We start from the raw sequence: 115,343 nt of genomic DNA on the forward strand, positions 1-115,343 counted from the left end.
GGTCATAGCGGAAGGGAAACACCCGGTTACATTCCGAACCCGGAAGTTAAGCTTTCCAGCGCCGATGGTACTGCACCGGGGACGGTGTGGGAGAGTAGGACACCGCCGGACAAAATTTTATAGGTAGACAGTATGCAGGGAGAGCCATCCACGGTGTGGGTGGCTTTCCTGCGTTTCAGGGCTCTTCTCGGTCGCTGATCCCTGTCGCCGGGGCCTTTTCGGTTTCCTTCGCCTTCTTCGGCTTTTCTGTGCTTTCGGGATCTTCCCGTTGTATCCCTTTCTTCGCTCCGGCGGCCTCCCGCTCCACGCCTCCCGCTCCACGCCTCCCGCTCCACGCCTCCCGCTCCACGCCGCTTCCCGCCCACGGTTCCCGGGTCAGGGTTTCGCTTCTCGGGGCCTGGACCGCGGGGTCTCCCCTCCTTCCGTTCTCGCTCCGGGGCCTGTGGTCGTCGGCTTTCCGCCCGCACGCCAGGCCGGCGAACCGGTCGCCGTCCTGGCGTGTCCGCAGCGCCCGGCGGAGTGCCTGGATGATGGGGGCTGCGTGGGTGGTGGGGTGTGGTCAGTAGGCTTCTGGTGTGGAATACCAGGCGGTCGAAAAGGCGATCTTGCAGCGGGGTGTGGAGTGGGATATCGACCCCACTCTCGATCGGATCAACGTCCTGATGGACATGCTGGGCCAGCCCCAGCAGGCCTATCCGGTCGTGCACATCACCGGCACCAACGGCAAGTCGAGTACGGCACGCATGATCGACACCCTGCTGCGTGAGCGCAACCTCCGGGTCGGCCGGTTCACGAGCCCTCACCTGGTGTCCATGCGCGAGCGCATCACGCTCGACGGTGAGCCCCTCAGCGAGGAGCGCTTCACCGAGGTCTACGAGGATGTCCTGCCCTACCTGCAACTCGTCGACCAGCAGCAAGGACGGCTGTCGTTCTTCGAGACGCTCACGGCGATGGCGTACGCGGCCTTCGCCGACGCGCCGGTCGACGTCGCCGTCATCGAGGTCGGCATGGGCGGAACCTGGGATTCCACCAGCGTGGCACAGGGGGCCGTGGCCGTGATCACCCCCATCTCGCTCGACCACCTTGAATATCTCGGGCCCGACATCGACGCCATCGCACGAGAGAAGGCCGGCATCATCAAGCCCGGCTCGACGGCCGTGCTGGCGCAGCAGCCGCTCGGGGCGGCCGAGATCCTCATGCGCCGCGCGGCCGAGACCGGGGCGACGGTGGCCCGTGAGGGCCTGGAGTTCGGGGTGGTGCACCGAGAGCTGGCCATGGGAGGTCAGATGCTCCGCCTCCAGGGGCTCAAGGGCGTCTACGAGGACATCTTCCTGCCGCTCTACGGGGAGCACCAGGGCGGCAACGCCGCCTGTGCCCTCGCGGCGGTGGAGGCGCTCACCGGCGGGGACGATCCGCTCGACGGCGAGCTGGTGCGGCGCGCGTTCGCCACGGTCACCTCACCGGGGCGCCTGGAGGTCGTCCGGCGCGGGCCGACGGTGATCGTGGACGCCGCGCACAATCCCGGCGCCATGCAGGCGGTCGTGCAGGCCATGGAGGAGTCGTTCGGCTTCACCCGGCTCATCGCCGTGGTCGCGGTGATGGCCGACAAGGACGTGGCCGGCGTGCTGGAGCTGCTCGAGCCCATCGTGGAGGAGATCGTCGTCACGCGTAACTCCTCACCCCGGTCCATGGACCCCGACGAGCTGGCCGCGCTGGCAGAGGACGTCTTCGGCGGCGAGCGCGTCCACCAGGCCGCCCGGCTCGACGACGCCATCGACACCGCCATGGGGCTTGCGGAAGAGACCGGCGAGTTCGCCGGAGCGGGGGTGCTCATCACCGGTTCCGTGGTCACCGTGGGCGACGCCCGCCTGCTGCTGAAGGCCGGCGCTGAGCAGTGAGCCGCGGAGTCGTGGAAGGGATCGGGGCGTGAACATCGCTGTCACGCCGGGGATGCGACGGCTGTGCGCCAGCGTGCTCGGCATGGAGGCCATCGTGCTGGGGCTGATCACGCCGGTGGCCATCATGGTCAACGACGTTCCTCCCGCCGTGGCCGTCACGGTCGGCATCGGGCTCGCGCTGGCATGCGTGGTGGTGACGGGCCTGCTCAAACGCCCCTTCGCCTACATCGCGGGCAGCGCGCTGCAGGTGCTGGCCATCGCCACGGGATTCCTGGTCCCGATGATGTTCTTTCTCGGTCTGATCTTCACGGCACTTTGGGCCACGGCAATCTTCGTCGCTCGTCGTGTCGAGGGAGTGACTTAGCGCTAAAGTCGGCCAGTATGGCCGTACCCCCCCTTCAGGCCGCAGGTCTCTCGACACTTGGCCGGATCAATCGTCTGCCGCTGGTGCTCGACGTCGTCGTCGGGCTCCTCACCGCGATCGCGCTTCCGCTGGCGATCGTCGTGGTGCCCAACACCATCTCCGTGGTCTCCGCGCTGCTCCCGGCCGATCTCGCAGGGGTGTGGATCTTGCGAGCCCACGGTCTCGCCCTTCCCGTGATGCTCTGCACGGTGCCGCTCGCCGGGGTGGCGCTGAGACGGTTCAGCGTGGCCTCGATGCTGCTGGCGGGGTTGGCGTGCCTCGCCCTGGCCGATGTGGCCGGCGGCTTCGCCGATTCGACCGCGGCCGTCGGTGTGTTGCGCGTCCTGCACGGCGTCGGCGCGGGCGTGCTGATCCCGGCGACGTTCGCCGCCGGGTATCAGCGCCCAGGCGCCTCCCGTGACGTCCTGGTGCCGTTCTGGGCGGCGGCGCTGGCCGTCAGCCTGCTGGCGGCGCAGGCTCTGGCGCTCTGGCCCCTTGACGCGGTGACGTCCTGGCGAGTGACCCTTCAGCCCTATCCGCTGCTGACCGGTGTGGCGCTGGCCCTGGCCGCGATCCACCTCGTCCTCTGGCGTGCGGCGACCGACGCCGTGCCGCCCCTGCGGATGTCCTCGCGCACGATGGACGAGGCCGGGGGGCCCGCTGGGGCCGATGACGACGGTCCTGGCAGGGCGCTCCGGTCGGTGCGGGAGCCCTCGGCGTCCACCGCGTCCACCGCCGCGTCCGCGGGTCCCGACTCCATGGGTCCGGACATCATGGCTCTCGACCTCGCCGGCCTGGATTCCGCCGGCCCTGACTCTGCGGGCCCTGACTCCGCGGGCCCTGACTCCGCGGGACGCGCGCATCTCGGGCCGGCCGCCGGGCTGTCGGCGGGCATCGCCGTGCTGGCCTTCGGCACCACCTTCGACTGGCCCTCCGGCGTCATCTTGGCCGCCGCGGCGATCGCGGTGGTGACGCTGCTGGCGATGGCGGGGCTCGGCCGGGTCGAAGGCCCAGGTGGCCGCGTCGTCTCGTTCGTCATGATCGCCGTCGGCCTGGTCGTGCTGCCGACCGCCGCCCAGGTGACGTACGTCGAACTCGGTGGTCTCGGCGGTCCCGGGCTCTCAGGGCTGTGGGTGCCGTTCGGGCTCGCCACCGTGATCGCGTTCGTGGCCGCGTCGGCTGCCGGACGGGCCGGGCTCGGGTCGGCGCAGAAGCTCGTCGGAGTCGGCCTGGTCACCATGGTGGTCGGGTTGTGCGCGGTGCGGCTGTTCGTCCCTTCCACGTCGGGCATGCCGCTGGTCATGCCGTTCTCACTGCTCGCGGCGGGCGCGGCGGTGGCGGTCGTTTCGGCGGTACGCGGCGCGGGGTACCGAGCCGCGCTGTTCGGCCTGTCCTTATGCTTCCCCGCCGTCCTCTGCGGGTTCCTGCTGGGCACCGGCATCCAGGTCGGCCGGCTGCGTGCGGTCAGCTCGTCGGGCCAGGTCACCCCGCAGGCCATGGTCGACGGGTTCGTCGGGGCGCTGCACATCTGGGCGCTGGTCGCCGGATTCACCGTCGTCATCGCGCTGGTCCTCGGGGCCGTGCTCGCACGCCGGGGGTACGACACGGTCGCCACGACCGTCGGTGACGGCGACGGCGACCTCGCCGTGCCCCGGGACATGCCGGTGAAGACGCCCTCCATGGCCCCGGGCGAGGCCGACGATGTGTCGAGGTCGCCGCGCAGATCCACATCACGGGGGTCCGACGTCAAGGTCGCGTCACAGCGGGACGCCCACACGATGCCCTTCCAGGCCATGGACTTCTCGACCTCGGAGGCGCTTCCTGCGGCTCCGGCGTCTCCGCGTCCTGCGTTTCCTCGGACTCCGCCCGTGGATCCTCCGGCCGATGAGCCGGGGCCCCAGACCGGCGGCTCTGACACCGCGGTGCTCCCGGTCATTCCGTCGTCCGGTCCCTCTCCCGAGCGCACTCGGGGAACGGACGGTGACCCGGACTCCGCCCGCTGAGGTCACCGGTTCGGTGACCAGGCTGCCACTGAGGCCGCTGGTTCGGTGACCAGGCTGCCACTGAGGCCGCTGGTTCGGTGACCAGGCTGCCGCGGCTGAGGCCGCCGGTTCGGCGACCATGGCCTGCGGGCCTGCGGGCCTGCGGGCGCACGGGCGCACGGTCAAGGGCGTCCGTGGCGGGCGGCGGAAGCCGAAGGACGGTGACGGCGGGGTGGGCCGGTAAGCTGCGCACACGCTTCCCCTATTCGCCGGTGGCCATGCGCGCCGGCCGGCGAACACAACGAAGGAGATATCTGTGTCCGAGCGCACGCTTGTCCTGATCAAGCCCGACGGTGTCCGCCGTGGCCTCATCGGTGACGTGATCGCCCGCGTGGAGCGCAAGGGCCTCAAGGTCGTGGCCATGGACCTCCGCACGCTCGACGTCGAGACCGCCAAGGCCCACTACGCCGAGCACTCCGAGAAGCCGTTCTTCGGCGAGCTCGTCGACTTCATCACCTCGGCCCCGCTGGTGGCTCTGGTCCTGGAGGGCCCGCGCGCCATCGAGGCGTTTCGCGCCCTGGCCGGCGCCACCGACCCGGTGAAGTCGGCTCCCGGCACGATCCGCGGCGACCACGCCCTGGAGATCGGCGAGAACATCGTCCACGGTTCCGACTCGCCGGAGTCGGCGGCCCGTGAGGTCAAGATCTTCTTCCCTGACCGTTTCTGAGGTCCGGTCCCCGACGTCTCCGCGGTTCGGTCTCCGGCCGTCTCGCGAGGTCGGCGTCGAGTGGCTCATGTGCGGCTTCGCGGGGCCCCGGTGCGTGACGCGCCGGGGCCTCGCGCGTTGCCGGGGTATCAGTGCAGGTCGAAGCGGTGCCGCCCGGTAAAGGACACCAATTTTTCTCCGGTCGCGTGGCTCGTTGCCCTCACGAGTGGGTACGTCACGTTACGATTCGAATGCGAATCGTAATCTCTCGCGAACGACCTGAAGGAAGGTTTCCTTCCCCATGGGCAGCAAGCTGGCATTCCTCGGCCGTGACATGGCCGTCGACCTGGGCACCGCCAACACTTTGGTGTACGTGCGCGGGCGCGGCATCGTGCTCAACGAGCCGTCGGTGGTCGCGATCAACACGACGACCGGCAAGATCGTGGCAGTGGGCATCGAGGCCAAGAGGATGATTGGCCGGACGCCCGGCAACATCGTGGCGATACGCCCGCTGAAGGACGGCGTGATCGCCGACTTCGACGTCACCGAGCGCATGTTGCGCTATTTCATCCAACGAGTGCACAAACGCAGTCACTTCGCCAAGCCGCGCATCATCGTGGCCGTCCCCAGCGGCATCACCGGAGTCGAGCAGCGCGCCGTCAAAGAGGCGGGCTACCAGGCCGGGGCGCGGCGGGTCTACATCATCGAAGAGCCGATGGCCGCCGCGATCGGCGCCAGGCTGCCCGTTCACGAGCCCACCGGCAACATGGTCGTCGACATCGGCGGGGGCACCACCGAGGTGGCGATCATCTCGATGGGCGGCATCGTGACGAGCCAGTCCATCCGCGTCGGGGGCGACGAGCTCGACCAGGCGATCATCGCGTTCGCCAAGAAGGAATACTCCCTGATGCTCGGGGAGCGCACCGCGGAGGAGATCAAGATCGCGATCGGCTCGGCGTGCCCGACGGGTGACGACTGCCATGCCGAGATCCGGGGGCGCGACCTGGTCAGCGGGCTGCCCAAGACGATCGTCGTCTCGGCCGACGAGATCCGCAAGGCCACCGAGGAGCCCCTCAAGATCATCGTCGACGCGGTCAAGTCCACTCTGGACAAGTGCCCTCCCGAGCTCTCGGGCGACCTGATGGACCGCGGTGTGGCGCTCACCGGCGGCGGCGCCCTGCTCAAGGGCATGGACGACCGCCTGCGCGACGAGACCGGCATGCCCATCCACCTCGTGGAGAACGCGCTGGACTCCGTGGCGCTCGGCTCGGGCAAGTGCGTCGAGGAGTTCGAGGTCCTGCAGCAGGTGCTGGTGCCGGAGCCGAGACACTGATGGAGCAGGGACACTGATGAGGGATACCCGCCGTGCGCGGTTGATCCTTGGCCTGCTGCTGGCCGCGGCGCTCGTCCTGATCACCATCGATCACCGGCAGCGCGAGGACTCCTTGTTCGAGCCCGTCCGTACGGTGGCGTCGTCGCTGTTCGGCGTCGCGGAAGAGGCGGGGACGGGGGTCACGCGGCCCGTCGGCGAGTTCGTCGGCACCTTCTCCTCCGCCCCGGAGTACAAGCGGCAGCTCGTGGCGCTGCGCGCCGAGAACGCCCGGCTGAGACGCGAGGCGACCGCCAACAGCCTCGACCGGCGCAGGTCGGCCGAGCTGGCCGGCATGCTCGGGCTGTCCGGGCTCGGCGGGTACCGCGTGGTCGCCGCCCAGGTGATCGCCAGGCGGGGTGTGCCGGGGTTCGAGGACGCCGTCGAGATCGACGCGGGCCGCGACGACGGCGTTCGCAGGGAGATGACCGTGCTCAGCGGGGACGGCCTGGTCGGCCGGGTCGTGCACGCCGGTCCGTCGACCTCGACGGTGGTCCTGCTGACCGATCCCGCCTCGGCGGCGGGCGCGCGGCTGGAGGGCGGCAACCAGATCGGCGTGGTCACCGGGCTGGGGCCGGCGGCGGGGCGTCTCGTCCGCTTCAGGGTGCTGGACTCCACGGCGACGCTGGCGGTCGGCCGCCGCATCGTCACTTTCGGCTCCCAGCACGGCACCCCGTACGCGCCCGGCCTGCCGGTGGGCGTCATCGAGCGCGTGGAGCCCACCCCGGGCGAGCTCACCCGCGTCGCGTACGCCAAGCCGTTCGTGGACTTCACGGCCCTGGACGTCGTCGGGGTGGTGGTGCGGGCGCCGCAGCGCGACCCCCGGGACGCGATGCTGCCTCCGCCGCCCCCGAAGGCGGCCCGTGCCCGCGCGTCCGCTCCTCCCGCGGCGCCGCCGCCGTCCGCCCCGCCCGCGGTGACACCGCCGGCGCCTGGGGCGTCGTCCGCCCCGTCCTCCTCGCCGTCGTCGCGGGCACGGCAGAGGGAGGACGCCGACGAGGACAATGACGTCGCTCGCGAGCAACAGCGCGGCATGCACCGGCGTCCGGCCCACGCGCCCGCCGGGCACGCCGGGCCGGCGCTCGCGGCCCGCCGGGCGGGCGCCGGCCCGCACCCGCCGGGCGGCGCCACCGGGCGGGCGCGGGCGTCCGAAAGGACGGGCGGGCAGGAAAGGGCGGCCAAGAGGCATGACTGACGGCGCGACGCCGCCGCGCGGCGGGTAGCCGCCCGGGGCGTGGGGCGGGGCTTGAACGGGTGGGAACCGGTGGGCGAGAGGACATGAAGGCGTGATGCGAGGGATGGCGGTGATGCTGCTCGCCGGCCTCATCATGATCGTGCAGGTGACGGTCGTGAACCGCCTGCCCCTGCCCGGTGGCGGGGGCCCTGATCTGATCTTGATGGGCGTGGTGGCGCTCGCCCTGGCCCGCGGCGCTGTGGCCGGTGCGGGCATCGGCTTCGCCGCAGGTCTGGTCGCCGACATCCTGCCGCCGGCCGCTCATGTCATCGGCCAGTACGCGCTGGTGTTCTGCCTGGTCGGGTACACGGTCGGCCGGGCCGCCGAGCGGGCGCCCGGCTTCGGGGCCGTCGTCATGATCTTCATGGTGATGCTCGCGCCTCTGCTGGCGGCGGGCATCGGCGGCCTGCTGGGCGATCCTCGCGTCGACTGGGCGGTGCTGTTCGGCCTGTGGCCGTCGATGGTGATGTACAACCTCGCCATAGCGGCGGTGATGTTCTGGGTGGTGGCCCGCGCCACCGGGGAACGCGGGAGGCGCGAGGCCGTGCCGACGGGGGCCTACCCGGTCCGGAGGCGTGTGTGAACCGCGTCCGCGCCCGGCTCGTGGTGGTGCAGTTCCTCGTGCTGACGCTGCTCGCGGTGCTGACCGTGCGGCTGTGGCAGGTGCAGGTCGTGCGCGGCCCGAAGTTCGTGGTGGCGGCCACGGAGACGCGCACGCGCGACGTCATCGTTCCCGCCGTGCGGGGGCCGATCCTGGACGCCAGCGGGCGGCCTCTGGTCCGCAACCGCACGGCGCTGGTCGTCTCGGTGGACCGCGCGGAGATCGAGCGCATGCCCGACGGCGGCGTGGCGGTGCTCAAGCGGCTCGGGGCGGTGCTCGGCCGGCCGGTGAAGGAGCTGCGCGAGCGCATCCGGCCGTGCGGACCGCACGTGACGCGCCCGTGCTGGCCGGGGTCGCTCTACTCGCCGATCCCCATCGACGACAAGGTCGACCCGCGGCAGGCGCTGCAGATCCTGGAGCGGCAGGAGGACTTCCCGGGCGTGATGGCCGAGGTGCAGGCCGTGCGCGAATACCCTCTCGGCGCGGGGGCGTCCCAGACCCTCGGCTATCTCCAGCCGGTCACCGAAGATGAGCTGAAGAAGCGGTCGAAGCTCAAGGCGAACTTCTCCGGCGTCGACCTGGTCGGCCGGGACGGTCTGGAGTTCGTCTACGACGAGGCGTTGCGCGGGTCGCCGGGGCTGCGCCGGATGCAGGTCGACCGCATGGGCAAGGTGCTCGGGGTCGAGCGACAGACCTCCCCGGTCCCCGGCGACATCCTGATCACCAACATGGACGCCAACGTGCAGAAGGTCGTCGACCAGGCGCTGGCGAAGGCCATGAAGAACGCCCCCAAGGCGGACGGGGCCGCCGCCGTCGTCCTGGACGTGAAGACGGGCGGGGTGATCGCGATCGGCAGCGTGCCGACCTACGACCCGGCGGTGTGGGCGGGCGGCATCTCGGAGAAGGACTACCAGCACCTGCTCTCGGAGAAGGCGGGGCTGCCGCTGATCTCCCGGGCCACCCACGGCCAGTACGCGCCGGGCTCGACGTTCAAGGTGTCCTCGGTGTCGGCGATGGTCAGGGACGGCTACCCGTTGAAGGGGAAGTACGACTGCCCGGGCGTCTTCGACGTGGCGGGCACGGCGTTCCACAACTTCCGCGGCATCGGCCTCGGCGTGCTCGACCTCCACACGGCGCTGGTGAAGTCCTGCGACACCATCTTCTACAAGGCGGCCTACGAGATGTGGAGGCGGGACGGCGGCCTGAAGCCCGTGAAGCACCCCAAGGAACCGATGACGAGCACCGCCAAGGCGTTCGGGTTCGGCAGGAAGACCGGCATCGACCTGCCGGGGGAGGTGCCGGGACGCATTCCGGGCCGCGCCTGGAAGAAGGAGATGTGGGCGGCGATGCGGCACCTCAGCTGCACGCGGGCCAAGACCGGCTATCCCGAGGTCGAGAAGAAGGACCCCGGGCGCGCCGCGTACCTCAAGAGGCTGGCCAACGAGAACTGCCTGGAAGGGTTCGAGTGGAAGGCCGCGGAGGCCGCCAACCTCTCCATCGGCCAGGGGGACGTGCTGGTCACGCCGTTGCAGCTCGCCTCCGCCTACGCCGCGCTGGTCGGCGACGGCCGGCTGCGCAGCCCGCGCATCGCCAAGGCGGTCGTCCGGCCGGACGGCACCCACGTGCAGGAGATCAAGGCGCCGGTGACCGGCCGGCTCCCGATCGACAAGGGCACCCGCGACTACATCCGCGCGGCCCTGAGCGAGGTGACCTCCGACGGCACGGCCGCCGGAGCCTTCAGCGGGTTCCCGATGAACGTGGTGAAGATCGGCGGCAAGACCGGTACCGCCGAGGTGTACGGCAAGGAGGACACCTCCTGGTTCGCCTCCTTCGCTCCGGCGAGCGACCCCCGGTTCGTGGTCGTCGTCACGGTCTCGCAGGGCGGCCAGGGCGCCATGGCGGCGGCGCCGGCGGCCCGCGAGATCTACGAGGGCATCTACGGCATCAAGGGCAAGGCCGCCCTGCCCGGCGGCAAGCCCGTCGAGCGCCTGCCGAAGATCAGCAGAGACGGGACGGTGGTGCAGTGAGCCAGACCCTCGTCCCGCGGAGCCGGTCGTTCATGCGCCGGGCCATGGGCGCGCGGTCGGCGGTGTGGCGCGTCGACGGCGTCCTGCTCGTCGCCGTCATGGCGCTGTCGGTGATCGGCACCCTGCTGGTGTGGTCGTCCACGCGATCTTGGGCGGCGGGCGCGCCGACCGGCATGGTCAAAAAGCACATGCTCAACCTGGCGATCGGCTGGGTGCTGTTCGGCATCGCGGCCCTCGGCGACCAGCGCACGCTGCGCATCTACGCGCCGGCGATCTACGGGGTCTCGCTGCTCGGGCTGCTGGCGGTGATCACGCCGCTCGGGTCGACGATCAACGGCTCCCACTCGTGGATCCTGCTGGGCGGCGGGTTCGCGGTCCAGCCGTCCGAGTTGGCCAAGCCGGCGCTGATCCTCATGCTCGCCGCGCTGCTGGCCGAGCCCGTGCCCGGCACCGACCGGCCACGCCCGCTCGACCTTCTGCTGTGCGCCGCCGCGGCGGCCATCGCGATGGGGCTGGTCATGCTGCAGCCCGACTTCGGCACCACCATGGTGCTGGCCGTCATCACGGCCGCGGCCATGATCTTCGCCGGCCTGCGCAAGCGCTACATCGCGGGACTCGCGCTGCTGGCCCTGGCGGGGGCGGCCGCCGTCTGGCTGCTGGGCCTGCTCAAGCCCTATCAGATCGCCCGGTTCACGGCGTTCATCAACCCGGCCAACGACCCGCGCGGGGCCGGGTACAACAGCACGCAGTCGCTGATCGCCATCGGCTCGGGGGAGCTGTTCGGCAAGGGGCTGTTCCACGGCGGCCAGACGACCGGCCGGTTCGTCCCCGAGCAGCACACCGACTTCATCTTCACGGTGGTGGGGGAGGAGTTCGGGTTCCTGGGCGCGGTCGCCGTGGTGGCGCTGCTGGGCGTGGTGCTGATCCGCGGACTGCGCATCGCCCGCCGGTCGGAGGACCGTTTCAGCGCGATGGCGGTGGGCGGCATCGTGTGCTGGTTCGCGTTCCAGACCTTCGTCAACGTCGGCATGACGATCGGGATCATGCCGATCACCGGGGTGCCGCTGCCCTTCGTGTCGTACGGGGGCACCGCCACGTTCGCGAACATGCTCGCCCTCGGCCTGTTGCAGGCGGTGCACATACGCGAACGCCCCTTCTGAGCCGCCCTTCCGCCCCGATTGGGAGGGTCCCGAGCGCGGCGTGGGAACCGCGATGGGAGGCGCCGGGAGGGGTGTGCTGGTGCGAGGGGCGGCGGGCAGCAACTAACCTTAGACGCATGTCTGTCGAGTCGCTGTTTCCCCGCCTGGAAGCGCTCCTGCCCAGCGTGCAGAAGCCGATCCAGTATGTCGGTGGTGAGCTTAATTCGACCGTCAAGGACTGGGATGAAGCATCTGTCCGCTGGGCGCTGATGTATCCGGACGCCTACGAGGTCGGCCTGCCCAACCAGGGTGTGCAGATCCTTTACGAGATCCTGAACGAGTTGCCAGAGACGCTGGCCGAGCGCACCTACGCCGTCTGGCCCGACCTCGAGGCGCTCATGCGCGAGCATGGCGTGCCGCAGTTCACGGTCGACGCGCACCGCCCGGTGCGGGCGTTCGACGTGCTCGGCGTGTCGTTCTCGACCGAGCTCGGCTACACCAACCTGCTGACCGCGCTCGACCTGGCCGGCATCCCGTTCAGCGCCGCCGACCGCGGCGAGGACGACCCGATCGTGCTGGCCGGCGGCCACGCCGCGTTCAACCCCGAGCCGATCGCCGACTTCCTGGACGCCGCGGTGCTCGGCGACGGCGAGCAGATCGCCATCGCCATCTCCGAGGTGATCCGCGAGTGGAAGGGCGAGGGCCGCCCGGGAGGGCGCGACGGGCTGCTCATGCGGCTGGCGTCGACCGGCGGGGTGTACGTCCCGAAGTTCTACGACGTCGAGTACCACCCCGACGGGCGCATCAAGAGGGTCGCCCCCAACAGGTCCGGAGTTCCGTGGCGGGTGCAGAAGCACACCGTCATGGATCTCGACGAGTGGCCGTACCCGAAGAAGCCGCTGGTCCCGCTGGCCGAGACCGTGCACGAGCGGTTCAGCGTCGAGATCTTCCGCGGCTGCACGCGCGGCTGCCGGTTCTGCCAGGCCGGCATGATCACCCGCCCGGTCCGCGAGCGGTCGATCACCACCATCGGCGACATGGTCGAGGCCGGCGTCAAAGAGTCCGGCTTCAACGAGGTCGGCCTGCTCTCGCTGTCCAGCGCCGACCACTCGGAGATCGCCGAGGTCGCCAAGGGGCTGGCCGATCGTTACGAGGGCACCAACACCAGCCTGTCGCTGCCGTCCACCCGCGTCGACGCGTTCAACATCGACCTGGCGAACGAGTTCTCCCGCAACGGCCGCCGCTCCGGTCTGACCTTCGCCCCCGAGGGCGGGTCCGAGCGCATGCGCAAGGTCATCAACAAGATGGTCACCGAGGAAGACCTGATCCGCACCGTCACCACGGCCTACAGCCAGGGCTGGCGGCAGGTGAAGCTCTACTTCATGTGCGGGCTGCCCACCGAGACCGACGAGGACGTGCTCGGCATCGCCGACCTGGCCAAGAAGGTCATCAAGGCGGGCCGCGAGGCCACCGGCTCCCGCGACATCCGCTGCACCGTGTCCATCGGCGGGTTCGTGCCCAAGCCGCACACCCCGTTCCAGTGGGCCGCCCAGTGCGACCATGAGACCGTCGATCGGCGGCTCAAGCAGCTCAGGGACTCCATGCGCTCCGACAAGGAGTACGGCAGGGCGATCGGCTTCCGCTACCACGACGGCCAGCCCTCCATCGTCGAGGGCCTGCTGTCGCGGGGAGACCGCCGGGTCGGCGCGGTGATCAGGGCCGTCTGGGAGGACGGCGGCCGCTTCGACGGCTGGAGCGAGCACTTCTCCTACGCCCGCTGGATGTCCGGCGCCGAGCAGGCCTTCGCCGGCGAGCCGGTCGACGTCGACTGGTACACCACGCGCGAGCGCGAAGAGGTCGAGGTGCTCCCTTGGGATCACCTGGACGCCGGCCTCGACCGCGAGTGGCTGTGGCAGGACTGGCAGGACGCCACCAGCGAGACCGAGGTCGAAGACTGCCGCTGGACCCCCTGCTACGACTGCGGTGTCTGCCCCACCATGGGGACCGAGATCCAGATCGGCCCCACCGGAAGGAAGCTGCTTCCGCTCACGGTCGTCTGACCGCCCGGGCCCCCCGCCGGCGGCGGCCGGCCGCGGCCGATGGAAGCGAACACCGGTGGTCGTCGTTGACCAGTAGAGACATCCGGTCACATCCAGAAAGGATCACGTAACTGAAGAACCCCGTCCCTGATGGGCCTCCGCCCCCGCCCGTGGTGCAGCGCCTTCGCGTGCGCTACGCCAAGCGCGGCCGGCTGCGGTTCACCAGTCATCGAGACATTTCGCGCGCCATCGAGCGAGCGGTGCGCCGGGCCGGCATTCCGGTCGGCTTCAGCGCGGGATTCAGTCCCCATCCGAAGATCTCCTACGCGGGAGCCGCCCCCACGGGGGTGGCGAGCGAGGCCGAATATCTCGAGATCGGCGTCGTGTCGCCGTGCGAGCCCACGCGGCTGCGCGACGATCTCGACGCGTCGCTGCCACCCGGGCTCGACGTGCTGGACGTCGTCGAGGCGCGAGCAGGGAGCCTGGCCGACCGGCTCGAGTGCTCCGTCTGGGAAGTACGCGTTGCCGGGGCGGCCCCGGAGGCCGCCAAGGACGCGGCCGAGAAGTTCCTGGCCGCCGAGCGTGTCGAGGTCGAACGCCTGACCAAGAAGGGCCTGCGCCGCTTCGACGCGCGAGAGGCCGTCATCGCTTTGACGGCCCATGATGGGACGGAAGAAGCGGCGGGCCGGGAGCCGAGCTCGCCATGTGCGATACTTCGTATGGTTGTACGGCACGTTACGCCCGCCGTTCGACCCGACGACGTGCTCACGGGTCTGCGACTTGTGGCTGATTTCGCGCCGCCGTCACCCCCCGCGGTGACCAGGCTGGCGCAGGGGCCGCTCGACGCGCGCACCGGTGGGACCGCCGACCCGCTCGACCTGGACCGCGACGTTCGCGGCGGCGAGCCGGGACCGGCTGTGCGGCACGTCGCTGACCACAAATAGGACTTGGCGTCGGACCCCGCGAGGCGGTCCGGCGCACAGCGAGAGACGAGAGCTCCCGCGCGGCGCGGCGACGCGCCCGGGAGCCTGACGGGAGAACGCCCGCATGCTCGACAACGAGCCCATTGTCGGGGCCTACGGCTCTGACGGGGATACAACAGCGCAGCAGGAAGCCAAGCCGGTCCGCCGGCGCCGGGCGGCGAGCCGCCCCGCGGGCCCACCGCCCGAGGAGGCCGAGCGCGCCGCGGGTCTTGCTACCGCTCCGCCGGAGGCCCCGGCGGCGCCGGTCGCCGAGGTTCCCGCGCCCCGGTCGGAGGTCGGCGCCGAGATCGCACCGCCCGTGCGGGCCGACGAGGCGGCCGAGGCCGCCGTGCGGGCCGACGAGGCGGCGGACGCGGCCGAGGCGCCGGCGAAGTGCGCCACCCGGTCGCGCCGCGTCACCGCCAAGGACCCCGCCGCACCCGCGGCCACGCGGCGCTCCCGCACGACGAAGAAGGCCGCCGCGCCGGCCGAGGAAGCCGCGGACCACGTCGCGCCGCCCGAGGCGGCGCCCGTGGTCGAGGCCGAGGCCGCCGCCCCGGCGCCGCAGGTCACCGCCCCGGAGGCCGCCGCCGCCGAGCAGGCCGCCCCCACGCGGCGCAGGCGCACCAGGAAGGCCGCCGAGGCTCCGGAGGCCGTGACCGAGCGCCCCGGCGCCGCGAGCCCGTCCGCCGCTCCGGCGGACGAGGAGCCGCCGGCCGTGTCCGAGCAGGTCACACCCGAGATCATCGAGTCGTTGCCGGCCGAGGAGCCGCTGGACGACGAGCCCGCGGGCGAGGACCTCGCCGAGGAGCCCCGTCCGCAGGGCGCGGTGTTCGCCGACCCGTTCGGCCTGAGCGCCGTCACCGAGGCGCGCGTCGCGCCGGCCGTCACCTTCCAGGCGCCCGCCGCGGTGTTCCAGCCGATCTTCCAGGCTCCCGAGCCGCGCGCGGCCGTGCCGCCCGTCGTGCCAGAGCCCCGCAAGTACGTCCAGCCCGAGCCCGAAGCGGAGCCCGCCGAGGCCGAGGACGCCGCCGACGTCACCGATCTCGACTCCGACGAGGACGACGACCAGGACGACGCCGCCGGTCGCCGCCGTCGCCGGCGGCGGGGCGGCCGCGGCCGGGTCAAGGTCCGCGGCACCGACGAGACCGACGAGGCGGAGGACGCCGAGGAGGACGCGCGCGGCGCGTCCGCCGACCAGGCGCAGCCGGCCGCCGAGGCCGGGGACGCGGGCGACCAGGACGACGACGACTCCGGCTCCTCCCGCAGGCGCCGCCGGCGCCGCCGCAGGGGCGGCGACGAGGGCGAGGCCACCGTCGACGACCCGCCGAACACCGTGGTGCGCATCCGCGCGCCCCGGGCCGGTCGTCCCGTCTCGGTGGACGAGGTGCAGGGCTTCCGCGGCTCCACCCGCCTGGAGGCCAAGAAGCAGCGGCGCAGGGAAGGCCGCGAGCAGGGCCGCCGCCGTCCGCCGGTGATCACCGAGTCGGAGTTCCTGGCCCGTCGCGAGAGCGTCGAGCGGGTGATGGTGGTACGCCGCCAGGGCGGCCGCACCCAGATCGCGGTGCTGGAGGACGGCGTGCTCGTCGAGCACTACGTCGACCGCGAGGCCAGCCAGTCCTACGTCGGCAACGTGTACCTCGGCAAGGTGCAGAACGTCCTGCCGTCGATGGAGGCCGCCTTCATCGACGTCGGCAAGGGCCGCAACGCCGTCCTGTACGCCGGCGAGGTCAACTTCGACACCGCGGGCCTGGAGGGCCAGCCCAAGCGCATCGAGTCGGCGCTGAAGTCCGGCCAGTCGGTGCTCGTCCAGGTCACCAAGGACCCGATGGGGCACAAGGGCGCCCGCCTGACCAGCCAGATCAGCCTGCCCGGCCGCTACCTGGTCTACGTGCCCGACGGCTCGATGACCGGCATCAGCCGCAAGCTCCCCGACAAGGAGCGCAGCCGGCTCAAGGCCATCTTGAAGAAGGTCATGCCCGAGAACGCCGGCGTGATCGTGCGCACCGCCGCCGAGGGGGCGTCGGAGGACGAGCTCAGCCGCGACGTCGCCCGCCTTTCGGCGCAGTGGGAGAACATCCAGCGCAAGGCCAAGTCGGCCAGCCCGCCCGAGCTGCTGTACTCCGAGCCCGACCTGACCGTCCGCGTGGTGCGCGACGTCTTCAACGAGGACTTCTCCTCGCTGGTCGTGGCCGGCGACGAGGTGTGGGGCACGGTCGACGAGTACGTCCGCTATGTGGCGCCGCACCTGGCCGACCGCCTCACCAAGTGGGAGGACGGCGACGTCTTCGCGGCCTACCGCATCGACGAGCAGATCGCCAAGGCGATGGAGCGCAAGGTGTGGCTGCCGAGCGGCGGCTCCCTGGTGATCGACCGCACCGAGGCGATGACCGTGGTCGACGTCAACACCGGCAAGTTCACCGGCCAGGGCGGCAACCTCGAAGAGACGGTCACCAGGAACAACCTGGAGGCCGCCGAGGAGATCGTCCGCCAGCTGAGGTTGCGCGACATCGGCGGCATCATCGTCATCGACTTCATCGACATGGTGCTCGAGAGCAACCGCGACCTTGTGCTGCGGCGGATGCTCGAGTGCCTGGCCCGCGACCGCACCAAGCACCAGGTGGCCGAGGTCACCTCGCTGGGCCTGGTGCAGATGACCCGCAAGCGGGTGGGCCAGGGCCTGCTGGAGGCCTTCTCGACGCCCTGTGACTGCTGCAACGGCCGCGGTCTGATCGTCTCGACCGAGCCGGTGGAGTCCAAGACCATCGAGCCCAGGCCCACCCAGGGCAAGATGGCGGTCGAGAAGGCCGTCGCCGAGAAGCTCGAGAAGGCCGTCTCCGCCGACAAGGCGATCAAGGACGGCGGGGTCGCGGTCGCGGCGAAGGGCGAGGGCGGTCGTGATAGTGTGACCGATGCGCTCGACGGCTCTGCGGGCGATGACGGGCAAGCCGCACAGGCTTCCGCCCGGGGTCGGCGACGCTCCCGCAAGGCGACCAGACCGGCAGGGCCGGCCGAATAGGTCGGCAACCCGGCGTTCCGTCCGGTTCGACCAGGGCACCTGTAATCCGGTATCCTAGTCAATCGGTGCGTCCGGTGGCGCGCCTAGCTTCGCGCGCCTACCCGGTTCGCCGGTCGTGTGTATCGACGGGAGCTGGATGCAGAGGCGCAGCGTTCAGCGAGCAATTAGCCAGAAGAAGGGTTCCGCGGTGTACGCGATCGTTCGTTGCGGCGGCAGGCAGCAGAAGGTCTCCGTCGGTGACGTCCTCGAGGTAGACAAGGTCGCCGGTGAGGTCGGCTCCACGGTGTCGCTGGCGCCGGTGCTCGTCGTCAACGACGGCGACGTCACCACAGACGCTGCCACGCTTGGCAAGTTCGAGGTGACCGCCGAGATTCTCGGCGAGACCAAGGGCCCCAAGATTCACATTCTCAAGTACAAGAACAAGACCGGTTACAAGAAGCGCCAGGGGCACCGCCAGCGGTACACCCAGGTGAAGGTGACCGCCATCAACCCCGGGAAGTAGTGGTAGCGAACCATGGCACACAAGAAGGGCGCATCGTCCACCCGGAACGGCCGTGACTCCAATGCCCAGCGGCTCGGGGTCAAGCGTTTCGGTGGCCAGCTCGTCAACGCCGGCGAGATCATCATCCGCCAGCGCGGCACCCACTTCCACCCGGGCGACAACGTCGGCCGTGGCGGGGACGACACGCTGTTCGCGCTGATCGCGGGCCACGTGCAGTTCGGCAACAAGCGCGGCCGTCGTGCCGTGAGCATCGTCCCGGCCGCGGAGTAGTTCCGCCGGTCGCGAGACGGGCCGCCGTGCCACGCGTAAGGCGTGGTGACGCGGCCGAGACAGAACGTTGATGAGGCGGATCGACTTCTCGATCCGCCTCATCGTCGTGAGGGGGGCGGCATGGGTTCGCGGCCCAGCGCGGCGGTGGTACGGCGTGGCCGAATGGGCACGGCCGGTGATAAGGAGTGACGGTGGCGGAGTTCGTGGACCAGGTGGTCCTGTACATCAAGGCCGGCAACGGGGGAAACGGCTGCGCCTCGGTCCACCGTGAGAAGTTCAAGCCGCTCGGCGGCCCCGACGGCGGCAACGGCGGGCGCGGGGGCGACGTGATCCTGGAGGTCGACGCCAACACCTCCACCCTGCTCGACTACCACCACCGGCCGCACCGCAAGGCGTCCAACGGAAAGCAGGGCTCGGGGTCCAACCGCGACGGCGCCACCGGCGAGGACGTGGTGCTCAAGGTGCCCAACGGCACCGTCGTCAAGGACGCCAAGACCGGCGAGGTGCTCATCGACCTGGTCGGCGCCGGCACGCGTTACGTCGTGGGCCAGGGCGGACACGGAGGGCTCGGCAACGCCGCGCTGGCCTCCGCCAAGCGCAAGGCCCCCGGCTTCGCGCTGCTCGGCGAGGAGGGCGATGAGCGCGAGGTCGTCCTGGAGCTCAAGACGGTCGCCGACGCGGCGCTCGTCGGGTACCCGAACGCCGGCAAGTCCTCGCTCATCGCGGCCCTCAGCGCCGCCCGGCCCAAGATCGCCGACTATCCGTTCACGACGCTGGTGCCCAACCTCGGGGTCGTCACGGCGGGCGAGACGGTGTTCACGGTCGCCGACGTCCCCGGGCTGATCCCGGGCGCCTCCGAGGGGCGGGGCCTCGGGCACGAGTTCCTGCGCCACGTCGAGCGCTGCTCGACGATCGTCCACGTGATCGACTGCGCGACCATCGAGCCCGGCCGCGACCCGCTGACCGACTTCTCGGTGATCGAGGCGGAGCTCGCGGCCTACGGCGAGCTGGACGACCGGCCGCGGCTGGCCGTGCTCAACAAGGTCGACGTGCCCGAGGCGCGCGAGCTGGCCGACATGGTGCGGCCGATGCTGGAGGAGCGCAACCTCAAGGTCTTCGAGATCTCCGCGGCGACGCACGAGGGGCTGCGCGAGCTGTCGTTCGCCGTGGCCGAGATGGTGGCGGCCGCCAGAGCGGCCAAGCCCGTCGAGGAGCCGACCCGCCTGGTCATCCGGCCCAAGCAGTACGGCGACGCAGGGTTCGCGGTCAAGCGCATCAATGACACGACCTTCCAGGTCACCGGCGAGAAGCCTGAGCGGTGGATCCGCCAGACCGACTTCAGCAACGACGAGGCCGTCGGCTACCTGTCCGACCGGCTCGAACGGCTGGGCATCGAGAAGGCCCTCAGCGAGGCGGGCGCCAAGGAAGGGGCGGAGGTCGTCATCGGCTCGATGGAGGGCGGCTACCTGTTCGACTGGCAGCCGACCCTCGACGCCGGCGCCACCCAGGGCCCGCGCGGGTCCGACGACCGCCTCTGGATGGCCGAGGGGGCCAGGGACGAGGGCCAGGCGGACGACTAGCGCCCGGCCGGCGGCCTGGCCTGTACAACGGCACGAGTGAAGCGGGCCGGGCCCGCGCGAGTGGAGGGGAGCGACCGTGATGGACAGCGCCGGCCGAGAGCGGGTGGCGGCCGCCTCCCGCCTGGTCGTGAAGGTGGGGTCGTCCTCCCTGACGACCCCGCAGGGCACGATCGACGTCGACCGGGTGGACGCGCTGGTCGACGTGCTCGCCGCACGCGGCGCCGGTGGCGCCCACATCGTGCTGGTGTCCTCCGGCGCCATCGCGGCCGGCCTCGGCCCGCTCGGCCTGTCCGCCCGCCCGCGAGACCTCGCGACCCAGCAGGCCGCCGCCTCGGTCGGCCAGGGCGTGCTCGTCGCCCGCTACACCTCCTCCTTCGCCCGCTACGGCCGGCGCGTCGGGCAGGTGCTCCTCACCGCCGACGACATGATGCGCCGCTCCCACCACCGCAACGCGCAGCGGACGCTGCTGCGGCTGCTCGAGCTGGGCATCGTCCCGGTGGTCAACGAGAACGACACGGTGGCCACCGACGAGATCCGCTTCGGCGACAACGACCGCCTGGCCGCCCTGGTGGCCCACCTGATCCACGCCGACGCGCTGGTCCTGCTGTCCGACGTGGACGCGCTGTACGACGGGGACCCCCGCCAGCCGGGCTCGCGCCGCATCCCGCACGTGCGGGGGCCGGAAGACCTCGAAGGGGTGGAACTCGGCAGGTCGGGCCGGGTCGGCACCGGCGGCATGATCACCAAGGTGGAGGCCGCGCGCATCGCCACCGGAGCGGGCGTGCCCGTCGTGCTCACCGCCGCCGCCCACGCCGCCCAGGCGCTCGCCGGGGCGGACGTCGGCACCTTCTTCCAGCCGGACGGCCGCTACCCCGGCACGCGCCTGCTCTGGCTCGCGCACGCCACGACCGGGCGCGGCCGCCTGCACCTGGACTCCGGCGCGGTGGAGGCCGTGGTGGGCCGGCGCAAGTCGCTGCTGCCCGCCGGGGTGACCCACGTGGAGGGCGAGTTCACGGCCGGCGACCCGGTCGACCTGTACAGCCCGCACGGCACGCCGGTGGCGCGCGGGCTGGTGAACTTCGACGCCGCCGAGATCCCCGAACTGCTCGGCCGTTCGACCCGCGAGCTGGCCGCGACCCTCGGGCCCGAATACGAGCGAGAGCTGATTCACCGCGACGACATCGTCATACTGGACTCCACCATCGAGAGCAGGAGCGCGAGGCATGTCTGAGGTCGATGACTTCCTGAAGGTCGCCCACGCCGCCCGCGAGTCGGCCGCCGAGCTGGCGCCGCTCGCTCGCGCCGCCAAGGACGCCGCGCTGCGCGCCGTCGCCGACGCGCTGGTTGCCCGCACCGGCGAGATCGTCGAGGCGAACGCCCTGGACGTCTCCGCCGCCCGCGAGAACGGCACGGCCGAGACCATGATCGACCGTCTGCGGCTGGACGCCGCGCGGGTGGCGGCCATCGCCGGCGCGGTGCGCGAGGTGGCCGACCTGCCCGACCCGGTCGGCGAGGTCGTGCGCGGCAGCACCCTGCCGAACGGCCTGGAGCTGCGGCAGCTGCGCGTCCCGCTCGGCGTCGTCGGCATCATCTACGAGGGCCGTCCCAACGTCACGGTGGACGCCGCCGCCCTGTGCCTCAAGAGCGGCAACGCCGTCCTGCTGCGCGGCTCCTCCAGCGCCTACCGGTCCAACACCGCCCTGGTGCAGATCATGCAGGACGCTCTCGGCGGCACCGAGGTCCCCGCCGGGGCGGTCCAGCTCGTTCCCGGCACCACCCGCGAGTCGGTGAAGCACCTGATGCGGGCCAGGGGACTGGTCGACGTGCTGATCCCGCGCGGCGGCGCCTCGCTGATCAACTCGGTGGTGGAGGAGTCCACGGTGCCGGTGATCGAGACGGGCGTCGGCAACTGCCACGTGTACGTGGACGCGGACGCCGACCTCGACCTGGCCATGGAGATCCTGCTCAACGCCAAGACCCAGCGTCCCTCGGTGTGCAACGCCGCCGAGACGCTCCTGGTGCACGCCGCCGTCGCCGAGACGTTCGTGCCGGCGGCGCTGGCGCGGCTGGCCGCCGAGGGGGTGACCGTGCACGGGGACGAGCGGGTCGCCGCCTACGACGCCGCCGTCGTGCCGGCCACCGAGGACGACTTCGGCCAGGAATACCTCTCTCTCGACATCGCCGCGGCGGTCGTGGACTCGCTGGAGGACGCCGTCGCGCACATCCGCCGGTACGGCTCGGCGCACACCGATGCCATCGTCACCCGCTCGCAGAAGGCCGCGCGGCGCTTCGTGGCGCGGGTCGACTCGGCCGCGGTCGCGGTGAACGCCTCCACCAGGTTCACCGACGGCGGCGAGTTCGGGTTCGGCGCCGAGATCGGCATCTCCACGCAGAAGCTGCACGCCCGGGGCCCGATGGGGCTGCCCGAGCTGACCTCCACCAAGTGGGTCTACACCGGCGAAGGGCACCTGCGCACGTCGTCCGGCACGGTGATCGCCGGCTCCTGACCGGCCCGGCGACTCAGCGGGCGCCCTGCGTTGTCGTTACCTAGAGTGTCGCGCGTGTCGCTCCGCGTCAACGGCGTGCCCGGGCGGTTGACTGGGGCCATGGGTCTCGTCTTCGCGTTCGGGTACGCCGGCCTGGTCGTGGCGGCCGCCGACCAGATCATGCTCTGCCTGGAGCGCCGCGGTCACCTCAACTGGCGGCGCACCGGCAGGAAGACGCTGTCCACGGTGCCGCGGGTCCGGCTGGACACCCTCCTGGAGGATGCCTCCTCACGGTGAATTCCGGGCAACCTTCGTCCCGGTTTCCGGCGCGTCGCCGACGCGCGGGGGCCGTTGGGCGCTATGGTGGCGTTCCCTATGGGCGGACGGCGAGTGGGCGGGCTCGGGAGAGTCGGCCCGTACACCATTGTGGAGCGCCTCGGACGTGGTGGCATGGGCGAGGTCTATCTCGCCGTCGGCCGGCGCGGGGTGAAGGTCGCCGTCAAGATCCTTCATGACCTGATCGGAGACGATCCCGAGTCGCGATTACGGCTCGACCGCGAGGTGCGCGCGCTGCGCCGGGTCGAGAGCCCCTACGTCGCGCGTGTGCTGGACTCCGACCTGTCCGGTGAACGGCCCTATCTGGTGATGGAGCACATCGAGGGGGAGACCCTCCTCGACGCGGTGCGGCGGGGCGGCCCCCTGTCCGGGCCACAGCTCGTCGACCTCGCCCGGGGGCTGGCGACGGCGATCGCCATCATCCACGCCGCGGGGGTCGTCCACCGCGACGTCAAGCCGGCCAACGTGGTGCTCGGCCCCGACGGCCCGGTTCTGATCGACTTCGGTATCGCGCAGGTCTCCGACGCCACCCGGGTCACCATGACCGGCACCTTCCTCGGCACGCCCGGATACTCCGCGCCCGAGGTGTTCGCCGAGGAGGCCGTCGCCGAGCCCGCGGACGTCCACTCGTGGGCGGCCACGGTGGCGTTCGCGGCCACCGGGCGCCCGACGTTCGGCCGGGGCACGGTCGAGGCGCAGATGTACGCCGTCCTGAACGGCCGGGCCGACCTGGCCGGCGTGCCGGGCTCGCTGCTGCCGCTGGTGCGAGCCGCGCTGAACCGCGAGCCGGCCAAGCGCCCGACCGCGGCGCTGCTGTCCGACCGGCTCGCCCGGCTCGCCCGGGCGACGGCGCCCGCGGCGGGCGCCGTACGCGAGGACCCGGCGGCGGCCCGCGCCAGGACGGACGGCGCGGCGGGCCCCCGACCCAAGGCCGACGGGCAGGCGAGCGGCCGGCAGAAGACGGACGGCGCCGCCGTCGCCCGGGTGAGGCCGGACGGCGCCGCCGCCGTCCGCGCCAAGGCCGAGGGGCCCGTGGGCGGCCGGCCGAGGACGGAGGAGGCCGCAGCGAGTCGCTCCCAGGACGACACGCCGGGCGAGCGCGCGCGCGTCCGACCGGCCAAAGCGGACGCGGCCGCCGACCGGCGCGTCAAGCCCGAGGCGGCGGACCGGCGGGTCAAGCCCGAGGCGGCGGACCGGCGGGTCAAGCCCGAGGCGGCCGACCGGCGGGTCAAGGCCGACGGCCTGGAGCGGCGGGCGAAGGCCGAGTCTCCCGAGCGGCGGGTGCGGGCCGGCGCCGCGGGGCGCCGCGTCAAGGGGGCGGCCGAGGTCCGGCGGGCCGCCGCGGAGGTGGAGGAGTCCACGCTCGCCACCGAGGCGGCACACGCCACGTCGATCTCCTCGCCGCCGGGCAGCGCCGTGCTCATCGTCCTGGCCATGCTGGCGGTGCCGTGCGTGGTGGCGTCGGTCATCTGGCCGCCGGCCACGTTCATCATCACGGCGTCCTTCTGCGTGCTGGCCCGCGCCTGGTGGACCGGGCACTGGCTGGTGAGGAACCGCCGGTCGTCCCGGGTGCGGGGGGTGCTGCGCGTGGCGTCGTTCCCTGTGACGCTGGCCGGTTCGGTCCTCAGCGCGGCGGTGTGGCCCGGGGTGCCCGCCTCGGCGATCGCCGCCTCGGCGTTCTGGGTGGCGGACGGCGGCGGCATGGAAGGCGAGTGGTGGCTGCAGGCGGGCCCCATGACGGTGGCCGGGGTGGTCTTCGGCGTCGTGTGCGGCGGCATCGTCGGCCGCGAGGTCGAGCGGGCCGGCGTCCACGTGCCCGACCTGCGCAGGGAAGGGCTACGGGCGCTGGCCGTCCTCGGCGGCTTCGTCGCCGTGTGCGCCGCGGCCGTACGCGTCCTGGCGTGGGTGCTGCCGCACGCCTTCTGACCAGGCCGTGCCGGCCCGTTCTCGCCGGCCGTGAGCTGCGGCGGGGCGTTGTGCTCCCGCCCCCGTGCGCAGCTCGACGGCGTACGGGCCGAATGCCGCGGCCCGGCCGCGGCCGTCGCCGGCCGTGGACCACGCGGCGCGGGTCAGTTGTCCCGGCGGGCGAAGCGGTTGAAGATGCGCTCGCCGGCGTTGACCGCGCCCTCGGCGACATCGCGCAGGACACCGATGAACGGGTCCTGGGACTGCGCCCACGACTCGCGATAGGAGCGGGCCGCGGCCTTGACCTCCTCGGAGACCTTGGCGTTCGCGTCGTCCTCGCGGCGCGGGTAGTCGCCCTGCAGGATCGCGGAGTACTCGCCGTCGCGCCGCCACCTGTCGAGTTCGGCCACGCGCATCACCGCGAACGGGTGGGTGGAGCCGAGGAGGTTGAGGACCTTGAGGAGGCCGTCGCGCACGTCGCCGGCGGTGTCGTACTCGCGGGCCTGGTCGAGGAAGGCCTCGATGTTCATCTCGTGGAGCCGGGACCCGCCGGCGAGCTTCATCAGGGAGCGCATGGCGGCCTCGGGGTCCTGCCCGCAGAGCAGGCCGCCGCGGTCGGCCGACAGCTCGGCCTTGCGGTGCCACTCTTCGAGGGCGGTGACGATGATGCGCAGCCCGATGTAGCCGAGCGGGATCCACGCCACCCGGGTGGCGAGACGGGTGAGGATGGCCAGCATCGTGCCGTACACGGCGTGGCCGGACAGGATGTGCGCGGTCTCGTGCCCGACGACGAAGCGCAGCTCCTCCTCGTCCATGAGGTCGAGCAGGCCCGTGTTGATCACGATGAACGGGTCGTCGAAGCCGATGGCCATGGCGTTCGGCCGCGGGTCCTGCTGGACGTAGACCTCGGGGATGCGGTGCAGGTCGAGGAGGTAGGCGCTGTCGCGGCCCATGTCGTACAGGCTGCGGAACTGCGTCTCGCTGGCCCGCACCGAGGAGGCCAGGAACATCAGCCGCAGGCGGCGCTCGCTGAACAGGCCGGACATGCGCTTGAGCACCGAGTCGAAGCCCGACAGGGAGCGCATCGCGACGAGAGCCGACCGGTCGGCTGGATGCTCGTAGGCCCGGGAGCTGATGCCGGGCAGCTGGACACGGTTGCGATCCGGGGTGGTGGTGGTCATGGTCGGCATGCTACGTCGGGGCGGATGCGTGCGCGCGGCCTGTGGAAGATGCTTCCTGCGCGCCGTGGCGCCCGAAGGGGGTACCAGGGGGCCGTGGGAAGGGCGGGGGGCGAGGCCGCAGGGCCCTGAGCGGCACGTTAGGGTCCCTCGCATGAGAAATGGGGCTCCTACCAGGCGGCTTGGCATCATGGGCGGGACGTTCGACCCGATCCATCACGGCCACCTCGTCGCGGCGAGCGAGGTCGCCCATCACTTCAACCTGGACGAGGTGGTGTTCGTCCCGACCGGCCGGCCGTGGCAGAAGGCCGAGCAGACGGTCTCGGCGGCGGAGGACCGATATCTGATGACGGTCATCGCGACCGCGTCCAACCCGCGCTTCTCCGTGAGCCGCATCGACGTGGACCGTCCCGGGCCGACCTTCACGATCGACACCCTCCGCGACATCGCGGGAATGTACGAGCCCGACGCGGAGCTGTACTTCATCACCGGTGCCGACGCGCTGGCACAGATCCTGAGCTGGCGTGATGTCGATGAGCTCTTCACCAGGGCCCATTTCGTAGGCTGTACTCGTCCCGGGCACCTCCTGCAGGATCCGGGGCTCCCTGAAGGAAAGGTCAGCCTCATCGAGATACCGGCTCTCGCGATCTCCTCCTCGGAGTGCCGGCAGCGTGTGGCCTCCGGGGAACCGATCTGGTACCTGGTTCCCGACGGGATTGTTCAGTACATCAACAAGCGGGGCCTTTACCGGGCATCCTGATAATGGGAATGCTGGACCTCGTACCCTTCACAGGAGGAACAAGCCACATCGTGACAGCATCCGAGAAATCACGTCAGCTCGTCCGGCTCGCCGCCGAGGCCGCGGCCGAGAAGCTGGCGGATGACATCATCGCCTATGACGTGAGCGAGCAACTGGTCATCACCGACGCCTTCGTGCTCTGCTCCGCGTCCAACGACCGCCAGGTCCGCGCCATCGTCGACGAGATCGAAGAGCGGCTGCGCATCGAGGCCCACGCCAAGCCCGTCCGCCGCGAGGGCGAGCGCGAGGGCCGCTGGGTGCTCCTGGACTTCCTGGACATCGTGGTGCACGTCCAGCACGAAGAGGACCGCACCTTCTACGCCCTGGAGCGTCTGTGGAAGGACTGCCCCGTCATCGCCCTTCCCGACAGCGTGACACAGGTCCGAGCTCAACGGGCCCGCGGGACGGCAGGTGAGTGACGGCGGGCGTGGAGGCCGCCGCATCGTGTTCTGGCGCCACGGCCAGACGCTGTGGAACGTCGAGCAGCGCTTCCAGGGGCACACCGACATCCCGCTCGACGAGACCGGGGTCGCGCAGGCCGAGCGGGCCGCCTCCCTGCTGGCGTCGCTGCGGCCGTCCCTGATCGTCTCCTCGCACCTGCGGCGCGCGCAGGACACCGCCGCCGCCCTCGGCACTCTCGCCGGGCTCGACGTCCTCGTCGACAAAGATCTGCGTGAGCGCGGCGGAGGCGAGTGGGAGGGGCTCACCCGCGCCGAGATCGCGGCGGGCTGGCCCGTCCAGTACGCGGAATGGGAGGCGCCCGGAGGCGAGACGGTGACCGACGTCGCCGACCGCGTCGCCGCCGCCACCCGGCGATGGGTGTCCCGGCTGGAGGAGGGCGGGCTGCTCGTGGTCGCCTCGCACGGCGCGGCGATCCGCCTCGGGCTGGCGCGCCTGCTCGGCCTGCCGGAGGAGCTGTGGCCCATCCTGGGCGGCCTCGGCAACTGTTCCTGGTCGGTTCTCCAGGAGGGCCGCAAGGGCTGGCGCCTGCTGGAGCACAACGCCGGCACACTGCCCGAGCCGGTCAACAGCGACGACCGCCCCGACTCCGCCCCCGCCGCCGTCTGACCCGGACGGGCCCGGCGGCCCGGCGGCGCGGTGGCCGGGGGCGTCCCAGGCGGCGGGAAGGTGTCGATTAGGTCAACGGGGGGTTGTCGCTATATGCTCTCCGAGCGCCGCAAGGGGAACACCCCGAGCGGTGACCAGGGGCTATGGCGCAGCTGGTAGCGCGCCTCCATGGCATGGAGGAGGTCTGGGGTTCGAATCCCCATAGCTCCACAGCGGTTCGGAAAGCCGCCTCACCACGACCGGTGAGGCGGCTTCCGCCGTTTCCGGGGCCTGCGGCCCGGCGCTCAGAGCACCCTGCCGCCGTGCCGTGCGCCGCGCTCGACGGTGGGGGTGGTGTCAGCTGCCCGGGGGTGTGAACTCGGGCTGGTCGAGCAGACGGAGCCAGCTGCCGTCGGGCTGCCGGCGCAGAACCTGGGCGCGGGCGCCGGCCCCGTCCTTGGGAGCGGTGGAGGTGAGCGCGATGTCGCCGCTGACCAGCGTCGGCAGGGGCTCTTCCTGCTCGAAGCGAGGGCGTCCGGCCAGGACCTTCTCCCACAGTGCGCGGATCGCCTCCCGTCCCACCGTCCGCCCGCCGGGCGGGTAGGCCAGCACCGCGTCCTTCTCATAGAGCGCGGCGACTCCGGCCGCGTCGCCGGCGTTGGACCGCTCGACGAACAGGCGGGTGATGTCCTCGGGCCGCATGGCCTTCTCGTATTCCGTCATGGTCTCCTCCTTGGGTCTCGTTCGCTTCTCCTAGGTTGGCTCGGCGTGCGATCAGAAGTCCAACAGATGGTTCTCATAGAAGCTAGAATCAACGGTCATGGAACTGCGGCAGCTCGAATACTTCGTCGCGGTCGCCGAAGAACGCAACTTCACCAGGGCGGCCGAGCGGGTGCACATCAGCCAGTCGGGCGTGAGCGCGCAGATCCGGCAGCTGGAAAGGGAACTCGGCGCCGAGCTGTTCGACCGGTCGGGCAGGTCCGCCACCCTCACCGTCGCGGGCAAGGCCGCGCTCGGGCACGCCCGCGCCGCGCTCGCCGCCGCCGTGGCGCTCGGCCAGGCCGTGGGCGAGGTGGCCGACCTGATCCGGGGACGGCTCACGGTCGGCATGGTCATCGGCTGCACCATCACGCCGCTGTTCGACGCCCTCGCCGCCTTCCACCGGGCGCATCCCGGCGTGGAGCTCTCGTTGCTGGAGGACAACTCCGACCGGCTCGCCGACGGCGTGCGCGAGGGCGCCATCGACCTGGCCCTCGTCGGGACCGCGACCACCACCCCCGACGGGCTGGAGGCATTGACGATCATCAGCGAGCGGTTGGTCGCGGTGGTCCCGCCCGGGCATCCCCTGGCCGCCCTGGGCCGGGTCAGGCTGCGCGACCTGGGCGGCCACCCGATCATCTCCATGCCCCCCGGCACCGGCCTGCGCGCGGTGTTCGACCAGGCGTGCGCGGCGCAGGGCCTCCAGCCGGAGATCGCGCTGCAGGCGGGCGCCGCCGACGCCATCGCCGGTCTCGCCGGGCGCGGGCTCGGCGTCGCCGTCCTCAGCGAGTCGATGGCCGAGGGGTACCGCGACCGGCTCACCGCCCTCGCCATCGACGACGTCCGGACACCGGCCCTGCTCGCCCTGGTCTGGAAGCGCACGCCCGGCCCCGCGGTTCGTGAGCTGCTCGCGCACGCCCGCCGCGCGTTCGACTCCGGCCCGGTGCGGTGATCACGCGGAGGCCGGGCGGACGCCGGCCCCGATCCGTCCGTCCCGGCTGACACGCCGGACGGAAAACCGCTTGTCGCGGTGGGAGGGCGGCTGGTAGCCCTGGCGGGTGATGTTCGCCAGCAAACCCACGCTGACGGGTGAGCGCGTCGTGCTCCGCCCGGCCGGTCCCGAGCACGTCGAGGGCCTTTGGGAGCTCGTCCACGATCCCGAGACCGTGCGCCTGACCGGCTCGCACGCCAAGTTCACCCGCGCGGCCCTGGAGAAGTGGTACGCCACCAGGCGAGAGCAGGACGACCGGCTCGACCTCGCCATCTGCGACGTGAAGGAGGGCGACTACGTCGGGGAGATCGTGCTGAACCAGCTCGACGCCGACAACCTGTCCTGCGGCATGCGCATCGCCCTGGCCGGCCCGCGGGCCTTCGGCCGCGGCTACGGCTCCGAGGCGATCCGGCTGGTCCTGGAGCACGTCTTCACGACGGTGGGACTGCACCGGGTCTCCCTTGAGGTCTTCGACTTCAACGAGCGCGCCCGGCACGTGTACCGCAAGGCGGGCTTCGTCGAAGAAGGCGTGCTGCGCGACGCGCTGCGCTGGGACGGAGCCTGGCACGACGCGATCGTGATGTCCGTCCTCGCCACCGACTGGACCGCCCGCCCGGCCCTGTGAACCGCCGCCCCGGCCCGCCCGCGGTCGGGCGGGGGCATCGTGCCGGGCCGCTGCGTCTAGAGTGCAGACAGCGGTCGAAGAGAGCACTTGCCGTGAAAGTAGAGGGAAGCCGCAATTGACGCAGAAGCTGACGAATTGGGCGCGTAACATCACTTTCGCGGCGGAGCGCATCGACGCGCCCTCGTCGCTGGACGAACTGCGCGGGCTGATCGCCGGGCACGCCAAGGTGCGGGTGCTGGGCAGCGGGCACTCGTTCAACCGGATCGCCGACTCGCCGGGCGCCCTCGTCTCCTTGGACGGGCTTCCTCAGGTCGTCGAGATCGACACCGCCTCGGCCACCGTCCGGGTCTCCGGCAGCGTGCGGTACGCCGAGCTGGGGCGACGGCTGCACGACAAGGGGTACGCGGTGCCCAACATGGCGTCCCTGCCGCACATCTCGGTGGCCGGCTCCTGCGCCACGGCCACCCACGGGTCCGGTGACGGCAACGGCAGCCTGGCCACCTCCGTCTCGGCCATCGAGATGGTCACCGCCGGCGGCGACCTGGTGGCCCTCGAGCGCGGCGGCGAGGCGTTCGACGGGGCCGTCGTGGCGCTCGGCGCCCTCGGAGCGGTCGTCGGCCTGACCCTCGACGTCGTGCCCGCCTTCGAGGTGCGGCAGTACGTCTACGACTCGCTGCCCGTCGAGGCGCTGGACGACCACTTCGAGGACATCGTCTCGCGCGCCTACAGCGTCAGCATGTTCACCGACTGGCGCGCCTCGCGCATCGACCAGGTGTGGGTCAAGGAGCGCGTGGGCCAGGTCACCGATCCCGCGCCCCTCCCGAGTCTGTTCGGCGCCACGCCCGCCGGCGGCCCCCGCCATCCCGTGCCGGGCATGCCGGCCGTCCACTGCACCCAGCAGCTGGGCGTCCCCGGGCCGTGGTTCGAGCGGCTGCCGCACTTCCGCCCCGACTTCACCCCGAGCAGCGGGGAGGAACTGCAGTCGGAGTACATGGTGGCCAGGCACGACGCCGTGGCCGCGCTGCACGCCCTCGGCGAACTGCGCGAGCACATCGCCCCCGTGCTGCAGATCTCCGAGATCCGCACGATCGCCGCGGACCGGCAGTGGCTGAGCCCCTTCTACGAGCGCGACGCCGTGGCCTTCCACTTCACCTGGATCAAGGACCCCGCCGCGGTGCTGCCCGTTCTCGGTCTCATCGAGGACCGCCTGGCCCCCTTCGCCCCTCGTCCCCACTGGGGCAAGCTGTTCACCGTCCCGCCTGCGACCCTCCAGGCGCGCTACCCCCGCCTCCACGACTTCCAGGCCCTCGCCCAGCGGTACGACCCCACCGCCAAGTTCGCCAACGACTTCGTCACCGAGCACGTCCTCGCCGGAGCCTGAGCGACGGCGCCGGAGATCCGCCCGCTTCGCCGTCGCGCCCGGCCGGTCCGCGTTTCAGCGGGGCGAATTCCTGATCAGCGGGAGCGAACTCAGCCGGTGGTCGATATGGCTTCTCACGAACGCCGGTACCGGAGCCTCGCGTTTGACCTGCGGCCAGATGTCGGCAAGAACCTGGACCGTGTGGGATACGACGTGCGTGGCGCGGTCCACATCGATTCGTGCGCGTTGCGCTAGATTGCGGAAGTTGTCCATGGTGATGAGTCGAGCGATCTGGCCACCGTCGACGGGAAAGGCCAGCTCTTCGGTCCTGAACCAGCGGCCGACGGCCATGCGGAGAGGCGAACGGGCCGTGTGGTGGTGATCGCCGGGGCTGCCGACGTCGCCTGGGCAGGCGTATGGCGACGCGTTCGCCGATCCGAGGCGTCCCCAGCCTCGGCAGCGAGCGCGTCGCCATACGTGTTCCCGTGGAGACATGCGATTTTGCCCTCGCGATAAAGGTCCTTCCGGAATGTTTCTTCGGAGGGTGCCTCGAGTGACATCTGTGTCAACTCTGAACGAGGTGCGGGCGGCGCCGGTCGTTCAGTCCTGAGGCGCCGGGGCGGGGGCGGGCTTGCGCGGCACCAGGACGGCGGCGAGCACGGCCGGGGCGGCGATGGCGAGGGCCCACCAGAAGCTCCCTGAGAACGCCTCGGCCACGGACGCCGCCGCCTCCCGGCCGTGGGCGGCGGCGTCCGCCAGGGTGCCGTCGGCGCCCGGGACGCCGGCGCGCAGGCGCGCCTGCAGGACGACGGCCAGCACGGCGACGCCCAGGGAGGTGGCCACCCTGATCACGATGTTGCTCGTGGTGGTCGCCGCGGGGATCGCGGCCCTGGGCATCCCCTGGTAGAACGCGGCTGACATCGAGGGCACGACGAGCCCGTGCCCGAGCCCCACGACGAACAGCACGCCGGCGAGCCAGGGGAGCGGGGTGCCGGCGTCGATGCGGGTGTAGGCGAGCATGCCGGCCAAGACCAGGCAGATGCCCGCCACGCCGAGGCCGCGGGAGCCGAAGCGGTCGGTGAGCCGCCCGGCCGGCGGCATCGTGACGATCGCGCCGAGCCCCATGGGGGCGATGAGCAGGCCCGAGTCGAGCACGCTCTCGCCCCTGATGATCTGGTAGTACAGCGGCAGCAGGACGATCAGTCCGAAGAGCGCCGCGGAGTAGAAGAACAGCGACCCGGTGGCCGTGGCGAAGGCCCGGTGCCGGAACACGCGAAGGTCCAGCAGCGCCCGCTCGCCCCGGCGCAGTGACCAGACGACGAACGCCGCCGTCAGCGCCGCGCCGGCCGTGATCGCGGCCGGCGCTCCCGCGCCCGGGCTCCCGCCGATCAGGGAGAGGCCGTAGACCAGTGCGGCGAGGCCGGGGGAGAGCAGGGCCAGGCCGATGAGGTCCAGCCTGTCGCCTGTCCGGCGCTCCTCGTCGGGCGGGAGCATCCGCACGGCGAGCACCAGCGCCGCCGCGCAGAACGGCACGTTGACGTAGAACAGCCAGTGCCAGGAGAGATGGTCCAGGAGCGCGCCGCCGAGCACGGGGCCGAGCACGGGCGCGAGCATGCCGGGCACGGCGATGACGGCCATGGCCCGGCCCATGCGGTGCGGTCCGGCCGCCCGGGCGAGCATGCTCTGGCCGACGGGCATCAGCAGGCCGCCGCCGATGCCCTGCAGGACGCGGAACGCGATCAGGCTGGGCGCCGACCAGGCCGCGCCGCAGAGCGCCGAGCCCGCGAGGAACAGCGCGAGCGAGACGAGCCACATCGTCTTGGCCCCGAAGCGCCCGATCACCCATCCGGTGATCGGGATGGTCATGGACAGGGCGAGCGTGTAGGCGGTGACGACCCACTGGATCGTGGACAGGGAGGCCCCGAAGTCCCTGCCCAGGGTGTTGATCGCGACGTTCACGATCGTGCTGTCGAGGATCGTCATGATGGCGCCGAGCGCCACCACCAGCGCCAGCCGCCTCAACGCGGGGTCGAACCCCGTGGGGGCCGCCTGTGTGGTCGTCATGAGCTCGCGTCCCTTCGTACACCGTATCGCTTGCCGCTACAGCGTAGCGCCGGTCGTACGGTGTAGCGCAAGACCGTACGGTGTATCCCGCGCCGCTACACTTGGCGCGTGGAACAGGTGCCAGAGCGTGCGCGAGGCTCGGTGTGGGCCAGAGAGGCCGGCAAGAGGCGGCCGGCGCTGACCCGGGAGGCGATCGTGGAGGCCGCCATGGCCATCGCCGACACCGAAGGGCTGGCCGCGGTCTCGATGAGGCGGGTGGCCGCCGAGCTGGGCGCGCGCACGATGACCCTCTACAGCCACATCGAGCGCAAAGAGGACCTGCTCGACCTGATGTTCGACCAGGTCGCGCACGAGAGCTGCGTCACCGCGCGACTGCCGGGCGGATGGCGCGAGGCGACCGAGGTCATCGCCCGGGCCACGCGCGCGGCGTCGCTGCGTCACCCGTGGGTGGTCGACCTCGCCGGCCGGCGCCCGAAGGCGGGGCCGAACGGGCTGCGCCACGTCGAGCAGTCGCTGGCCGCGCTCTCCGGCCTCGAGGTCGACGACGAGGTCAAGTGGCGCATCCTCATCGCGGTGGACGACTACACCCTCGGGCACGTCGTGCGCGAGGTCGTGGAGCTCGACACGTTCCGTCGCGGCCGGGACGTCGCCGAGGAGCGCGAGGTCTCCCTGCCTTCGTACCTGACCGAGCTGCTGGCCGGCGGGGAGTACCCCAACCTGGCGCCCGTGCTCACCGGCGGGCTGCGTCCCGCGGACGACAACTTCGAGCGCGGTCTGAAGTGGCTGCTCGACGGCATCGCCGCCGAGCTGCCGCTGTCCTGACCGGCCGCGGCGGTGACATGCCCGCCGCGGGGGCGCGGACGGTGACGGCACGCCGCGAGGGCATGGGGGGCGTGGACGGCGACGGCGCGCCGCGAGGCCGGCCGGCCGCGCGTGAGCCGATCGTGTAGGACGCCCGGAGGGAGCCGCGCGTTGGCCCGCGGGCGGCGTCCACAACCGGTCACCTTGAGTGGTCGACTAATTACCGCAATCGGCTGCCTAGCGGGATATCAACCGCGATAGTCGGAAGGTCCAGGTCTTCCGATTGAAAGGCTGCGATGAGAGCCCTCCGGCACCCCCTCGCCCTCGTGGTCACGGCCATCGCGATGGTCCTGTCCCCCCTGCTCGCCGCGCCCGCCTCCGCCGATGAGCCCGAGGTGGCGATCACGCTGTCGTCGTCCCAGGTCAACACCGGGGACGCGGTCACGGTCACCGTCAAGGTCACCAACATCCACGCCTTCTCGGTGCTCAACGCCACCGCCAGGCTGTTCACCACCCCCGGCCGCCTGCCCTCCTACGCCTCGCTCACCGGGTGCGCCGGAGCGCTGGGGTCGTGCACCGCCATCCCCGGCCCCGGCGGGCCCATCGGCTTCGAGGCCCCGGTCGGGGCCCTGTCCGGCGGGGCCTCCGCCACCGTCGCCTTCACGCTGGACGTCGCCCAGGACGCGCAGGCGGGCGACCAGACCTTCCAGGGGCAGCTCGGCGGCTCCAACTACGCCTCCGAGATCGTCACCGGACCCGTCCTGACCATCGTGGACGAGGCGGACGCCGCCGTCGGCCTGACCGCCACGCCGAAGCTCGCCCTGCTGGTCCCGAAGATCGAGTTCACGGTGCGGGTCACCGGCAACGGGCCGGGGGCGGTGCGGACGGCCGCGATCACCACGACGCTCCCGCCGGGGTTGAGCGCGACCTCCGGCGACTGCGCCGCGGGCTCGGGCGCGGTGACGTGCACGGTGGGCCCGGTGGCGCCGGGCGCCACGGTGACCAGGAAGTTCTCGGTGCCGGTCGGGCTGCTGAACATCGGCGTGCCCTACACCTTCACGGCCGCCCGCACCAGTTCGAGCCCCACCGACCCGGTGGCGGCCAACGACGGCGCCCAGGTGCGCTGCACGGTCGTCTCCATCGTGCTGGTGAACTGTCACTGACGTCGCGAGCGCGCTCTTCCCGGCGGTTCCGCCGGGAAGAGCGCGGCGGAATTTCGGGCGGGGCACCCCTGGTGCGATGCCTGATCATCCCATATCGGCGTCGACCTAGGTCAAAGTCCGAATAGGCCGTCCATCGATGGGCAGAGCAGGTTTCCGAACCCAGAAAAAGGGAGGAAGCCAATGAGCACCATCGAGCATTCGGTCGACGTGGCCGTGCCCGTCAGGACGGCCTACAACCAGTGGACCCAGTTCGAGAGCTTCCCCGAGTTCATGGAAGGGGTCGAGTCGGTCAAGCAGATCGACGACACGCGCCTGGCCTGGAACGTCCAGGTCGCCGGCGTCCACCGTGAGTTCGAGGCGGAGATCACCGAGCAGCACCCCGACGAGCGGGTGGCCTGGCGGTCGCTGGAGGAGCCGCGCCAGGGCGGCGTGGTGACCTTCCAGCCCCTCGACGCCGACAGCACCCGGGTCATGCTCCAGATGGAGTTCGACCCCGAGGGCATCGTCGAGACGGTCGGCGACAAGCTGCAACTGGTCCGCATGCGCGTCCACGGAGACCTGGAGCGCTTCAAGCGGTTCATCGAGTCGCGGGGACGCGAGACCGGCGGCTGGCGCGGCGAAGTGCCCGCGCCGATCGACGGCGACTCGGCCGCTGCGGCACGTACCGCGCCGGACGCCGACGTGCTGACCGGCACGGGAACCACGTCCGGGCTCGAAACGACCCCGGCGCCCGGGGCGGCCGCCGGAACGGGGACGGCGTACGCCGCCGGTGAGCCGATGCCGCCGCAGCCGATCCAGCGCGACTACCCGCCGAAGCCCTCGCTCCCGGCCCCGGGCAGCGGCCCGGTCTCGCCGGAGGGCACCCCGCGGTGGGACGAGGAGCCGCCGCTCGCGCCCGACCGCCCTGAGCGCCTGGCCTGACGGCGCCGGAGCGGAGGGGGCGGGCCCGCAGGGCCCGCCCCCTCTTTCACGCCCGCGTCTTGCGAGGCGCGGCCGGTAGGTCATCGGCGCCCCAAAGGCGGTTATGGTCCGCCCGTCACCCAGGTAAAGGGATCGTCCGCAGGTCTGTTAACATGAACGTCATCCAGTCATCCCATGACTCGATGTCCCTTTGACCTACGGAGGCCGACCCCCGCCATGAGCATGATCGCCACTGCCCCGCCCGCCACGACCGCGCCGGGCCGCCCGCCCGCGGTCCGGTTGACGTGGCTGGTGGCCCTTGGCATCGTGCTCGCGGCGCTCAACCTGCGCACCGCCGTCACCAGCATCGGGCCCGTCCTCGACCAGGTCAGCGGCACGCTCGGCATGTCCGGCGTCGTCACCGGCCTGCTGACCACCCTGCCGGTGCTCTGCTTCGCCGTGTTCGGCGCGGTGACGCCCTGGCTCGGGCGGCGCATCGGTGAGCATCGCCTGCTGCTCGGGGCACTCCTGTTCCTCTGCGCCGGGCTGCTCGTGCGGGTCATGACCGGCTCCAGCGCCGTGTTCCTGGCCGCGAGCGTGCTCGCGCTCTCGGGCGGCGCCATCGGCAACGTGCTGATCCCGGCCCTGATCAAGCGGCACTTCCCGCACCGCACCGGGACCATGACCACCCTTTACGCGACGGCTCTGGCCGTCGGCACCATGCTCGCCGCCGCCGCGACGGTCCCGATCGAACGGGCCGCCGACGGTGACTGGCACGTCGCCCTCGGTGTGTGGGCGGCACTCGCCGCTGTGGCCGCCATTCCGTGGCTTGCGCTGTCGCGCAGTGAGCCGGAGCGGAACAGCAGGCGAGAGAACGCCGGCACGCGGGGACTGGTGCGCAATCGGCTGGCCTGGACGGTGGCCGGGTACTTCGGCACCCAGTCGCTCATCGCGTACGTGATGTTCGGCTGGCTGCCCCGGCTTCTGCAGGACCGCGGGTTCACCGACGGCCAGGCGGGCCTCAGCATGGCGGTCTTCACCGCGCTCGGCATCCCGGTCTCGCTGGTGGTGCCCGTCATCGCGGCGCGGGTGACCGGCCAGCGTCCGATGGTCGTCGGCCTCGGCCTGCTGTACGCCGTGGGCTTCGCCGGCATGCTGTGGGCGCCCGCCTCCGCGCTGTGGGTCTTCCTGCTGCTCACCGGTGTGGCGATGGGCTCCTTCCCGCTGGCCCTGACGCTGTTCGCCCTGCGCACCCGCACGGCGGAGGCCACCTCGGCCCTGTCGGCCTTCGCGCAGAGCGCCGGCTACCTCATCGCGGGCGCAGGGCCGCTCGCGGTGGGCGTGCTGTACTCCGCGACCGGCGGCTGGACGCTGCCGTTCGCGCTGCTGTTCGCCGTCGTGGCGGCGCACATCGTCACCGGCTGGCACGCGGCGGGCGACCGCTACCTGGAGGACGAGCCCGCCTGAGCGGCGCGGCCGCTTCAGGACGAGGTCGCCACGTGCGCGAGCTTGTCGGGGTTGGCCATGAGGTAGACCGACTGGACGACCCCGTCCGCGACGACCAGCGAGATCACCGTGATCGCCCGGCCGCCGAGGGTCACGACCGCCGCGGGGGCGCCGTTCACCTCGGCGAGTTCGATGCCCGTCGTGGCCGTCCCCGGCAGGCCGATCGACACGAGGAAGCGCCGGGTCGCCTCGTCGGAGCTGACCCCCGCCAGCCACCGCGCGACCTTCTCGGCCCCCTCGATGACGCGCTGCGGCGCCCTCGCCTTGCCGCCGCCGTCCGCGACCAGCGTCGCCTGCCCGGACAGCAGCTCCAGCAGGCCGTCCATGTCACCCCGGCCGGCGGCGTCGATGAACCGCTCGGTCACCCGGCGGCGCTCGGCCCGGTCCACGTCGAAGCGCGGCCTGCGCTCGCGCACGTGGTCGCGCGCCCGGTGGGCGAGCTGCCGGGTCGTCGCCTCCGAGCGGCCGATCACCTCGCCGATCTCGGTGTAGGCCATGCCGAACGCCTCGCGCAGGACGAACACCGCCCGCTCCAGCGGCGAGAGCGTCTCGAGCACGACCAGCAGGGCGAGCTCCACGGAGTCGGCCAGCTCGGCGTGCTCCGCGAGGCCGGGCTCGGTGCTGATCGGCTCGGGGAGCCAGGGCCCGATATAGGACTCGCGGCGGGCCCGCAGCCGGCGTAGGCGGTCGATGGCCAGCCTGCCGGTCACCCGCACCAGGTAGGCCCTCGGGTCCTCGACCCGCGCCGCGTCGACCTGCGACCAGCGCAGCCAGGCCTCCTGCACCACGTCCTCGGCGTCCGCCGCGCTGCCCAGGATGCGATAGGCGACTCCCGCCAGCACCCGGCGGTTCTCCTCGAATATCTCAACGGACATGTCTTACCCGACGCCTCGGCACCCTCATATCGTGACATGCGATCTATGGGCCGTCCTCGGTACGCGGGGTGGCCGTGATCTCGGTACCGCGCGGTGGCCGGGTTCCGATAGACTGTCCGCGCATCGCAAGGGGCTATGGCGCAGCTGGTAGCGCGCCTCCATGGCATGGAGGAGGTCTGGGGTTCGAATCCCCATAGCTCCACCTGACGTTTACGCGGGCGCGGGTCGCGCCCGAGACGTGGTGGACGGCCGTCGGGTCTCACGACGGCGCCCGGTGTGCCACCGCCGAGATCGGGAAGGGCGACTGCGCGTGGAACTCGACGCGGCGGCGCACGCGGCCTCCGAGGCGTCCGATGTCCCTCATGTGGTGGTGCGGCGCACGCTGCCGACCGAGCCCGCGGTCCGCGCCTCGGCGTCGCTGTTCGTGGCCGAGGCCGAGCGGCAGGGGGTCCGCGCCGACCGGCGCATGCTCTATGTCGGGCCCGAGCCCGCGAGCGAGCGCGTCGCCGAGGCACTGCGCGTCCAGCCCGGCGCCGAGGTGCTGGCGCGGCGCAAGCTGCTGCTGGCCGACGGAGTCCCCGTGCGCGTCGCGACCAGCTACCTGCGCCTCGACCTGTTCGGCGGCACCCCGCTCGCGTCCCCGGGTTTCGTCCTGCCCAGCCTGCAGGCGGGCATCGAGGCCCTCGGCCACCGCTTCGGCCACGCCGAGGAGGAACTGCTCGCGCGCAGGCCCACCCCCTTCGAAGACGAGACGCTGCGGCTGTCGCCGGGAGAGTGGGTCGTGCAGATCGTGCGGGCCGGGTACGCCACCGACGGCACGCCCGTCCACGTGCTGGAAACCGTCTGCGCCGCCTCCCGCCACGTGTTCCCGGTCCGCCAGGTCGCCGGCGCCGACGAGTTCTAGAGACAGCGGCGAACGGCTCGTCGCCGTCCGCGCGGAACCGGCGTGGACGCCCGCGTACGCGGCGCCGGCAAAACGGTTCGCCCGCGCGCGGTGCTCGTTGGCACACTGTCCCGCATGGTGTGGAGGTTCACGGCGTCCCTTGACGACTTCCCCGACGCGGCCGAGGCGTGGCTGCGCCGCGATCCGGTGCGCAACACGGTCCCGCTGACCGTCCTCGGCCGCATGCGCCACGGACTGTGGCAGGACGGCCCCCTGCTCGGCTGGTTCACGGCCGGAGGGGAGGTGCGCGCGGCGATGCTGCACACGCCGCCGAGCCCGCTGCTCCTCGGGGACATCCCGCTCGACACGGTGCGCTCCCTCGCCCACGCGCTGCGCGACCACGGGACCGCCGGCGTGAACGGGCCGTCGCGCCAGGCCGAGGCGTTCGCCGAGGCGTCCGGGCGCACCGAGACCTCGCGCATGTCGATGCGGCTCTACCGGCTGGACGCCCTGCGGCCGCCGCCGCGCGAAGGCGCCGCCCGGGTCGCGGACGAGCGCGACGTCGAGCTGGTCGCCCGGTGGATGCGGGCCTTCCTCGCCGAGGCCGAGCCCGAGATCGGGCACGACGACCCCTCGCCCCAGGTCGAGCATCGCGTCGGCCAGGGCGAGTTCGTCCTGCTCGAGGACGGCGGGCGGCCCGTCGCCATGGCGGCCTTCTCGCTGCCGATCATCGGGATGTCGCGCATCGGGCCGGTGTACACCCCGCCGGAGTTCCGCCGGCGCGGGTACGGCGCGGTGGTGACCCACGGCGCGACGCGTGCGGCCCAGGAGGCGGGGGCCGATCTGCTCCTGCTGTTCACCGACCTGGCGAACCCGACGTCCAACTCGATCTACAAGGCGCTCGGCTATCAGCCGGTCGCCGACTACCTGTCCATCACGCTGGCCGGCCGGGCCTGACGTTCCCGCGCGCACGCCCTCGGCGACGGCCGTGGCCTCTGCCGCCCGCTCCCGGTGACGGCCGTGCCCGTCCGCCGCTCTTCCAGGGTGGCGGAGGGCGCGGTCAGGCGCAGGGGGCCCCGTTCAGGGTGAACCCCGACGGCGCCGGCGCGGCGCTCGCGGACGCGCCGTTGAAGCCGAGCGTGATGACGCCTCCGGCCGCGACCGTGCCGTTCCATGCGGCGTTCCGCACCGTCACGGTGGTGCCCGACTGCGTCCAGGTGCCGTTCCAGCCCTGGCTCACCGTCACCCCGGCCGGGAGGGTGAACGTGACGGTCCAGCTCGTCAGGGCCTGGCGCCCGTTGGTCACGGAGAGCTGCCCGCCGAACCCGCCCGGCCATTGGCTCTGCGTGGTGTACCGGGCCGTGCAGGACGGCGACGTCGGGGTGGGCGTCGGGGTCGGGGTGGGCGTGGGCGTCGGGGTCGGGGTGGGCGTGGGCGTCGGGGTGGGCGTCAGGGTCGGGGTCGCCGATGGCGTGGGCGTGGGGGTGGCCGAGGGGGTCGGCGTGGGGGTCTCGGACGGCGTGACGGTGGTGTACGTCGCCTTGGTGTACGCCGCGCCGCACGGTGAGCATCCGGATGGCAGCGAGAACTCGTACACGCGGCCCCCGTTGATCAGCGTGTCCGAGACGTCGCGCACCCTGATCCGGTAGCGCGTCCCGCCGGTCTCGGTCGGGGCGAGGATGTACGACTGGCCCATGTCGCCGTTCATCCGGGCTTCTTGCCAGGTGCCCGCGGCCTCGTACTCGACCCCGTGGATGCCGTCCCGCAGGCGGGACACCACTATCGTCGGCCAGTAACGCTGAGCGCCTTGGATGAACCCGATCTGGATGTCGCCGGTGTACCCGGGCGCCTGGACGAACGACCAGGTGACATGGCGGTTGTTCCAGTGGCCGGGATACAGGTCGCCGACCGGGGCGCCGTTCTTGACGAAGTTGTTCAGGGAGCCCTTGGACAGGTCCAGGTGGTAGCGGTCGTCGCGGCACCAGGCGTTGGTGTCGCCGCAGCTGTCGGCCACCAGCATGGTCAGCGTGGCGCCGTTGTAGGCGTCGGCCACCCATGAGCCGTTGCGGCAGAACGCCTGGCCCTGCGCCCCGTCGTTGACCCCGGTGCAGTAGTCGGCGATCGAGACCCGCACCCACCGGCCGCAGTTGTGGCCGTTGTCCCACATGCCGATCTTGTCGGCCATCGAGGGAGGCAGCGGCCGGGCATAGAAGCCGTAGTCGCCCGGAGTGTCGAACACGTTGAGGGCGACGAAGTCCTGGCTCTCGAGCACCGACTGCGGCAGGCCGCACCCACCGTAGGGCGACCCGAGCGCGTCGAAATAGGTGGCGCTGCCGGTCACCGGCGCGGGCGGGTCGGCGAGCGCGAGCGCCCGCGCGGAGAGCTGGATCACGACCAGGGCCGACAGCAGCACCGCGATGGTGAGGCGCGATCGGCTCAGCCGCCTCCCGCCGCCGGGTGCCGCACCCACCGGTCGAGCGCGGTACAGACTCCTCATCGCCGCCTCCTCCACGCCGTCGCCCGGCCAACCGACCGGCCCGGCTTCCCACGCGGGGCGGGGTCACCCTAAGTCGCCCGCGGAGAAAGCGAACAGTGCCGGCGTGCGATGGCGGGCGGTTTCGCAGGTCGTCGGCCTGAGCCCTGTCGTCGCTCCTGAAAGTTCCACCACCTCATGGCGGGCGCGCGTCGTCCCCCGGAGGCCCGCGGGAGGTGCCGGGAGTGGGAGAGACAGCAGGAAACGGCGCTTTGACAGGGCCGGAAAACGGCGTCATGCCCCTCACATGTGCCAATACCGGCTGAATGCGATATGTCACATTAACCGCATCAACTCATTTCCTGACTAGTCTTGACTTGAAGAGTGGTATCGCTCTATCTAATTGAGAGCGAAGATGACGGCTCAGTGTTGGGTGGGATAGATGACAGCGAGACGCTCGCGCCCGGCGCACCGGGCCGCCCAGGCTGATGCGTTCGACCGCATCGGCGGCCGGTACGACGAGGCCTTCCCCTACAAGGGCGGTCAGATCGCTTCGGCCGAATGGATCCTGCGCAAGCTCAGGCCGGGCGCGCGGGTGCTCGACGTCGGATGCGGCACCGGCCTGCCGACGGCCAGGCAACTGGCGGACGCCGGGTGCGAGGTGACGGGCATCGACATCTCGCCGGTGATGCTGGCCCTCGCCGCCGCGAACGTCCCCGAGGCCGACATTCGCCGGCTGGACGTCGTCGACATCGACGACACCCTCGGCCGGTTCGACGCCATCGTGGCCTACTTCTCGCTGTCGATGCTCCGGCGTGACGAGATCATGGTCACCCTGCTCCGTCTGCACGAGCTGCTCGTCCCCGGCGGCTGGCTGGCCGTCGGCATGGTGGAGATGGACATCGACGACGCCCCGGTCCGCGTCCTCGACACCTGGCTGCGGATGACCGGCTACGCCAGATACGCGCTGCGCGCCGTCGTGGAAGAGGCCGGTTTCAGCGTGCGCGAGCAGATGGACCTGGCGTACGTCCCCGCGACCGAAGACGAGTCCCTGGAGATGCAGCTGTTCTTCAACTGCCGGAGGAACACCTTCTGACCTGCCGCCGAACGGGCGCGCGCTCGCCGGCCCGCGGGCCGGCGCCGCGGGCGCGCCGGCCTTCTCCGGTCACGCCGCGGGCACGGTTCATCGTCGCTTGGGTGACGGGTCCGGCGCCGGCGGCGGTGGAGTCGTCGTAGGAGGTGACACCGAGAGGCGGCCTCCTGTGAAGTCACGAATCCTCATCTGCGTCCTAGCGGCGCTCGCCCTGCTCGCCTCAGCCTGTGGAGCGAGCTCCAACGACACCACGGCGGCGCGTGAACCGTCCCACCCCGCCGGCGGCACGGCCCGGCAGGGGCAAGGAGAGGGCGACGCCTCGGGCAACGACGCGCCCGAGGGAAGCGCCACCGGCCGGGCGGCGCCCACCGCGCGAGCCGAACCCGCGGACGAGATCTCCACCTTCGCCCTGGACGTGGACACCGCCTCCTACGGCTACGCGCGCAGCACCCTGAAGGCGGGCCGGCTGCCCGACCCGGCGCAGGTCAGGCCGGAGGAGTTCGTCAACGCCTTCCGGCAGGGGTACCCGGAGCCGCCGGGAGACGGGTTCGCGGTCCAGCTCGACGGGGCCAGGGGACCGGCCGAGGGCACCGCGCTGCTGCGGGTCGGGCTGCAGACGCGCACCGCCGACGCCGCCGCGCGCCGGCCCGCCAACCTGACCTTCGTGGTCGACGTCTCGGGCTCCATGGGCGACCCCGGGCGGCTCGACCTGGTGCGCGACGCCCTGCACACGCTGGTCGACCAGCTCGGGCCGGGCGACCAGGTCTCGATCGTCTCCTTCAGCGACCAGGCCAGGCTGCGCCTGTCCATGACCCCGGCCGGCGAGCGTCGCGAGCTGCACGCCGCCATCGACACGCTGGCCACCGAAGGGTCGACCGACGTTTCCGCAGGGCTGGTCGCCGGGTACGCCGAGGCGGCGCGGGCCTTCCGCCCGGTCGCGACCAACCGGGTGATCCTGCTGTCGGACGGCCTCGCCAACACCGGCGACACCACCTGGCAGGGCATCCTCGACCGGGTCGAGGAAGCCGCCGGGCGTCGGATCACGCTGCTGTGCGTGGGCGTCGGCCGCGAGTACGGCGACACGCTGATGGAGCAGCTCGCCGACCACGGCGACGGCGCGGCCGTCTACGTCGCCTCCACGGAGGAAGCGCGCGAGGTGTTCGTCGACCGCCTGCCGGCGAACCTCGACCTGCGGGCCCGCGACGCGAAGGCCCAGGTCGCGTTCAACCCGGCCACCGTCGCCTCCTACCGGCTGCTCGGGTACGAGAACCGCGCGCTGGCGGCGCAGGACTTCCGCGACGACGCCAAGGACGGCGGCGAGGTCGGGCCCGGCCACGCGGTCACCGCGCTGTACTCGGTGCGCCTGCGTCCGGGAACCTCCGGGCAGCTGGCGATGGCGACGGTGCGCTGGCAGGACCCCGACACCCGCGAGCCCGCCGAGACCAGCCGCGCGCTGGAGGTGGCGGGGCTGTCGGACCGCCTGTGGGAGGAGGCGCCGCCTCGCCTGCAGGTGGACGCGGTGGTCGCGGTGTTCGCCCAGCGGCTCAGGCGCGCGGAGGAGGAGATGTTCACCGAGGACCTCGGCGCCCTGGCCGGCCACGCGGAGCGGCTGGCGGCGGCGACGGAGGACCCCATGGTCACCGAGCTGGCCGAGCTGATACGCCGGGCGGGCTCGCTGGACTGAGCCGGCCGGCTCGCCGGGACGGGCGGGCCGGGCGGTCAGCGGCGAGGCCGTCCGTCCACCGGGGCGGGCGGCCGCCGGTCCCGCCGGTGCGGTGCAACTCGGACCGCGCCGTGGGTCAGGAGCGCCCGAGGATGGGGATGGCGGCCTTCTGAGGGTCGTCGCTGAAGTAGAAGTCGTACATGGCCTGGGCGAATTCGTCCTTGCCGAGGTGGCCGTCGCCGTCGGTGTCCAGCAGGATGAACGCCTCGCGCGCCTCGGCCGTCTCGACGTCGTAGGCCGACCACAGGCGCAGGTATTCGCGCATGCTGAGCTTGTGATCGCCGTCGGCGTCCAGGGCGTCCCACAGGGCGTCGGTGATGGGCCAGACGATGGCCACGATGAACCGCGTGCGGTCGAGCGTGGGGGAGACGGCGTACTCGATGTACCTCTGCCGGCTGATGCGGCCGCCGTCGTCGGTGCCGACGGCGGCCACGACGTTGGACCAGACGTGGGCGTAGGCGGCGAGCAGGCCGGCGCGGGCCGGGGCGTCGGGGGGAAGGCCGAGGCGGTCGGCCAGGTGGAGACCGATCAGGCGCATGTCCTCCTTGTCGATGTAGCCGTCCTGATCGACGTCGCTCGTGTCGAATGCGGATCCGGCGTTGAGCGCGTGGGGGCTCCGATGCATCTCGGCTCCTAGCGGGCGGTTACGCGGGGCGACTAATCGTTACCCTCCGTGAGCGACGCTGTCAACGCGAACGAACCTGGTGACCAGGTACCTCGCCGGAGGCGCGAGACGGCGGTCGGCCCCTGTGCGGGTGGAAGACGGGCGGCACCGGGGCGGGCGGCAGAACATGTCGAGGTGCGTCGCCGCAGGCCAGAGGCGGGTGACGGCTCGGCGGGTCCGTGGCGGCCCGGTGGCCGGCGGACGTCCCGCCGCACCGGGAGGGGCGGGGGCCCTCGGCGGTTCGGCGCAGCAGGCGAATTCCGATACACTGACGGGGCATGGCGAGGCCGCAAGGCCGTCCGTCACGCGACCAGGGGCTATGGCGCAGCTGGTAGCGCGCCTCCATGGCATGGAGGAGGTCTGGGGTTCGAATCCCCATAGCTCCACTCACGCACCGCCGCCCGTGCTCTGCTCACGCAGCGTAGCGGCGGTGCTCGGGTGAAGCGCCGGTCACGGGCTGTTCCGCAGGACCGAGCGCAGGGTGTCGAGTACCGACGCGTCCTCGATGGTGGAGGGCACCGGCTCGTCCGCGCCGTCGGCGATGCCGCGCATGGTCTTCCGCAGGATCTTCCCCGAGCGGGTCTTGGGCAGCGCGGGCACGATGTCCACCCGCCTCAGCGCCGCGACGGCGCCGACCTGGTCGCGCACCAGGCGCACCAGCTCCTCGCGCAGCTCGGCGGGGTCGGCGTCGACGCCGCTCTTGAGCACGACCAGCCCGCGCGGCACCTGCCCCTTCAGCTCGTCGGCGACGCCGATCACCGCGCATTCGGCGACGGCCGGATGACCGGCCAGCGCGGCCTCCATCGAGCCGGTGGACAGGCGGTGCCCGGCCACGTTGATGACGTCGTCCGTGCGCCCCATGACGAACAGGTAGCCGTCCTCGTCGAGGTGCCCCCCGTCGCCGGTCAGGTAGTACCCAGGGAAGGCGGAGAGGTAGGAGGCGAGGTAGCGCTCGTCGTCCTGCCAGAGCGTGGGCAGCGTGCCGGGCGGCAGCGGCAGCCGCACGCAGATCGCCCCGTCCACTCCCGGAGGGCACGGCCTGCCGTCGGGATCAAGGACGCGCACGTCGTACCCCGGGACCGGCACCGTGGGAGACCCCGGTTTGATCGGCATGGGCGCAAGGCCGCGCAGGTTGGCGGCGACGGCCCAGCCGGTCTCGGTCTGCCACCAGTGGTCCACCACGGGAACGCCGAGCTTCTCGGTGGCCCAGTGGTAGGTGTCCGGGTCGAGCCGCTCGCCCGCGAGGAACAGCGTCCTCAGCGAGGAGATGTCGTACTTGGCCAGGTGAGCGCCCTCCGGGTCGACCTTCCTGACCGCGCGGAACGCCGTCGGCGCGGTGAACAGCGCGTTCACCCCGTACTCGGAGATCACCCGCCAGAACGCCCCCGCGTCCGGGGTGCCAACCGGCTTGCCCTCGTACAGCACCGACGTCGCCCCCAGCAGCAGCGGGGCGTAGACGATGTAGGAATGGCCGACCACCCAGCCCACGTCCGACGCCGCCCAGAAGACCTCGCCCGGCGCGATGTCGTAGACGTTGCGCATGCTCCACAGCAGCGCGACCGCGTGGCCGCCATTGTCGCGCACCACGCCTTTCGGCCTGCCCGTGGTGCCGCTGGTGTACAGGATGTAGAGCGGGTCGGTGGCCGCGACCGGCACGCACCCGGCCGGGTCGGCCGCGGCCATGGCCTCGTGCCAGTCGACGTCACGGCCGGCGACCATGGCGGCGGGAGCCTGTTCGCGCTGGAGGACCACGCAGTGCGCCGGCCGGTGCCCGGCCATCTCCAGCGCGCTGTCGAGCATCGGCTTGTACGGGACGACCCGGGACGGCTCGATGCCGCAGGAGGCGGACACGACCACGGTGGGGCGGGCGTCATCGATGCGCACGGCCAGCTCGCGCGGGGCGAAGCCGCCGAACACCACCGAGTGCACGGCGCCGAGGCGGGCGCAGGCGAGCATGGCGACGACGGCCTCCGGCACCATCGGCATGTAGACGACCACCCGGTCGCCCTTGCCCACGCCGAGGCCGCGCAGGACTCCGGCGAACCGCGCCACCTGTTCCAGCAGCTCGGCGTAGGTGTAGGTGCGGGCCGAGCCGGTGAGGGGGCTGTCGTAGATCAGCGCGGCCTGCGCGCCGCGCCCGCCGGCCACATGCCGGTCCAGGGCGTTGTGGCAGGTGTTGAGCTCGCCGCCGGCGAACCACCGGTAGAACGGCGCCGCATCGGCGTCCAGTGTCCTTTCAGGGAGGCGATCCCAGGTCACGGCCTCGGCGGCCCGGCCCCAGAACGCGCCGGGATCGTCGATGCTCTCAGCGAAGGCGTCCGCGTACGACATGGTTCCCTGTCACCTGCCAATCGGTCGGACCGCCATCATGACTCAGCGGTCCGCCGTAGGACAGGGTCGAAAGGCGCATGCCGGCGGGCGTGTCAGGCCGGGCGGGAGGAGGGCGGCGCGTCCGTGCGGAAGGTGTGCCGGTAGGTCAGCGGAGCCACCCCCACGGTGGCGTGCAGGTGCTGGCGCAGCGAGACCGCCGTGCCGAAGCCCGCCTGCGCCGCCACCCGGTCGACGGGAAGGTCGGTGGTCTCCAGCAGGTGGCGGGCGCGCTCGACCCGCTGCCGGTTGAGCCACCGCGCCGGGCTGAGGCCGGTCTCCTCCCGGAAACGCCGGGTGAAGGTGCGCACGCTCATGCGCGCGTGCTCGGCCAAGGTGGTGAGGTCCAGCGGCTCTGGCAGCCGTTCGAGCATCCACGCCCGGGTGGGGGCGGTGGTGGTGTCTCCTGAGGCGGGCAGCGGGCGTTCGATGAACTGCGCCTGGCCGCCCTCCCGCCACGGTGGGCTGACGCAGCGCCGCGCCACCCGGTTGGCGGTCTCGCTCCCGTGGTCGCGGCGGACCACGTGCAGGCACAGATCGATGCCCGCCGCGACGCCAGCGGAGGTCAGCAGGTCGCCGTCGTCGATGAACAGCACGTCGGGGTCGAGCAGAACCCGGGGGAACAGCGAGCGGAACAGGCCGGACTCCCTCCAATGGGTCGTGGCGGGCCGCCCGTCGAGCAGGCCCGCGGCGGCGAGCACGAACGCTCCCGTGCAGATGGACACCAGCCGCGACCGGGTGGCCGCCGCGCGCAGGGCGTCGCGCAGCTCGCCGTCGATCGTCCCGTCCTCGAGCGGCGGCCCGTCGTGGATTCCCGGGACGATCACCGTGTCCGCCGTGGCCAGGACCGACAGGTCGTGGTCGGGGACCACGCTGAACCCCGCCGGCCCGCGCACCGCCCGCCCGCCCGGGGTGCAGGTGACGATCTCGTACAGCGGCCGGCCCTCGGCGTCCTCGGCGACCCGGAACACCTGGCCGGGGATGCCGAGGTCCAGAGTGGAGAAGTGGTCGAGCGCGAGGACGGCGATGCGGTGAACCATGGCCCGATCCTTTCATATATTGGCTATCGAGCCACTCGTCGCCGCTGAATCGGGCAATCAGTATTGTCCGCATGATGTTGATGCAAGACGTGACACGCAGGCGGTGGCCGCACCGGGCCTGGGCGGTGGCGGCCGTCGCCTTCGTCGCGATCATCGGAGCCGCCGGATTCCGCGCCACCCCCGGAGTGCTGATCACGCCGCTCGAAGCCGAGTTCGGCTGGTCCCGCGGCACGATCTCCTCCGCGGTCTCGGTGAACCTGGTCCTGTACGGCCTGACCGCGCCGTTCGCCGCCGCTCTGATGGACCGGCTCGGCATGCGCCGCGTGGTGGCGTGCGCGCTGCTGCTCGTGGCCCTCGGCAGCGGGCTCACGATCTTCATGACGGCGAGCTGGCAGCTCGTCCTGTGCTGGGGCGTGCTGGTCGGGCTCGGCACCGGGTCGATGGCGCTGGTCTTCGTCGCCACGGTCACCGACCGGTGGTTCGTACGGCACCGGGGCATCGTCATCGGCGTGCTGACCGCCGGCGGCGCGACGGGCCAGCTCATCTTCCTGCCCGTGCTCGCGTGGATCGCCGAAGGGCCGGGCTGGCGGACGGCCGCGCTGGTGGTGGCCGCGGCGGCGCTCGCCGTCGTCCCGCTGGTGTGGCTGCTGCTCCGCGACCGCCCCGAGGAGGTAGGCCTGACGGCCCTCGGCGCGGAACCCCCGGCCGGCGCCCCGTCCGCCACCGCCACCGCCACCGTCGCCGCGTCCGCCACCGTCGCCGCGTCCGCCACCGTCGCCGCGTCCGCCCCCGGTGGCGTGACCGAGGCGGCGGAGGTCCGCGGATCCGGCGGCGCGGCCCTTCGGGCGATCACCGTTCTGCGGTCGGCCGCGCGCACCCGGTCGTTCTGGTACCTCGTCGGCGGCTTCGCCATCTGCGGCGCGAGCACCAACGGCCTGGTCGGCACGCACTTCATCCCCGCCGCGCACGATCACGGCATGCCCGAGACCACCGCCGCCGGACTGCTCGCGCTCATCGGCGTCTTCGACATCGCCGGCACGGTCTTCTCGGGATGGCTCAGCGACCGGGTCGACCCCAGGGTGCTGCTCGGGGTGTACTACGCGCTGCGCGGCGCGTCGCTGCTGGTGCTGCCGCCCCTGTTCGCCGCGACGACCGAGCCGAGCATGCTGGTCTTCATCATCTTCTACGGCCTCGACTGGGTGGCCACCGTGCCGCCGACCGTGGCGCTGTGCCGGAAGCTCTACGGGGCGGACGGCAGCGTGGTGTTCGGCTGGGTGTTCGCCTCGCACCAGATCGGCGCGGCCATCGCCGCGGTCGCCGCGGGCCTGACGCGCGACCACCTCGGCCACTACGACGCGGCCTGGTACGGCGCCGGCCTGCTCTGCGCCCTGGCCGCGGTCATGTCGCTGCGCGTCGCCGCCAAGGGGGGCTCCACCCCCGGCGCGGCCACCAGCCCCGGACCGGTGCCCGCGACCACCTCCTGACCATCTCCACCCCGTGGGACCTCCCTGACGAGGGGCCTTCTCCGGAGCGCCCCCGCGTCCCGCGCCCGCCGGCGGGCGATGAGATCCTTGGGGCGTGAACGCGCCAGACCAGAGAGTGCTCCCCCTAGTCGTCCGCATCGAGCGCGCCACGCCGCCCGAGCGCACCGACGCCCTCGAGGCGGCGGCGCTGGCCGTGCTCACCTTGCTGACCGACGAGCGCGCCGTGAGCGGCGAGTGGGCCGAGTCCGTGCAGGCGTGGGAGACCATCGGCATCAGGAAGGTGGTGCGCCGGGCCAGGGGCGCCGAGTGGCGTCGCGTGCACGAGCTCCCCGGCGCCACGGTCACGCTGCGCACGGCCGAGGTGCGGCTGCACCCGCCGATCCCGCTCGACTCCTGGCCCAAGGAACTGTCCCGCCTGCAGGTCTCCGGCACCGATCTGGTGGACGCCGAGCCCCCCGGGCCGCCGCCGCCCGGCGGCGTCGTGCTGTGGTTCAATCCGTCGCTGCCGATGTCGGCGGGCAAGGCCATGGCCCAGGCCGGCCACGCGGTCCAGCTCGCCTGGTGGGGCACCGGCGAGGCCGCCCGTTCCGCCTGGCACGCCGGCGGCCTGCCGGTCGCCGTCCGCACGGCCGAGCCGTGGCGGTGGGCCGCGCTGGTCGACAGCGGGCTCCCCGTCGTGCGCGACGCCGGGTTCACCGAGGTCGAGCCCGGCTCGCGCACGGTCGTGGCGGACGCGCCGTGGCTGAGGGCCGGCGGTCTCCGCCCGGCCGGTTGGGGTCCGCTGCGCGACCCGTCGCGCTAGCCCCCGCTCCATGATCATACCGGCTGGTAAGGGGCCCTTTCGCATCGCCCGATCCGCTCGCGCCGTCCGTTGACAGACGGATGAAAGCAAAGGTCAGAGCATACGGAAACGCCGATGCGGTAGGGACTCGTTCCCGAAGTGTGATCGGGAACTCGGGCACGATTGGGCGATTTGCCGTACGCTCCCCAACGTGCCAAATGGGGTGGGTGGGAACTACGGGACCAAGGCCGTCCCAACGTACGTAATGGCGGACGCGGAGACCGCGCCGCTGCCGAAGATCACGATCGAGGAGCCTCCGCCGCCGCCTTCGCCCGCCCGGAGCCGCTCACCGATCTCCCGGCTGGGCGACCTGCCGATGCGCGTGATCTACCGGCTGGTGGTCGGCGTCACCGCCGCGGCGATCGTCGCCGCGGTCGCCGCCTTCTTCTACGTCAACGACTCGGGCAAGGGCGGGCAGACGGCCGCGGGTCCCGTCGCGACCCGGCCGCTGCCCACACCGGCGGCGCGGAGCACCGCCCCTGAGACGGCCACCGCCTCGCCGTCCGGCGTCCCGGCCACGTCCGCTCCGGCGGATCCGGCCGGCTCCGCCGCCGCGAACCCCGCCGTGCCCGGCCCCTCGGCGGCGCCCGGATCGTCCGCGACCGCCGGTGCGCCCTCGGCGCCCGGATCGTCCGCGGCTTCCGGCGTCTCGGCGACGACCGCCCAGGCGGGCGCGACGCCGGTTCCCACCCCACTGCCCGGCAAGAGCGCCCTCGCCGCGGCCGAGGCCGACCCGCGCGTCCCCGCGCCGCCCGCGGACCGCAAGCTCGCGAACTTCCCCGGGCACGGCACGCCGACGAAGGGCCGGGTGAAGGACAAGAGGTCCGGCATCTCCTTCACGCGCTTCGTCAAGGCGTGGAAGCTCACCAGGTCCTCGCCGTTCGCCACGCGGCGGGTGCTCCCCGCGGCGAAGGGAGCCGGGCATCGCGGGCTGCTGGCGACCTGCCCGGTCCCGATCGCGGTGCAGGACGACCTCAAGGACACGGCCTACCTCGCGGCACGCTGGTCGCTGAACCACCACCCGGCCGGCTCCACGATCACCTGGACCGCCTCGCAGGGCTTCAAGGCCGGCAAGCGCGAGGGCTGGCTGCTCGGCTACCGGGTGAACTACAAGGCCGGAGGCAAGAAGCACGTGGCCACCGCGGCCGTCGCTCTGATCGACGTCCCGGACGGCAAGCCCGCCATGGTCCTGATCACCGTCCCCGACGTCCAGAAGAAGCGCTGGGCGGACATCAACACCCTCGTCCGCAGCATCCGTCCCCTCTGACCGCCGCGGGGCGGGCGGGCCGGGGAGCTCAGGGGGCCTATTAGGCTCGGGAGGCGTAGCGGACATCATGGGCTCGGAAGATCGGAAGAGATGACGGAGATCGTGGGCGCGGAAGCCATGACAGAGATCGTTCTCGCCTCCTCGTCGCCCGCGCGGCTCGCGTTGCTGCGCAGCGCCGGGCTCGATCCCAAGGTGATCGTCAGCGGCGTGGACGAAGAGGCCGTCACCGCCGCGTCGCCCGCCGAGCTCAGCCTCACCCTGGCGCGCGCGAAGGCGTCGGTGGTCGCCGAAGGCCTGTCCGCCGGCCTGGTGATCGGCTGCGACTCCGTGCTCGAACTCGACGGGCGCGCGTACGGCAAGCCGGTGTCGGCCGAGGACGCCGTCGCCCGGTGGCGGTCGATGCGCGGACGCACCGGCAGGCTCCTCACCGGTCACTGCGTGATCGACGCCGCGACCGGAGCCGAGGTCGCCGAGGTCGGGTCGACGGTCGTGCGCTTCGGCACGCCGAGCGACGCCGAGATCGCCGCCTACGCCGGCAGCGGCGAGCCCCTGCGGGTGGCGGGCGCCTTCACGCTCGACGGTCTCGGCGGCTGGTTCGTGGACGGCATCGACGGCGACCACGGCAACGTCCTCGGCATCTCGCTGCCCCTGCTCCGCCGCCTCTTCGCCACGTTGGGCGTTGAGGTGACATCTCTCTGGAAACGCTGATCTTTCGGGTGATGTTGCGACCATGCGCACGTGAGGCGTTAGCCTGCCGGGCATGAACAGCATCGGGCAGCCCATCCGCCGCGGGATCGGTGGCTTCGCCGACGGCATCGGATACTTCTTCCAGGGGCTCGGCTGGGTCGCGCGGCATCCGCGGCAGTGGCTCTTCGGGCTCATCCCCGCACTGATCTCGATGGTGCTCTACATCGTCGCGCTGGTCCTCCTCGGCAACTACGCCGGAGATCTGGCCTCCTGGGCCACGCCGTTCGCGGGCGACTGGGAGCCCGTCCTGCGCGACACCCTGCGGTTCCTGCTGGGCCTGGTGGCCTTCGCCCTCGGGCTGGTCCTGGCCGTGGTCACCTTCACCGCCGCCACGCTGGCGATCGGCGAGCCCTTCTACGAGAAGCTCTCCGAACGCGTGGAGGAGGACATGGGCGGCGGCGTGGAGTCCGCGGACATCCCGCTGTGGCGGTCGATCATCCGATCGGTGCGCGACAGCCTGATCACGCTGGCGTACGTGCTGATGTTCACCATCCCGCTCTTCGTCCTGGGCTTCGTGCCGGTGGTGGGGCAGACGGTGGTTCCCGTGCTCGGCGCGGCGGTGTCGGGGTTCTTCCTCACGGTGGAGCTGACCGCGCTGGCCATGGAGCGCAGAGGGCTCGCGCGCAAACAGCGTTTCGCGGTGCTGCGCGGTGACCGCGCCCCCACGCTGGGGTTCGGCGTGCTCGTCTTCCTGATCTTCCTGATCCCCTTGGGCGCGGTCGTCGCGATGCCGGCCGCCGTGGCCGGCGCCACCATCATGGTCCGCACACGCCTTGCCCCCGCCGTCCCGCCCCTGCGGTGAGCGGCCATCGCCGTCTCTGGTGACCTCGGGAGCGGGCAGGCCGGCGGAGCCGCGGAAGCCCGCGTGCCCGCAGGGCGGCCCGTTCCCTGCCTGTGGACATCGGACCGGTCATCGCATCTGTCCGGCGCATTTCATATGTGGGATAAAGGGCATTCGTTCTGGGCGAATAGCGGCCTCATATGCTGATATGGCGATCTCGTTTTCCCGAAGGCGGCTTCCGTCCCATCGAGTGCTCGTTGAATGCCGTTCGGTTCGTAGCCCACAGAGTCGCGTTCGGTTCGATGGGCGAATCGCCGACCGGCGATTCTCCGGTGCATGACGCCGACACCGATCCTCCTCACCTCCCCCGACGACATCCTCGGGGCCGTGCCCTACATCCTGGGCTTCCACCCGGCCGACAGCCTCGTGGTCATCGCCTTCGCGGGCAGAGGGGTGCGCGGCCGGCTGCGCGTCACCACGCGCTGGGATCTCCCGCTCCCGCCGGGCGCCCTCGACCGCCTCGTCCCTCTCCTCCAGCGAGAGGAGGCCACGCACACGATCTTGGCGGGGTTCGGTGACGGCGCGCTCGTGACACCGGCCATGGACGAGGTCAGGCTGCTGCTCTCCACCGCCGGCATCAAGGTCATCGAGGCCCTGCGCGCCGAGGGCGCTCGCTACTGGTCCTATGTCTGCACACGGGTCGAGTGCTGCCCACCCGACGGGCGGCCGTACGACCCGCTGGCGGGGGAGGTCGCCGCCCAGGCCACCTTCGGCGGGCTGGTCGCCCTGCCCGACCGCGAGAGCCTGCGCGGCTCGCTCGCGCCCGCCGGGGGAGCGGCACGGGCCAAGATGCGCGAGGCCACCCGTTCGGTGGCCGCGGACGTGCGCGCGAGGCTCGTCGCCGCGGCGCAGCCGCACGAGGTGCCCGGCGCGTTCGTCGCCGAAGGGCTGGCCCGGGTGCGCCGATCTCTCGACGCCTTCGGCGCGTCCGGGCCGCTGCCCGACCACGAGGCGGCCAGGCTCGGCGTCGACCTCGCCGTGATCCGCGTCCGCGACGAGGCGTGGACGCTGATGGACGACCACACGCAGGACACCCATGTCGCGCTTTGGGCCGACCTCACACGCCGGCTGGAGCCCTCGTTCGTTCCTCCGGTCGCCTCCCTGCTGGGCGCGGCCGCCTGGCGGCGCGGTGACTCGGCCCTGGCCGGCATCGCCGTCGAACGGGCGCTCGCCGCCGATCCGTCCTACTCGATGGCCAACCTTCTCGCGCAGGGGCTCCAGCAACTGGTCAGCCCAGAGATCCTCCGGCACCGCATGCCCACCCCCGCAGAGCTGGACGCGAGCATGGGGGCGCCACGCATGGAGTGGCTCCACCCCATGCTCGGCCTCCTCGACGACCACACCCTGCGCACGCCATGACGGCCGGTGTTGTGTGGGTCCGGCGGTGGCGGGAGGCTGTTACGGCTGGTGTCGTGCGCGTGCGGGAGTGGCGCGGGGGCGTGGCCGTGGCGATCAGACGGGGGTTTCCCCGGCGTCTCCGGGGGCCGTGCTCACTCTTGCGCGGGGTCGGTCCTGCGCCGCTCGTTGTAGGCACGCATCCTCTTCGGATACCCGGTGAGCTGGACGTCGTAGACAGGGAGGGCGAGGTTTCTGGCCACTTTGATGATGACCGCGGGCGAGCCGACCCTGCGGCGCGTCCACTCGCCGTCATGGGCGACGGCGACCGCGGTGGTGTCGGTGGCGAAGGTCTCCGGCTCGACGTAGAACTCCACGCCGACGCGGGACTTCGCGAAGGCGATCAATGCCTCGATGTCGCCGTCGTTGGCCTCGCGGTCGAACTTGGCGATCCTGACGCCGCGCAGCCGACGAATTCCATAGCGATCTCGCCATCCCATAACCCTTATATACCTGGCTTGGACGCCGAATGCGTACCTCGGGGCCACATCGGGGTCGTGCCGGGGTTGTTCCGGATAGACCGGCTGCGAGCGGCGGCGAAGAATGGCGAAGACGACGCGTTCTACGGGAAAGGCACGGCCACCGATGGCAGGGGTAGTGAGACCTCAGGCGACACCGTCCACCGGAGGGTGGGAGCCATCTCCGCACTCCCAGCTCCGGATCACCGACCACGACCGCGACCAAGTGGTCGAGCACGTCACCGCCGCCTACGCGGAGGGCAGGCTCGACAAGGACGAGTTCGACGACCGTCTGCACCACGCGATGACCGCGCGCACCCACGCCGACCTCGTCCCCGTCATGCGCGACCTGTATCCGTCGCAGAGCATGCCGCGCACTCCGGCGCCACCTCTCCGCGCGCCGGCTCGGTACCCGGGGGCGCTGACGGGCGGCGACCGTCTGGGCGCCGCGGCCGCGCACCTGCTCCCCCTGCTGGGGCTGTCGGTGATCGGACCGCTGATCATGCTGCTGACCGGGGGGCGCACTTCACCGTTCATCCGGCGGCACGCGGTCGAGTCGCTGAACTTCCACCTCACGATGCTCGGCGCCACCATAGTGCTGCCGTTCACCGTGATCGGGGTCGTCCTGATCCCGGTCATCTGGATCACGGCGTTCGTGCTGGGAATCGTCGGCGCGGCGGCCGCGCTCAACGACAACTCGTTCCGGTACCCCCTGACCCTCCGCCTGATCAAGTAGTCGGCCACGTCACCGTGCCCGTGGGCCCCACCCGGGCCGTTCGGCCTCGACAGGGCAGGGGCGGGGCGTCAGCGCGCGAGCACCGCGTACCTCACGCTCATCGCGCCGGTGCCCAGGTTGCCGATGGCGTCGAAGGCGGCACGCGACAGGTCCAGGCAACGGCCACCGATATAAGGCCCGCGATCGTTGATGCGCACCGTCACGGTCTTGCCGGTGCCCGGGTTGGTGACGCGCACTCTGCTGCCCATGGGAAGGGTCTTGTGGGCCGCCGTCATGGCGTTCGGGTTGAACCGCTCGCCGCTGGCCGTCATCTGGCCCTCGTCGTAGTACGAGGCTTCGCACCGGCCCGATGCGATGATCTTGACCTCTCTGCGCTTCTTGGCGGCCTTGCGGGACGCGGCGGCCGCCTTCGGGGCGTCGCCGGCCTTGCTGGCCGCCTTCGCCGTGGCTCCGCCGCCGGCGGGGTGGTCTTCCCCGGCCGCGGCGGCACGCCGTGCGTCGTCCGTGCCCGTGCCGGTGGACGGGGCCGGGGCCGACGGCGATGGAGGTGCGGCCGCGGGAGGCGTGAGGAGGGCCGGTGCCGAGCCGGCCGACGCGGGCCGGCCGAACGGGGTGGCCACCCCGAACGGAGCGGAGGCGGCGATGGTCGTGGAGTCCGCCGCGTTCGCCGGCGGCCCGGCGGTGATCCGCGCGGCCGGGCGCAGGGCGGCGCTCGTGGTCATGGACGTCACGTCGCCGCCGTTCAGGGCGATCCAGGCACTCGTCGAGGCGGCGGTCACGACGACGGTGGCGGCGACCGTGATGGTGACCGCGACGGTCAGCGAGGTCCGGCGCCGTTTCGCACCGCTCCTCGACGGGGGGAGGGTCTTCTCGTACCAGCGGGTGGGGGAGGCGTGCAGGCCCAAGGGGAACCACGGTCCTTGATAGGCGACAGGGCACGGGACGTCCCGCGCGGGGCGGCGCGGGAGGCACGACGGGGGGCCGTGCCGGCGTCCCATCACGCGGCGAGCGGCGAACCGCCCACTACGTAATTCGCAGCACCATATGGGACAAACAGGCAGTAAAGGGAGATAAAGCACAGGTAAAGTGACATAAGTCACTCAAGGAGTGATCGTCCGACGCCGCTCTGTGATCACCGCACGTCCTGGCCGCCCCGGCCTCCGTCGGAGGGTCGTCCGCCAGAGGCTCGCGCGAGGAGCCGCGCGGTGCCGCCGCCCGTGCAGCGGGGACGGTGGGGAAGCCGGGGGAACATCGCGCCACCGGCCCGGCGCCCTGGTCCGCCGAACGGAGCCGGCGGTCCTTCGCGGTCTCCACCTGGAGAAACCTCGCGAGGAGCATGCGCGCGTCGTGGCCGGGCCGCCGACAGAGGCGGTCGAGGACGATCGCCCCGCGCGACTCGGCCCTGTTGTCCGCGAGGAAGGATCATCTACGCTGACACCCACCGCGTGGCAGGTGCCCACATCGAGGATGGAACTCCCGGACCGTGTCGCACCGTTCAGTGGGCAGAGCCGTCCATGGTCGCAGTACTTCCGAGCCGCAGGGGAGCCTTCGCTGGAGGAGTACATGGAATTCCGCCTCCTCGGCCCTGTAGAGGTCTGGAGCGCCGGTCGTCAGGTGCCGCTGGGCGGGGCCAAGCCGCGAACCCTGCTGACCGCGTTGCTTCTCGACCAGGGGCACGTGGTCCGGGCCGAGCGGCTCATCGAAGCGATCTGGAACGAGGAGCCCCCCGACACCGCCCGGGCCGTGTTGCAGACCTACATCGCGTCGTTGCGCAGGTCGTTCGAACGCGCGGGAATGCCGGCGATCATCGTGTCCCATCGCGCGGGCTACCTGGCCGACGTCCCCGCCGAGGCCGTCGACCGGGTCGCGTTCGAGACGCTGGTGGCAGAAGGGCGGCGCGAGGCCTCCGAGGGACGCCACGAAGACGCGAGCAAGCGCCTGCGCGCGGCCCTGGAGCTCTGGCGCGGCCCCGCCCTCGGCGGGATCGGCGACTCCTTCCTGCTCGCCGAGGCCAGGCGCCTGGACGAGCTGAGGCTGACCGTGACCGAGGAGCGCATCTCGGCCGACCTCAAGAGCGGTCTGCACGAGCAGGTCGTCGGAGAGCTGACCGCTCTGGTGACACGTCATCCCACCCACGAACGCCTCCGCTACGACCTCATGGTCGCGCTCAACGGCATCGGACGGCGCGGCGACGCGCTCGCGGTCTACCGGCAGGGTGTGGAGGCTCTCGCGGAGGAACTCGGCATCGATCCGGGTCCGGAGTTACGGCGGTTACACGAGGGCATCCTGCGGGGGGACCCTGGCCTGTCGCCCGAGCAGCGCTCGCGCCCGCCGCGGCGGCCTCAGCCTCCCGCGGCCGATGGCCCGGCAGGGGCGGGTGAGTCCGCGCCCCCGAAGCCCGGCAGGCCCGAATCCAGCAGGCCCGAATCCGGGAAGGCCGACCCCGGATGGGCCGACTCCGGCAAGAGCAGGCCCTACCAGCTGCCCTCCGTCACGCCCGACTTCACCGGCCGGACCGAAGAGATCGCCTTGTTGCGGACGGCCCTGGCCAGGCCGTCCGCCATGCCGGTCTGCGTCATCCTCGGAGCCGGCGGCACGGGCAAGTCGACCCTCGCCCTGCGGGTGGCCCACGAGATAGCCCGCCTCTATCCTGACGGCCAGATCTACGTCGAACTGCGCGGCACGACCGCACTCCCGGCGACCCCCGAGGAGGTTCTGGGCCGTCTCCTGCGCGAGCTGGGCACACCCGCGCCGGATATCCCCGCGACCCTGGAAGAGCGGGTCAACCGCTACCGCAGCCTGCTCGCCGGCCGCCGGATCCTGGTTGTGCTCGACGACGCGGCCACCGAGCGCCAGGTCCGCCCGCTGCTGCCCGGGTCGGCGGGATGCGCCGTGCTGATCACCTCGCGCAGCAAGCTCCCGAGCCTCGCCGGCGCCGTCCCGACGGAGCTCGGCGTGCTGACCGTCGAGGCGGCGCTCGCCCTTCTGTCCCACGTCGCCGGCGGCGATCGGATCACCGCGGAGGCCGACACGGCACGGATGATCGTGCGGCAGTGCGGGTATCTGCCCCTCGCCATCCGGATAGCCGGCGCCCGGCTCGCTTCACGGCGCCAGTGGTCGGTGAAGCTGATGGCCGACCGCCTGGCCGACGAGCGGCGCCGGCTGGACGAACTCGCCGTGGGAGACCAGGAGATCCGCGCCAGCATCGCCCTGAGCTACGAGCTGCTGTCCGACTCTGTCCGCAAGGCGCTGCGGTACCTCGGCATGCTCGGCCTTCCGCACTTCCCCGCCTGGGTGGCGGCGGCCGCCACCGGGTCGAGCCGCGACGAGGCGGAGCGGGAACTGGAGCAGCTGGTGGACGCCTCACTCGTCGAGATCGACGGCGTCGACGCGATCGGCCAGGTGCGCTACCGGCTCCACGATCTCATCCGGCTGTTCGCCCGCGAGCGCGCCGAGAGCGAGGATCCGATGGAAGCGCGGGTGACCGCGGTGACCAGGGTGCTCGGCGGCTGGCTCTGGCTGCTGGAGAAGGTGCGCGCCGTCGAGCCCTCGGGCACGATCGCCGTGAGAGAGTCCTACCGGCTCAGCGTCCCGGTCGACCCGGAGGCCGCGCAGGCCGTCCTCGCGGCTCCTCACACGTGGTTCCGCATCGAGGAGGAGCCGCTCGTCGCCGGCGTCGAACTGGCGGCGGGGATGGACCTCGACGAGGCCGCGGTGGAGCTGGCGTCCGCGCTCTGCCATTCCGCGTTCGCCGTGGAGAACCAGTTCACGTCCTGGAGCCGGACGCATGACGCCGCCCTGGCGGTCGCGCGGCGCAAGGGGAACACGACCGGACAGGCGACGCTGCTCGCCGAGCTGGGCCAGCTGCGGTACGAGCAGGACCGCTACGCCGAGGCCCGCGAGTATTTCAGTCAGGCCCTTCCGATGTTCCGCGCCGCCAAGGACCTGCGGGGAGAGTGCGCCACCCTCACAGGGATGGGCACCGTCTGCCGCGAGCAGGGATACCTGCCGGAGGCGCTGCACTTCCTCGACGGCGCGCAGCGGATGTGGCGTGACCAGGGCGACGACGCCGCTCTCGCCCACGTGCAGCGGCTGTCGGGGTCGGTCCGCCTGGAGCAGGGCGACCTGGACCGCGCATGGACCGACCTCGGGCACGCGCTCGCGCTGTACAGGCGATCGGGGAGCCGCCGCGGCGAGGCGCTGACCATGCGCACCATGGCCATCCATCACATGGCGAGGGGCGACTTCGTCGAGGCGGAGCGGCTGAGCGAGCAGGCGGCGCGGATCTTCGGCGAGATCGGCGACCGGCTGCTCGAGTGTTACGCGCTGCGCACTCGTGCCAAGGCGTGGATCCGGCAGGGCAGGTGCGACGAGGCGCTGCCGTCGCTGGAAGGCGTGCTCGCCGACGTGCGCGCCCTGCGCGACCGGTGGGGCGAGGCGATCACCTTGCGCACCCTGGGAGAGCTGCATCTCGCCGTCGGACGGCTCGAAGAGGCCGAGAGCCGTCTCAAAGAGTCGGTACGGCAGTGGGAGGAGCTGGGTCTTCCCCTGTTTCGCGCGAGGACCCTGCGTGACCTGATGCTGGTGTACGAGGCGCTGGGACACCGCGCGATGGCCGAGACGGTCAGGGCCGAGGCGGTCGAGATCTTCCGCGTGTACGGTACGCGCGAGCACGGGGAGCTCTCTCTGTAGAGGGCGCTACAAGATTCTTACAGCGAGGTTGAAGCGCTCGCTCGCACTCTTTCGGTGTCAGAACGACCTGTCCCGAAATGAGGCATCCGATGAGTGCTCTCCCCTCGCGTCCCACCCGTGGCGCCCTCCGGCTCGCCGGCCTGACCGCCGTGGCGGTGGCCTGCAGCCTGCTGATCACGCCCGCCGCCATGGCGGGTCCCACCCCCGGGCCCAGTGCGATGGCCAGTGACGTCAACGCGGCGCGAGCCCTCGCCCCGTGCGACCCGGACGGCACGAACTCCTCCGATTCCGCTCTCGCGACCCAGCTCAACGGCACGCTCAAGGCCAAGATGCGGGGCTACATGTCGGCGTACCGCGTCTCCTGCGCCCGGATGGTCGTCGAGGCCGTGCGCGCCAGGGGCCTGAACACCAGGGCCGCCGTCATCGCCGTCACCACGACGATCGTCGAGTCGAGCATCGACAACATCGCCGAGGAACTCGACCATGACAGCCTCGGGCTGTTCCAGCAGCGGGCCTCGTGGGGAACGGTGTCCCAGCGGCTGAACCCGACCTGGGCGACCAACGCCTTCCTCAACAAGATGATCTCGAAGTACCCGGACGAGAAGTGGCTGACCGCGCCGATCGGCGAGATCTGCCAGGCCGTGCAGGTGTCGGCGTATCCGGACCGCTACCAGCCGCAGGCCGGCGACGCCAAGATCATCGTCGACGCCATCGTGGCGGCCTCGGCCCCGCCGCCCCCGCCGGACTACGGGGTGCTGGACTTCACGCTGTCCGATGATCTGGCGTCCAGGACGAACACCCGTCCGGTGATCAGGTACGGCAACAGTCCGATGGTGCCGATCGTGGGTGACTGGGACGGTGACGGCACCGAGACCCCGAGTGCCTATGACCCGACGACCGCGACGTTCCATCTGTCCAACAGCCCTTCCAACGGGCAGTCGCAGTACAACATCAAGTACGGCAACCGGTATTCGGTGCCGATCGTTGGTGACTGGGACGGCGACGGCAAGGACAACATCGGGGTGCGGATGGGCTACAGCTTCTATCTGCGTACCACGCCGATCACCAGCGGCACCGAGACCACCACCAGCTTCGGGTTCGGCAACACCTCCTGGGTTCCGGTGGTGGGCGACTGGGACGGTGACGGCATCGACAGCCCCAACGCCTATGACCCGGCGACCGGCATCTTCTACCTGAACAACACCCCTGCCAACGGTCAGGCGCAGTACACCTTCAAGTACGGCAACGACTACAGCGTCCCGCTGGCCGGTGACTGGGACGGCGACGGCAAGGACAACGTCGGGGTGCGGATGGGCTACACCTTCTACCTGCGCACCAGCCCGGTGACCAGCGGCACCGAGACCACCATGAACGTCCCCTACGGCAACACCGCCGACCTGGCCGTCATCGGAGACTGGAACGGCGACGGCAAGGACACCCAGGGCATCGTCCGCTGACCCCCCACCCACCAGCACCGACCCCCCACGCCCCTGCGGCGCCGTGACCCCCCCCACGGCGCCACAGGGGCTTCGCCGTTGACGGGCGGCGTCGCGCAGCACTCCTCGTACCGGCGGGCCGACACCTGTAACCGGCCGCCGGGAGAGCTATAGCGCAGTTACAGGAAGGTTGCAGCGCCCGGCCGGATCCTTGTGGCACGGAGATCGGCAAGGATTCACCGGAAAGGAACTCCCATGAGTGCGACCACCCCCCGCGTCAGGGCCGCAAAGACCCGCTCGCTCTTCTTCCGCCGCCTCGGTGGCGGGCTCGCCACGACCGCCCTCCTCGGAGCAGGAGTGATCGCGACCACGGCCACCCCGGCCGCCGCGGTGTCCCGCAGCTCCATCGTTTCCGTCGCGCAGGGCCAGCTCGGCAACTCGTCGCGCAACCACGAACAGCCGATGGGGAGCGGTTGCAACTACTACACGGGATACTTCCGCTCCTGGAAGCCCTCCTCCGGGTGCCCGTCCACCGACGGGGTCCAGTGGCGCGACAGCGACTGGTGCGCCGACTTCTCCAAGTACGTGTGGAAGAACGCCGGCGTGAAGAACGCCAACATCGCCGAGGGCGACGGCGGTGTGCTGACAGGGTGGGCGGCCTCGTTCAGGAACTACGGGACGAAGTACGGAACGTGGCACACCAGATCGAGCGGCTACACACCGCAGCCCGGTGACGCCGTCGTCTTCGACTGGGACGGAGACGGCGAGATCGACCACGTCGGAATCGTGAAGTCGGCGACCTCGGGCACCGTCTACACCATCGAGGGCAACAGCGGCGACCGCATCAAGGAGAACAGCTACTCGCGGAGCAACGGCGACATCGTCGGGTACTCCGCTCCGCTCGGCATCGACGACACCCCCGACCCCGACCCCGAACCCATCGACTACGGGGTGCTGGACTTCACGCTGTCCGATGATCTGGCGTCCAGGACGAACACCCGTCCGGTGATCAGGTACGGCAACAGTCCGATGGTGCCGATCGTGGGTGACTGGGACGGTGACGGCACCGAGACCCCGAGTGCCTATGACCCGACGACCGCGACGTTCCATCTGTCCAACAGCCCTTCCAACGGGCAGTCGCAGTACAACATCAAGTACGGCAACCGGTATTCGGTGCCGATCGTTGGTGACTGGGACGGCGACGGCAAGGACAACATCGGGGTGCGGATGGGCTACAGCTTCTATCTGCGTACCACGCCGATCACCAGCGGCACCGAGACCACCACCAGCTTCGGGTTCGGCAACACCTCCTGGGTTCCGGTGGTGGGCGACTGGGACGGTGACGGCATCGACAGCCCCAACGCCTATGACCCGGCGACCGGCATCTTCTACCTGAACAACACCCCTGCCAACGGTCAGGCGCAGTACACCTTCAAGTACGGCAACGACTACAGCGTCCCGCTGGCCGGTGACTGGGACGGCGACGGCAAGGACAACGTCGGGGTGCGGATGGGCTACACCTTCTACCTGCGCACCAGCCCGGTGACCAGCGGCACCGAGACCACCATGAACGTCCCCTACGGCAACACCGCCGACCTGGCCGTCATCGGAGACTGGAACGGCGACGGCAAGGACACCCAGGGCATCGTCCGCTGACCCCCCACCCACCAGCACCGACCCCCCACGCCCCTGTGGCGCCGTGACCCCCCACGGCGCCACAGGGGCTTCGCCGTCTCCGGAGAGGGATGAGCCGAGGCGGCCGCCACCGGGCCGTCGATGCCGGCGGCGTCCGCGCGGGCGGCGGACGGAGGAGGGGGGAGGGGGAGGATGCGGGAAGGGGAGGCGTCCGGGGAGATCGGTCAGAAGAGAAGTTCCCGGACGGAGTCGACGGTGTCGGCCTCCTCGGCCCGCTTGTCGGGGCGATAGCGCAGCACCCGGGCGAACCGCAGCGCCATGCCGCCCGGGTATCGCGGGGACCGCTGGACCCCGTCGAAGGCGACCTCGACCACCATCTCGGGCCGCACCTTGACCACCAGCTCGTCGCTCGGGCCCTCGGCCAGGGCCAGGAAGCGCTCGGTCTGCCAGGCCAGCAGTTCGTCGGTCAGGCCCTTGAAGGTCTTGCCCAGCATGACGAAGTCGCCCGAGCCGGGGTCCCTGGCGCCGAGGTGCAGGTTGGAGAGCTTGCCCTGGCGCCGCCCGTGCCCCCATTCGACGGCGAGCACGACCAGGTCGAGGGTGTGGCGGGGCTTGACCTTCACCCAGCCCGCCCCGCGCCGCCCGGCCGCGTACGGCGTGCTGGGAGACTTGGCGACGACACCCTCATGCCCCCGCCGGACGACCTCCATGAAGAACGCGATGCCCTCTTCGGGGTCGGCGGTGACCAGGCGCGGGGTGATCAGCTCGGCCGGAACCGACCTCGCGAGCGCCTCGTGCCGCTCGCTGTCGGGCAGGTCCAGCAGGTCCACGCCGCCCACGCGGAGCGTGTCGAAGAAGAACACGCTCAGCGGCGTGGTCTCGCGCAGGCGGGCCGTGTCGATCCTGCTGGAGACCCGGGACGCGGTCACCTGGAACGGCTCGGGCCGCCCGTCGGGACGCAGGGCGATCACCTCGCCGTCCAGCACGATGTCGTCGACGGGCAGCGCGAGCACGGCCTCCACCAGCTCGGGGACCTGGGCGGAGATCTCGTCGAGCGTTCGGGTGAACACCCTGACGTCCGAGCCGGAACGGTGCGCCTGCACCCGGATGCCGTCGAGTTTCCATTCGAGGGCGGCCAGGCCGCCGAGCTTCTCGAGGGCGGCGGGCACGTTGGGCGCGCTCTGCGCGAGCATCGGGGACACCGGACGGCCGACCTCCAGGTGGAAGGCGCGCAATGCCTCGACGCCGCCGGTGAGCGCGGCGGCCCCCACGGCCGGCAGCCACCCCCGGAGCGTGAGGGCGCGCCGCACCTCGGCCGCGGGCGTGCCCGACGCCTTGGCGACGGCCTCGACCATGACTCCGTTCAAGGCGCCCTGCCGCAGCTCGCCGCCCAGCAGGCGCAGCAGGAAGGACTGCTCCTGACGGGTCACCGAGCGGAACAGCTCGCCGACCAGTCGCTTGCGTGCCGCCTGCGAGCCCGGCCCGGTCTGGGCCTTGATCCGGCTGAGCAGGCCGTCGATCTCGCTCAGGCTGGCGCTGGCGATCTGGCGGGGTTCGGGCAGGTCCTGCAGGGTGCGCCAGCCCACGCCGATCTGCCGTTGGGGCAGCTCACCGGACAGGTACGCGATGGCGATCTCGGCCTCCGCCGGCTGCACCCTGCTCAGCAGTTCGGCGAGATGTCCGATCTTGGCGAGGCGGGCCGAGTCCGCCGCAACGGCAGCCGAGGTGCGCGCGAGGTCGATGAGCAACACATGTCTCATCGTGCCAGTTGACGACGGGCCCCGCTGCCCCAGGCGGCGGCCGTCCGCCGTCATGGGCGAACTGAGCGCCTCAACGCCGATGCCGGCGGAGGCCGCCCGGCCTCATCACCAGCTACCGGAGCCGCTGAGGGCGTCCGGAGGGCCCGCGGGGGCCCGCGGGGTGCCCGGCATGATGCTCGCGGCCCACGCTCGTCGTGGCGCCGCCCGCCCATGCCGGGCCTCGCGTCCGGTCAGCTGACGCCGAGCAGGTCGACGACGAAGATCAGTGTCTCGCCCGGCTTGATGGCGTTGCCCGCGCCGCGGTTGCCGTAGCCCAGGTGCGGCGGGACGACCAGCTTGCGGCGGCCGCCGACGCGCATGCCGGCCACACCCTGGTCCCATCCGGCGATGACGTGGCCGGCGCCGAGCGGGAACTTGAAGGAGTCGCCGCGGTTCCACGACGCGTCGAACTCCTCGCCGGTGGAGAACGCGACGCCGACATAGTGCACGGTCACCGTGTGCCCCGGCTTGGCCTCCTCACCGTCGCCCACGGTGATGTCTACGATCTCGAGATCCGCCGGCGCGTCGCCCTCCGGAAAGTCGATCTCGGGCTTCTCGAGTGCCACGTGTTCTCCTCGCTTAGGTTGCGCCCCGCCTGTCCGCACGGGCGCCTGGACCGATCGCCGGCCGCCGTCCGGCCGACCGCACGACTCTACGGGGTTCCAGGAGCCGGCGAACGGCGAGGGCGCATCCCTTGGCGCTTCCCGTACGCGAACCCGCCGCGCCCTGTCACCCGGCCGGGGAAGGCGACCCGGCGTTCACGAGTCCTTGGCCGTCCTCACGGCGGCGGGCTGGGCGGACATGGCGCGCTCGGCGGTCTCGGCACGCTCGGGCTCGGGCTCGGATTCGGCGGGCTCGGTCACGGAGGATTCGCTCCCAGGAGCCGCCGCGGTGCCCACGGGGCCGGAAGCGGGCCTGGGAGCGACGGGTGCGGGCTCGGGGGTGAGAGGAGCGGGCTCGGAGTCCGCGGCGGGCTTCAGCGGCACGGAGGACAGCGGGATGGCGATGGTGGCCTCCTCCATCGCCTCCGCGCGGCTGGTGGCCGGCCGCACGATGGCCGACTCCCTGGTTCCCGTCCGGGTGGGATCCGCGCGCGTCACGTCGGCCGAGGACGGGTCCGCCTGGCCGGGGTCGGCGTGGGCGGGGTCGGGAAGGCCGTCGGCGTGCTCGGCGTCGAGCTGGGGAACGGGTTCGGGGCGCGGAGCCGAGGGCCCGGTGGGCCCGGCGCCCTGAACGGGCGGCGCCTCCGCGCCGGCGGGAACGTCCGCGCCCGGGGCCGAGGGGATGCCGGAGGCCGGCGGGAACGGCTCCGGAAGCGGCGTGACCGAGGTCGCCTCGGGATCGGTCGTGCCGGGGCGAGGCGTGTCGTAGGCGGGAAGGGGACCGCTGGACGGCGGGCGCGCGACCACGACGGTGTCCGCCGGCTTGGTCCCGCCCTCGAGCACGGCCATGGCCTCCTCCAGCGCGGCGGCGGGCACGAGGACGTCGTACCGGCCGGCCACGATGGCGCTGCGCGAGGTGAAGTCGCGGGTGCCGCCCTTGAACGCGTGGCTCGCGAACCCGAACGCGGCGCCCATCACGCCGCCCCACAAGATCGCCCACACCACCAGGGCGAAGAACGAGCCGGTCGTCGTCGTGAACAGTCCGAGGAACAGGCCCACGACCAGACCGAACACCGCGCCGCTCATGGCGCCCGAGAGGGCGGCGCGAGGGTTGGTCAGCCGGCCGGTGACCAGCTCTTCCAGGCGCAGGTCGTTGCCGACGATGGCCACGTTGTGAACGGGATATCCCGAATCGGAAAGGGTGTCGACGGCGCGTTGCGCCGCGGGATAGTTGTCGTAGCTGACCAGGAGCCGCCGGTCGACGGCGGACGGCGCGGGCAGCTCAGGTGACGAACCGATCATGAGATCTCGCCTCTGCGCTAGGGGGTACCTGCCGCTCCGGACTACCCGGCGAAAAGGACTTATCACTCTCGGCGTCACCTCCAGTCCCCGTGGCCGGGGACGGGAGGCCGCTCGACGGGACGGCACGGGTGGGGGACGTCACCAGCTCTGGTGGAGGGGCTTGCCTTCGGAGTAGCCGGAGGAGCTCTGGACGCCGACGACGGCCCGCTCGTGGAACTCCTCCAGGGTCGTGGCGCCGGCGTAGGTGAGGGAGGAGCGCAGGCCGGCGACGATGGCGTCGATCTGGTCCTCGACGCTCGGCCTGACCGGGTCGAGGTACATGCGGGAGGTGGAGATGCCCTCCTCGAACACGGCCTTGCGGGCGCGGTCGAAGGGGGTGTCGTCGGCGGTGCGCAGCCGTACGGCGCGAGCGGACGCCATGCCGAAGTTCTCCTTGTACCGGCGTCCGTCGGCATCGGTGCGCGCGTCGCCCGGCGACTCGTACGTGCCCGCGAACCACGAGCCGATCATGACGTTGGACGCGCCCGCCGCGAGGGCGAGGGCCACGTCGCGCGGGTGGCGCACGCCGCCGTCGGCCCACACGTGCCTGCCCAGCGCGCGGGCCTCGGCCGCGCACTCGACGACGGCGGAGAACTGCGGCCGGCCGACGCCGGTCATCATCCTCGTCGTGCACATGGCGCCCGGCCCGACGCCCACCTTGACGATGTCGGCGCCCGCCCGCACCAGGTCGCGCACGCCCGCCGCGGTGACGACGTTGCCGGCGGCCAGTGGGACCGGAGGGTCCAGAGCGCGCACGGTCGCCAGCGCGGAGAGCATCTTCTCCTGGTGGCCGTGCGCGGTGTCGACGACGAGGCAGTCGACGCCCGCGTCCAGCAGTTCCTTCGCCTTGGCCGCGACGTCGCCGTTGATGCCGACGGCGGCCGCGATGCGCAGGCGTCCCCCGGAGTCGACCGCGGGCTCGTAGAGCGTGGCGCGCAGCGCGCCGGTGCGGGTGAGGACGCCGGCCAGCCGGCCCTCGGCGTCCACGACGGGGGCCAGGCGGTGGCGCCCGTTGTGCAGCAGTTCGAAGGCGGCCCGCGGATCGGTGCCGGCCGGGATGGTGAGCGGCGAGCCGGACATCACCTGGGAGAGCTGGGTGAACATGTCGACGCCATGGCAGTCGGCCTCGGTGACGACGCCGATCGGCCGGTTGTCCCAGTCGACGACGATGACCGCGCCGTGCGCCCGTTTGGGCAGCAGGTTGAGCGCCTCGCCGACGGTCTCGTGCGGGGTGAGGGTGATGGGGGTGTCGTGGACCAGGTCGCGCTTCTTGACCCAGTCGATCACGTCGGCGACGACGTCGATGGGGATGTCCTGCGGGATGACGGTGATGCCGCCCCGCCGGGCGATGGTCTCGGCCATGCGCCGGCCGGCCACCGCTGTCATGTTCGCCACCACGATGGGGATCGTGGTGCCGGTGCCGTCGCGGGTCGAAAGATCCACGGCGAGCCGGGAGCCGACGGCCGAGCGTGACGGGACCATGAAGACGTCGCTGTAGGTCAGGTCGTAGATCGGCGCCTGATCGTTGAGGAATCGCACGTTGGTCCAGCCTATGCGATTCATGGTAAACAATGGGACTTCCCAGGTCAGTCGGGTGCTAGGTGCGACATGATCTGATCGGGCACCTCCGCCGATTCCACTGTGCGCGATGATCGAGACGGTCGTCGGCCGGTCCGGCTACATTGACCGCGCGATCGGGCAGGGCAGGCGGAGGGCCATCGAGTGGGGAGGCGCTATGATCATCGTTGAGCGGCCGGAGGTGCTGGTCGTCGGGTACGCCGTGCGCACGAGCAACGCGGCGGAGGCCGATCCGATGCGGGCGCAGCTCCCGGCCCTGTGGGCGCGGGCCGGAGCCCCCGGCGCGTTCGCCCACGTTCCCGGGCGCATCGACGAGAACATCTACGCGGTGATGATCGACTACGAGAGCGATCACAAGGGCGCCTGCACCCAGGTCGTCGGCGTGGCCGTGCGCACGGCCGCCGGGCTCCCCGAGGGGATGGTGGCGGTCCGCGTGCCGGGGGTCCAGGCGCTGAAGGTCGAGGCGCACGGCCCGATGCCGCAGTCGCTGATCGAGGCGTGGCGGCAGGTGTGGCGGCACACCGAGGGCGGAGGGGTCCCGCCGCGGGCGTTCACGACCGACCTTGAGGTCCATCACCGGGCCGGGGTCGACCTCTACCTGGCGGTCCTGCCCGGGCACACCCCCGTCCCCGCCGGCCACGATCGCGACCGCGCCCAGGCGTGACCGTGCGCACCCCGGCGCCGCTCCAGGTTGCCGCAAGGGGTGTCAGGCCAGCACTCCGGCCTCGCGCAAGGCCTTGGCGTACTCGTCGGGCAGGCCCCAGGCCGACAGGTCGTGCAGGCGGGTCGCCTGGGCGAGGCCGCCGCGTCCGCTGCCGAGCAGCCGGGGCGCGGGCACCGGCTGGGTGATCCCGCCGACCTCGACGAACGCGCCGCGGGCGACGTTGTGCGGGTGCCGGGCCGCCTCGCCCATGTCCAGGACGGGGGAGACGCACGCGTCCGAGCCCTCGAAGACGGCCTCCCATTCCGCGCGCGTCCTGGACTTGAACGCGGCGGTGAGCCGCTCGCGGATCTCCGGCCAGTTGGCGCGGTCGTCACGGCCGGGCAGGCCGGTGAGGCCCATCCGGGTGACCATCTCCTCCCAGAAGGCCGGTTCGAGCGATCCGACCGCGACGTGGCGGCCGTCGGCGGTCTCGTAGGTGTCGTACATCGGGGCGCCGGTGTCGAGCAGGTTGGTGCCGCGCGGGCCCCAGAAGCCGCTCTGGGCGAAGTGGTAGAACATCGCGAACAGAGTGGCGGCCCCGTCGACCATCGCGGCGTCGATGACCTTGCCGCGGCCGGTGCGCTCGCGTTCGAACAGGGCGAGCACCACCCCGTAGGCCAGCATGAGCCCGCCGCCGGCGAAGTCGCCGAGGATGTTGATCGGGGGCGTGGGCTTGCCGCCCTCGCGGCCGAGCAGCGACAGCGCGCCGGCGACGGCGATGTAGTCGATGTCGTGCCCGGCGGTCGCCGCGAGCGGGCCGTCCTGTCCCCAGCCGGTCATGCGGCCGTAGACGAGCCGCTCGTTGACGGCGTGCAGGTCGGCGGGGCCGATGCCGAGGCGCTCGGCGACGCCGGGACGGAAGACGTCGATGACCACGTCGGCGGTCGCGGCCAGCCGTTTGAACGCGGCGACGCCGTCGGGCGACTTCAGGTCCAGGCCGATGGTGCGCTTGCCGCGGTCCATGACGTCCGGGCGGGGGCGGTCGCCGTTCGCGGTGACGGCTCCGACGCGGTCGACCCTGAGCACCTCGGCGCCGTGGTCGGCCAGCATCATGCCGGCGAAGGGGCCGGGCGCGAGGCCGGCGAGCTCCAGCACCCGCACCCCGGCCAGCGGCCCGGCGGGCGCGTCGTCCGTGCTCGCGGAGGGCGCGCCGTTCGTGCTCGTGGTGGGTGGGGCCGCGAGGTCGCCGTCGCCCCGCGGGGTGTGGTCCGCGGGGTCCTGGCCGCCGTTCCGACTCATCGCTGTTCTCCTCGGGTGCGAAGCCGACGATAGACCGCATCGCGATAGCAAGCAAACGCTTGGTGGAAACGGGCCAGGCGACCCCGCCTCTCACCTGGGAACATGACGCTAACCCCTGCGCCACAGCCTTTTGAAGGGGGGTCGCGAGTTTGCGCGGGTTTAACGTGTCTACTCTGGTCGATGGTCAAGACAGGAGATAGCGTCGTAGCGTCGATCTCCACGCTTAGTTATAGGGGGTGGTGGCATGCCAGATCGCACGGTGAGGACGACCGCCCAGATGACAGCCCATCAAAGGGCTGTGGAGCAGATCAGGGAGTCCTACACCGCCCTCCCCGAGGGAGCCTCCCCGCGGCTGTCGAAGCCGACCACGAACCTGTTCCGGTTCCGCGAGGCCGGCAAGTCGGCGAAACTCTCCGCGCGCGACCTGGACAAGGTGATCCAGGTGGATCCGGAGACCAGGACCGCCGAGGTCCAGGGCATGACGACCTACGAGAACCTCGTGGACGCCACGCTGCCGGCCGGCCTCATGCCGTACGTGGTCCCGCAGCTCAAGACGATCACGCTGGGCGGCGCGGTCACCGGGCTCGGCATCGAGTCCTCCAGCTTCCGGCAGGGGCTCCCGCACGAGTCGGTCGAGGAGATGGAGATCCTGACCGGCGACGGCCGCGTCATCGTGGCCAGGGACGACAACGAGCACCGCGATCTGTTCAGGTCGTTCCCCAACTCCTACGGCACGCTCGGCTACGCGCTGCGGCTGCGCATCAAGCTCGTGCCCGTCAAGCCTTACGTCCGCCTCACGCACATCCCCTTCTCCGACGCCGGCAAGTGCATGCTCGCCATGCAGGAGATCTGCGACAGCGGCCACTACGAGGGCGAGAAGGTCGACTTCGTCGACGGCACGTTCTTCGAGCCCGGCGAGATGTACGTCACCGTCGGCCAGTTCGCCGACCGGGCGCCCTACGCATCCGACTACACCGGGATGCGCATCTACTACCAGTCGATCCGCACCCGCACCCGCGACTGGCTGACCGTCCGCGACTATCTGTGGCGCTGGGACACCGACTGGTTCTGGTGCTCGCGCGCCTTCGGCGTGCAGCAGCCGCTGGTGCGCTCGCTGATGCCCCGGCGCTGGCTGCGCTCGGACGTCTACCGCAAGCTGGTCGGTCTCGACCAGAGGTACGGCGTGACCGCGCGCGTCGACCGGTGGCGCGGCAACCCGGTGCAGGAGTCGGTCATCCAGGACGTGGAGATCCCGATCGAGAAAGGCGCCGACTTCCTCGAGTTCTTCCACGACAAGGTGGGCATGACGCCCGTGTGGATGTGCCCGCTGAAGGCCACGGGCCAGTGGCCGCTCTACCCGCTGGAGCCGGGAAAGCTCTATGTGAACTTCGGGTTCTGGGGCATGGTCGCCCTGCCGCGCGGACAGTTCGACGGCCATCACAACAGGCTGATCGAGAACTCCGTGCACGAGCTGGGCGGCCACAAGTCCCTGTACTCGACATCGTTCTACCCCCGTGAGGAGTTCTGGCGTCTTTACAACGGAGACGCCTACTGGCCGGTCAAACGCGCCTATGATCCGGGCGCCCGGCTGCTCGACCTCTATGAGAAATGCGTACGGGGGCGTTGAGGAGGTTGGTCGCATGACACTCGCCCAGATCTTCGAGAAGATCGTCGGGCCGGCGGCGAACGTGGAGTTCGCCGCCTACGACGGCAGCAAGGCCGGGCCGTCGGGAGCTTCTGTCCGCATCGAGGTGAAGTCACCCATAGCGGTGGCCTACCTGGCGCAGTCCCCAGGGGAGATGGGGCTCGCCAGGGCGTACATCGCCGGCCACATCGACGTGCAGGGCGACATGTACACCCTCCTGTCGGAGATGGCGCAGATCACTCTCGACGACATGCCGATGAGGGAGAAGCTCTCCGTAGCGCGGTCGCTGGGCGTCAAGCCGCTGCTCATGCGGGTGCCGCTGCCGCCGCAGGAGGTGCGCCGCAGCGCCATGGCGAGGCTCGGCAGCCGCCACGCCAAGCAGCGCGACGCCGAGGCCATCCATCATCACTACGACGTCTCCAACCGGTTCTACGAGTGGGTGCTCGGCCCCTCGATGGCCTACACCTGCGCGGTCTTCCCCGAGGAAGGCTCCACGCTGGAGGAGGCGCAGTTCGCCAAGTTCGACCTGGTCGCCAAGAAGCTCGACCTCAAGCCGGGCATGCGCCTGCTCGACGTCGGCTGCGGCTGGGGCGGCATGGTCATGCACGCGGCCAAGCACTACGGGGTCAAGGGCCTCGGGGTGACGCTGTCGCGCCAGCAGGCCGAGTGGGCGCAGAAGGCCATCGCCGAGGCGGGGTTGTCCGAGCTCGCCGAGGTGCGCCACCTCGACTACCGCGACGTCACCGAGACCGGCTTCGACGCGGTCAGCTCGATCGGCCTGACCGAGCACATCGGCAAAGACCAGCTGCCGGGCTACTTCGGGTTCCTGTACGGAAAGCTCAAGGCGGGCGGCCGGCTGCTCAACCACTGCATCACCCGGCCCACCGGCAAAGAGCGCACCATCAACAAGGGCGGCTTCATCAACCGGTACGTCTTCCCCGACGGTGAGCTCGAGTCCGTCGGCCATCTCGTCCGCGAGATGGAGGACACCGGCTTCGAGATCCGGCACGAGGAGAACCTCCGCGAGCACTACGCCAAGACCCTCGAGAAGTGGTGCGCGAACCTCGACGCCCACTGGGACGAGGCGGTCGAGGAGGTCGGCCAGGGCACGGCCCGGGTGTGGCGGCTGTACATGGCCGGCTGCATCGTCGGATTCGAGCGCAACAAGGTGCAGCTGCACCAGGTGCTCGGGGTGAAGCTCGGCAGCAAGGGCGAGGCCGGCGTCTCGCTGAGGCCCTCGCTCGACTGGCCCTGATCTCCCTGCGGCGCCATCGCGTGACGGCGGCCCGCCCGGTCTCCCGCAAGGAGGCCGGGCGGGCCGCCGCCTTCTCCGGCTCACGCGCGGCGTCCGACGCGGACTCGCGCGCGGCGCCCGGACGGGCCGCCGTGGCTCAGCCTCGCGCGTGGTGTTCGGCGGCGACGAGGGCGGCGGCGAGCTGGACGGCGACCAGCTTGCGGATCGCGATCGGGCGTCCGCCGGACTCCGCCTCGGCCTCCTCGCACCAGACGTCGAACAGCTCGCGCAGCCGCTCCCGCCGCGCCCGGATGGCCGGGGTGAGGTTGCCCGCCGCGGCTTCGGCGTCCAGCATGCGGCGGAAGGTGCCGCAGAGGCGCAACCGGCGCATGTGCAGGGTCTGCCGGTTGCCGAACTGCTCGGCGACGGTCGCCGGCCGGTCGACGTCCGGCAGGTCCTCCCAGACGTCGGCGAACCTGCGGTAGGCGTCGAGCATGTCCTCTGTCGAGCGGCGGAACGGCGACCGGACGGTGAGGTCGGCGCGCACCGCCGCCATGACCGACCCGAGTGTGTCGATCACCTCCCGCTGCGCGGCCAGCCCGGCCTTGACGACGTCGCCGTAGGAGGCGGCCGTCGGGGTGAGGTCGCAGACGCGGTCGTCGGCCCAGTACGGCAGCTCGGTGATCAGGTGCAGCGCGCCGAACCTGGCCGCGTAGTCGGCGCTGCCGCCTCCGAAGCCGAAGGTCCGGGCCTGCTGGGGCCCGCCGGGGGTGAGGTAGACGGCCGGGGCGATCGTGACGGCTCCGGGCAGTTCGGGGTCGCCGTGGTGCAGCGGAATGCCCGCAAGGCGGGGGAGCTCGGTGAGCCGCGCCGCGAGGGCGCGGTCGCGGCGGTTGAGGTAGAAGTAGGCGCCGCTGTACTCGCCGTTGTGCAGGGAGTAGACCAAGGCCGGCCGCAGCTCGTCCATGAGCCGCATCAGCGCCTCGGTCTCCGGCAGGCTGCGGTCGAAGACGTAGCCGTCGCCGGAGATCGGGAACGTCCACTCCACCTGGTCGCGCCAGGCGGGCCGGTAGAAGTGCCTGGCGTAGTGGCGCCGGTCGCCGGGGCGCGCGTACCAGCCCTCGTTGAGGCGGGCGCCGTCGGGATCGACGCACGGGATCAGGTGCCAGCGGTAGCCGAGTCCCTCGCGCAGGGCCGCGTCCTCGCAGAGCAGGCGGGTCAGCCGGCTCACGGTGAGCGAGCCGATCGGCTCGTTGGGATGCGGCCCGCCGATGATCAGCGCGTCGCGGCTCCCGGCGCCCACGGTGAGCACCCGCAGCGGTTCGCCCAGGCGGGAGGTGCCGATGCGGCGCAGCCGCACGAGACCGGGGTGGCGGGCGGCCGCCTCGTCGAGATCGGCGTGCATCTCGTCAACACCGGGGAACCTGTCCAGCTCGGGGACCCGCCGCATGAGCTCGCGGACGTCCATGGCATCGCCTCCAGTCAAGCTGAGATCTTCCGACCCGCCTACCTTGTTGGTTTGCCCTGATTTGGGGTGGGTTGAATGCTTGGAGCCCTTGCTCTGCGCCGCGTCAATAATCGGTAACGAGCGTGGACGCGGGACGGCCGGCGGGCGTAAGTACGGGGAGAGCCGCTCACGTCCCCATCGGAGGCCCCCCATGCAATATGACTACGTCGTCGTCGGAGCGGGCTCGGCCGGCTGCGTCCTGGCCAACCGGCTCTCGGCCGACCCTTCCGTGCGGGTGGCGCTGCTGGAGGCCGGCGGGGCGGACCGCAAGTTCGAGATCCGCGTGCCCGCCGCCTTCTCCAAGCTCTTCAAGACGCCCTACGACTGGGACTTCTCCACCGCCGAGCAGAAGGAGATGTCCGGTCGCCGGCTGTACTGGCCGCGCGGCAAGACTCTGGGCGGCTCGTCGTCGATCAACGCCCAGATGTGGGTCAGAGGGCACCGGGCCGACTACGACGGCTGGGGCCTGCCCGGGTGGTCCTACGACGAGGTCCTGCCGTACTTCCGGCGCTCGGAACGACGGGTCGGCTCCAACAGGGGTGACGTGTACGGCACCGAGGGCCCGATCTACATCTCCGAGCTGCGCGCCCCCAACGTGACCACCCGGGCGTTCCTGCGCGCCTGCGAACAGATGGGGCTGACCCGGCTGGAGGAGCTCAACGGCGCCTCGAACGAGGGCTTCTCGCCGACGCCGGTCACCCAGGATCGCGGGCGCAGGTGGAGCGCCGCCGACGCCTATCTGCGGCCCGCGATGGGCCGTCCGAACCTGACCGTGCTGACCGCCGCGCAGGTCGACCGCGTCGTGCTGGACGACGAAGGCAGGGCCACGGGCGTCGAGTACGGCGGCCGGCGGGTGACGGCGGCCAAGGAGGTCATCCTGTCGGCGGGGACGATCGGCTCGCCGCACCTGCTCATGCTCTCGGGCATCGGCGACCCCGGCGAGCTGCGGGCCAACGGGGTCGCGCCGCGTCACGAGCTCCCCGGCGTCGGGCGCAACCTCATGGACCACCTGGCCTCGGCGATCATGCTGGAGTGCACCGAGCCGGTCACCCTGGCCGGCGCGGAGTCGGCCGGCAACCTCCTGCGCTACCTGTTCCGGCGCGACGGCCTGCTCACCTCCAACGTCGGCGAGGCGGTGGCCTTCATCCGGACCTCGCCGGAGGAGCCCGCCCCCGACATCGAGCTGCTCTTCGCGCCGGCGCCGTTCACCGACCACGGGCTCACCCCGCCGGCCGGGCACGGCATCACCATCGGCGTCATCCTGCTCCAGCCCGAGAGCCGCGGGCAGATCACCCTCGACGGCCGCGACGTGGTGATCGACCCGCGTTACCTGACCGCGGAGGCCGACGTGCGGCGGCTGGTGGCCGGGCTGAGGAAGGCCAGGGAGGCGTTCGCCACACCGGCGCTCAAGCCCTACGCGGGCGCGCCGATGAAGCCCTACGAGGGCGCGGAGACCGGCGAGGAGCTCGCCCGGTACGTCCACGAGCGCTCCGAGACGCTCTACCACCCGGTGGGCACCTGCAGGATGGGCACGGAGGACGACGCGGTGGTGGACCCCTCGCTGCGCGTCATCGGGGTGCCGGGGCTGCGCGTGGTGGACGCCTCGGTCATGCCGACGCTGAACCGCGGCCACACCCACGCGCCCACCATCATGATCGCCGAGAAGGCGGCGGACCTGATCCTGGGCGGGTGAGGCGGGATGGCCGTCCGGCTGAGAAGAGGGGCGGAGGCGCGCCCGCGGTGACGGCGGTCGGAGCCGCCCTGTGGCCGCCCGCCGCTCGGAGGGCCGGTTTGACGTAAGTGAGCACTTCTCTCAATCATGGAAGTATGAGCGTGGAGACACCCCCCGAGCGCAAGCCCATCACCTCCTGCGAGCAGATCGACCTTTCCGACTGGGATTTCTGGGCGCGGCCCATCGCCGAGCGCGAGCACGCCTTCGAGCTCCTGCGCGAGCGTGACACCCCGGTCTTCTTCGCCGAGCCTGAGCTGTCGTTCGCGCCGCGGGGCGATGGGTACCACGCGATCGTCCGGCACGCGGACATCCTTGCGATCAGCCGCAACCCGGACGTCTTCAGCTCGGGTGAAGGCGGCGCCACCAACATCGTCGACATGCCCGCCGAGTTCGCCGAGTACTTCGGCTCGATGATCAACATGGACGACCCGCGGCACGCCCGGCTGCGGCGCATCGTCTCGCGCGCCTTCACCCCGAAGATGATCCAGAAGTTCGAGGACGACGTGCGGACCGCGGCGGCCGGCATCGTCGACGGGCTGCTGGAGAAGGGGCCGGGGTGCGACTTCGTCACCGAGGTGGCCGCCCGCCTGCCCCTGAAGATCATCTGCGACATGATGGGCATCCCGGAGAAGGACTACGGATACGTCTTCGACCGGTCGAACGTCATCCTCGGCGCGTCCGACCCCGAGTATGTGCCCTCGGGCGACCAGAACCAGATCGTGACCGCCCTGCTCAACGCCGGGCTGGAGCTCCAGCAGCTCGTGCAAGATCTCGCCGCCTACCGCGCGGACAACCCCACGGGGGACCTGACCTCGTCCCTGGTCAACGCCAACGTCGACGGCGAACGGCTCACCATGCAGGAGCTCGGGTCGTTCTTCATCCTGCTCGTCGTCGCGGGCAACGAGACCACCCGCAACGCCATCTCCCAGGGCCTGCTCCTGCTCACCCGCAACCCCGCCGAGAAGGCGCGCTGGCTGACCGACATCGACGGCCACGCGCCCAAGGCGGTCGAGGAGATCGTCCGGCTCGCCTCGCCGGTCAACTACATGCGGCGCAAGGTCACCCGCGACCACGAGCTCAACGGCACCCTGTACAAGAAGGGCGAGAAGACCGTCCTGTACTACTGGTCGGCCAACCGGGACGGCGCCGTCTTCGCCGACCCCTACCGGTTCGACATCACCCGCGACCCGAACCCGCACGTCGGGTTCGGCGGCCCCGGCCCGCACTTCTGCCTGGGCGCCCATCTGGCCCGCCGCGAGATCACCCTGATGTTCCGCGAGCTGCTCGGCCGCGTGCCGCAGATCGAGGCCGGCCGGCCGCAGCGGCTGTTCTCCAGCTTCATCAACGGCGTCAAGCACCTGCCCTGCGACTTCTGAGCGGGCGCGCCCGCCGCCGCCCGCGGACCTCGGGGCGCTCGGCCGCCCCCGCACCGGGCGGCGGCCGGGGCCCGCGGTGCGCGGGGCCTCGTGGGTGACGGCCCGGCGCTTCGCGCGCCCGGTCAGGAGGCGGGGGTCGTCGGCCTGATCGAGGAGAACACCGTGTTGACGTCGGGCAGCAGTTCCTTCTTGCTGTCCGGCACCGACATGTAGACGACCACCGGAAGGTCGCCCCCGGTGCTCACCGCGGCCACCACCAGCGTCGTCTTGGCGTCGCCCGCCATCACCTGGTAGGCCACCAGGCGCGCGGGGTGACCGCCCGCCGAGACCTTCTGCTCCGCCGTCTTGACGACCTTGTTGCCCGCCGGGAAGAACTTGTTGCGCGCGGCGAAGGCCACCGAACTGATCACCGGGGCCAGCTTGTCCGGCTCGGCCGCGGAGTACTTGGAGGCGAGGGCCTCGGGCAGCGGCCCGGTCATGACCTGGGCGAACTGCGGCTTGCCCGCCGAGTCCACGCCCGCGGCCACGTACTGGCGCGTCGTGTAGCCGTAGGTCGACTTGATGTGCTCGGAGCGCGAGTCCAGCCGCCACGGCCCGCCCAGGCGGGCGATGCCGACCCCGGCCGCCTGGTCGGTGAGGACGCCCGTGCGCGGCGAGGCCGTGCCGCGGTACTTGGGCAGCCGGCCGATCGACTGCGGCTTGGCGGTGCCGGTTCCGCCCTTGCCGGAGGACGACGCCTTGGCCGTGCTCTTGGGGGTGGCCTCGCCGGAGGCGGCGGTGGATCCGTCGCCGCCGGAGCCGCTCAGCGGCCCCACCAGGAACGCCCACAGCAGGGCCGCCAGCAGGGCGACGACCACCGAGGCGACCAGCGCGAGCAGCCACACGCGCCTGCCGTTGCCGGCGTCGTCGGCCTCCTCGCCGATCGCCTCGTAGTTGTCACCGAAGACGGTGTTCCACAGCTCCTGCTGACGCTCGGGAGGAGGGGTCTTGGGTCCGCTGATCTGCCCGGCGGTGACGAAGGGCTTGTAGGGGTCCTCGGGGCTGGGCGGCGCCGCGTGACGCCGTGCCGGCTGCTGCTGCTCGGGGGCGGCGGGGGCCGTCACGCGCATGGTGGTCTCGGTGCCCGCCGGGACGTACGCGGCGCCGGCCGCGGGCGCGTGCTGGGGCCCGGTCACCGGGGGAGCGTACGCCGGCGCCGCTTGCTGCGGCCCGGAGGGCGAGGGGGTGTACCCCTGAGGGCCGGTCGGAGACGGCGCGTACTGCCGCTCTCCGGACGGCGAAGGGGCGTACGCCGGAGGCGCGGCCTGCGTGGCCTGCGCGGCCTGCGCGGCCGAATACTGCTGGGGGCCGGTGGGAGAAGGGGTGTACCGCTGGGGCCCGGTGGAGGGGACGTGGTTCTGGGGCCCGGTGGGGGAGGGAGCGTACTGCTGGGGGCCGGTGGGAGAAGGGGTGTACCGCTGGGGCCCGGTGGGCTGGGGGGTGTACTGCTGCGGCCCGGTGGGCTGCGGGGAGAACGGCGGGTCGGCGAGCGGGGGCGGCGGCGGGAACGATGTCTGGGTGGTCGCCTCTCGACCTGACTGGGCGCTGTAGTGCTGCTGCCCGTTCCCGGGCGAGTGGGGGTCGGCGGAGCGGGCGCCGTACGGCGCGGGGTCGAACACCGACGGTGCGGGCGGAGGGGGAGGAGGCGGCATCTCCGGCCACGCTGGGGGTCGCGTGGACCGGCTGGTCTGCTCAGGGGCCATTGCTGGCGAACCTCCCGACATCATGCCCGGATTGGGGGTGCTCGGCATGATCTCATGCGAAGCGGGGGTCTCCGCAGGAGAATCAGAGAAAGCTCCCCGGAACTGCAGGCCCGTCGGGTCGGTCGGAGGATCCTGCATCGGCAGGCCCTCCTCCGCGACATTCGGGCCGCTCGCCGGTTCATAGGAGTTCGCCACGCGAAAAGGGTAAACTAATGGGACATATGAGGTCACAACGGATCTATCACCGTTGGGCGGCCGTTCACCGTTTTCCCGCTGTTACGCAGGGCAGGCGCCCCGAGGCCATGAAGACCGATTGCCCGCTGCGCTACCCTTGAGCCATGCGTGGCAGGACCCTGCTTCTTAGCGGGCCGCGCCGACCGAGCTGATACCGGTCGACGCGGCTGCCCCTCGTGCCCACGAGGGGTTTCTTTATTGGTCAAGCCATCCGCGATGAGTCGAACCCGAGGGACATGGCCGTGAGTGACGAGCAGTACGACCCGCAGGCGCTTCAGACGAAGTGGCAGGCACGGTGGGAGGAGCTGGACCCCTTCCGCGCGAACGAGGACGCCGGCGACGCGCGTCCTCGCAAGTACCTGCTCGACATGTTCCCCTACCCTTCGGGCGACCTGCACATGGGGCACGGCGAGGTCTTCGCCATCGCCGACGTCGTCGCCCGCTACTGGTTCCAGCGCGGCTACAACGTGCTGCACCCCATCGGGTGGGACTCCTTCGGGCTGCCGGCCGAGAACGCCGCGATCAAGCGCAACGCGCACCCCGCCGAGTGGACCTACGCGAACATCGAGACCCAGGCGACCTCGTTCAAGCGATACGCCATCTCCTTCGACTGGTCCCGGCGGCTGCACACCAGCGACCCCGAGTACTACCGCTGGAACCAGTGGCTGTTCAACCGGTTCTTCGAGCGAGGCCTGGCCTACCGCAAGGGCGGCCTGGTCAACTGGTGCCCCAAGGACCAGACGGTGCTGGCGAACGAGCAGGTCGTCGCCGGGCGGTGCGAGCGCTGCGGCACCGACGTGGTCCGCCGCGAGCTGACCCAGTGGTACTTCAAGATCACCGAGTACGCCGACCGGCTGCTGCAGGACATGGACCAGCTGGGCGGCTGGCCCGAGCGCATCCTGACCATGCAGCGCAACTGGATCGGCCGCTCCGAGGGCGCCGACGTCCGGTTCGAGATCGAGGGCCGCGGCGAGCCGGTCACCGTCTACACCACCCGTCCCGACACCCTGTACGGCGCGACGTTCTTCGTGGTCGCCGCCGACGCGCCGCTGGCCGAGGAGCTGTGCGACCCCGAGCGGCTGCCCGAGCTGACGGCCTACCGCTCCCAGGTCGCCAAACTGACCGACATCGAGCGGCTGGCCACCGACAAGGAGAAGACCGGCGTCTTCCTGGGCCGCTACGCCGTCAACCCGGTCAACGGCGAGCGGCTGCCGGTGTGGGCGGCCGACTATGTGCTGTCGGGTTACGGCCACGGCGCGATCATGGCGGTGCCCGCGCACGACCAGCGCGACCTGGACTTCGCGCTGAAGTTCGAGCTGCCCGTGCAGGTGGTCGTGCACACCGGCCTGGCCGACCCCGGCGAGACCGGCGTCGCCACGCCGGGCGAGGGCACGCTCGTCAACTCCGGGCCGCTGGACGGCCTGTCCAAGATCGAGGCGATCTCCCGCATCATCGAGATACTGGAGGAGCGCGGCGCCGGCAAGGCGGCCGTCAACTACCGCCTGCGCGACTGGCTGCTGTCCCGCCAGCGTTTCTGGGGCACGCCGATCCCGATCATCCACTGCCCCGACTGCGGCGAGGTGCCCGTCCCGGACGAGCAGCTGCCGGTCACGCTGCCCGACCTGCGCGGCGAGGCGCTGGCCCCGAAGGGCGTCTCGCCGCTGGCGAGCGCGGCCGACTGGGTCAACGTCGACTGCCCCAAGTGCGGGGGCCGCGCGCTGCGCGACACCGACACGATGGACACCTTCGTCGACTCCTCCTGGTACTACCTGCGCTACTGCTCGCCGCAGTACGAGGAGGGCCCGTTCGACGTCGAGCAGGTCAGGCGCTGGGGTCCGATCGACCAGTACGTCGGCGGCTCCGAGCACGCCGTGCTGCACCTGATGTACTCGCGGTTCTTCACCAAGGTCCTGCACGACATGGGCATGGTCGACTTCACCGAGCCGTTCGTCCGCCTGCTCAACCAGGGCGAGGTGATCAACCAGGGCAAGGGCATGTCCAAGTCGCTGGGCAACGGCGTCGACCTGGGCGAGCAGATCGACAGCTTCGGCGTCGACGCGGTCCGCCTGACGATGCTGTTCGCCGGGCCGCCCGAGGACGACATCGACTGGGCGAACGTCTCGCCGGCCGCCTCGCAGAAGTTCCTGGCCCGGGCGTTCCGCGTCATGGCGGAGGCCGCCTCCGCCTCCGCTCCGGGCACGGACGCCGCCACCGGCGACCTGGAGCTGCGCAAGGTCACCCACCGCACCATCGACGAGGTCACCAGGCTGGTCGAGTCCCACCACTTCAACGTGGCGATCGCCCGCCTGATGGAGCTCACCACGGCGGCGCGCAGGGCCATCGACTCCGGCCCCGGAGCGGCCGACCCGGCCGTGCGGGAGGCCGCCGAGGCGCTCGCCGTCATGCTGTCGCTGGTCACCCCGTACGTGGCCGAGGAGGGCTGGGAGCGGCTGGGCCACGGCCCGACGGTCGTGCGCGGGGGCTGGCCCGTCGCCGACCCGGCACTGCTGGTGCGAGAGTCGGTCACCTGCGTCGTGCAGGTGGCGGGCAAGGTCAGGGACCGCTTGGAGGTCTCCCCGGACATCTCCGGCGCCGCGCTGGAGGAACTGGCGCTGGCCTCCGAGAAGGTGCGGACCTACCTGGACGGCGCGCCGCGCAAGGTCGTCGTGCGGGCGCCCAAGCTGGTCAACATCGTCCCCTGAGCCGCCTCGGCCCGGTCGTGTCAGGCGCGTGCGCGCCTGACACGACGGCGTGGCGCGCCCGCGGCGGTGACGAGACGCGCGGAGCGGGCATGCGAAACGCCTGAGCGCTCACCGGTGAGGTGGGCGCCCAGGCGCGGAGCGAGGCGGTGTGGCCGACGGACGGCGGCGCGGTCAGAGCTTGCGCAGGACCGCGACGACCTTGCCCAGAACGGTCGCCTCGTCGCCGGGGATCGGGTCGTAGTTGGTGTTGTGCGGAACCAGCCAGACGTGGCCGTCCTTGCGCTTGAAGGTCTTCACGGTGGCCTCGCCGTCGATCATGGCGGCGACGATGTCGCCGTTGTCGGCCACCGGCTGCTGGCGCACGACCACCCAGTCGCCGTCGGCGATCGCGGCGTCGATCATCGAGTCGCCGGCGACCTGGAGCAGGAACAGCGTGCCCTCGCCCACGAGCTGCTTGGGCAGGGCGAAGACGTCCTCCACGCGCTCTTCGGCCAGGATGGGGCCACCGGCGGCGATGCGGCCGACCAGCGGGACGAACGCGGCCGTCGGGCGGCTCACGAGCTGCTCGTCCTCGCCCGGGGCGACCGGGTCGACCCACAGCGCCGGCTCGCCGGGAAGGCGGACCTCGAGCGCGCGGGGACGGTGCGGATCACGGCGGAGGTAGCCCTTGCGCTGAAGGGCGGTCAACTGGTGCGACACGCTGGAGGTGCTGGTGAGCTGGACGGCCTCGCCGATCTCGCGCATGGAAGGCGGATAGCCGCGCTGCTGGACCGAGTCACGGATCACTTCGAGGATCTTGCGTTGCCGCGGGGTGAGACCAAGGGAGTCACGCCGGCGCACCGCCAGATCGCTGACAACCGTGCCGATCTCTTGCTGCTCGCTCACAATGCCCTCCTCGCCGGACGCCACCGGGACGCCCTCTGACACCGAACCGCCCGGCCGGCTCTGCATCCGTATCGCTCATGTCGCACACAGCGACAATATCCCTGTTCAAGATCGTCATCAAACAGTTGTTCGAGAGTCGCCTATTCGGGGAGCCGTCCGGTGAGCGACATCGTACGGGAGTTCGATCGATACCGTGTTCGACTTCACGATCTTATGCCGAACGAGTGCGGAAAGTCGATCACGCCGGCACGGCGGCGCGGCCGTGACCTGTGGTGCCCGCGTGGCCCAGGGGAGAGGGGGGCGCGACACGCCGGGCCGGGCGCCGTTCGCCCTGTTGGGGGGCGGGTTTGCGCGCGACGGCCGTGCCGACTTGCGTTCATGGTGCGTCACTCCTACGGTTAGACCACAACATCTAGTAGTTACACCGATGTGGTTCACCATAGGTTGTGTTTCCGTCGACGCACCGAGGGCAGCCGCGGCGCGTGCGCGAGCCTATTCGCGTGCGCCGGGGAAGGGCGCTCAAGCGTCTCGTGAATGCGCAAACCTAGGGCGGCTTTTACCGAGGCGGACGTCTCGGGTTCCTGTCATTTCCAGGAGCGGTGCCGGCGTGACCCGCGGGAGCCGAAGAAGCCGGAAAAGGAGGCGACATGCATTGTCCATTCTGTCGTCATCCGGACACGAGGGTCATCGACAGCCGTTCCACCGAGGACGGCGCGGCCATCCGCCGGCGGCGCACCTGCCCTGAGTGCGGGCGCCGGTTCACCACGCAGGAGACGGTGTTGCTGATGGTGAGCAAACGCAGCGGCGTGACCGAGCCCTTCTCGCGCGACAAGGTGATCGCCGGAGTGCGCCGCGCGTGCCAGGGACGCCCGGTCACCGAAGACTCCCTCGCTCAGCTCGGCCAGCGCGTCGAAGAGAGCATCCGGGGCACCGGGTCGGCCGAGATCCCCGCCCACCAGGTCGGGCTGGCGATCCTCGGGCCGCTGCGCGAGCTGGACGAGGTCGCCTATCTGCGCTTCGCCTCGGTCTACCGGGGTTTCGAGACGCTCGCCGACTTCGAAGAGGAGATCCAGCAGCTCAGGTCGGCGCGAGCCGCCAGAGAAGGCTGAGCGCGCCGCCTGCGCGGGCCGCGAGCCCGCCGGCGGCGCCCGATGGCCCTGCGGGGCTTGACAACCAGATGTAGCCCCGGCGCCGGGGGATGCCAGCGGCGTGACGATGTGTTTCCGAGACGAGGGCTCCTTTGGGCCCCGGAAGGGGGAGAGCATGACGGAGACGGTGAGCGGCTCAGTGGGACGCGGGGGCAAGCGGCCCCACAAGGGCCTGAAGATCAAGCGCGTCTACACCACTCCCGGCGTGCACCCGTACGACCAGGTGCGGTGGGAGCGCCGCGACGTCGTCATGACGAACTGGCGGGACGGCTCGATCAACTTCGAGCAGCGTGGCGTCGAGTTCCCCGACTTCTGGTCGGTCAACGCGGCGAACATCGTCACCACGAAGTACTTCCGCGGCGCCGTCGGCACCCCCCAGCGCGAGGCGAGCCTGAAGCAGCTCGTCGACCGGGTCGTCGGGGTCTACACCCGCACCGGCCGCGAGAACGGCTACTTCGCCTCCGACGAGGACGCCGAGATCTTCGACCACGAGCTGAAGCACGCGCTGATCCACCAGGTGTTCAGCTTCAACTCGCCCGTCTGGTTCAACGTCGGCACCGCCTCGCCGCAGCAGGTGAGCGCGTGCTTCATCCTCGCGGTGGACGACCAGATGGAGTCCATCCTCGAGTGGTACAAGGAAGAGGGTGTGATCTTCAAGGGCGGTTCGGGCTCGGGGGTGAACCTCTCCCGCATCCGCTCCAGCAAAGAGCTGCTGTCCAGCGGCGGCACCGCCAGCGGCCCGGTGTCGTTCATGCGCGGCGCCGACGCCTCCGCGGGCACCATCAAGTCGGGCGGCGCGACCCGCCGGGCGGCCAAGATGGTCGTGCTCGACGTCGACCACCCCGACATCGAAGAGTTCATCGAGACCAAGGCGCGCGAAGAGGACAAGATCCGCGCCCTGCGCGACGCCGGTTTCGACATGGACCTCGGCGGCAAGGACATCGTCTCCGTCCAGTACCAGAACGCCAACAACTCGGTCCGGGTCTCCGACGAGTTCATGCGCGCCGTCGAGGCGGGCGACAAATTCGGGCTGCGGGCGCGGCTCAGCGGCGAGGTCATCGAGGAGGTCGACGCCAAGGCGCTGTTCCGCAAGATGGGCAAGGCCGCCTGGGAGTGCGCCGATCCGGGCGTGCAGTACGACGACACCATCAACGACTGGCACACCTGTCCCGAGACCGGCCGCATCACCGCGTCCAACCCCTGCTCGGAGTACGTCCACCTGGACAACTCCTCGTGCAACCTGGCCAGCATCAACCTGCTGAAGTTCCTGCGCGAGGACGACACCTTCGACGTCGACCGGTTCGTCAAGCTGACCGAGCTGATCATCACCGCGATGGACATCTCGATCACCTTCGCCGACTTCCCGACCGAGAAGATCGCCGAGACCACGCGCGCGTACCGCCAGCTCGGCATCGGGTACGCCAACCTGGGCGCGCTGCTGATGGCCACCGGGCACGCCTACGACTCCGAGGGCGGCCGCTCGGTCGCCGCGGCCATCACCAGCCTGATGACCGGCGTGTCCTACCGCCGCAGCGCCGAGCTGGCCGCGATCGTCGGGCCCTACGACGGGTACAAGCGCAACGCCGAGCCGCACAAGAGGGTCATGCGCAAGCACGCCGCCGCCAACGACGGCCTGCGCGCCCTGGACACCCTCGACCGGCCCGTCCTGGCCGAGGCGACCAAGCAGTGGCAGGAGTGCCTGCGCCTGGGCGAGAAGAACGGCTACCGCAACGCGCAGGCCTCGCTGCTCGCGCCGACCGGCACCATCGGCCTGATGATGGACTGCGACACCACCGGCATCGAGCCCGACCTGGCGCTGGTCAAGTTCAAGAAGCTCGTCGGCGGCGGCTCGATGCAGATCGTCAACCAGACCATCCCCCGCGCGCTCAAGCGGCTCGGCTACCAGCCCGAGCAGGCCGAGGCCATCGTCGAGTACATCGCCGAGCACGGCCACGTCATGGACGCCCCCGGCCTCAAGCCCGAGCACTACGAGGTGTTCGACTGCGCCATGGGCGAGCGGGCCATCGCCCCGATGGGCCACGTCCGCATGATGGCCGCCACCCAGCCGTTCCTGTCGGGCGCCATCTCCAAGACCGTCAACCTGCCCGAGTCGGCCACCGTCGAGGACATCGAGCAGGTCTACCTGGAGGGCTGGAAGCTCGGCCTGAAGGCCCTCGCGGTCTACCGGGACAACTGCAAGGTCGGCCAGCCGCTGTCGATCGCCAAGAAGGCCGAGGAGAAGGCCGCCGAGCCGGTCGTGCAGGTCATCGAGGTGCCGAGGCCCAAGCGCCGCCGCCTGCCCAACCAGCGCCCGAGCACGACGACCCGCTTCACGGTCGGGGGCGCCAAGGGCTACATGACGGCCTCGTCCTACCCCGACGACGGCCTCGGCGAGGTCTTCCTGAAGATGTCCAAGCAGGGCTCGACCCTGGCGGGCGTCATGGACGCCTTCTCGGTGGCCATCTCCGTCGGCCTGCAGCACGGCGTGCCGCTGGACACCTTCGTCAGCAAGTTCGTCAACATGCGGTTCGAGCCGGCGGGCATGACCGACGACCCGGACGTGCGCATGGCGGCCTCGGTGGTCGACTACATCTTCCGCCGCCTGGCGCTGGACCACCTGCCCTACGAGGAGCGGGCGGCGCTCGGGGTGTTCTCGGCGGCCGAGCGGGCCGCGCAGCAGCGTGGGGAGGACCCCGCCGCGGTCCAGGAGGTCATCATCGACACGGCGGCGCTGGCCCAGTCGGCGCCGATCGAGGAGGTCCCGGAGACCGCCGCCCGGCCCGCGGGCGGGACGTCCGCGGCTGCCCCGCCCGCGGCCACGACGCGGGTCAACGGCACGGCGGCGCTCGAGAGCCACCAGGGCCGCACGGCCGACGCTCCGCTCTGCCTCACCTGCGGCACCAACATGCGCCCGGCGGGCAGCTGCTACGTCTGCGAAGGCTGCGGCAGCACCAGCGGCTGCAGCTGACCGGCGGTCGCGCCACCAGGGTCCGCCCCCCCGCCGCTGTGCGGGGCGGGCGGACCGGTGGCCGTGAGCGGCCGGCAGAGGGGAGCCCGGCACCGCGCCGGCTCCCCTCTTCGATCTCCGGCGATCTCCGGCGCGCATAAGCCGCCGCTCGTGGGTAGTCGGAGGTCATGTCTGCCACGGTTGCGGTCATCGCTCATCGGAAGAAGACGCTCGGTGCGGGGCTCGACCGGCTCCGCGTGCTGATCAGCGAGCAGGACGTCGGCGAATTGCTCTGGTACGAGGTGCCCAAGAGCAAGAAGGCGCCCAAGCGGGTGCGCAAGGCGCTGAAGCAGGGCGCCGATCTGGTGTTCGTCTGGGGCGGCGACGGCATGGTGCAGCGCTGCGCCGACGTGATGGCCGGGTCGGGGGTGCCGATGGCGATCCTGCCGGCCGGCACGGCCAACCTGTTCGCGGGCGAGATGGACGTTCCCGCCGACCTGGAGGAGGCCGTGCGCATCGGCTTCCACGGCGAGCACAGGAAGCTGGACCTGGGCGTGCTCAACGGGGAGCACTTCGCGGTCATGGCCGGGGCCGGGTTCGAGGCCGAGATGATCGCCGACGCCGACCGGGACGCCAAGGGGCGGCTCGGCCGCCTCGCCTACATCAGCGCGGCCGTGCGGCACGTCGGCGGCCCTCTGGTGCCGATGACCGTCAAGGTCGACGGCACGACGTGGTTCGAGGGCGACGCGAGCTGCCTGCTGCTCGGCAACGTCGGCACGATCACCGGCGGCATCGAGGCGTTCGACGACGCCCGCCCCGACGACGGATGGCTGGAGGTGGGGATCTCCACCGCCAAGGGGCCGATCCAGTGGGCGCGCGTGCTCGGCCGCATGACCGCCGGCCGCTCGGACGAGTCGCCGTTCGTCCGCGTCACCCGGGCGAGGAAGGTCTCCGCGAAGTTCGGCGTCCCGCTGATGTACGAGCTGGACGGCGGCGACCGCGAGAAGACCACCGAGCTCAAGGCCTCCATAGCGCCCGGCGCCCTCACCGTCTGCGTCCCGCCCGTCCGGGAACCCGTCGGGGCAGGGACCGGCGGGGACGATCACGCCGCCGAAGGGTGACCGGAGGGCCGGCCCGTCCGGGCCGGCCCCCACGGTGGTGTCAGACGCGGTGGTGTCGGACGCGGTGGTGTCAGACGCCCGGGACGTCGCGGCGGCGCAGCGCGGCGAGGCCCGCGGCGGCGAGCGCCAGGGCGATGGCCGCGAGCCACAGCAGCGGCGCCGGGCTCATCTCGCCGCCGGGCAGCTTGGGCAGGTGGGTGAAGGGTGAGATGTCCAGCAGCCACTGGTCGAGCCGCAGGGCCGGGCCGACCAGCCCGAACAGCAGGCAGAGCACCAGCGCGCCCCAGCTCACCGCCGCGAAGCGGGGCAGCAGGCCGAACAGCAGCACCGCGACCGCGCCCAGCACCCACACTGCGGGCAGTTGCACCATCGCCCCGGCGAGGATGCGCGGCAGCTCGCGGCCGATGTCCCCGGTGTTCAGGCCGTGGGTCAGCCCCATGGCCAGCCCGGCGACGGCCAGGACCACGGCCGGGCCGAGCAGCGAGAACGCCAGATGGCCCGCCGCCCAGCGCACCTTGCCGATCGCGGTGCTCAGCACCGGCTCCGCCCGCCCGGCGGCCTCCTCCTCGCGCAGCCTGAGCGTCGCCTGGATGGAGTACCCGGCCGCCATCAGCCCGAACAGGCCGAGCGTGCCGGCGAAGTAGCTGTCCACGAGCCCGTTGACGCCGCCGAGCCGCAGGAAGACGTCCCGCAGCTCGCGGTTGTCGCGCACCAGGTCGCCGATGCCGGCGCCGAGGTAGCCCATGATCAGGCCGAGCGCGAGGATCCCCGCGACCCAGCCGGCCAGCAGGGTGCGGTGCAGGCGCCAGGCCAGCGCCAGCGGCGAGCGCAGCCAGGGTCCCGCGGAAGCCGGGCCGAGGCGGGGCGGCAGCAGCCCCGCCCCGATGTCGCGCCGTGCCGACAGCACGACGGAGGCCGCGACGAGCAGCGCGGCCGCGACGGCGGCCAGCGCCAGCGGCCACCAGGTCTCACCGGCGTAGGCGCGCACGCGGTGCGCCCAGCCGATCGGCGACAGCCAGGACGCCCATTCGAGCGCGCGGGCGTCGGACAGGCCGCTGAGGTCGCCGGCGACGCGGAACACGTAGGTCGCGCCGAGGACGCCGATCGCGATGCCGCGCGCGCTGCCGGCGCCGCTGGTCAGCTGCGCGGCCACGGCGGCGACCGCGGCGTACACCCACCCGGCGGCGGCGAATCCCAGCCCGAACGCCCACGACCCGCCGGCGGGCAGGCCCTGCCCGATGACGCCGGCGGCGAGCAGCACGCCGAGGACCAGGTTGGCGAAGAAGACCGTGACGAGGGCCGCCGCCAGGCCGGCGTGCCGCCCCACGACCGTCGAGCCGAGCAGTTCGCGGCGGCCGGCCTCCTCCTCGGTGCGGGTGTGCCGGATCACGGTCAGGATGCTGAACAACCCGATCACGATGGGAAGGAAGCCCGCCCGCCAGGCGACCAGCTCGGCCAGGCTCGAACCGTACAACGGGCCGTAGAGCACGACGAAGGCCCCGTTGTGGCCGCTGGCGCCGGCATACGCCTGGCGTGCCGCGGCCGTGGGGAACAGCTCCTCGAAGGAGGCCACGTACGAGATCGGGATGAGACCCAGGACCAGCACCCAGATCGGCAACAGCCACCGGTCGCGCCGCAGGATGAGGCGCACCAGCTTGCCGGCGCCCGTCAGCTCCTTCACCGGGACACCTTCGCTTCGCTTTCGGCCGCCGGGGTGGAGCGGTCGTAGTGCCGCAGGAACAGCTCCTCCAGCGTCGGGGGCCGGCTGACGAGGGTGCGCACGCCCGCCGCCGCCAGCTCGCGCAGGACGGGGTCCAGAGCGGAGGGCTCGATGTCGAAGCGCACCCGGCCGTTGTCGGCGCGCAGGTCGTGCACGCCGGGCAGGGCGGCCAGCCCGTCCGCCGGCGCGGCCAGCTCGGCCTCGATGGAGGTGCGCGTGAGGTGGCGCAGCTCGTCCAGGGTGCCGGTCTCGACGGCGCGGCCCTCGCGGATGATGGTGAGCCGGTCGCACAGCGCCTCGACCTCGGCGAGGATGTGGCTGGACAGCAGCACGGTGCGGTCGCCGCGGCGCTTCTCCTCGCGGATCGTCTCGCGGAACACCTCCTCCATCAGCGGGTCGAGCCCGGAGGTCGGCTCGTCGAGCAGCAGCAGCTCGACGTCGGAGGCCAGCGCGGCGACCAGGGCGACCTTCTGCCGGTTGCCCTTGGAGTAGGCGCGCCCCTTCTTGCGGGGGTCCAGGTCGAAGCGCTCCAGCAGCTCGGCGCGCCGCCGCTTGTCCAGCCCGCCCCGCATCCGGCCGAGCAGGTCGATGACCTCTCCTCCGGACAGCTGCGGCCACAGGGTGACGTCCCCGGGCACGTAGGCCAGCCTGCGGTGCAGCTCGGTCGCGTCGGTCCACGGGTCGCCGCCGAGCAGCCGTGCCGTGCCCGCGTCCGCGCGCATCATGCCGAGCAGGACGCGGATCGTGGTGCTCTTCCCCGCGCCGTTCGGTCCAAGGAAGCCGTGCACCTCACCGGTTCGGACGACCAGGTCGAGGCCGTCCAGCGCCCGGGTGGGGCCGAACGTCTTGACGAGCCCCGCCGCCGAGATGGCGTCAGTCATCGTGGTGCTCCTCGTGTCGGCCGAGCGTGGGTCCGCGCTCGGCTGGGGTGGCCCGGAGAGGAGTCTTGTCGAGGGCGTCGTTCAGCACGGCGGCCTCCTCCGGGCTGATCAGGGGATGCGAATAGATGTCGAGCATCGCCCGGGAGAGCAGCCGGTCGCCTTCCGGGCTGAAGATGTCCACGCCCATCACGCGTGACACGTGCTCGTAGAGCACCGGGATGGCCAGGGCCATCGCGGTGCCGAGCGTGGCCCGCGTCCTCAGGTCGACCGGCGAGGGGTCGGCGCGCTTGGCGTCGATGTCGGCGAGCCACTCTTCGGTCATCCGGACCATCTCGTCGAACAGGGGCGCGGCGGATCCTTCGGCCAGGGCGCGGGCCATGTAGCGCTGGTAGGGCTTCAACGCGGCGCGGGAGGCCGGCACGTAGCTCAGGTCCGCGTAGGTGGTGTCGGCTTTGACCCGGTCGTTGAACCGGCGGACCAGCTTGACCAGGTGGTCGTCGCACGCCTCGCGCAGCCCCTGCTTGGAGCCGAAGTGGTGACGCACCAGCCCGGAGGACACGCCCGCGGTGGCGGCGATGTCCCGGATGGTCGCCCGCTCGAACCCGTGCTCACCGAAGTGCCGCAGCGCGGCCTCCCTGATGCGGGCCCGTGCGGTCAGGTCTTCAGGATCCGGCCCGGTCGCCGTCACACGGTCTCCTATCTCCTGGTGCAACTTCCTATTCGCTCGGGTATGAGACTACACGCACGTATAGTCGACGTCCATCGGTATCCCGCGCCGATCCCGCGTCGTGGGCTTTCGCGCCTCGTCGGTCTTCCAGCGCCCGCACGACACCGTCCTCGCCAGGCTCCCCGACCCGGACGCGACGGAGTGACAACCTTCGGACGCCGCGCCGCGGCCGAGCCGGGGCGCGGCCGGTGGTCAGGCGCGGTGGACGCGGACGAGGGGGACGACGAGGGCGGTGATCAGGGTCAGGGCTGCGCAGACGACGATGCCGATGTTCATGCCCGCCCCGGGCCCGTAGACCCCGACGACCGAGGCGGTCGCCGCGACGCCGAGCGAAGATCCGACATAGCGCGCGGTGTTGTTGGCCCCCGACCCCATGCTCACCCGGTGCTGTGGCACGCTCTCGATGGCCAGGTGGGTGAGCGCGGCGTTGACCAGGCCGCTGCCGATGCCGGACACGGCCAGGCCCACCACGATCTTCCACCAGGACCAGTCGGTGATCATGCCGAACAGCACCAGCGTTCCGGCGCCCGACAGGGCGAGACCGGCGGACAGGCGGGCCCTGGCGTGCGGCAGCAGCCTGCGGGCCTGCAGGGCGGTGACGAACGACAGGCCCGACCAGATGGTGGAGAGCAGGGCCGTGACCAGGGGTGACAGCCCATGGGTGAGCTGGAGCACGGCGGGCACGTAGCTCATCAGGCCGATCACCGCGAACCCGGTGACGAGCGCGCCGCCGGTGGCCACGAGGAACAGCGGGCGGCCGAAAAGGCGCGTGTCGAGCAGAGGCTCCCGGCGGCGGGTCTCGATGACGGCGAAGGCCGCCAGCAGCACGGCCCCGGTGCCGAGCGCCCACAGGACGACGGGCCGGCCCCACCCGAGCCGTCCCTCGATGACGCCCGCGACCAGGGCGGCGAGACCCAGGCTGAGTGTGATCACCCCAGGGACGTCCACCCGCCGCCGCTCCTTCGCGCGGGACTCGGGAAGCGACCGGTGGGCCACGACGGCGAGCACGGCGGAGGCGACCGCGACCGTCCAGTAGACGCCGCGCCAGCTCGTCACCGTCGCGAGCCCTCCCGACACCAGCGGTCCGACGGCGATGCCGAGGCCGAGCATCGACCCGTAGAGGCCGGTGGCCTTGAGTCGCTCGTGGCCGGAGGGGAAGGCGTGCCCGATCATGCCCAGGCTGGCGGCCAGCAGGGCCGCGCTCGCGCCTCCCTGGAGGATGCGGGCAAGGACGAACACCAGGGTGCCGGGGGCGAGCGCGGCCACGACGGCGCCCGCGCCGAGCGTCGCGGTGCCCGCGACGAGGGTGGCCCGGCGGCCGTGGTCGTCGGCGATCGCGCCGGCCACCAGCAGCACCGCGGCCAGGCCCAGGGAGATGCCGTTGATGATCCAGGCCGGCCCGGTGGCCCCCGCGCCGAGGGCCCGCGCGGTCTCGGGGACGGTGACCACGGGGACGGTGTAGTTGACCAGGGCCAGCAGCGGGGCGGCGCAGGACACCGCGAGCGTCGTTCGTGTCGTCCCGGCGCGCGGGGGTGCGACTGGGGCGGTGATGGACACGAGGGGACCTCCTAGGTTCAATGAGCGAACCGACGGTAGCACGCCTCGGTTCGGTCAATGAACTAAGATGGCCGCATGGCACTGGGCAAGAACTACGAAGGGCAAGAGTGCGCGCTGGCCAAAGCGCTGGAGCTCGTCGGCGAGCGGTGGACGCTCCTGGTGGTGCGCGACGCCCTGTACGGGGTCCGGCGCTACGGCGACTTCCTGGCCCACCTCGACATCCCCAGGGCCGTGCTGTCGCAGCGGCTGCAGACCCTGGTGGAGGCCGGCGTGCTCGCCAAGCACCGCTACCAGGAGTCGCCCGCGCGGGACGAGTACGTGCTGACCGCCGTCGGCCGCGAACTGTGGCCGACGGTGCACATGCTGGGCCGCTGGGGCGAAGGGCTGACCCAGGACGGCAAGCCGTGGCGCCTGTTCTTCCACATCCCCTGCGACGCCCCGCTCGACCGGTACACCGCCTGCACCGCCTGCGGCGGGCACATCCTGCCCGAGGAGGTCGAGGTGCGTCCCGGGCCCGGCCTGCCGGCCGTGCGCGAGGACCCGGTCAGCCTCGCCATGCGCGTCCCGCACCGCATGCTGGACCGCCTCCCCTGACCTCCGTCACCCCTCGCTCCGCCGCCCACCCTGACCGCCGTCTACGGCCCCCACCGCGCCGGCTTCCGCCCGCGTTCTCGTCCGCCCGGTCACTAGACTGGGCCGGTCGTCGAGGGCGGAGGTGGCCGGTGGGCCGGTGGATCGAGGTCGGTGACCGGGCCTGGGCACGGCGGCACGCCGAGCTCGACCTCACCCTCGGCCTGGTGGTGGGCGACCGCGCCTGCCTGGTGATCGACACCGGCGCCGACGAGGGGCAGGGCGCGGCCTTCGCGGCGGCCGTGCGCGAGCTGACCGATCTTCCGTGGTCGGTGGTGCTCACCCACGCCCACTTCGACCACTGCTTCGGCACGGCGGCGTTCGGGGAGTGCCCTGTCTGGGCGCATCCCGGCTGCCGGGCCGACCTGGCCGCGACCGGCGAGGCGCAGCGGTCCGCCTGGGTGGAGCACTACCGCCAGAAGGGCGATTCGGAGGCGGCTGATCGTCTCGCCCGGGCACGCGTCGTGCTGCCCGACCGGCCGGTCGAGACCACCGCCGAGATCGACCTCGGCGGCCGGCTGGTGCGGCTGGCGCATCCCGGCCCGGGGCACACCGGCCACGACCTGGTCGTCCACGTGCCCGACAGCGGCCTGGTCTTCGCGGGTGACCTGGTCGAGCAGGGCGCGCCCCCGTCCTTCGGGGACGCCTTCCCCCTGGCGTGGCCCTCGGCGCTCGACCGGCTGCTCGACTTCGCCGAGCCCACGGACCGCGCGGACCGCTTGGAACCCACAGAGCTCGCGGAGCTCGCGGAGCTCGCGGAGCTCGCGGAGCTCGCGGATCGCGCCGAGCCTGCAGGCCGCGCGGACCTGGCGGACCGTGCGGACCTGACGGACCGTGGAGACCGTGCGGAACTCGTGGAGGCCGCATATCGCGTATATCGTGCGGAGCTCGCCGAGCCGCGCACGGTGGTCCCCGGGCACGGCGAACCGGTGGACGCGGCGTTCGTCGCCGCGCAGCGGGCCGAGCTGGCCGAGGTCGCCGGTCTGTGCCGGGCGTTCGCCGCCGGAGAGCTGACGCGCGCCGAGGCGCTCGCCCGCTCCCCGTACCCCGAGCCCTTCATCTCCGACGCCCTCGCCCGTCCCGTCTCGTCCTGACCCGCCGCTACGGCGCGCCGGTGTTCACCGCGCGCTCGTGCGGGTCGCGAGGCTGGAGACGATGACGACCGTCGCCTGCCGCCCGGTCGGCGCGTAGCCGCCCACCTGGCCGGTGTGCGTGCCCCGGGCCGTCACCACGACCGCGACCGCCCCCTTGTCGTCCTCCACCCGCTCCTGGACGGAGAACGTGGCGTCGGGAAGCGCGGCGCGGATCATGGCGGTCAGCCGCCGCACCTCCTCCGGACCCGTCGCGCGGATGCGCACCGGGAGGTTCTGCGGTGCCGCTTGCTCTGACATCACCTTTCTCCTTTCAACGCGTGCTCCAGCGTGGGGCGGCTCAGCGGGCCGGTCGCGCGCCGCAGCGCGTGCACGGCCGCCGCGCCGGTGAACAGGCGGCGCCAGTCGGGCACGACGATGTCGAGGCCGAGGATCGACTCGGTCCACGTGACGTCCCGCCAGGGTTCGACGACGTCCGGACGGGGGACGCGCAGGACGGGCTCGACCGGCCAGCTCCCGTCCGGCAGCTGGTGCCCGGCGAGCCAGCGGACGCCGCCCGCCACGGCCCGCTCCAGGGCTTCTCGGTCGTGGTGGTCGTGGTGGTCGTCCCGGAGCGCGCACAGGGCCTGGACGGCGAGCGCGGTCTGGAACGCGCCGCTGCCCTCCCGATGGCCACCGGACCAGCCGCCGTCGGCCCGCCTGCTCCGCAGCAGCCAGCCGGCGGCGCGGGCCAGCGTCCCTCCGGCGTCCGGCGACTCCCGCTTCACAGCGCACAGAGCCTGGACCGCGCGGCATGTCGTGTAGAGCCCGCCCACCCACCAGTAGGCGTCCCAGTACCCCGCGGGGCGCTGGCAGCGCCGCAGGAAGGTCAGCGCCGCGTCCGCCGCCGCCGTGGCGCGGTCGCCGCCCACCCGGCTCAGCATCAGCGCGACCATGGCGGTGACGCAGGGATGCGGCGTCGTCCAGCCCGGGGCGTCGTCGGTGGGCGCGCGGAACCGGACGAGCCAGGCGGAAAGGTCGTCGACCGTGGTGAAGCCCCCGTCGGGCGCCTGCGTGGCGAGCAGGTGGTCCAGCGCCGGCTCCAGCAGCGCCCGGTCGACGCCGGGACGGTCGATCAGGAACATCAGTGCGTTCGCGGTGGAGTCGTTGTCGGCCGGCCAGTGGCCGTTGTACCCCCAGCCGCCGCCGGGCGCCCGGTTCTCGACGAGCCATCGCGCGGCCGCGTCCAGCGCGGGCGCCCGCAGACCGGCGTGGGCCAGGTTCCAGCCGACGTAGCCGGTCGCCCAGGACGTGCTCTGCTGGGTCAGCACCAGGAAGTCGCCGAAGTGGCCGTCCGCGTACTGCTCGCCGCCCATGTGCGCCAGGGCGGCGCGGACCGCCTTCTCGCTCATCTGCGCGTCGGAGGCACGGACGGCGTTCTCGCTCGTGTGCGTGGCAGCGACACGGACGGGGTTCTCACTCATGTGCGCGACGGATACGCGAACGGGGTGCTCGCTCATGTCGCTCATGTCGCTCATGTCGTCCAGGCGCGCGGCGGCCGGGGGGCGCGAGCGGACGGCGGCGCGGGCGCGGGCCGGGCCCAGATGCCGGGCGCGCGTCTCGGCGAGGTCGGAGCGCAGCCGCAGCACGTCGCCGTACAGGCGGGCGAGCATGGCGGCGAAGGAGACCGGGGGCAGGTCGGTGACGGCGGCCATCGATCGGGCGAGATGTTCGGCCGCCGCGTCCAGCGCGCGCTCGGCGACGCCGCCGTAGTGGAGGACGCGGGCGGCGTCGGGCAGTCGCGCCTCGCGCTCGGCGGCCCCGGAGGCGCTGCCGAACGCGTCGAGCACGGACGCGCCAAGCGTGTCGGGTGCGGATGTGCCTGGCGTGTCGGGTTCTGAGGTGCCGAGCGTGTCGGGTGCGGATGTGCCGCCGAGTGCGTCGAGTAGGGGGCCGACGACCTCCGAGCGGTACCCGGCGAGGAAGTCCCGCTTCCACCGCACGCAGTCGCGGTAGAGCGCCAGGCCGGCGTAGAGGTGCGTCTGCGACTCCTGGACCGCGGGCAGGAGCGCCGGGTCGCCGCCGCAGACGGCGAAGGCCGCCGCCGTCGCGTGCGGCAGGTCGCTCCACGAGGGCAACCCTCGCGGTCCGCGGTCGTCCGCGAGCAGCCGCCAGTAGCGATCGCCGGGTGGGATGATCGGCTCCAGCCGCCGCCGCGCGAGGTCGCGCAGCCAGGCGCGCGCGGCCCCGGTCGTGGACGCCTCGCCGCCGCCGCGCACGCGGGCGTCCCGCAGCCCGGACGCCATGCCGTGCGCCCGGGCGGCCAGGGCGATGCGGCGGGCGGCCCCGAGCGTGACCGCCGGGAAGTGCTCCCACAGCAGGAACGGGAAATGGTCGAACAGCGCCTCGGCTCCGTGGTGCGCCGAGGGGGCGGGCAGGCCGTGCTCGCGCCGCCAGGCCAGCCAGAGCTCGCCGAACGTCTCGTCGGTGCGGCGCGTCTCGACCATGAGCAACGTCATCCCAAGACCCTCAGCCGGCCGACCGGTCGCGGTGGCGCCGGAAGACGGCGTCCATGGAGGGAAGGGCGGCCGCCGCCGGCTCTCCGGAGCAGTCCGCGATCAACCGGTAGCCCAGGTATCGGCCCACCGCCGGGGGCGCCCATCCAGCCCCCGGCCCGGCGGCGCTCCACAGCTCGGGCGGCTCGCCGAGGCCGGCCGTCAGCATCCCGTCGAGCCAGGCGTCGTGGCGTCGCAGCCAGGACAGTTCCCCCGCCGACACGCCAAGGTGCGCTTCGAGGCCCCGTTCGGGGAAGGCGCGGAGCGAGGCGTGGACGGCGCGGCCGACGTCGTACAGCGCCTCGCCCATGGAGTGGACGCCGCGGCCCTCGGCCAGGATGCCCGCCTGCGTGCGCAGGATCCCCTCGTCCGGGACGCGCGGCTCCCTGGCGGGGGCGAGCCAGGCGTACCACGAGCGGGAGATCGGGGCGTCGGCCGCGCGCCCGCCGCTCCAGCGCATCAGGACCTCACCGGCGGACACGGGCTCGGTCGTGGGCTCGGCCGCGGGCTCGGTCATGGGGTCGCCGTCGTCCTCGCCGGTCGGCGGACCGCCGGGGCGGAGCGCGCCGACCCGCCGGAGGGTGTTCCTTATCGCCCCCGACCAGCCGTCCACCTCGAAGCCGGACGCCGCGGCCTCCGCCCGCGCCAGATAGCGCAGGGCGAGCGCCCGCGTCTGTTCGGCCGCGCCCGAGCGCACGAGGAGGTCGCCGACCTCGTCCGGGTCCGGCCGCGCGCTCGATTCGACGCGGTCGCGCCAGCCCGCGGACAGGAAGGCGAGCGTCAGCGGATAGGTGTACATGCCGCGCTCGTAGTCCGCGCGCCAGTCGGCGAGGTCGTCGGCCAGCTGGAAGCCGATGTAGAACAGGTCGTGCGACGACTCCAGCGGCTCGATGACCTGCTCGTTCCCGTCGAGCACGGCGAGCGCCGCCAGGCAGCTCCTGGCGACCGCCGACTTCCCCGCGTAGATCATCTCCAGCTCGTCCCGCGAGAAGGGGGTGACCAGGCCGCGATGTCGCGCCCCCTCGGCGAGCGTGGCCTGGCTGAAGTGCTGATAGTTGCGGTCGAAGTGGGTCCAGAAGCGGCTGCGGGCCGGGAACAGCTCGTGCAGCATGCCGAGCGCCTCGCGGTACAGCGCGGTGCTCAGCAGCACCGTCCCGGAATCGTCCGGCGACGGGCGGTCGCAGAGCTCGTCCAGGCACAGCACGTGGTCGAACAGGAGCGACCCGCACGTGCACAGCGCGCGCAGCTGCGCCAGCGACACCTCGGGGAAGGCGCCGTAGAACAGCAGCGGGTAGGTGGAGAAGCCGCGCGTGTCGATGCCGGCGGCGATGCGGCGATCAGAGGGCAGGCCGGCGACGGCGGGGAGGCCGCTCACGCTCAGCGTCCGCCGCAGCCGTCGCGCGACCGGGCGGCGCGCGTCCTGCACGAGGACGCCGTCTCCCTGCCAGCCGACGTGCGTCTCCTGGTTGACGGGCGCCGCGCCCGGGTTCCCGGGCGGGCGACCGGTCACCACTGGGCCGTGACGATCTGCGTCACGACGGTGACGACGCCGCCCGCCTCCCCCTCGGCCTCCATGCGGGACTCGAGCTCGACGAGCCCGAGGTCCCCTATCGGCAGTTCTTCGAGCGGCAGCTCGTCGAACGGCAGCTTCTCGAAGGGCAGCTCGTCGAACGGTGTGGTCGTCTCGGGAGTGTCCACCCGCGTCTCCTCCGGTTGGTGTTCCGCTCTTGCCCGGCGTCCCCGATGGCCGGCGTCCTGGCTACACGGGGCTCGCGGCCCGCTCTGGGACGAGCCCCATCGCTCTCAGGTGCCGTTCGGTCAGATGGTGTCTGGTGGTGAAGCCCTTTTGCTGCGAGACGTTGCGGATGACGAGCTGGGGCCGGCTGACGAGCTGCCTGGCGATGTCGCGGATCTCCAGGACGTCGCCGTCCCGGACGAGCGGGCTCGGCGTGCGCGGCACGCTGGTCTCCAGGAAGACGTAACCGCGCTGCCGTACGAGCTTCAGGTCGACGAACAGCAGGTCGTGCGCGCCGGGCGTGGCCTCGGGCGGCCGGCCGGCGCCGCGCAACGACGCGCTGAGCGCCTGCACGTCCCAGTCGAACCGCCGGAAGACCGTGGCCTGCGGGATGAGCCCGCGCTGCAGGGCGTAGCGCACCTCGAAATACTCGACGAGGTCGGGCAGGTACGGCGCCCGGCCGATGAGCTCGGGCAGCAGTTCGGCCTTGACGTAGGCGCACAGGTCGAGCACGAAGCGGTACAGGTAGTAGTCCTGCGCGCGCTGCTCGCCCGAGATGTTCCGGCGCTGCCAGTCGGTCCAGCCGGTCAGGACGCGACGCGGGTCGGCGCCGGCGTGCCGCAACGCGATGAACAGCAGAGGGCAGGTGTAGGTGGCGGCGGAGACGGCCTTGGCCAGTTCCCGGTCGAGGTGCGGCGTGGGGATGAAGTAGAAGTTCGCGAAGATGGCGGGGTGGCGGCGGACGAGCGAGATCTCGGCCTCGTTCAGCAGGAAGAGCGATATGTCGGAACTGTGCCCGTCGAACCGCAGGTCGTCCCGGTGCCGGGTGTGCAACGGGCTGCCGGTGAGCGGGGCCAGCAGGTGCATCTGCGCCGAGGTCTTCTGCGAGAGCTCGAGGACGTCCAGGGCGAGGCCGAACGAGTCGAGCGCGTCGGTAACCGTCTCGTCGGGGAACCCGGTGATGAACGAGGCGGTGGGGGAGATGCCGTTCTCGACGCAGGAGGACATGACGGGAAGGACGTCGGAGACGTCGAGCCGTTTCTTGATGGCGGGCTGCAACGCCTGGGCGCCGGTCTCCACGCCGAAGAAGACCCCCATGCATCCCGCCTCGGCCATCTCCGACAGCAAGGCGTCGTCCACCCTGTCGGTGCGCGCGCTGCACCCCCACGAGAACCCGTCGCCGCCGTCGCGGAGCACCTCGCAGAACCGCCGCACCCAGCGGCGGTCGACGGTCAGCATGTCGTGCACGAGGTCGAAGCGGGAGAACCCGTAGGCCTGGTGCAGGAACCGCATCTCGGTGACCAGCCGCTCAGGCGACTTGATGCGGTGGCGCCGGTTGAAATAGACGTTCGTCGAGCAGAACGTGCAGCCGTAGGGGCAGCCCCGTCCCGCCTCGACCGGCGCCAGGCCCACTCTGATCTTGTCGAAGGGGTAGAGGTCGTAGGCGGGGTAGGGCAGGTCGTCCAGGTCCTGGAGCAGCGGCGCGTCCGGGTTGCGCACCACCGCGCCGCCGGGCCGCCGCCACGTCACCCCGGGCACGCGCTCGATGTCGCCGTCGCCGGACAGCGAGCCGAGCATGGCGTTCAAGGAGACGTCGGCCTCGTTGCGCACGACGGCGTCGACGAAGGCGAACTCCGTCAGCGTGGCCACGTCCACGACGGTCGCCTGCGGGCCGCCGAGGACGATCTTCACTTCCGGGTCGCGCTCGCGGCATTCGCCGGCCAGCGCCAGCGTCTGCGGATAGGAATTGCACATCGTGGTGAATCCGATGACGTCCGGTCGCAGGCCCGCGATGAAGTCGGCGACGTCCCGGTGAAAACCGGGGCCGTCGGTGGCCGTGCCGTCGAAAAGCGCGAGCGTCTGGTCCACGATGACGGGTTCGTGCCCGGCGGCGCGCACGTGCGCCGCCAAAGTGAGAAGGTTCAGGGGAACATAAGGTGAGGGCACCTTGCCGTGGTGCCAGTCGGCGTTGAAACAGGTCACAAGCGCGACGCGCATGCGCACCCCCGCGAGAATTGCAGACCCATCAGAGTGTAGGGACGCCCGTACTTTCCGTCCAGGGCCTTTTTCGGCAATGATCATTCCAATGCGTTATAGGAAGATTGAGGGGATTTGTGGGCGGGAGGTCGAAATGATATTCACGTCGGCTCGGGGAAGGGGCGAAATGTTCCGCCGGCTCGCGGGTCAGTCGCGGCTCATCGCCCGCTCGTTCCCGGCCGCGTGCCGCGGGCGCGGCGTCACCCGGACGGCGCGGCTGGGCCTGGCCGAGGTGCTGTTCGACCTGCGGCACGGCACCGACACCTCCGTCGAGCCGCCCGGCCGCCCCACCGCGCATGAGGGCACCAACCCGCTGCTCTTCGCCGAGATCCTGCGGCACGCCGAGTTCACCCCGGCCGGCCGCGCCTTGGTGGACTTCGGCGCGGGAAAGGGCCGGGCGCTCATGCTCGCCGCCGAACACGGCTTCGCGGCGGCGACCGGAGTGGAATCGTCGCCCGAACTGTGCGCGACAGCGCGCGCGAACATCGCGAAATACGGCCGCCGCCGTCCGGGCGCGCTGTCGGTCACCTGCGCCGACGCCGCGTCCTTCGAGGTGCCCGCCGAGGTCAGCGTGGGGTACTTCTTCAACCCGTTCGGCGCGGCGACCATGAGCGCGGTCGTCGACCGCATCCTCGAATCGCTCGGCCGCGCTCCGAGGGAGTTCCACGTCGTCTACCTGAACCCCCGCCTGGACGGCCTGTTCCTCGGCGCCGGATTCATCGAGGCGCACCGGCGGCCGGACGCGCTGCTGCTGCGCCGGCCCCGTTGAGCCGTGCCGCCCGCGACCGGTACCAGCGGTGGAGGAAGTCGTACAGGACCAGTTCCTGGGCGCGGGCGGCCGAAGGCAGCATCCGGTTGGCGTGCAGGTGGAGGAAGCCGCCGGCGAGCGTGGTCAGCGGGCGGGCGAGGCGGCCGTCCCGCGCGCACGCCGCCAGGTCGCCGGCCACCGAGCGCAGCGCCCGGGACCGCGCCGCGTAGGCCGCCACCTCTGGCGGCTCCGTGCCGAGAAGCGCCTCCAGGGCGGCGCGCTCGCGGCGGTAGCGCGCGCCGAGCCGGCGCGCGAACGCGGCGTCGGCCCCGAACTCCCTGCCGAACCGGTCGCGCGCCGCCCCGACGACGGCGATCCGGCCGGGCAGGTCCAGGCCGAGGTCGCCGAGCAACCGGTCGAGACCGGCCAGCGCCAGCCGCCACCGCGCGTCCCCGTCGCCCGGGACGCCGGCGATCGCGTCGAGCGCGGCGTCGCTGTCCGCGTGGAACAGCCGCTCGGCCAGGACGATGCCGTCGGGCCCGCCGTACCGTTCGACCTCGCGCTCGTAGGTGTCCAGCTGGGTGCGCCACACCGTGCCCTCGGCGTGGAGTCCCGCGCAGCCGCCGAGCAACGCGGGCAGCACCTCGCCCATCAGGCGGGCGGGGTCGCCGTGCAGGCGCAGGCGGAGGTGCGGATCCGGATCGGCGTACCTGATGAAGAACCAGCGGTCGGCGGCGCCGCCGGACACCGCGTCGCGCACGACCGGGCGAACGACGCGCTGGAGCACCGCGTCCGCGCTCGCGGGCCCGGTGTACAGCTTGGCGTAGAGCCATTCGGACCCGGGCGGGAAACTGCGCGCGACCGGCCTCGCCACATGCGGCGAGAGGCCCCGCCGGCCGGGTCGCGCGACGCCCGGTGGGAGGCCGCGTTCGCCGGGTTTCGGCGTGCGGTACGGCGGCGCGGGCGCCGAGGGCTCCCGCGCGCGCAGGAACGGCACGACGAGCTCGTGTGCGAACCGGCCCTCGGGCCCGGCCGCCGCCACGTCGTCGGGCCCGAAGAACACCTCCTCGATCCGGACGGAGGCGCGGCCGCGGAAGAGATCGGCGGCCATGTCGGCGAACAGCACGTTGTCCAGGTCGACCGGCAGGCGGCGATCGCCGTCCGCGACGGCGACCCAGCGCGGCAGGCGCAGGTGCCCGCGCAGCTCCTGGATCGCGGCGAACCGCGCCGCCGCGGTCGGCACGGAAAGCGCCGCGAGCCGCTCGCCGGACAGGTGCCAGCGCTCCCGGGACAGCACCAGCCGGCCGGCGGTGATCCGCGGCAGGTGCGGCGCGTCCTCCAGCGCTCCGAACGAGAACGACAGCGCGCCCGCCACGCCCTGCCCCGCGAGGCCGCACAGGAAGCGGTACAGGGCGGGGCTGCCGGCTCCGCCCGCGCGGTGCGCGGTCGTCAGCCGGGGGAGGACCTCGCGGCCGAGCGAGCGGGAGCGAAGCACCACCCGATCGCCGGTGACGGCGACCACGAGGTCGGTGAGCGGGACCCGGCGCGCGGGCGCGGCCGAACGCCCGAGGTAGACGATCTCGTGGTCCCTGAGATGCGGCCGTACCAGCACGTTGCCCACCTTGCCCGGCGCACGGTGCACGATCTCGGCGAAGACGGCGTCCGGGCGCAGGGCCTCCTCGGCCCGCAGGTGCGCCCGGACGTGGCGGCTCAGCAGGTCGTCGCGGCGGCAGAAGCGGCCCAGCAGGTTCGCTCCGGACGGCCCGCCGGCGCTGGACAGCAGGATCCGGTAGCGGCCGGCGGCCACCGCCTCGTCGCCGGCCGCGAGGATCGTGGCCACCACGCCGAACGAGTCGGGCATCGGGTCCGTGCCTCCACCGGCCTCCTCCAGCGCGCGCAACTCGGCCTCACCGAGGACGATCTCGCTCGCCCCCGTGCGCGCCGCCTCCGACAGCCGGCGCAGCAGCAGAGCCTCCCGCCGGCCGAAACGCGTTCCCCCGGCGCCCGGCGGAGCGGGGAACGCCAGGCCGTCCAGCAGCGGGGCCGGAAAAGCGCCGGGCGCCTCCGCCGCGGGGAACCCGATGCCGATCTCGTCGTCCAGGGCCTCGCACAGCGGGACCTCGCGCTCGCCGTACCGGCGGCGGAACGCCTCGCGGAAGCGGTGCACAAGGTCGCCCGGCCGTCCGCCGCCGACGCGGTGCAGGACGCGCACGCCGCGCTCGATCTCGGCGACCGCGTCCCACCCCAGCGTCGCGACGGCCGGCTTGGTCAGGTCCACGTGGAAGGCGGCGGGGACCGCGGGCCGGACCGGCAGCGCGTCGAGCGCCGCGGCGACCTCGCCGTAGCGCTCCGTCGCGGTCCCGGGCGGCAGCCGGTCCAGGTCGGCGAGCATCGCGCGCGCCCTGCCCAGGACGGCGGCGGCCGTCCGCGCGCGGGGTTCCGTCACGCCCGCGAGCCCGCCGATGACGTCGTCGATCGGCTCGGGCCCGCAGACCGCCGGGGTGAGCTCGCAGACCAGGAGCTGGGCGTCGATCAGCTCGTCCACGAAGCCCGCCGCCTCGTCGGGGCCGGCCTCAGGGTCGGCGGCGCGGACGGCGGCCGCCAGCTCCCTGGGCAAGGCGCCGGGGAGGGCGCCGGGTAGTTCGTCGGACAGGGCGCCGTGCGGTTCGCAGGGGAAGGCGCCGGGCGGTTCGCCGGGCGGTTCGCGGGGGAAGGCGCCGGGCGGTTCGCTGGGCGGTTCGCGGGGGAAGGCGCCGGGCGGTTCGCCGGGCGGGGTGCCCGCCTCCGCGCGGCGGAGGGCGGCGTCCAGGTGCGGGGACGGCTCGACGGCCACCAGATGGAAGGAGGTGCCGCTCCCGGCCGGTCGTGCCTCGGTGTACCGCAGCCGTCCCGCCGCGCGGTAGAGGCTGGAGTTGGGCGCGTACCTGAGGTGCCGCCGCACGGCCGGGTCGCGCTGCAGTGCCTCCGCCAGGGCGTCGAGGTAGCGGCCGTCCAGGCTGGTGTGGCGCCGGCAGACCTCCCGGCCCGGGAGGCGCAGCCGGGTCTCGTCGCCGACGAGGCCCACCGAGCATCCGGCGAAGAGCCCGAACGGGGTGGCGCGTCCCGCCATGCGGGCGACGTAGCGCAGCAGGCCGAGCCCGGCCCGGGGGGCGCCGTCCGGGTCGCGGGCCCAGCCGTCCAGCCGCCCCTCCAGCGACGGGGAGGCGATCAGCAGCGCCTCGCGCACGTCGGGCCGCAGGCACAGCGCGCGCAGCCGGTCGAGGACGCGGGCGCGGTCGCGGTCCAGCGCCGCGGCCTGATGGCGGCCGGCCGCCCCTTCGAGGTCGTCGCCGAGCGCGAGCAGCGCGTCGACCGGTAGGCAGGGCGTGCGGAGCACGAAGAAGCCCGCCGCCCGCCAGGTGTCCCCGCCGTCCCGCCAGGCGTGCCCGCCGTGCCCGTCGCTCATCTCCCGTGCCGCCGTCTCGCCCGCGCCCACCCCCGCCGCAGCAGGAACCGCCACAGCGGCGGCGTCGCGATGCCCTGGCCGAACGGCCGCGGCCAGAAGAAGTTGACGTTCAGCGCCCACGCCGACACCACCGTGACCTGGTGGTACCAGCCGACCGGGATGTACAGCGACTCGCCCGGCGAAAGCGTGCACTGCCGGCCCGACGCGCGGCGCGCGAGCGGGAAGCGGTCGAAGTCCGGGTCGTTGGGGTCGAAACGGCAGTGCGTGATGCGCGGAATGCGATAGACGCGCCGCGACTGCGACGGCGGGAACAGGATGAAGTGCTTGCGGCCGATCACCTGCACGTTGCAGTTGGGCGTCACGTCGCAGTGCAGCCCGGACGAGGTGCCGAGGACGCCGCACCACAGATTGGCGTCCACCGGGGGAGAGCGGTACCAGTCGGGGGCCGGCGCGTCCGCGACGAGCGTCTTCGACAACTCGCCCAGTTTCGCGTCCAGGTAGTAGGAGACCTCGAAACCGCCGCCGGCGACGGCCCGGGTGACCTCGCGGACGCCGGCGTGGTCGCCCGCGAGGCCTTCCAGGTCGCGTGCCGTCTCCACCACCCAGTCGAGGTAGTCGCCGAACGGCACGCGCCCGCCCTCGGCGAGGTTCTGGAAGATGTTGCGGGGCGGGCCGTTCGTCTCTCGCACGGCCACCTCGCGGTCGCCGGCCACGGATTTCAGGTATCCCTCGTGCCAGCGCGTGAAGGCCCGCCACCCGGGCGTGTTGTCCAGGACCACCAGGGGACCGCCGGCCAGCCGTGCCGGCCGGAAGTCGCGGCGGGAGACGCGCGGGATGGGCTTCAGGCGCATGGACGGCCGGCTTCGGCGCTCACCGGCCCTGCTCGCCCTCGCCTTCGCGCGGCCCCAGGTCGGCGGTCTCTTCGCAGGTCCACAGGCTCCACCCCTGCGTGGTGAGTATCGGGTCGTTGAGATTGCGCACGGTCTCGCGCTTGAGCGCCAGCCTCTTCTTGGGGGTGGCCTTCTCCGATGCTGGGTCCATGACGCGAACTCCTCAGGTCTCGACGGACGGCGCCTACTTCTTCAGGGTGATCTCGCGGACCAGCTTCATGCCGAGCAACTCGCGGAACTGGGCGCAGTCCTGCTTCGCCGACCCCGCCACGAACCGGCCGGCGAGGTCGTTCATCTTCTCCTGGTATCCGTCCAGCGCGGCCATGTTCCGGACCTCGACCATGAGCATCACATCCCAATCGTCGCGATTGGCATGCGGGGCCACCAGCACGCGGTAGTCGAGGATCAGGCCCTCGCGCTTGGCCTCGTCCATGAGCGGCGTCCAACCGGCGCCCAGGTTGCGCAGATATTCCGCGGTCATGCCCGGCTTGGTCTGGGCGAACTGGATGGACCACACCGAGCCCTCGGTGAACGGCAGCTCGCGGCGGGTGCTCGCCGCGGAGGCGGCCTGCGGTAACTCGTCGTTGTGGATCACGGCGCCCTCCCTGATGCTTCGCGACTCGTCGCGCCATGCCGTGGTGGGCGGGCGCCTCCCCGCGAATCACCGCCGGCACCCTGTCCTCGACGCACCCAGCATAGACACGTTCCGTCTCCGTGCGAATACGCTGAAGTGAGACGGTGGAAGGCGGTGAGGTCGCGGCAGGTCAGGCGGCCGGGGCACCGCCGCCGGGGCGAGGGAAGCGGATCACGTTGCGGCCGGTGTAGGCCTGCAGGTGGACGACCTTGCTCTCGTGCGCGGGCTTGTGGCGGTGCGCTGAACGGATGTCGCGCACCTTGTGCCCCGGAACGTACGCGGGCACCACCGCAAGCCTTCTCATCGAGCCCCCCCGGCGTGATGATCTCGTTACCCAAGATGTCTACAGAGGTCGGCGTAAGACTATTGTAAAGATCTCTAGTACGGGAGCAGGCGGCCGGAAGGCGAGCGCAGATCGAGGGGGGCCGCCGTCTCGGGACGGTGGCCGGGGCGGGGCCGGGCGATCCTGACGCGTCTCATCGCGTTCTCCTCCGGTCGGGGACCGTGTGCCTGAGCCGACTATCGCCCCGCCCGCTTGCGGTCCTGTTGCCGCGTGGTTGCACCCTTGCCGAATGGCCGCGCCCGGCGCGTCGGGGTGAACGGCCTCACGGGGGTTCACGGAGGCGGAGCGCGGCGTGACCGCCGTAGCGGCGCCCGCGCACGCCCTTGGCGCGGCCGACGGCCTCTCCTCGACGTTCCGCTCGCCGGCGGACGGCGATAGGTGCGGCGCCCGGACCGAGGAGCGTTCCGCCACGCCGTCGACGGCGCCCGGGCGGCGCCTGCGGCGTTGACGTTTGTTCGTATAGTCGGCAAACTAATTCGCGTCGCCCCTCACCGGATCGCCAGGAGTGCCGAATGCCGTACCGTCCTCCACTGGTCGCGCACGAGTACTTCAGCGCCGATCCGCCGGAGCTGCCCGTACGGGCGCAGGGGGAGCAGGGCCTGTCCGCGCTCGTCCGGGCCGAGGTGATGGCCTCGGACGGCGAGGGGGTGACCTTCAAGGTCTCCACCTCGGCGGAGGAGGTGCTCGTCGTCCAGGTGACGGCGGCGGGCGAGGGCGTGATCCGCGTGCGGCTCGGCGAGGACGTGGCGGCGCGCACCCGCTCCGCCCGTGCCGTCGAGATGGTCCGTCCCGGCCGCTTCGCGGGGGCGCGGGTGGAGGCGGGCGAGGGCCGGGTCGTGGTGGACGCGGGCCCGGTGCGCGCCGAGATCACCCTGGACCCCTGGCACCTGCGGTTCACCACCGCCGACGGGCGGCTGCTGACCGAGCAGGACCCCGGCCACGTGGACATCAGCGGCCGGCTGCGCACGCTGCCGTTCGGGCGGTCGCTGGTGGACGGCGTGACGGTGGCCTACCAGGAGAGCCTGGTCGCCCAGCCGGACGAGCATTTCGGTGGGTTCGGGGAGAAGTTCACCCCCCTCGACAAGCGCGGCCAGCGCCCGCTCATGTGGAACTTCGATGCCTTCGGCGCGGAATCCGACCGTTCGTATAAGAACGTTCCATTCTTCGTGTCGAGCCGCGGCTACGGCCTGCTGGTCGACAGTGGCATGCCGGTGGAGTTCGACGTCTGCCGCTCGACGCACAGCTGCGTCGAGATCGTCGTGCCCGACGACCTGATCGACTACTACTTCATCGCCGGGCCGTCCATCCCCGAGATCCTGGCCAGGTACGACACGCTCACCTGCCCGCCCGCGCTGCCGCCCAAGTGGGCGTTCGGCAGCTGGATCTCCTCGGGGTTCTTCAAGGACAGCCAGGAGCGCGTGCTCGAGCGGGCCAGGAAGATCCGCGAGCGCGGCATCCCCTGCGACGTGCTGCATCTGGACTGCTATTGGCAGGCCGCGGGCCACTGGTCGGACATGCGGTGGGACGCCGAGAGCTTCCCCGACCCGGCCGCCATGCTCGCCACCCTCCGCGAGCAGGGCTTCGCCACCTGTCTGTGGATGAACCCCTACATCTCCCACCTCAGCCCGGCCTTCCCCGACGCCGCCGCCAAGGGCTATTTCCTGAAAGATCAGGACGGTGAGACCTACGTCGCCGACTCCTGGCACGGCTCCTACCCGGCCTGCGGCGTCCTCGACCTCACCAACCCCGAGGCCGCGGCGTGGTTCGCGGACCTGCTGCGCGGGCTGCTGCGGCAGGGCGTGGCGCTGTTCAAGACCGACTTCGCCGAAGGCGTCCCGCGCGACGCGGTGGCGCACAACGGGATGACCGGGACCGAGTTGCACAACGTCTACTCGCTGCTGTTCAACGACCTCGTCTCGGACGTCACCCGCGAGGTGAACGGCCACGGCATGGTGTGGGCGCGCTCGTCGTTCCTCGGCGGCCAGCGGCACGCGGCGCAGTGGGGCGGCGACACCTACACCTCCTATCCCGCCATGGGCAGCACCATCCGCGGCGGCCTGTCGCACGGACTGTCCGGCGTCCCGTTCTGGAGTCACGACGCCGGCGGCTTCACCGGCACCCCGACGGACGACCTGTACGTGCGGTGGGCGCAGTTCGGCGCGCTGTCGCCGCTGGTCCGCTTCCACGGCACCACCAGCCGGGAGCCGTGGGAGTTCCCCGCGGTCGAGCACCTGGCGGTCGAGGCCATCAGGCTCCGCTACCGGCTCATGCCCTACATCTACTCCGCCGCGGTCGAGGCGGCGCGCACCGGCGCCCCGATGATGCGCGCGTTGTGCGTCGACCACCCGGGCGACCCGGTGGCCTGGCAGGCCGACCTTGAGTACCTGCTCGGGCGCGACCTGCTCGTCGCCCCGATGACCTCACCCGAGGGCTCCCGGCAGGTGTACCTGCCCGATGGGGAGTGGGTCGACTACTGGACCCACGAGACGCTCCGCGGCGGCCGCTACATCACCGTCGCCAAGCCCCTGGACCAGATCCCGCTGTTCGTGCGGCGCGGCGCGCTCATCCCGGTCACCGGGATCCGCGACACGGTCGGCGACGGTCCGTTCACCGACGTCACCGTCGTCGCCTACGGCGGCGGCGACGGGCAGGCCACCATCAGGGACGTCGACGGTGACACGACGGTCACCGCCACCCAGGACGGCGACGTGCTGCGCGTCGCCGTCACGGGCCCCCTGCCGATCACCAACGTCGAAATCGCCCCCGTCGACGGCGCCCCTGCCACGGTCGTCGTCGGTTAGCAAACCTGGAGAAACACCATGTCCAAGATAGGGATCGCCGCCGCGCTCGCCGCGGCGGCGCTGGCACTGGCCGCCTGCGGCTCATCGGGGTCGACGGACACGAGCGGCGGGGGCGGCGCCTCGACCGAGGCCAAGACGCTGACGCTGTGGCACTTCGAGGGAGCCACCAGCGCCATGGGCGTCGCGTGGGCGGACGCCATCAAGCAGTTCGAGGCGAGCCACCCGAACGTGAAGGTGAAGGTCGAGGAGAAGGGCTTCGAGCAGATCCAGAAGACCGCCCCCATGGTCCTCGGGTCCGACCAGGCTCCCGACATCATGCTTTACAACAAGGGCAACGCCACCGCGGGCCTGGTGGCCAAGCAGGGGCTGCTCACCGACCTCAGCGAGCAGGCGGCCAAGCGCGGCTGGGACAAACTGCTCACCCCGAGCCAGCAGACCACGGCGCGCTACGACGACCTCGGCATCATGGGCTCGGGCAAGTGGTTCGGCGTCCCGAACTACGCCGAGTACGTCATGGTGTACTACAACAAGGACGCCTTCGAAAAGCAGGGCGTCAAGGTGCCCACGACGTTGGACGAGTTCACCGCCGCCATGGACAAGTTCGTCAAGGCGGGCACCACCCCGATCTCGGTCGGCGGCGCCGAGTATCCCGCCCAGCAGATCATGTACCAGCTCGCGCTCAGCAAGGCGCAGCGTCCCTGGGTGGACGCCTTCCAGCTCTACAAGGGCAAGGTCGACTTCCATGGCCCCGAGTGGACCTACGGCGCCACCACCTTCGCCGACTGGGTGAAGAAGGGCTACATCGGCAAGGACTCGGCGGGGATCAAGGCCGAGGACATGGGCGTCGCCTTCATGTCCGGCAAGTACCCGATCATGATCAGCGGCAGCTGGTGGTACGGCCGGGTGAACACCGAGGTCAAGGACTTCAAGTGGGGCACCTTCCTGTGGCCGGGCAACCAGCTGAGCGCCGGGTCCAGCGGCAACATGTGGGTCGTGCCCGAGAAGTCCAAGAACAAGGACCTGGCCTACGACTTCATCGACGTCACCATGAGCAAGGACATCCAGAACAAGCTCGGCAACGCGGGCGGCGTGCCGATCGCGGCCGACCCCGCGGCGATCACCGACGAGAAGAGCAAGGAACTGATCGAGAACTTCAACAAGCTCTCCGCGCAGGACGGGCTGGCCTTCTACCCCGACTGGCCGGCGCCCGGCTACTACGACGTGATGGTCGCCGGAGTCCAAGAGCTGATCAACGGCAGCAAGCCCCCGGCCAAGGTGCTGGACGAGCTCGCGGAGCCGTACAACGAGAACCTCGCCGACATCGGCGGCTGAGCCTCGTCGCCGAACAAATGCTGATAAAGCCGGATAAGACCGGAACATCGTGCGCGTAGGGGAGGGACGGCAGGCTCCGCGGCCGGCAGGCGGCGGGGCCGGGGCCGAGCAATAGATGGCAGTACACGCTCCGGCGACGCGGCCCGCGCGGGCCCGGACGCCCGAGCCCGTCCAGCGCTCCCGCAGGGGCGCCGGGTACTGGGTCTACCTGGTGCCCAGCGCGGTGCTCTTCCTCGCGATCATCGTCGTGCCGTTCCTGATGAACATCGGCACGAGCTTCACCAGATGGAGCGGCGTCGGCACGCCGAAATGGATCGGGCTCGACAACTACAGGCGGCTGCTGCGGGACGAGACCTTCTGGACCTCCTTCCAGCACAACGTCGCGCTGATCGTCGCCATGGCGATCGTCCCCACCTTCATCGGCCTGGTCCTGGCCGCCGCGCTGTTCGACTACATCGGCAAGCGTTTCGGCGGCCGGACGGCGAGCGCGCTGCGGGCCGCGTACTACCTGCCGCAGGTGCTCCCCGTGGCGGTCGCCGGCGTCGTGTGGGGCTGGATGCTCCACCCCTCCTACGGCGCGCTCAACGAGGTGCTGAAGGCCGTCGGGCTCGGGCCGCTGGCGCAGAACTGGCTGGGCGACCCCGACATCGCCCTGGCCTCCGTCATGGCCATCATGGTCTGGTTCCAGCTCGGCTACCCGGTCGTGATCTTCATGGCGGGGCTGCAGCGGGTCGACCCGGCGCTCTACGAGGCGGCCGAGATCGACGGGGCGTCGTGGTGGCGGCGGTTCTGGCACATCACCGTGCCGCAGATCAGGCCCGAGGTGTTCGTGGTGCTGCTGACCTGCACCATCGCCGCGCTCAAGGTCTTCGGTCCGATCTTCGTGCTCACCCGGGGCGGCCCGGGCAAGGCGACGCTCGTGCCCTCGTACTTCAGCTACCAGAACTTCTTCGAGAAGTCGAACGTCGGCTACGGCTCCGCCATCGCCACCGTCCTGGCGATCATCATCGTGGTGGTCACCTTCCTGTTCCTGCGCGTCCAGGAGCGCGCGTCATGACCCGGAAAGAGCGCATGCCATGACCTCCATCTCGGCAGGCCACGCCACTCCGGCGCGCCGGGCCCGCCAGGCACGCGGCAGGGTCTCCGGCGCCGGGCCCGGCAGGTGGGCGGTGCTGGCCGGGCTGGTCGTACTCGCGGTGGTGATGCTCCTGCCGTTCGTCATCGTCACGCTGAACGCCGTCAAGACCCCGGCCGAGTACTCCTCGGGCGGGCCGCTCAGCCTCCCGCACGGCATCCACCTCGACGGCATCGTCGAGTTCTGGAACCGCGTCGACTTCGGGCGCAAGCTGCTCAACAGCCTGGTGATCAGCGCGGTCGTGGCGGTGCTCGCCGTGGTGCTGTCGGTGCTCAACGCCTACGCCCTGGGCATCGGCCGGGTGCGGGGCCGGCTGTGGGTGCTGGTGCTGTTCCTGGTGGCCAACACCCTCCCGCAGGAGGCCCTGGCCTACCCGCTGTACTACATCGCCAAGGCCGTCGGCCTGTACGACAGCCGGCTCGCGGTGATCCTCATCTTCACCGTCATCCAGGCCGCCTTCGGCACCTACCTGCTGTCCGCCGTGCTCGGCGCCTTCCCCAAGGAGATCATCGAGGCGGCGGCCATCGACGGCGCGAGCCGCTGGCGGATCCTGTGGGGCATCGTCGTGCCGATCAGCCGTCCCACGCTCAACGTACTGATGATCTTCTTCTTCATCTGGACCTGGAACGAGTTCTTCCTGCCGCTGATCTTCCTGATCTCCAACGACAACCAGACGGTCCCGGTCGCGCTCGGCGTGCTTCAGGGCGACAAGATGATGGACGCCACCATGTCCAGCGCCTCGGCGCTGCTGGGCATCATCCCGGCCGTCGCGTTCTTCCTGATCTTCCAGCGGACGCTGACCCGCGGCGTCACGGTGGGCGCCATCAAGTGACCACCGCCGCCCGGCGGGGCATCCCCGCAACCTGTCGTCGCCACCTCCCGTCGTGCCGAAGGCCCCGCGAAGCCGGTCCCGCGCGGGGCCGCACCGGCCCCCGAGACCCCGCACCACCGATCGCGTTGACCACCTGACCTGGAGGCGCCATGTCCCCCCGGCGACCGTTGTTATCAGCCGCCGTCTTCGGCCTGCTCACGACGCTGCTGGCGGCCCCCGCCACGGCGGCCGCAGACCTTCCCTTCCGCGACCCCGCCCTCCCGCTGAACCAGCGCGTCGACGACCTGCTCGGCAGGCTCACGCTCGACGAGAAGATCTCGCTGCTGCACCAGTCGCAGCCGGCGATCCCGCGCCTCGGCGTGCCGTACCACAAGAACGGCACCGAGGCCCTGCACGGCGTGGCCTGGTCCAACGACGACAACAACGGCTGGAGCC

93 protein-coding genes, 3 tRNA genes and 1 rRNA gene (1 of these 97 running past the window's edge) are annotated in these 115,343 nt (G+C 71.8%); 64 read left to right on the forward strand and 33 right to left on the reverse strand.

Annotated features, from left to right (window positions below):
* The 20 genes from rrf to ACFO60_RS14225 form a co-directional block, all read left to right on the forward strand.
* A 5S ribosomal RNA gene (gene rrf / locus ACFO60_RS14130) occupies positions 1–111 on the forward strand; the annotation flags it as partial.
* 464 nt (positions 112–575) lie between these two features.
* Entirely contained in the window at positions 576–1,898 is a 1,323-nt protein-coding gene (locus ACFO60_RS14135) for a bifunctional folylpolyglutamate synthase/dihydrofolate synthase (protein ID WP_380840617.1), read from the forward strand.
* A 28-nt stretch (positions 1,899–1,926) separates the two neighbouring features.
* Positions 1,927–2,262 (forward strand): DUF4233 domain-containing protein, encoded by a 336-nt coding sequence (locus ACFO60_RS14140; RefSeq protein WP_380840618.1) that lies wholly within the window; start codon positions 1,927–1,929, stop codon positions 2,260–2,262.
* A gap of 17 nt (positions 2,263–2,279) precedes the next feature.
* Complete coding sequence (locus ACFO60_RS14145; RefSeq protein ID WP_380840619.1) at positions 2,280–4,304, forward strand: hypothetical protein; 2,025 nt, start codon at positions 2,280–2,282, stop codon at positions 4,302–4,304.
* Positions 4,305–4,599: 295 nt separating this feature from the next.
* Positions 4,600–5,010, forward strand: coding sequence for a nucleoside-diphosphate kinase (ndk, locus tag ACFO60_RS14150; protein ID WP_380840620.1), 411 nt, complete (start codon positions 4,600–4,602; stop codon positions 5,008–5,010).
* Between the two features lie 280 nt (positions 5,011–5,290).
* Positions 5,291–6,322 carry a rod shape-determining protein gene (locus ACFO60_RS14155; RefSeq protein ID WP_380840621.1) on the forward strand — a complete coding sequence of 344 codons (1,032 nt, stop codon included), beginning with the start codon at positions 5,291–5,293 and terminating at the stop codon, positions 6,320–6,322.
* 16 nt (positions 6,323–6,338) lie between these two features.
* The gene (mreC, locus tag ACFO60_RS14160) at positions 6,339–7,553 is read left to right on the forward strand and encodes a rod shape-determining protein MreC (protein WP_380840623.1); all 1,215 of its coding nucleotides are present in this window, start codon (positions 6,339–6,341) and stop codon (positions 7,551–7,553) included.
* Between the two features lie 94 nt (positions 7,554–7,647).
* Positions 7,648–8,175 (forward strand): rod shape-determining protein MreD, encoded by a 528-nt coding sequence (gene mreD, locus ACFO60_RS14165; RefSeq protein WP_380840898.1) that lies wholly within the window; start codon positions 7,648–7,650, stop codon positions 8,173–8,175.
* Positions 8,172–10,220, forward strand: coding sequence for a penicillin-binding protein 2 (gene mrdA / locus ACFO60_RS14170; RefSeq protein ID WP_380840625.1), 2,049 nt, complete (start codon positions 8,172–8,174; stop codon positions 10,218–10,220). The genes mreD and mrdA overlap by 4 nt, the downstream gene beginning before the upstream one ends.
* On the forward strand, positions 10,217–11,380 hold the full coding sequence (rodA, locus tag ACFO60_RS14175; protein WP_380840626.1) for a rod shape-determining protein RodA: 1,164 nt from the start codon (positions 10,217–10,219) through the stop codon (positions 11,378–11,380). Before mrdA ends, rodA begins: the two co-directional genes overlap by 4 nt.
* A gap of 116 nt (positions 11,381–11,496) precedes the next feature.
* Positions 11,497–13,419, forward strand: a complete 1,923-nt coding sequence (locus tag ACFO60_RS14180) for a TIGR03960 family B12-binding radical SAM protein (protein ID WP_380840627.1) — start codon at positions 11,497–11,499, stop codon at positions 13,417–13,419.
* Between the two features lie 167 nt (positions 13,420–13,586).
* On the forward strand, positions 13,587–14,342 hold the full coding sequence (locus ACFO60_RS14185) for a TIGR03936 family radical SAM-associated protein (RefSeq protein WP_380840628.1): 756 nt from the start codon (positions 13,587–13,589) through the stop codon (positions 14,340–14,342).
* A gap of 103 nt (positions 14,343–14,445) precedes the next feature.
* Complete coding sequence (locus tag ACFO60_RS14190; RefSeq protein ID WP_380840629.1) at positions 14,446–17,379, forward strand: Rne/Rng family ribonuclease; 2,934 nt, start codon at positions 14,446–14,448, stop codon at positions 17,377–17,379.
* Positions 17,380–17,566: 187 nt separating this feature from the next.
* Positions 17,567–17,881 (forward strand): 50S ribosomal protein L21, encoded by a 315-nt coding sequence (rplU, locus tag ACFO60_RS14195; RefSeq protein WP_189165292.1) that lies wholly within the window; start codon positions 17,567–17,569, stop codon positions 17,879–17,881.
* 12 nt (positions 17,882–17,893) lie between these two features.
* The gene (rpmA, locus tag ACFO60_RS14200) at positions 17,894–18,151 is read left to right on the forward strand and encodes a 50S ribosomal protein L27 (RefSeq protein WP_380840630.1); all 258 of its coding nucleotides are present in this window, start codon (positions 17,894–17,896) and stop codon (positions 18,149–18,151) included.
* Between the two features lie 191 nt (positions 18,152–18,342).
* Positions 18,343–19,731, forward strand: a complete 1,389-nt coding sequence (obgE, locus tag ACFO60_RS14205; RefSeq protein WP_380840632.1) for a GTPase ObgE — start codon at positions 18,343–18,345, stop codon at positions 19,729–19,731.
* A 79-nt stretch (positions 19,732–19,810) separates the two neighbouring features.
* Positions 19,811–20,962 (forward strand): glutamate 5-kinase, encoded by a 1,152-nt coding sequence (gene proB / locus ACFO60_RS14210; protein ID WP_380840899.1) that lies wholly within the window; start codon positions 19,811–19,813, stop codon positions 20,960–20,962.
* The gene (locus ACFO60_RS14215; protein ID WP_380840633.1) at positions 20,955–22,238 is read left to right on the forward strand and encodes a glutamate-5-semialdehyde dehydrogenase; all 1,284 of its coding nucleotides are present in this window, start codon (positions 20,955–20,957) and stop codon (positions 22,236–22,238) included. Before proB ends, ACFO60_RS14215 begins: the two co-directional genes overlap by 8 nt.
* Before the next feature lie 54 nt (positions 22,239–22,292).
* Positions 22,293–22,514: a hypothetical protein gene (locus tag ACFO60_RS14220; protein WP_380840634.1), complete on the forward strand. Its 222-nt coding sequence runs from the start codon at positions 22,293–22,295 to the stop codon at positions 22,512–22,514.
* 153 nt (positions 22,515–22,667) lie between these two features.
* A complete protein-coding gene (locus tag ACFO60_RS14225; RefSeq protein WP_417765082.1) occupies positions 22,668–24,479 on the forward strand; it encodes a serine/threonine protein kinase in 1,812 nt (603 codons plus the stop codon).
* Between the two features lie 143 nt (positions 24,480–24,622).
* Here ACFO60_RS14225 and ACFO60_RS14230 read toward each other — a convergent pair whose 3' ends face one another.
* Positions 24,623–25,639 carry a M48 family metallopeptidase gene (locus ACFO60_RS14230; protein ID WP_380840636.1) on the reverse strand — a complete coding sequence of 339 codons (1,017 nt, stop codon included), beginning with the start codon at positions 25,637–25,639 and terminating at the stop codon, positions 24,623–24,625.
* 151 nt (positions 25,640–25,790) lie between these two features.
* On the opposite strand from ACFO60_RS14230, the gene nadD reads away from it, so the two are divergent.
* The 4 genes from nadD to ACFO60_RS14250 all read left to right on the forward strand — a co-directional run bounded on the left by nadD (position 25,791) and on the right by ACFO60_RS14250 (position 27,713).
* Entirely contained in the window at positions 25,791–26,396 is a 606-nt protein-coding gene (gene nadD / locus ACFO60_RS14235) for a nicotinate-nucleotide adenylyltransferase (RefSeq protein ID WP_380840637.1), read from the forward strand.
* A 50-nt stretch (positions 26,397–26,446) separates the two neighbouring features.
* Positions 26,447–26,854, forward strand: a complete 408-nt coding sequence (gene rsfS, locus ACFO60_RS14240; RefSeq protein WP_380840638.1) for a ribosome silencing factor — start codon at positions 26,447–26,449, stop codon at positions 26,852–26,854.
* A 22-nt stretch (positions 26,855–26,876) separates the two neighbouring features.
* A complete protein-coding gene (locus ACFO60_RS14245; protein ID WP_380840900.1) occupies positions 26,877–27,503 on the forward strand; it encodes a histidine phosphatase family protein in 627 nt (208 codons plus the stop codon).
* Between the two features lie 137 nt (positions 27,504–27,640).
* Positions 27,641–27,713, forward strand: a tRNA-Ala gene (locus ACFO60_RS14250).
* A gap of 126 nt (positions 27,714–27,839) precedes the next feature.
* Here the strand turns inward: ACFO60_RS14250 and ACFO60_RS14255 are convergent.
* Positions 27,840–28,205: a YybH family protein gene (locus tag ACFO60_RS14255; protein ID WP_380840639.1), complete on the reverse strand. Its 366-nt coding sequence runs from the start codon at positions 28,203–28,205 to the stop codon at positions 27,840–27,842.
* A gap of 97 nt (positions 28,206–28,302) precedes the next feature.
* Here ACFO60_RS14255 and ACFO60_RS14260 point away from each other — a divergent pair, with 97 nt between their 5' ends.
* The 3 genes from ACFO60_RS14260 (at position 28,303) to ACFO60_RS14270 (ending at position 31,238) form a co-directional block, all read left to right on the forward strand.
* The gene (locus ACFO60_RS14260) at positions 28,303–29,193 is read left to right on the forward strand and encodes a LysR family transcriptional regulator (protein WP_380840640.1); all 891 of its coding nucleotides are present in this window, start codon (positions 28,303–28,305) and stop codon (positions 29,191–29,193) included.
* A 109-nt stretch (positions 29,194–29,302) separates the two neighbouring features.
* Positions 29,303–29,857 carry a GNAT family N-acetyltransferase gene (locus ACFO60_RS14265; protein WP_380840901.1) on the forward strand — a complete coding sequence of 185 codons (555 nt, stop codon included), beginning with the start codon at positions 29,303–29,305 and terminating at the stop codon, positions 29,855–29,857.
* Between the two features lie 115 nt (positions 29,858–29,972).
* Positions 29,973–31,238, forward strand: a complete 1,266-nt coding sequence (locus tag ACFO60_RS14270; protein ID WP_380840641.1) for a D-arabinono-1,4-lactone oxidase — start codon at positions 29,973–29,975, stop codon at positions 31,236–31,238.
* A gap of 54 nt (positions 31,239–31,292) precedes the next feature.
* Here ACFO60_RS14270 and ACFO60_RS14275 read toward each other — a convergent pair whose 3' ends face one another.
* Both ACFO60_RS14275 and ACFO60_RS14280 read right to left on the reverse strand, forming a co-directional pair.
* Positions 31,293–31,568: a hypothetical protein gene (locus ACFO60_RS14275; RefSeq protein ID WP_380840642.1), complete on the reverse strand. Its 276-nt coding sequence runs from the start codon at positions 31,566–31,568 to the stop codon at positions 31,293–31,295.
* 249 nt (positions 31,569–31,817) lie between these two features.
* Positions 31,818–33,281, reverse strand: a complete 1,464-nt coding sequence (locus ACFO60_RS14280; protein ID WP_380840643.1) for an MDR family MFS transporter — start codon at positions 33,279–33,281, stop codon at positions 31,818–31,820.
* Between the two features lie 108 nt (positions 33,282–33,389).
* Between ACFO60_RS14280 and ACFO60_RS14285 the strand changes: the two genes are divergently transcribed.
* The 4 genes from ACFO60_RS14285 (at position 33,390) to ACFO60_RS14300 (ending at position 37,612) form a co-directional block, all read left to right on the forward strand.
* Positions 33,390–34,103: a TetR/AcrR family transcriptional regulator C-terminal domain-containing protein gene (locus ACFO60_RS14285; RefSeq protein ID WP_380840644.1), complete on the forward strand. Its 714-nt coding sequence runs from the start codon at positions 33,390–33,392 to the stop codon at positions 34,101–34,103.
* Between the two features lie 275 nt (positions 34,104–34,378).
* The gene (locus tag ACFO60_RS14290) at positions 34,379–35,245 is read left to right on the forward strand and encodes a COG1361 family protein (protein WP_380840645.1); all 867 of its coding nucleotides are present in this window, start codon (positions 34,379–34,381) and stop codon (positions 35,243–35,245) included.
* A 180-nt stretch (positions 35,246–35,425) separates the two neighbouring features.
* Positions 35,426–36,166, forward strand: a complete 741-nt coding sequence (locus tag ACFO60_RS14295; RefSeq protein WP_380840646.1) for an SRPBCC family protein — start codon at positions 35,426–35,428, stop codon at positions 36,164–36,166.
* 216 nt (positions 36,167–36,382) lie between these two features.
* Positions 36,383–37,612, forward strand: coding sequence for a CynX/NimT family MFS transporter (locus ACFO60_RS14300; protein WP_380840647.1), 1,230 nt, complete (start codon positions 36,383–36,385; stop codon positions 37,610–37,612).
* 14 nt (positions 37,613–37,626) lie between these two features.
* Here ACFO60_RS14300 and sigJ read toward each other — a convergent pair whose 3' ends face one another.
* Complete coding sequence (gene sigJ / locus ACFO60_RS14305; protein WP_380840648.1) at positions 37,627–38,526, reverse strand: RNA polymerase sigma factor SigJ; 900 nt, start codon at positions 38,524–38,526, stop codon at positions 37,627–37,629.
* 129 nt (positions 38,527–38,655) lie between these two features.
* Here sigJ and ACFO60_RS14310 point away from each other — a divergent pair.
* The 3 genes from ACFO60_RS14310 to ACFO60_RS14320 all read left to right on the forward strand — a co-directional run bounded on the left by ACFO60_RS14310 (position 38,656) and on the right by ACFO60_RS14320 (position 40,366).
* Positions 38,656–38,728: transfer RNA gene (locus ACFO60_RS14310), tRNA-Ala, on the forward strand.
* 108 nt (positions 38,729–38,836) lie between these two features.
* The gene (locus ACFO60_RS14315) at positions 38,837–39,430 is read left to right on the forward strand and encodes a GntR family transcriptional regulator (protein ID WP_380840649.1); all 594 of its coding nucleotides are present in this window, start codon (positions 38,837–38,839) and stop codon (positions 39,428–39,430) included.
* A 114-nt stretch (positions 39,431–39,544) separates the two neighbouring features.
* A complete protein-coding gene (locus tag ACFO60_RS14320) occupies positions 39,545–40,366 on the forward strand; it encodes a GNAT family N-acetyltransferase (RefSeq protein ID WP_380840650.1) in 822 nt (273 codons plus the stop codon).
* 103 nt (positions 40,367–40,469) lie between these two features.
* Here the strand turns inward: ACFO60_RS14320 and ACFO60_RS14325 are convergent, their stop codons facing one another.
* Positions 40,470–41,906, reverse strand: coding sequence for a cellulose binding domain-containing protein (locus ACFO60_RS14325; protein ID WP_380840651.1), 1,437 nt, complete (start codon positions 41,904–41,906; stop codon positions 40,470–40,472).
* Positions 41,907–42,324: 418 nt separating this feature from the next.
* On the opposite strand from ACFO60_RS14325, the gene ACFO60_RS14330 reads away from it, so the two are divergent.
* Both ACFO60_RS14330 and ACFO60_RS14335 read left to right on the forward strand, forming a co-directional pair.
* Positions 42,325–42,978 (forward strand): class I SAM-dependent methyltransferase, encoded by a 654-nt coding sequence (locus tag ACFO60_RS14330; protein ID WP_380840652.1) that lies wholly within the window; start codon positions 42,325–42,327, stop codon positions 42,976–42,978.
* Between the two features lie 166 nt (positions 42,979–43,144).
* Positions 43,145–44,659 (forward strand): vWA domain-containing protein, encoded by a 1,515-nt coding sequence (locus ACFO60_RS14335; protein WP_380840653.1) that lies wholly within the window; start codon positions 43,145–43,147, stop codon positions 44,657–44,659.
* A 115-nt stretch (positions 44,660–44,774) separates the two neighbouring features.
* Here ACFO60_RS14335 and ACFO60_RS14340 read toward each other — a convergent pair whose 3' ends face one another.
* The gene (locus ACFO60_RS14340) at positions 44,775–45,323 is read right to left on the reverse strand and encodes an EF-hand domain-containing protein (protein WP_380840654.1); all 549 of its coding nucleotides are present in this window, start codon (positions 45,321–45,323) and stop codon (positions 44,775–44,777) included.
* A 352-nt stretch (positions 45,324–45,675) separates the two neighbouring features.
* Between ACFO60_RS14340 and ACFO60_RS14345 the strand changes: the two genes are divergently transcribed.
* Positions 45,676–45,748 (forward strand) — tRNA-Ala (locus tag ACFO60_RS14345).
* 64 nt (positions 45,749–45,812) lie between these two features.
* Here ACFO60_RS14345 and ACFO60_RS14350 read toward each other — a convergent pair.
* Positions 45,813–47,693, reverse strand: a complete 1,881-nt coding sequence (locus tag ACFO60_RS14350; RefSeq protein WP_380840655.1) for a propionyl-CoA synthetase — start codon at positions 47,691–47,693, stop codon at positions 45,813–45,815.
* 92 nt (positions 47,694–47,785) lie between these two features.
* Positions 47,786–48,769, reverse strand: coding sequence for a GlxA family transcriptional regulator (locus tag ACFO60_RS14355; protein WP_380840656.1), 984 nt, complete (start codon positions 48,767–48,769; stop codon positions 47,786–47,788).
* A 71-nt stretch (positions 48,770–48,840) separates the two neighbouring features.
* Between ACFO60_RS14355 and ACFO60_RS14360 the strand changes: the two genes are divergently transcribed.
* From ACFO60_RS14360 to ACFO60_RS14385, 6 genes are all read left to right on the forward strand, one after another.
* Positions 48,841–50,253: an MFS transporter gene (locus ACFO60_RS14360; protein ID WP_380840657.1), complete on the forward strand. Its 1,413-nt coding sequence runs from the start codon at positions 48,841–48,843 to the stop codon at positions 50,251–50,253.
* Between the two features lie 94 nt (positions 50,254–50,347).
* Positions 50,348–51,055 (forward strand): peptidyl-tRNA hydrolase, encoded by a 708-nt coding sequence (locus ACFO60_RS14365; RefSeq protein ID WP_380840658.1) that lies wholly within the window; start codon positions 50,348–50,350, stop codon positions 51,053–51,055.
* A gap of 244 nt (positions 51,056–51,299) precedes the next feature.
* A complete protein-coding gene (locus tag ACFO60_RS14370) occupies positions 51,300–52,361 on the forward strand; it encodes a hypothetical protein (protein ID WP_380840660.1) in 1,062 nt (353 codons plus the stop codon).
* Positions 52,362–52,451: 90 nt separating this feature from the next.
* Complete coding sequence (locus tag ACFO60_RS14375) at positions 52,452–53,069, forward strand: Maf family protein (protein WP_380840661.1); 618 nt, start codon at positions 52,452–52,454, stop codon at positions 53,067–53,069.
* Positions 53,070–53,121: 52 nt separating this feature from the next.
* Positions 53,122–53,910: an EI24 domain-containing protein gene (locus ACFO60_RS14380; RefSeq protein ID WP_380840663.1), complete on the forward strand. Its 789-nt coding sequence runs from the start codon at positions 53,122–53,124 to the stop codon at positions 53,908–53,910.
* Between the two features lie 315 nt (positions 53,911–54,225).
* The gene (locus ACFO60_RS14385; protein WP_380840664.1) at positions 54,226–55,308 is read left to right on the forward strand and encodes a DUF4192 domain-containing protein; all 1,083 of its coding nucleotides are present in this window, start codon (positions 54,226–54,228) and stop codon (positions 55,306–55,308) included.
* A 131-nt stretch (positions 55,309–55,439) separates the two neighbouring features.
* On the opposite strand, the gene ACFO60_RS14390 is transcribed toward ACFO60_RS14385, so the two are convergent.
* Complete coding sequence (locus ACFO60_RS14390; RefSeq protein WP_380840665.1) at positions 55,440–55,784, reverse strand: hypothetical protein; 345 nt, start codon at positions 55,782–55,784, stop codon at positions 55,440–55,442.
* A gap of 145 nt (positions 55,785–55,929) precedes the next feature.
* On the opposite strand from ACFO60_RS14390, the gene ACFO60_RS14395 reads away from it, so the two are divergent.
* Entirely contained in the window at positions 55,930–56,538 is a 609-nt protein-coding gene (locus ACFO60_RS14395) for a DUF1707 and DUF4870 domain-containing protein (RefSeq protein ID WP_380840666.1), read from the forward strand.
* A 68-nt stretch (positions 56,539–56,606) separates the two neighbouring features.
* Here the strand turns inward: ACFO60_RS14395 and ACFO60_RS14400 are convergent, their stop codons facing one another.
* Complete coding sequence (locus ACFO60_RS14400; protein WP_380840668.1) at positions 56,607–57,443, reverse strand: septal ring lytic transglycosylase RlpA family protein; 837 nt, start codon at positions 57,441–57,443, stop codon at positions 56,607–56,609.
* Positions 57,444–58,101: 658 nt separating this feature from the next.
* Here ACFO60_RS14400 and ACFO60_RS14405 point away from each other — a divergent pair.
* The 3 genes from ACFO60_RS14405 (at position 58,102) to ACFO60_RS14415 (ending at position 64,322) form a co-directional block, all read left to right on the forward strand.
* Positions 58,102–61,230 (forward strand): AfsR/SARP family transcriptional regulator, encoded by a 3,129-nt coding sequence (locus ACFO60_RS14405; protein WP_380840670.1) that lies wholly within the window; start codon positions 58,102–58,104, stop codon positions 61,228–61,230.
* 89 nt (positions 61,231–61,319) lie between these two features.
* Positions 61,320–62,687 (forward strand): hypothetical protein, encoded by a 1,368-nt coding sequence (locus tag ACFO60_RS14410; RefSeq protein ID WP_380840671.1) that lies wholly within the window; start codon positions 61,320–61,322, stop codon positions 62,685–62,687.
* 234 nt (positions 62,688–62,921) lie between these two features.
* Entirely contained in the window at positions 62,922–64,322 is a 1,401-nt protein-coding gene (locus ACFO60_RS14415; protein ID WP_380840673.1) for a CHAP domain-containing protein, read from the forward strand.
* Between the two features lie 203 nt (positions 64,323–64,525).
* Here the strand turns inward: ACFO60_RS14415 and ACFO60_RS14420 are convergent, their stop codons facing one another.
* The 4 genes from ACFO60_RS14420 to ACFO60_RS14435 form a co-directional block, all read right to left on the reverse strand.
* Complete coding sequence (locus tag ACFO60_RS14420; RefSeq protein WP_380840674.1) at positions 64,526–66,061, reverse strand: ATP-dependent DNA ligase; 1,536 nt, start codon at positions 66,059–66,061, stop codon at positions 64,526–64,528.
* A 230-nt stretch (positions 66,062–66,291) separates the two neighbouring features.
* Complete coding sequence (locus ACFO60_RS14425; RefSeq protein ID WP_380840675.1) at positions 66,292–66,666, reverse strand: FKBP-type peptidyl-prolyl cis-trans isomerase; 375 nt, start codon at positions 66,664–66,666, stop codon at positions 66,292–66,294.
* Between the two features lie 192 nt (positions 66,667–66,858).
* Positions 66,859–68,004: a general stress protein gene (locus tag ACFO60_RS14430; protein ID WP_380840676.1), complete on the reverse strand. Its 1,146-nt coding sequence runs from the start codon at positions 68,002–68,004 to the stop codon at positions 66,859–66,861.
* Positions 68,005–68,142: 138 nt separating this feature from the next.
* A complete protein-coding gene (locus ACFO60_RS14435) occupies positions 68,143–69,582 on the reverse strand; it encodes a GuaB1 family IMP dehydrogenase-related protein (protein WP_380840903.1) in 1,440 nt (479 codons plus the stop codon).
* Between the two features lie 196 nt (positions 69,583–69,778).
* Between ACFO60_RS14435 and ACFO60_RS14440 the strand changes: the two genes are divergently transcribed.
* Positions 69,779–70,285, forward strand: coding sequence for a GyrI-like domain-containing protein (locus ACFO60_RS14440; protein WP_380840678.1), 507 nt, complete (start codon positions 69,779–69,781; stop codon positions 70,283–70,285).
* A gap of 42 nt (positions 70,286–70,327) precedes the next feature.
* Here ACFO60_RS14440 and ACFO60_RS14445 read toward each other — a convergent pair whose 3' ends face one another.
* Positions 70,328–71,563, reverse strand: a complete 1,236-nt coding sequence (locus ACFO60_RS14445) for a CaiB/BaiF CoA transferase family protein (protein ID WP_380840679.1) — start codon at positions 71,561–71,563, stop codon at positions 70,328–70,330.
* A 277-nt stretch (positions 71,564–71,840) separates the two neighbouring features.
* Between ACFO60_RS14445 and ACFO60_RS14450 the strand changes: the two genes are divergently transcribed.
* A complete protein-coding gene (locus ACFO60_RS14450; RefSeq protein WP_380840681.1) occupies positions 71,841–73,190 on the forward strand; it encodes an FAD-binding protein in 1,350 nt (449 codons plus the stop codon).
* 13 nt (positions 73,191–73,203) lie between these two features.
* Complete coding sequence (locus ACFO60_RS14455) at positions 73,204–74,463, forward strand: class I SAM-dependent methyltransferase (protein ID WP_380840682.1); 1,260 nt, start codon at positions 73,204–73,206, stop codon at positions 74,461–74,463.
* A gap of 136 nt (positions 74,464–74,599) precedes the next feature.
* Here the strand turns inward: ACFO60_RS14455 and ACFO60_RS14460 are convergent, their stop codons facing one another.
* Positions 74,600–75,928: a M14 family zinc carboxypeptidase gene (locus ACFO60_RS14460; RefSeq protein WP_380840683.1), complete on the reverse strand. Its 1,329-nt coding sequence runs from the start codon at positions 75,926–75,928 to the stop codon at positions 74,600–74,602.
* A gap of 172 nt (positions 75,929–76,100) precedes the next feature.
* On the opposite strand from ACFO60_RS14460, the gene ACFO60_RS14465 reads away from it, so the two are divergent.
* Together ACFO60_RS14465 and ACFO60_RS14470 are read left to right on the forward strand one after the other, a co-directional pair.
* On the forward strand, positions 76,101–77,642 hold the full coding sequence (locus ACFO60_RS14465; RefSeq protein WP_380840684.1) for a GMC family oxidoreductase: 1,542 nt from the start codon (positions 76,101–76,103) through the stop codon (positions 77,640–77,642).
* Positions 77,643–77,776: 134 nt separating this feature from the next.
* Positions 77,777–79,057 carry a cytochrome P450 gene (locus tag ACFO60_RS14470; protein WP_380840685.1) on the forward strand — a complete coding sequence of 427 codons (1,281 nt, stop codon included), beginning with the start codon at positions 77,777–77,779 and terminating at the stop codon, positions 79,055–79,057.
* Positions 79,058–79,179: 122 nt separating this feature from the next.
* Here ACFO60_RS14470 and ACFO60_RS14475 read toward each other — a convergent pair whose 3' ends face one another.
* Positions 79,180–80,748, reverse strand: coding sequence for a hypothetical protein (locus tag ACFO60_RS14475; RefSeq protein ID WP_380840686.1), 1,569 nt, complete (start codon positions 80,746–80,748; stop codon positions 79,180–79,182).
* Positions 80,749–81,269: 521 nt separating this feature from the next.
* Between ACFO60_RS14475 and leuS the strand changes: the two genes are divergently transcribed.
* On the forward strand, positions 81,270–83,735 hold the full coding sequence (leuS, locus tag ACFO60_RS14480; RefSeq protein ID WP_380840687.1) for a leucine--tRNA ligase: 2,466 nt from the start codon (positions 81,270–81,272) through the stop codon (positions 83,733–83,735).
* Between the two features lie 171 nt (positions 83,736–83,906).
* Here leuS and lexA read toward each other — a convergent pair whose 3' ends face one another.
* Positions 83,907–84,686, reverse strand: coding sequence for a transcriptional repressor LexA (gene lexA, locus ACFO60_RS14485; RefSeq protein WP_380840689.1), 780 nt, complete (start codon positions 84,684–84,686; stop codon positions 83,907–83,909).
* Positions 84,687–85,267: 581 nt separating this feature from the next.
* Here lexA and nrdR point away from each other — a divergent pair.
* The 3 genes from nrdR to ACFO60_RS14500 all read left to right on the forward strand — a co-directional run bounded on the left by nrdR (position 85,268) and on the right by ACFO60_RS14500 (position 89,836).
* On the forward strand, positions 85,268–85,729 hold the full coding sequence (gene nrdR / locus ACFO60_RS14490; RefSeq protein WP_380840691.1) for a transcriptional regulator NrdR: 462 nt from the start codon (positions 85,268–85,270) through the stop codon (positions 85,727–85,729).
* Positions 85,730–85,883: 154 nt separating this feature from the next.
* Positions 85,884–88,736 carry a vitamin B12-dependent ribonucleotide reductase gene (locus tag ACFO60_RS14495; RefSeq protein WP_380840692.1) on the forward strand — a complete coding sequence of 951 codons (2,853 nt, stop codon included), beginning with the start codon at positions 85,884–85,886 and terminating at the stop codon, positions 88,734–88,736.
* Positions 88,737–88,903: 167 nt separating this feature from the next.
* Entirely contained in the window at positions 88,904–89,836 is a 933-nt protein-coding gene (locus ACFO60_RS14500; RefSeq protein ID WP_380840693.1) for a diacylglycerol/lipid kinase family protein, read from the forward strand.
* Positions 89,837–89,906: 70 nt separating this feature from the next.
* On the opposite strand, the gene ACFO60_RS14505 is transcribed toward ACFO60_RS14500, so the two are convergent.
* From ACFO60_RS14505 to ACFO60_RS14520, 4 genes are all read right to left on the reverse strand, one after another.
* Complete coding sequence (locus ACFO60_RS14505; RefSeq protein ID WP_380840694.1) at positions 89,907–91,517, reverse strand: ABC transporter permease; 1,611 nt, start codon at positions 91,515–91,517, stop codon at positions 89,907–89,909.
* Complete coding sequence (locus ACFO60_RS14510; RefSeq protein ID WP_380840695.1) at positions 91,514–92,437, reverse strand: ABC transporter ATP-binding protein; 924 nt, start codon at positions 92,435–92,437, stop codon at positions 91,514–91,516. Before ACFO60_RS14510 ends, ACFO60_RS14505 begins: the two co-directional genes overlap by 4 nt.
* Complete coding sequence (locus tag ACFO60_RS14515; RefSeq protein WP_380840696.1) at positions 92,430–93,125, reverse strand: TetR/AcrR family transcriptional regulator; 696 nt, start codon at positions 93,123–93,125, stop codon at positions 92,430–92,432. Before ACFO60_RS14515 ends, ACFO60_RS14510 begins: the two co-directional genes overlap by 8 nt.
* A 231-nt stretch (positions 93,126–93,356) precedes the next feature.
* The gene (locus tag ACFO60_RS14520) at positions 93,357–94,721 is read right to left on the reverse strand and encodes an MFS transporter (protein WP_380840697.1); all 1,365 of its coding nucleotides are present in this window, start codon (positions 94,719–94,721) and stop codon (positions 93,357–93,359) included.
* A 75-nt stretch (positions 94,722–94,796) separates the two neighbouring features.
* Here ACFO60_RS14520 and ACFO60_RS14525 point away from each other — a divergent pair, with 75 nt between their 5' ends.
* Both ACFO60_RS14525 and ACFO60_RS14530 read left to right on the forward strand, forming a co-directional pair.
* Positions 94,797–95,315 carry a winged helix-turn-helix transcriptional regulator gene (locus ACFO60_RS14525; RefSeq protein ID WP_380840699.1) on the forward strand — a complete coding sequence of 173 codons (519 nt, stop codon included), beginning with the start codon at positions 94,797–94,799 and terminating at the stop codon, positions 95,313–95,315.
* A gap of 128 nt (positions 95,316–95,443) precedes the next feature.
* Positions 95,444–96,445 (forward strand): MBL fold metallo-hydrolase, encoded by a 1,002-nt coding sequence (locus ACFO60_RS14530; RefSeq protein ID WP_380840700.1) that lies wholly within the window; start codon positions 95,444–95,446, stop codon positions 96,443–96,445.
* A 24-nt stretch (positions 96,446–96,469) separates the two neighbouring features.
* On the opposite strand, the gene ACFO60_RS14535 is transcribed toward ACFO60_RS14530, so the two are convergent.
* The 5 genes from ACFO60_RS14535 to ACFO60_RS14555 form a co-directional block, all read right to left on the reverse strand.
* Positions 96,470–96,742 carry an ester cyclase gene (locus tag ACFO60_RS14535; RefSeq protein ID WP_380840701.1) on the reverse strand — a complete coding sequence of 91 codons (273 nt, stop codon included), beginning with the start codon at positions 96,740–96,742 and terminating at the stop codon, positions 96,470–96,472.
* Positions 96,742–98,940: a prenyltransferase/squalene oxidase repeat-containing protein gene (locus ACFO60_RS14540; protein WP_380840702.1), complete on the reverse strand. Its 2,199-nt coding sequence runs from the start codon at positions 98,938–98,940 to the stop codon at positions 96,742–96,744. The genes ACFO60_RS14535 and ACFO60_RS14540 overlap by 1 nt, the downstream gene beginning before the upstream one ends.
* A 10-nt stretch (positions 98,941–98,950) precedes the next feature.
* Positions 98,951–100,486, reverse strand: a complete 1,536-nt coding sequence (locus ACFO60_RS14545) for a polyprenyl synthetase family protein (protein WP_380840704.1) — start codon at positions 100,484–100,486, stop codon at positions 98,951–98,953.
* Positions 100,483–100,674 (reverse strand): hypothetical protein, encoded by a 192-nt coding sequence (locus ACFO60_RS14550; protein WP_380840705.1) that lies wholly within the window; start codon positions 100,672–100,674, stop codon positions 100,483–100,485. The genes ACFO60_RS14545 and ACFO60_RS14550 overlap by 4 nt, the downstream gene beginning before the upstream one ends.
* 61 nt (positions 100,675–100,735) lie before the next feature.
* The gene (locus tag ACFO60_RS14555) at positions 100,736–102,709 is read right to left on the reverse strand and encodes a B12-binding domain-containing radical SAM protein (RefSeq protein ID WP_380840706.1); all 1,974 of its coding nucleotides are present in this window, start codon (positions 102,707–102,709) and stop codon (positions 100,736–100,738) included.
* Between the two features lie 166 nt (positions 102,710–102,875).
* Here ACFO60_RS14555 and ACFO60_RS14560 point away from each other — a divergent pair, with 166 nt between their 5' ends.
* Positions 102,876–103,517, forward strand: a complete 642-nt coding sequence (locus ACFO60_RS14560; RefSeq protein WP_380840708.1) for an SAM-dependent methyltransferase — start codon at positions 102,876–102,878, stop codon at positions 103,515–103,517.
* Here the strand turns inward: ACFO60_RS14560 and ACFO60_RS14565 are convergent.
* The 5 genes from ACFO60_RS14565 to ACFO60_RS14585 all read right to left on the reverse strand — a co-directional run bounded on the left by ACFO60_RS14565 (position 103,465) and on the right by ACFO60_RS14585 (position 108,769).
* A complete protein-coding gene (locus ACFO60_RS14565) occupies positions 103,465–106,995 on the reverse strand; it encodes a lantibiotic dehydratase (RefSeq protein WP_380840709.1) in 3,531 nt (1,176 codons plus the stop codon). The two genes, ACFO60_RS14560 and ACFO60_RS14565, sit on opposite strands and share 53 nt — an antisense overlap.
* A complete protein-coding gene (locus ACFO60_RS14570) occupies positions 106,938–107,792 on the reverse strand; it encodes a cupin-like domain-containing protein (RefSeq protein ID WP_380840711.1) in 855 nt (284 codons plus the stop codon). Before ACFO60_RS14570 ends, ACFO60_RS14565 begins: the two co-directional genes overlap by 58 nt.
* Before the next feature lie 19 nt (positions 107,793–107,811).
* Entirely contained in the window at positions 107,812–107,982 is a 171-nt protein-coding gene (locus ACFO60_RS14575) for a hypothetical protein (protein WP_380840712.1), read from the reverse strand.
* A gap of 33 nt (positions 107,983–108,015) precedes the next feature.
* The gene (locus ACFO60_RS14580) at positions 108,016–108,426 is read right to left on the reverse strand and encodes a hypothetical protein (RefSeq protein WP_380840713.1); all 411 of its coding nucleotides are present in this window, start codon (positions 108,424–108,426) and stop codon (positions 108,016–108,018) included.
* Positions 108,427–108,595: 169 nt separating this feature from the next.
* Entirely contained in the window at positions 108,596–108,769 is a 174-nt protein-coding gene (locus ACFO60_RS14585; protein ID WP_380840715.1) for a hypothetical protein, read from the reverse strand.
* A 551-nt stretch (positions 108,770–109,320) separates the two neighbouring features.
* Here ACFO60_RS14585 and ACFO60_RS14590 point away from each other — a divergent pair.
* The 5 genes from ACFO60_RS14590 to ACFO60_RS14610 form a co-directional block, all read left to right on the forward strand.
* A complete protein-coding gene (locus tag ACFO60_RS14590) occupies positions 109,321–111,609 on the forward strand; it encodes a TIM-barrel domain-containing protein (RefSeq protein ID WP_380840716.1) in 2,289 nt (762 codons plus the stop codon).
* 18 nt (positions 111,610–111,627) lie between these two features.
* Positions 111,628–112,941, forward strand: coding sequence for an ABC transporter substrate-binding protein (locus ACFO60_RS14595; protein ID WP_380840718.1), 1,314 nt, complete (start codon positions 111,628–111,630; stop codon positions 112,939–112,941).
* A 115-nt stretch (positions 112,942–113,056) separates the two neighbouring features.
* The gene (locus ACFO60_RS14600) at positions 113,057–113,998 is read left to right on the forward strand and encodes a carbohydrate ABC transporter permease (protein ID WP_380840720.1); all 942 of its coding nucleotides are present in this window, start codon (positions 113,057–113,059) and stop codon (positions 113,996–113,998) included.
* Between the two features lie 19 nt (positions 113,999–114,017).
* Positions 114,018–114,908 carry a carbohydrate ABC transporter permease gene (locus tag ACFO60_RS14605; RefSeq protein ID WP_380840721.1) on the forward strand — a complete coding sequence of 297 codons (891 nt, stop codon included), beginning with the start codon at positions 114,018–114,020 and terminating at the stop codon, positions 114,906–114,908.
* Positions 114,909–115,057: 149 nt separating this feature from the next.
* Positions 115,058–115,343 carry the beginning of a glycoside hydrolase family 3 C-terminal domain-containing protein gene (locus ACFO60_RS14610; RefSeq protein WP_380840722.1) on the forward strand. 2,675 nt of this gene lie beyond the right edge of the window, so 286 of the gene's 2,961 nt are visible here — the first part of the coding sequence; the start codon lies at positions 115,058–115,060; the stop codon falls past the right edge of the window.

Source organism: Sphaerisporangium dianthi, assembly GCF_042654065.1.
Classification (GTDB): Bacteria; Actinomycetota; Actinomycetes; order Streptosporangiales; family Streptosporangiaceae; genus Sphaerisporangium; species Sphaerisporangium dianthi.

Bases quoted from the DNA above. Each gene is read 5' to 3' on its own strand.
- ACFO60_RS14415 (WP_380840673.1), top strand. From the start codon at position 62,922: ATGAGTGCGACCACCCCCCGCGTCAGGGCCGCAAAGACCCGCTCGCTC.
- ACFO60_RS14190 (WP_380840629.1), top strand. From the start codon at position 14,446: ATGCTCGACAACGAGCCCATTGTCGGGGCCTACGGCTCTGACGGGGAT.
- ACFO60_RS14215 (WP_380840633.1), top strand. From the start codon at position 20,955: ATGTCTGAGGTCGATGACTTCCTGAAGGTCGCCCACGCCGCCCGCGAG.
- ACFO60_RS14260 (WP_380840640.1), top strand. From the start codon at position 28,303: ATGGAACTGCGGCAGCTCGAATACTTCGTCGCGGTCGCCGAAGAACGC.
- nadD (WP_380840637.1), top strand. From the start codon at position 25,791: ATGAGAAATGGGGCTCCTACCAGGCGGCTTGGCATCATGGGCGGGACG.
- rpmA (WP_380840630.1), top strand. From the start codon at position 17,894: ATGGCACACAAGAAGGGCGCATCGTCCACCCGGAACGGCCGTGACTCC.
- ACFO60_RS14585 (WP_380840715.1), bottom strand. From the start codon at position 108,769: ATGAGAAGGCTTGCGGTGGTGCCCGCGTACGTTCCGGGGCACAAGGTG.
- ACFO60_RS14600 (WP_380840720.1), top strand. From the start codon at position 113,057: ATGGCAGTACACGCTCCGGCGACGCGGCCCGCGCGGGCCCGGACGCCC.
- ACFO60_RS14500 (WP_380840693.1), top strand. From the start codon at position 88,904: ATGTCTGCCACGGTTGCGGTCATCGCTCATCGGAAGAAGACGCTCGGT.
- ACFO60_RS14475 (WP_380840686.1), bottom strand. From the start codon at position 80,748: ATGCCGCCTCCTCCCCCTCCGCCCGCACCGTCGGTGTTCGACCCCGCG.
- ACFO60_RS14440 (WP_380840678.1), top strand. From the start codon at position 69,779: ATGATCATCGTTGAGCGGCCGGAGGTGCTGGTCGTCGGGTACGCCGTG.
- ACFO60_RS14355 (WP_380840656.1), bottom strand. From the start codon at position 48,769: ATGGTTCACCGCATCGCCGTCCTCGCGCTCGACCACTTCTCCACTCTG.
- ACFO60_RS14230 (WP_380840636.1), bottom strand. From the start codon at position 25,639: ATGACCACCACCACCCCGGATCGCAACCGTGTCCAGCTGCCCGGCATC.
- mreC (WP_380840623.1), top strand. From the start codon at position 6,339: ATGAGGGATACCCGCCGTGCGCGGTTGATCCTTGGCCTGCTGCTGGCC.
- ACFO60_RS14410 (WP_380840671.1), top strand. From the start codon at position 61,320: ATGAGTGCTCTCCCCTCGCGTCCCACCCGTGGCGCCCTCCGGCTCGCC.
- ACFO60_RS14430 (WP_380840676.1), bottom strand. From the start codon at position 68,004: ATGATCGGTTCGTCACCTGAGCTGCCCGCGCCGTCCGCCGTCGACCGG.
- ACFO60_RS14470 (WP_380840685.1), top strand. From the start codon at position 77,777: ATGAGCGTGGAGACACCCCCCGAGCGCAAGCCCATCACCTCCTGCGAG.
- ACFO60_RS14405 (WP_380840670.1), top strand. From the start codon at position 58,102: ATGGAATTCCGCCTCCTCGGCCCTGTAGAGGTCTGGAGCGCCGGTCGT.
- ACFO60_RS14295 (WP_380840646.1), top strand. From the start codon at position 35,426: ATGAGCACCATCGAGCATTCGGTCGACGTGGCCGTGCCCGTCAGGACG.
- ACFO60_RS14255 (WP_380840639.1), bottom strand. From the start codon at position 28,205: ATGACGGAATACGAGAAGGCCATGCGGCCCGAGGACATCACCCGCCTG.
- ACFO60_RS14300 (WP_380840647.1), top strand. From the start codon at position 36,383: ATGAGCATGATCGCCACTGCCCCGCCCGCCACGACCGCGCCGGGCCGC.
- ACFO60_RS14180 (WP_380840627.1), top strand. From the start codon at position 11,497: ATGTCTGTCGAGTCGCTGTTTCCCCGCCTGGAAGCGCTCCTGCCCAGC.
- ACFO60_RS14535 (WP_380840701.1), bottom strand. From the start codon at position 96,742: ATGTCAGAGCAAGCGGCACCGCAGAACCTCCCGGTGCGCATCCGCGCG.
- leuS (WP_380840687.1), top strand. From the start codon at position 81,270: ATGGCCGTGAGTGACGAGCAGTACGACCCGCAGGCGCTTCAGACGAAG.
- ACFO60_RS14590 (WP_380840716.1), top strand. From the start codon at position 109,321: ATGCCGTACCGTCCTCCACTGGTCGCGCACGAGTACTTCAGCGCCGAT.
- ACFO60_RS14390 (WP_380840665.1), bottom strand. From the start codon at position 55,784: ATGGGATGGCGAGATCGCTATGGAATTCGTCGGCTGCGCGGCGTCAGG.
- ACFO60_RS14375 (WP_380840661.1), top strand. From the start codon at position 52,452: ATGACGGAGATCGTGGGCGCGGAAGCCATGACAGAGATCGTTCTCGCC.
- ACFO60_RS14340 (WP_380840654.1), bottom strand. From the start codon at position 45,323: ATGCATCGGAGCCCCCACGCGCTCAACGCCGGATCCGCATTCGACACG.
- ACFO60_RS14265 (WP_380840901.1), top strand. From the start codon at position 29,303: ATGTTCGCCAGCAAACCCACGCTGACGGGTGAGCGCGTCGTGCTCCGC.
- ACFO60_RS14570 (WP_380840711.1), bottom strand. From the start codon at position 107,792: ATGCGCCTGAAGCCCATCCCGCGCGTCTCCCGCCGCGACTTCCGGCCG.
- ACFO60_RS14360 (WP_380840657.1), top strand. From the start codon at position 48,841: ATGATGTTGATGCAAGACGTGACACGCAGGCGGTGGCCGCACCGGGCC.
- ACFO60_RS14380 (WP_380840663.1), top strand. From the start codon at position 53,122: ATGAACAGCATCGGGCAGCCCATCCGCCGCGGGATCGGTGGCTTCGCC.
- ACFO60_RS14325 (WP_380840651.1), bottom strand. From the start codon at position 41,906: ATGAGGAGTCTGTACCGCGCTCGACCGGTGGGTGCGGCACCCGGCGGC.
- ACFO60_RS14225 (WP_417765082.1), top strand. From the start codon at position 22,668: ATGGGCGAGGTCTATCTCGCCGTCGGCCGGCGCGGGGTGAAGGTCGCC.
- ACFO60_RS14605 (WP_380840721.1), top strand. From the start codon at position 114,018: ATGACCTCCATCTCGGCAGGCCACGCCACTCCGGCGCGCCGGGCCCGC.
- ACFO60_RS14595 (WP_380840718.1), top strand. From the start codon at position 111,628: ATGTCCAAGATAGGGATCGCCGCCGCGCTCGCCGCGGCGGCGCTGGCA.
- ACFO60_RS14395 (WP_380840666.1), top strand. From the start codon at position 55,930: ATGGCAGGGGTAGTGAGACCTCAGGCGACACCGTCCACCGGAGGGTGG.
- ACFO60_RS14495 (WP_380840692.1), top strand. From the start codon at position 85,884: ATGACGGAGACGGTGAGCGGCTCAGTGGGACGCGGGGGCAAGCGGCCC.
- proB (WP_380840899.1), top strand. From the start codon at position 19,811: ATGGACAGCGCCGGCCGAGAGCGGGTGGCGGCCGCCTCCCGCCTGGTC.
- ACFO60_RS14155 (WP_380840621.1), top strand. From the start codon at position 5,291: ATGGGCAGCAAGCTGGCATTCCTCGGCCGTGACATGGCCGTCGACCTG.
- ACFO60_RS14560 (WP_380840708.1), top strand. From the start codon at position 102,876: ATGTTCCGCCGGCTCGCGGGTCAGTCGCGGCTCATCGCCCGCTCGTTC.
- ACFO60_RS14540 (WP_380840702.1), bottom strand. From the start codon at position 98,940: ATGACGTTGCTCATGGTCGAGACGCGCCGCACCGACGAGACGTTCGGC.
- ACFO60_RS14275 (WP_380840642.1), bottom strand. From the start codon at position 31,568: ATGGCCGTCGGCCGCTGGTTCAGGACCGAAGAGCTGGCCTTTCCCGTC.
- ACFO60_RS14145 (WP_380840619.1), top strand. From the start codon at position 2,280: ATGGCCGTACCCCCCCTTCAGGCCGCAGGTCTCTCGACACTTGGCCGG.
- ACFO60_RS14350 (WP_380840655.1), bottom strand. From the start codon at position 47,693: ATGTCGTACGCGGACGCCTTCGCTGAGAGCATCGACGATCCCGGCGCG.
- ACFO60_RS14330 (WP_380840652.1), top strand. From the start codon at position 42,325: ATGACAGCGAGACGCTCGCGCCCGGCGCACCGGGCCGCCCAGGCTGAT.
- ACFO60_RS14455 (WP_380840682.1), top strand. From the start codon at position 73,204: ATGACACTCGCCCAGATCTTCGAGAAGATCGTCGGGCCGGCGGCGAAC.
- mreD (WP_380840898.1), top strand. From the start codon at position 7,648: ATGCGAGGGATGGCGGTGATGCTGCTCGCCGGCCTCATCATGATCGTG.
- ACFO60_RS14525 (WP_380840699.1), top strand. From the start codon at position 94,797: ATGGCACTGGGCAAGAACTACGAAGGGCAAGAGTGCGCGCTGGCCAAA.
- ACFO60_RS14575 (WP_380840712.1), bottom strand. From the start codon at position 107,982: ATGGACCCAGCATCGGAGAAGGCCACCCCCAAGAAGAGGCTGGCGCTC.
- ACFO60_RS14370 (WP_380840660.1), top strand. From the start codon at position 51,300: ATGGCGGACGCGGAGACCGCGCCGCTGCCGAAGATCACGATCGAGGAG.
- ACFO60_RS14445 (WP_380840679.1), bottom strand. From the start codon at position 71,563: ATGAGTCGGAACGGCGGCCAGGACCCCGCGGACCACACCCCGCGGGGC.
- ACFO60_RS14385 (WP_380840664.1), top strand. From the start codon at position 54,226: ATGACGCCGACACCGATCCTCCTCACCTCCCCCGACGACATCCTCGGG.
- ACFO60_RS14555 (WP_380840706.1), bottom strand. From the start codon at position 102,709: ATGCGCGTCGCGCTTGTGACCTGTTTCAACGCCGACTGGCACCACGGC.
- nrdR (WP_380840691.1), top strand. From the start codon at position 85,268: ATGCATTGTCCATTCTGTCGTCATCCGGACACGAGGGTCATCGACAGC.
- ACFO60_RS14450 (WP_380840681.1), top strand. From the start codon at position 71,841: ATGACAGCCCATCAAAGGGCTGTGGAGCAGATCAGGGAGTCCTACACC.
- ACFO60_RS14320 (WP_380840650.1), top strand. From the start codon at position 39,545: ATGGTGTGGAGGTTCACGGCGTCCCTTGACGACTTCCCCGACGCGGCC.
- sigJ (WP_380840648.1), bottom strand. From the start codon at position 38,526: ATGTCCGTTGAGATATTCGAGGAGAACCGCCGGGTGCTGGCGGGAGTC.
- ACFO60_RS14290 (WP_380840645.1), top strand. From the start codon at position 34,379: ATGAGAGCCCTCCGGCACCCCCTCGCCCTCGTGGTCACGGCCATCGCG.
- ACFO60_RS14280 (WP_380840643.1), bottom strand. From the start codon at position 33,281: ATGACGACCACACAGGCGGCCCCCACGGGGTTCGACCCCGCGTTGAGG.
- lexA (WP_380840689.1), bottom strand. From the start codon at position 84,686: ATGCAGAGCCGGCCGGGCGGTTCGGTGTCAGAGGGCGTCCCGGTGGCG.
- ACFO60_RS14420 (WP_380840674.1), bottom strand. From the start codon at position 66,061: ATGAGACATGTGTTGCTCATCGACCTCGCGCGCACCTCGGCTGCCGTT.
- ACFO60_RS14465 (WP_380840684.1), top strand. From the start codon at position 76,101: ATGCAATATGACTACGTCGTCGTCGGAGCGGGCTCGGCCGGCTGCGTC.
- ACFO60_RS14510 (WP_380840695.1), bottom strand. From the start codon at position 92,437: ATGACTGACGCCATCTCGGCGGCGGGGCTCGTCAAGACGTTCGGCCCC.